The following is a 114,271-nucleotide window of genomic DNA, read 5'->3' on the forward strand; positions in this document are numbered from 1 at the left end:
GATAATTTGATCCCGACCGCGACCTAAGAATCTCATCCAGATTGTCGCAAGCGTCTCATCCTGATTGTCGCGCTATACCCAGGCGATCTTCCACGCCTTCATCGTCTCCCTGTTACCCGCCCAACACGTATAAACAATATCCCCGTTATGGCGATTTGATTTTACCTCACGTAGTGGTTTCCCATCGGGTCGGCGGACCGGCATATATTTGGGACCAAACCCTTCTTCGGTCAGCGGCCTCAATGCGGTCATCAGGTGAATATGTGGATTGCCGCCCTTGTCGTGATAGACCCAGTCAGCGATCATACCCTTCGAAGTCAGATTGCCCCGGACGAACTCCTGAACCAAACCGATATTCTCCGCCCGTGTCAGTTCCTCCGGCAGAGCAATAATCAACTCACGGGCAAGTTGTGCATCCACCCGCGTCTCAAATGCATCGACAGCATTCCACAGCACCTCACTTGCTTCAGCGACAGTCTTGCCTTCGATTGCCGACCTCAGCCACGCTGGAATATCTTCCGGCAACGCCAGTTCTTCATGGACCAAATCATCGTCGCCGCCGCGATAGTTAAACAAGGTTCCGGTCTGTTCGTCTCTCATCCGGGTGCGATGACGATAAGAGGCAGCAGAGATGATGTTGCGCCCCGCTCCCCTGCTGATCATCTGCGCTCGCACGAACATGATTGCCACAATATTCTCCTGACCATCTGACAACGCCAGCGAGTGCCCCCAGACAACCGCCCGTCGAAGGTCTCATAAGAGAAACGTCACCCAACGTTGACCGTTAAATTGATTAAACTATAAATATTTTATATAGTCAAATTTGAGTTGAGGTAGCTTTCTGCGGAAAAAAAAAATCCTCAGTACCTGACGAAAATGCATGAACTTAAAAATCAGCCAAATACGCAAACATGGAGATATTCATACAGTTAAGCTCAGCCATAGAGTTTCTCTATGTATGAACAGGTAGGTAGAGATCTCATCTCGCAGATCTAATCGTGCGGAATCCAGATAAGCGGCTTCAAGTGAAGGCAAACATATCCCTGTTCAATACCGCTCGCGGAAAACTCAATTTCGAATAGCAATTGTGGCTCGCCCCCAGCCATCGACCGTTAATCAAAAGTTTCTTCAAGCTGATAAAACTGGCGAGACCACAGGCAACATCGACGAGCATTAATGCTTGCGCGACAGCGGCAAAACGATGTTAGAAGCACTGGATTAACGGTACGAGAAAATTAGTCTTGTTCCTTTGCCTTGACAAAACCTGTAACCTTCAGCCAAATTTGAACAAATAGTGAACATGAAGGGTAAATGCAATGCGTATCACAGGAAAGCTCGACTATCTGGAAATGCCCGCGGCAAACGGATCGCTTGATGCGACGAAGAGTTTCTATGCACGAGCCTTTGGCTGGTCTTTCACTGATTATGGCCCGACTTATTCAGCCTTTTCGGAAGGACTGGACGGCGGTTTTGACGCCGATGGACAAGCGACAGCAAAGCCTCTGCCCGTGCTCTATGCGGCCCGGCTGGAAGATGCTCTGGAAGCCGTTACCGATGCGGGCGGCACTATCGTAAAGCCCATATTCTCTTTCCCCGGCGGGCGGCGTTTTCATTTCACCGATCCGGCCGGAAATGAACTGGCTGTCTGGAGCGACCGGTAATTCCGTTTGCGGCGGCAGTATATCGAGCGTCAGTGAATATGCTCGACGGAAGCGCGATCTACCGTTTCCATCTGCAAGGTGGTGTGGTGGAGATCAAACTTTTCCTGCAATACCTGCTCAACCGCGCGACGCACGATCTCGCTGTCTGCCCCATTGGCCAGCACGATATGCGCAGTCAGGGATTTCTGGTTCTTGGTCAGCGACCAGACGTGCAGGTCGTGGAGTGTCGCCACACCGGGCACAGCCAGAACGGCCTTCTGCAGATCATCGAGGTCAAGTCCAGCGGGAACGCCTTCCAGCAGAATATTGATGCATTCCTTGAGCAGAACCCATGTGCGCGGAAAGACCATGAAGCCGATACCGATGGCGATTAGTGAATCCACCCACTCCCATCCGGTCAGATAAATGATCACAGCGCCGACAATCACGCCGACAGAACCCAGCATATCCGCCCAGACTTCAAGATAAGCGCCCTTGACGTTCAAGCTTTCGTCCTTGTGCCCCATCAAGACCCGCATGGATATCAGATTGACGATCAGGCCAAGCACTGCAACGACCATCATGCCGACGGACTGCACATCGGCAGGACGCGAAACACGTTCATAGGCTTCATAAAGGATATAGAAAGCTACACCCAGCAACAGAAGCGCATTGACTGTCGCCGCGAGAATTTCAAAGCGGGCATAACCGTAGGTGCGAAGAATATCGGCTGGCCGTCGACCCAAATAGATGGCGATCAGGGCAAGGAGGAGCGCAAAACTATCCGTTGCCATGTGCATGGCATCGGATAAAAGCGCGAGACTGCCGGTGACGAAACTGCCGACGATCTCGGCAACCATGAAAAGGCTGGTCAGCGCAAAGGCGACCCATAATCTTGGAAGTGGCGTGTCGCTGACGTCTACGTGATCGTGATCGCCGCTCATGCCGTCCTCCGTTCAGATTATGTTTTAGAGCATTTCCTGTTTCTCATGAACCATTGGGAAAGCTCTATCTTTTTGTTTTTACGCATGTCTTTAATCCGAAATCGGTTCCCATTTTTAGGAGACATGCTCTAGCTTGCTTCGCGCAACTGTTCCGCAGTCTGCAAGTCCACGGAAACGAGCTGACTCACGCCCTGCTCGCCCATCGTCACACCGAAGAGACGGTTCATGCGAGCCATGGTAATCGGGTTATGCGTGATCACCACGAAGCGCGTTTCGGTCGAAGCCGCCATTTCATCCATCAGATTGCAATAGCGCTCGACATTATGGTCATCGAGCGGTGCATCCACTTCGTCGAGCACACAGATTGGTGCCGGATTGGTGAGAAACACTGCAAAAATGAGCGCCATAGCTGTCAGTGCCTGCTCACCGCCGGAAAGCAGCGTCATGGTCTGCGGCTTCTTACCGGGCGGACGGGCGAGAATTTCCAGACCAGCTTCCAGTGGATCATCGCTTTCGATCAGCTGCAATTCAGCCGTTCCGCCGCCAAAGAGATGCGTGAACAGACGCTGGAACTGCACATTCACCACGTCGAATGCAGCCAGCAGGCGCTCGCGTCCCTCGCGGTTGAGGCTCTGGATTGCCTGGCGCAGCTTCTTGATTGCCTCAATCACATCTTCACGCTCGGATACAATAGTATCGAGACGTCCTGACAGTTCTTCCTGTTCCTCATCGGCGCGCAAATTGACAGCACCGAGCCGCTCGCGCTCAATCTTCAACCGCTCCAGCTGGCGTTCCAGCTGATCGGGATCAGGCAAAGCTTCGTCCGGCCTTAAACCTGTCTGGCGAATAGCCTCATGCGGTGGGCAGTTCAAAGCTTCGGCAATACGGGCTTCGGCATCTTTGCGCCGCTCTTCTGCCGCCGCGAGACGTTCTTCGGCACGCGCCCTCTGTTCGCGGCTTGCCGCCAATTGCTGGATGGCAAGAGTTGCCATCTTGTCGAGTTCCGCTTGCGCGGCCTCGGCCTCAGCCAGAACATCGCCAGCCTGTTTTCGAAGGGTATCCGCCTGCGAAAGTTCGTTCAAAAGCGCCCGGCGGCGGTTCTCGATCTCGTCGGGCGCTTCCGCAAGAGCCTCGGCCTCATCTGCCGTTTCCGCACGACGATCATTCAGCGCAGCAATATGACGGTCAGCATTTTCAGCGCGGGATTTCCAGTTACGGCGTTCCAGCGCAATCATTTCCAGTCGCCGTTTGCGGGCGTCGGCTTCGCGCCGCAGCCCCTCATAGGCGGCGCGCGCTTCTGCCAGAGCCGTGCGATCCGACATGACTTCGCTGCTTAATGTGGCAAGGCGTTCGCCAATCGCATCTATATCCGGCATTTCGCCGAGCCGGTCTTCAGCTTCCGCGACCCGGATCTGCGCTTCTTCGAGGTTTTCTTCCAGATGCGCCTTGCTGTCTTCAAGACCCGCACGGCGTGTAGCCAACTGACCTGCTGCACGCTCGGCAGCCGCCAGGGCCTCACGGGCTTCATCAAGCTTGCGCTGGTTTGCACGCCATTGATCGCGCGCAACGCGCTCCTGCTCTACAGCCTCGCGGACGCCTGTCTCGGTGTGTTGCACATTCTGCTCGGCCTGCTCGACACGCTTGCGCGCGGCAATCGCTTCCTGTTCGAGCTCCGCCAGCCGGTTTTTCTGTGCCAGTCGCTGGGCTGCCGGGGTCGGCGCATCGGCGCTTGCCGTATAGCCATCCCAGCGCCAGAGCGCACCGGCCTGGCTCACCAGCCGCTGACCGGGCCGCAACATGGCCTGCAAGCGCTTGCCTTCGCTCTCCGAAACAACGCCAACCTGTGCCAGTCTCCGGCGCAATTGCCGCGGCCCTTCCACCAGCCGATCCAATGGCGTCACGCCTTCCGGCAAAGCGGGATCGGAACTGGCAGCAGGATTGTAAGCCCAGTAGACCGGCGCGTATTCATCGCTGGCCGCATCGAGATCTTCACCGAGTGCCGCACCGAGTGCTACTTCATAGCCCTTCTCGACACGCAACTCTTCAACCACCGGTGGGAATTGCCCCGTTTCACCAGCATTCAAAATACGGGCCAGCGTTTGCGCTTCCGTTTCGATGCGATTCAGTTCGGTACGCGCCTCGCTCAAAGGTTGGCGGCTGGCGGCTTCGGCTTCGCGCGCGCTTGCAACGAGCTCTTCCGCGCTTGCGACCATTTCCTCGGCCGAAGCCAGTGCGTCCGCACAGCGATCGACTACGATGCGCTTTTCCGCCGGATCGAACAATCCGCCGATCTGCTCCGCGACAGCAGCGATGTCGCGCGTTATCGTTTCCATCTGGGCAGAAAGCCGGTCACGACGGTCACGTGTTTCCTTCAGTGCCCGTTCAATCTGCACACGCTCTGCGGCGGCTTCAGCACGCTCAGCCGTCACACGGGACAATGCGTTTTCGCTATCCTGCAAGCGAATTTCCGCTTCCTCAAACAGCGCGTGCAGTTCCTGATCACGCTCGCCGGATTCTTCGGCAGAAGCGATCAACTCCTGCTCCTCGTCGTCGAGCCGCGCCAGAATGTCAGCATTCTCGCGCATCATTTCTTCTTCGCGCGCAATGTCGGCAGAAAACTGCTCAAGACGCTTTATCAGCTCTGCCCGGCGGGCACGAAGACGTTCGCCTTCCTCATCAAGCTGGGTTCTCGCAATGGAAAGACGCTGCAATGCGGCGGCGGCTTTCGCTTCGGCCTCGCGCAGTTCGGGTAGTTTGTGCGCGCCGACCGCCTGTGCCTTTGCCGCGTTCATCTGCGCTTGCGCCATGTCACCGACAGCTGAGGTTGCCTGCGCCAAGGCGCTTTGCGCTTCGCCTTCCTGTACCTTCGCCTGTGACCAGCGCAAATGCAGAAGTGCAGCTTCTGCCCGGCGAATATCTGCAGAAAGTGCCTTGAAGCGGTTCGCCTGCCGCGCCTGACGTTTCAGACTTTCGATCTGGCTTCCTAACTCGCCAACCACATCGTCGAGACGCTCAAGATTGGTTTCGGCAGCGCGAAGGCGCAACTCGGCCTCATGGCGGCGGGTGTGCAGGCCGGAAATACCAGCCGCTTCTTCCAGGAGCGCGCGACGTGCTTGCGGCTTTGCCTGAATAAGCTCACCAATACGCCCCTGCCCGACCATCGACGGTGAACGTGCGCCGGTGGACTGGTCCGCAAAGAGAAGCTGCACGTCCTTGGCGCGCGCTTCCTTGCCATTGATGCGATAGACCGATCCTGACTCCCGTTCGATGCGGCGAGAGACCTGCAATTCGTCTGCATCATTATAAGCGGCAGGCGCTGTGCGATCGGAATTATCGAGAAAAAGCGTGACTTCGGCAGTATTGCGCGCGGGCCGCGTGGCCGAGCCTGAAAAGATCACATCGTCCATGCCGGAGGCTCGCATGTTCTTGTATGAGTTTTCACCCATCACCCAGCGCAGCGCTTCAACCAGATTGGACTTGCCGCAGCCATTCGGGCCGACTACGCCAGTCAGTCCGCCTTCGATGACGAACTCCATGGGCTCGACGAAGGATTTGAAACCGACAAGGCGCAGCTTGGAGAAGCGCATCAGAATGCCCCTCCCATTGTGACTTCAGAAACATAAAAAGCGGGCGCAGAGGAGCGCCCGCTTATCGATCTGAAAAACGGATTAGAGAAGCTTGTCGATGATTGCCGACATTTCGTCAACCGAAAGCGCTCCAGCGTATTTTTGTCCGTTAATGAAGAAAGTCGGCGTTGCACTCACACCGAAATCCTTCGATCCACGCTCCATCGTTGCTCTCACATCATCGAGAACTTGCTGGTTCGTCAAGCAAGCTTTGAAGGACTCCTGTGTAAAACCGGCAAGTTTTGCAATTTGCAGGAGAGCTGCTTCACCATCTTCAGCGGTCGCCCACTGCTGCTGCTGCTTGAAGAAAACGTCGACCATAGGGAAGTAACGGTCTTCCGGGGCGCAGCGCGCGAGCATGAAAGCGGCGGTCGCGCGCGGATCGAACGGGAACTCACGGAAGATGAGCCGTGCTTTGCCCGTATCGATATATTTTTCCTTGATTTTAGGGAATGTATTGATCGTGAAATCTGCGCAATGCGGGCAGGTCAGCGATGCATATTCAACGATGGTGACCGGTGCATCAGCCTTGCCGTAGACCATGTCCTTCAGCTTGCCGGGTTCGGCAATCTTGGCCGCATCGACAGTGCCTTCAGGATCGCGCTGCTGCGCATTCGCGCCACCGGCAAAAGCCAGCCCGGCAGCGGCCGCTCCAGCAAGAGAAATAACGTGTCTGCGATTAAACGCTGCAGGCATCCGAATCATCCAGTCCTGTTTCAATAGTTGACTTCGACATACAATCTAAAGCGGCAGGCCGCACTTCGCTAGACCCACAGCGTTCACATGAAAGTCAGCACCTTGGATTATTTGTCTTCAAATTTGCGACAATAAACCAAGATGCCAAACACAAACTGCTGAAAGCTTGCATCAAATTTATGGCAGCGAGCCAAATTCAACTATCCTTGTCTTTTCGACCAGCCGTCCGCTTCTCTGCGAGAATGTTCTTGCCAAGGCGCGCAAGAGCTGCACGAAGCGCATCGTCTTCGATACCGTCCGTAGCCTTTTCGATGCGACGCTCTTCGGCAGGCCCAAGCGGTGCCAGCCGCTTTATGCGGCGCTTGGCCGGGATGATCGGCGGCTTCTGCTCGATGCGAATGCGCCCAACTGCGGAGAAGCCGAGAAAGCCATTGATGCGGCTGATGATCTCGCCTGTTTCATGCTGAACCTGCAGGGCTGCGAACCCTTCGCAGGCTATAATCAGCGTTGCAGGTGAAAACGGATCATCCTCGCGCAGACGACGCGGCCAGATAATGCGCAAAGGGCGGGAGGTCGCGCCGATGGCGGGACCGACAATATCTTCCCATGACTGAAGCAAGGCGAGATTGATGCCGGCACGCTTTTGCAGCATCGGATCCACCAGACCCGAAGCCATATCTGCCAGCGACCTGAAGCCGCGCCTGGATGTCGGTTCGCTCATCGCGCTCCATTATAGCCGCGAAACCATTCCACGAACAAAGGAATACCCTGATCGAGCGTGGTTTTCGGGCTAAAGCCAAGGTCTCGTGCAGCAAGAGTGATGTCGGCATAGGTGCGGGGCACATCAGCAGCTGGCATGGGTTCCAGCTTGCGAATTGCCTCCCTGCCAGTCGCTTTTTCGATAGCTGCGATAAAGTCGTTGAGCATGACCGGCCGATTGTTACCGAGATTGTAGACCGGTGCTGTATCCTCAGGTTCGTCGAGAATACGTCTTACCGCCCCAACCACTCCGCTGACTATGTCCTCCACAAAGGTGAAGTCCCGCTGCATCTCGCCATTATTGAATACGCGGATCGGCTCCCCCTTAAGGATCGCGGATGTGAACAGCCAAGGCGCCATGTCAGGCCGCCCATAGGGACCGTAGACCGTAAAGAAACGCAAACCGGTGGAGTAGAGTTTGTGCACGTGACGGTATGAGTAGGCCAGTAATTCGCCGGAGCGCTTTGTTGCCGCATAGATGGAGACCGGGTGATCGACGGGATCGCTTTCCGAGAAAGGCACCTTTTCGTTCGCGCCATAGACCGACGATGAGCTCGCGTAGACGACCGGCGGACGTTTCTCCATTCTCAACGCGGTTTCGAAAACGGTTATCTGTCCCTGCACATTGGCAGAAATATAGGCCGCTGGGTTCTCTATTGAATATCGCACACCTGCCTGTGCTGCGAGGTGCACAATGACATCCGCATCTCGATCAGAGCCGATTGCCGTGTTGAACGCTTCTGCATCGGAGATATCCGCCTTCGCAAACCGGAAGCCGTCACACATGTGAAGCTTGGAAAGACGGGTTTCTTTCAATGCGACCGGATAGTAGTCGTTCACATTGTCGATGCCGATCACCTGCCAGCCTTCATCCAACAGACGCTGTGCCGTATGAAACCCGATAAATCCGGCTGCACCCGTTACAATCGCTTTCATGCCGGTGATTTCTTTCCGAAAATATACGAGGTGAGTCCTGTGCGCCTTGCCGCCATGACCCGCCGAGATGCAGCAGCGTTCAACGCTGCGAGGAAGAACATGGTCGAGGATATGGTGACCTCGTGCAAAAGCGGATTGTGCAACATGCCGTAGCTGCCACACACCACCGCGAAGTAGAGCAAGGCTCGCCGCATCGCCCAGCTATCGGCAGTCCGCCACAAATAAACAAAGATCGAGATAAAAGCTCCAGCCATGAAGATGAGACCGACAATGCCATCGTTCAGCAATTCATCAAGGACCGTATTGTGGACATGGCGGAAACCGTCCAGCATCACAGCCTTGTCTCCGGCCTCTGCCCGCACATAGTCCATTTTCGAATAGGAACCGACGCCTGTAAACGGGTGCGCCACGATAACGCGGGACGCGCTTTTCCACATTACCTCGCGGATATCAGCAGAAACCTTGTCCTCCCAATTGGAACTGTTGCCGGTGTCGTAATATTCAACCATTCCGGAAAACCGTTTGGAAATTATATCGCCGACGGGACCGACAACGACAAGAGCCGCGATTGCAGCAAACAGTACAGCGTAAGCCGCTCCCTGTTGCCTGATGCTGAACCGCCTCAGGAAAATAAGGATTTCTACGGCTGCAAATATCGGCAACACAACGATGACTGCTCGTGTTTCAGAGGTCAAAACTGCGGTGAACCCAAGAACCAGCCAATGTGGACCGTTCGGCAAGTAGCGCGGAGCCTTGCGCAACGGAATTGCAGCAGAGATAGCCGCTACTCCGGCAACGAATGCAAAGACTGCTTGATTACCGCCTATGCCAATGCGCCCGCCATTGGTCACGGAAAGATAGACTGCGATAATGACGGCAAGCAGCGTTCCTACACGCGCGCCAAGGACATAGGCCCGCAGAGGATCGCGGACAAGCACCATCCCCGAACCCGCAAAAGCGAAAATGGTGATGAGCAGGGTGTAACCAATCTGCCGGTTATCCTGAAAAGGTTCGCCCCGTAACAGGATCAGACCTAACGACCAGACGGCATAGAGGATTATGAAGAGATAGAATTTTTTGGCGAACATGCGCGTCGTCGCGTGGCGTCCGCAGGCAAGATAAATACCAATGCATGAAAAGATAAAAAGTATCAGCGGTCCAAGCCCGATCCGAATGGGCATGGCTGCTGACGCGGCTCCAATGACCCAAGAGTCCACTCGGCGACGCAGCAGAAAAGATTTTTTAAAGTAACTCAACCCTAACCCTCTCTTAAGCTCTTCTTATGAAGAGCGTAGGCGATTCGTCTGGCATAGTCAGTCACTCGAAACAAAAGGGTGCTTATCCTTTTGTATGCCGGTAGTCGCTTCTTGGCGTAGGTAGCGCGCCCCTGAGCAATCGTAGAAATCGCGATATCGGAAAACTCGACGACCGGCTTGTCGGTCGTAAAAATTTGATACGCGCCAGCCCACCCTCTTTCCAATGCGACATCATAAGGCAGCCGCATGGGACGGAGTGCCTTTAGCATTTTCGACGCACCTTCACGGGTTACGACATATGCCGCTGAACTACCCAGCGGACCATGCAGGCAGCGACCTATGGAGAACTGATCGTCAACTCTTTGAAAGGATCGAAACGCAGCTACTCTGTGATTAACAAGCTTCATCGCATCCCAACCCGTCACCTTCGTCAAATGCGTCAGGAACGGTTGAAATGCAGAGGTAAAAACGACGTCGTCTTCCACGATAACAGCGAACGGTTCTGGCGCGATGGCTATGGTTTCCAATGCCCCTATATGGCTGAAATAGCAGCCGATTTCCGCAGGCAACGCCACTTTACCATGCCAACGGCGGAATCCTGCATCATCAAAATCCGTCAGTTCTTCCGGAGACAACAGCTTGCCCTCGACGGCTTCCACGCGCCGGAGTTCGATCGAAAGCGCATCCGCATTGGATTTCAACCTGTCCCAGCGATCCCGTGACCGCGCAAGATTGATGACATAGACAGGTACAGAATGGTCCACTTATTCTCTTTCCAATGGGGCACATCAGGAGACTCATGCGAGACTTTTATGCGCTAAGCCCCAATATGCACAGCATTGTTTCTATCAATTGTAAAAATAAGGCATTAATCAGAATGCAGCCCAATTGTGACCCGATGCCCTTCCCATGTTGAATTCCACCACATCCACTCGAAGCACAAAGCTCCTGCGCTGGTATGACCGACACCATCGCGTTTTGCCGTGGCGTGTAGGTCCTGCCGAACAGGCATCCGGCGCAAAACCTGATCCCTATCGGGTCTGGCTCTCCGAAATCATGCTTCAGCAGACAACAGTGGAGACGGTCAAGTCCTACTTCATGAAGTTCGTTGAACGCTGGCCTTCCGTTCAGGCCATCGCACAGGCAAGCGAAGACGATATTCTGCGGGCATGGGCCGGGCTCGGTTATTATTCGCGTGCGCGCAATCTGAAGAAATGTGCTGACGCCGTAGCCTCGCAGCATAACGGCAGATTTCCAGACAACGCCATTGCATTGAAGGATCTGCCCGGCATCGGGGATTACACTTCCGCCGCGATTGCAGCAATTGCCTTTGGCGAAGCGGTTGCCGTCGTCGACGGCAATGTGGAGCGCGTCATTTCACGACTTTACACAATCGACACGCCCCTGCCCGCAGCGAAAACGGAAATCCGCGCACTCATGGGGCAGTTGACCCCAATCGACAGGCCGGGAGATTTCGCTCAGGCTATGATGGATCTGGGTGCAACCATTTGCACGCCGCGACGCCCAGCCTGTGCGATCTGCCCCCTCAGTGATGACTGCATGGCTCTCAAATCTCGAGATCCGGAGGAGTTTCCGGTTAAAGCTCCTAAAGCGGAAAAACCCGTTCGCACCGGCGCGGCATTCGTCGCCATTGCCCGGGATCGTTCAATCCTCCTGCGCAAGCGAAAAGGGGAAGGCTTGCTTGCCGGGATGACCGAGGTTCCGGGCAGTCACTGGACCGCGCGTATAGACGGAGATGCAACAATCGACGCAGCACCGTTCCCGGCACAATGGATCTCTTCCGGTTCAATCAAGCATGTTTTTACGCATTTCGAGCTGCGATTGGCGGTCTATCGCTCCGAGAATGTCAGCAAGGCATTGTCCAACGAGGGATGGTGGTCCCGACCAGACGAGCTTTCGGATGAGGCACTGCCAACCGTCATGAAAAAGGCGATCACCGCCGCCATACCAGAAGCTTTCAAACGAGGGAGGAGAAACCATTGAGCAGTCCCGTCAAGCACGTCGTCTTCGATATCGGCAAGGTTCTGATCCACTATGATCCTGAACTTGCCTATCTGGATGTCATTCCCGATGCTTCGGAACGGCGTTGGTTTCTGGAAAACATCTGCACCAGCGCATGGAATATCGAGCAGGATCGCGGCAGAACCTGGCAGGAAGCGGAAGCGCTTCTGATTGATATACATCCGGAGAAAAGCGATCATATCCGAGCGTTCCGGCAAAACTGGAACCGCATGGTGCCACATGCTTATGAGGACAGTGTCAAGATTTTGCGCAGCCTGATTGACCATGGCAACGATGTTACCATGCTGACGAATTTTGCTTCAGACACTTTCCGCGAAGCACAAACACGCTTTCCATTTCTGACCGAAAGCCGAGGTGTCACCGTATCGGGTGACGTCCGCATGCTGAAGCCTGACCGGGAAATTTACGACCACCACGTTGCATCCTTCGACCTCGATCCTGCGGCAACGCTTTTCATCGATGACACGATGCACAATGTGGATGGCGCCAGACAGGCCGGATGGCAGGCCGTGCATTTTACGGATACGGACAAGCTGAGCGCCGATTTGAAAGCTTTGGGCCTCACTTTCTAAATCTTAAATAGCGAAGGCGCCCGAAGCCGATGCTTCGAGCGCCTCACTATCAGACTATGCTGGAGGCCGTCCGATAACTTGTCGTTTGCGCATCTTATCCGAAAACCGCTTCGCAATTTTCGGGATGCGCCCTAAGCGCCTGCGACTGCCATCTGGTCACGAATGACCTTGCGCAAGGCATCAATTGGCTTCAACGCGCCGTTTTCCTCGTAGTGCCAGAAAGTCCATCCATTGCAGGCATCAAAGCCCTGAACCTTTGCACCGATACGATGGATCGAACCCGCTTCACCGTTGGCAGCCAGCGTACCATCGGCGCGAACAATGGCAGCAAAACGGCGACGTTCATCACAAAGCACCGTGCCGGGGCGAAGGAGGCCCGCTTCGAGAACGCTGGTGAATGCCACACGCGGTTCGGCCCGTTTGCCAGTCATCACCGTCAGTTCGGCCTTGCCTAGCGGCTCGACAGCATCAATGCGCGCTGTTGCAGCGTCGATATAGCTCTGCTCGCGTTCGATACCGACGAAATGACGTCCGAGGCGCTTGGCAACCGCACCCGTCGTACCGGAACCGAAGAACGGGTCGAGAATGACGTCGCCCGGCTTGCTGGAGGCCATCATGATGCGGGCAAGCAATGCTTCCGGCTTCTGGGTTGGATGAACCTTGTCGCCATTTTCGTCTTTCAGGCGTTCGGAACCGGTGCAGATCGGGAAGAGCCAGTCCGAGCGCATCTGTACGTCGTCATTGGCGGCCTTCATCGCTTCATAATTGAAGGTGTAGCCTTTGCCTTTCTGATCACGCGAGGCCCAAATCAGCGTTTCATGGGCGTTCTGGAAGCGACGACCACGAAAATTTGGCATCGGGTTCGTCTTGCGCCAGATGACATCGTTCAAAAGCCAGAAGCCGAGATCCTGCAGTTGCGAACCGACCCGGAAGATGTTGTGGTAGGAGCCGATGACCCAGATGGTGCCATTCGGCTTCAGGACACGACGGCAGGCCATAAGCCATGCACGGGTGAAGGCATCATAGGCCTGAAAGCTTTCGAACTGATCCCAGTGATCATCAACTGCGCTGACCATCGACTGGTCGGGACGATGCAAATCGCCGCCCAGCTGGAGGTTATAGGGAGGATCGGCAAAAATGACGTCCACGGAATGATCCGGCAGGCGTTCCAGAGCCGCTACGCAATCACCTTTGATGATGGAGTCAAGCCACGCGGTACGCGGAGCCTCGATGGGCAACTCATGTGCAAGACGTACAAGAGACATGGGATACTCGATTACCTGTGGACGCAAAAAACTTGTCCTTATGGTTACCGGGTAGGGTAAATATGCAGTTAACGCCAAGTGATTGAAATCGTAAATCTTTTCTTAATCGAGGTGGAAAGTCCGCAGTTCCGGGCTTTTCAAGGTTAATTGACGTTCGACATTTTGCCGCCTGTCATCTTAACGCCGTGATCGCTATGCAATTGTAACTTTAACCTCTGGCCCTTGATAAGGCTTGGTTATTCCTTTTTGCCTATAATCGGCAGTCAACTTCTGATTTTGCGTGGCGGGCATGCGGGCCGCCCGCGTGCCCGGTGTATTTTATGATGAATATCGCTGAACTGCGACATAACCGGTATTTGCGGGTTCTATTTGTACCCTTTCGCATGCGTGCACTGGTTCGCGGCAGCGAAATAGGTCTCGTTATCGCCGGTACCATCATCGGCATCATTTCAGGGCTGATGGTTGCCGCTATTGGCAGTATTTCCCAATGGATGCATCAGGCAATCTTCGCGCTTGAACCCGGCGAGAAACTGAGCTCGGCGGCATCACTGCAACCCAGCGCTTATATTGCTCCCCTTGCCGGTGGCATCTTGATGGGGATCGTGATCTGGATTCTCGCGCGCTGGCGCAAGCGTCCGATCGTGGATCCTATCGAGGCGAATGCACTCCATGGCGGCCGTCTCTCGCTGACGGACAGCTTTATCCTCGTCGGACAGAACCTGATTTCCAACGGCTTCGGTGCTTCTGTCGGCCTCGAAGCCGCATATACGCAGCTTGCGAGCGGTTTTGCATCCCGTATCGGCCGGGCGCTCAAACTTCGTCGCGCAGATTTGCGAACACTGGTTGGTTGCGGCGCTGCGGCTGCCATTGCAAGCGCCTTCAACGCCCCCCTGACTGGTGCATTCTATGCATTCGAACTCATCATCGGCGTCTATTCGATTGCCACGCTGGCGCCCGTCGTCGTGGCAGCCATAGTTGGTGCACTGGTGACGCAGGCAATCGGTGGGGCGCCGTTCATCATCGATATCGGTCAGATAAACGACATCACGCCGCGCGACTATGTGCCAGCACTCGTTCTGGGTTTCTTTTCGGCAGGTATTGCAATTCTCATCATGCGTGGAGTCACTTTTGTTGAAACGACCGCCCGACGCAGCATAGTGCCCAATGTTTTGGCGCCAGCAATCGGTGGCGCCGTTGTCGGTATGATCGCGTTCTTTTCTCCGCAGGTTCTGGCATCGGGCCACGGAGCGTTACACCTCGATCTGAATGCAAACATTACAATACCGGCATTGTTGCTGCTGATCTTCACCAAGTCTCTCGCTTCCGCTGTCTCCATCGGTGCGGGCTTTCGTGGGGGCTTGTTCTTCGCATCGCTGTTTCTGGGTGCCCTGACGGGCAAGCTGTTTGCAGCCGTGGCCGGAGCCGTTCTACCTGCCGGTCTGGCACTTGCACCTGAAGTATATGCAGTTATCGGCATGAGCTCACTTGCCGTCGCAGTCGTTGGCGGTCCGATGACCATGACCTTCCTTGCATTGGAACTTACCGGCGATTTTCCAATCGCCATGCTAGTCCTCGGAGCTGTCGTCTCGTCCTCACTGATGGTGCGGAAGACCTTCGGTTACTCCTTCGCAACATGGCGCTTCCATCTACGTGGCGAGGCCATCCGGTCCGCCCACGATATCGGCTGGATACGCAATCTAACCGTAAACCGGATGATGCGTCACGACGTGCGGACCGTCCTGATAGATACCGACATCGAAACATTCCGGCATGATTTCCCGCTTGGATCGACCCAGCGCGTGATCGCGGTCGATGATGAAGGACGCTATGTCGGCATGATCCCTGTTCCGGAAGTCTATTCCGACAGTTTCGACACATCCGACGGAGAGCACAATATCCGCGAGCTTCTCAAATATCAGGACGAGTTTCTATTGCCCCAGATGAATGCCAAGGAAGCCGTCGCGCGTTTTGACCGGGCAGAAAGCGAAGCGCTGGCCGTGGTAAACAATGCGCAGGAGCGCAAGGTACTTGGCCTTCTGAGTGAAGCACACACGCTACGTCGCTACAGCGAAGAACTCGACCGGCGGCGGCGCGAAGTTTCCGGGGAGGTCTGAATTCGCACCAACCCCGATTTGACGGCTTCGCCATAAAGGTGTAGCTCAATCGCGGTGTTTCCGGCTGCTGCCGGTGCCCACTCCTCCCAATAAAAAGGCTATGATCATGGCGGCACCGTCCCTCATCATTTTCGATTGCGATGGCGTTTTGGTGGATTCCGAAATCATCGCGGCAGAAGTCGAATCCGCCCTCCTCACCGAAGCCGGTTATCAGATCGCGGCTGATGAAATGGCCGAGCGTTTTGCCGGTCTGACGTGGCAGGATATTCTTCTGACGGTAGAGCGCGAAGCCGGAATTCCGCTTTCAGCATCACTTCTCGACAAATCCGAAAAAATTCTGGACGAGAAGCTTGAGAACGAAGTTCAGGCGGTTGAGGATATCGTGGATGTGGTCTCGGCGCTGAAACTGCCGAAGTGCATCTGCTCCAATTCGACCAGCCATCGGTTGGAAAGCATGCTGAAACGTGTCGGCCTTTACGAACTGTTTGCGCCGAACATCTTTTCGGCCAAGGAAGTCGGCACCAAAAAGACCAAACCTGCGCCGGACGTGTTCCTTTATGCGGCCGAGCAATTCGGAGTCGATCCGAAAGATGTAATCGTGATTGAAGATTCCGCGCATGGCATTCAGGGTGCTCGCGCTGCTGGCATGCGTGTGATCGGCTTTACGGGTGGTGCTCACACCTATCCGGGGCATGCCGACAAGCTGACCGATGCCGGTGCGGAAACCGTCATCCATCGCCACAAGGACCTGCCGAGCGTTATCGAGGCCCTGTCCGTCTGGACCGATGCCTGAGTGAATTGATCCGACGCCTGGCTATTGTCAGGCGGCGGATTGCTTGTTGCGCCCCTTGGGCGGGGCATTGAGAATTGCCAGAAGCTCTTCGGCTTCACTCTCCGAGAGGCCGATCAGCATACGGGTTCCCATGATGACGGGTTCGCCAGTGGACGTATCGAAGATCGCCCAGGTGTCCGTCGGTTCGAGAATGCGTTCATATTTCTGTTTCATGAGAACACACTAGCGTAAATCTGTTGCCATTCATTTCACGCAGGCAGTCGCATTTAATTCGAATTTTATCGATCTGCATTTTTCTACAGACCATTTCATTCAAACAGATCTCGATACAGCTTTCCTACGCTTTTGCCTGGCTTTGGGCGAACCGGTGGTTACCAGCGTCACGGCGTCATCGGCACGCATAGGTTTGCCATAAAACCAGCCTTGCGCAGTCATCGGCGTTTTCATCTTGCGGAAATAATCAGCCTGGGCTTCTGTCTCGACCCCTTCAATGACAAGGTCAAGATTATGCTGCCGCGCCATCGATATGATCTGCGGAACGATAGACACCGTCTGACTATCAGTACAGACGGTGCGCGTGAATGCCTTGTCAATTTTGATCGCATCAATCTGTAACTCGCCAAGATAGGCAAGGCTTGAATAACCCGTTCCGAAATCGTCGATATAGACCCTGTGGCCCTGTTCACGAAGCCGTCTGATTCCTTCCGACGCTTTCGAGAAATCCACCGCTGTACGTTCTGTAAGCTCAAGACCGATCTGGCTGGGATCGATACCTGCATCGCGCAGTTTCGGCTGGATACTGTTCTGGAAGAACGACGCCTGGACGTCACTCGCAGTAATATTGATATTGATCTGAATGTTCCGGTTGCGACGGAGCAAATCCCCCATCTCCTCGATAACACGTTCGACGACATAGGCTGTTACCCGGCCGGCCATGCCTCTCTCTTCTGCTTCCGCGATAAATACGTCAGGCGGAATCAGACCACCGGTTTGCAGCTGCCAACGCACCAAGGCCTCAAAGCCTGTCACTTTAGCATCTGCCACATTGACCACCGGCTGGTAGACCATCTCAAGCTGCTGGGCATTCAGCGCTTTGTTGAGCATGGAAGCCAGAGGACGCTCGCGATTACGATAAGCAAACCAGCTCAAGCCAAGAGAAGCACTGATAATCAGACCAAAACTGATTGCTATGAAGGATTTCCATCGGGCTGACGCACTGGAATTGTCCAGCCGCACTTCGAGAGCAATGCAGATGCCGGTGTTGTCATCGCAACGATATTCCGTGATGATTTTTCTCAAAACATCGTATTTTCGCCCGAGGTCAGTGAAATTCGGGGCTGGCAGATTGCCTGAGGGATAGCCGTAAAGGCGTGCGAAATGTTTCAGATCCGCGTCGCGCATATAAACAGCGAAGCCGTATTGCGGCGTGTGGAGTAGATCGAATGCAACAGAACTTAATACAACATTGGCCCCGCCATTACCGATCACCGAACCAAGGCTGCCCGGTGTAATCAGAGATCTCTCGCCATAAACATAGGTGCCATCGCTCAAATGAATGTCGGCAGGCGATCGGCTTGGCTGCTCTGGAATATCGCTAAGAAGCGTCGAACAGATCAGGCGATCTCCACGGAACCTGCCAATATCTTTGATATGATATCCCGAAAAAACCAGCTTGCGCAGATAGGTCATTTCTTCCGCGGAGCACATTTTATAGGGGGAACGATTGGCTGCGTCGATTGTTTCGTGGGCCGAAATGGCCAGACGATTAGCATGAGCAACCAACGCGGCCATGTAAATATTCATGTGCCGCTCTTCATCGACTATTCGAAATCTGTTACCTACCCACTGCCCGAAAGCTGCACCTAGAAACAGCATAAAAAGCAAAATAAGCGGAACAGGCTGTAGAAGTTTACTGTGATCAAATCGCATATGATCCGTGCCCCTAAAATATATCACAGTATGCCCGGGTATTAACGTCTCCAGCTATCGCTGCCGCCTAATGATGCCACTAAAAACCCGACATTAAAAATCATAACACGGAACAGATCGATTGCATGATTACCATTCAAACTGTCATTAATGCAGGATTAAAATAAGAGAACTCAGCAGACCCATCGACAGTTCACCCAAAAATAAAATATCAATAATTAATGCGCGGGATAAAATCTCCGCGCATTACTCAAAAGAATTATACTGTCAGTAAATACCTATCGGAAATTCCTTACTTGGTATTGTACGGACCTTCGTCAAAACCAACAAAAATCTGGATATTGTTTTTGTCCGCCGTCGGCACGGTGATTGCCTTGTCATTGAAGACAAACTGCGTTGCGGTATCTCCATTGGCTATCGTAACCGCCTGCTTGTGCAGCTTGGAATAGATGACTTGATCGCCCTGGCGGACGGCAACACGGATTGGCATAGTGATGGTGCCGCTCTTGTATTTTGGTCCGGGTACGACCTTACCGGCAGCAGCGACATCAATCGTCATGGTCCCTGCGCCATGTTGGCAGGCGCGGGTCGTATCGGTCAGGGCGGCTTGATAGATCACACGTGCGGGATCCTTGTCACCGCCCTTCTCATATGTATTGAAGAAGGCCGTGCCGTCACGCAGCGAAACCGAAGGACAGAAGGCGCGCAACTCGGATTCCTTGATGCGCTGGTCGCCAGTGGCGGCGGGAGTGGTCAAGGAAGAACCTGGACCTCCGTCGGCGGCCTTATCAGTGCCACTGGTTGTGCAGCCTGCAAGGGCTGCGAGCAAAACCGTTGCAAAGACTGGAAACAACGATGAACGATTCTGTGGTGCTGTTTGCATAAACCCGGCTTCCCTGCACTGTTCGACCTGTCTTTTACATCACGCATGTGTGTAGCGCGATGACGTTTTCCCGTTTTTTGCTCCAGAGAGCAACCCCCATCCGCGTCAACATGCTTTAAAACCTTGCGGCTTTTTTAGGGACGCTCTATTGCATTACCCGGCTCAAAACCGCTCCGATCCGAAATGAAGGCCCAAGAAATGAAATTTGTAAGCACGCGTGGGGAAGCGCCGGTCCTGGGGTTCAGCGATGCATTGCTCGCCGGTCTAGCCCGGGATGGCGGTCTCTATCTGCCACAGGATTATCCTCAGTTTTCACCAGAACAGATCCGCGACCTGCGCGGAAAATCCTATGTGGATATCGCGCTGGCAGTGCTCACTCCATTTGTCGATGGCGAAATTCCGCATTCGGATTTCCGCCGTATGGTGCATGAAGCTTACGGTACTTTCCGTCACGATGCGGTCTGCCCGCTGGTTCAAACCGGCGCTAATGAATTCGTGCTTGAACTTTTCCACGGCCCGACGCTTGCCTTCAAGGACGTCGCCATGCAGCTTCTCGCTCGCATGATAGACTATGTGCTGGCACAACGTGGCGAACGTGCAACTATCGTCGGCGCCACATCGGGCGACACGGGTGGTGCAGCCATTGAAGCCTTCGGCGGTCGCGACAATACCGACATCTTTATCCTGTTCCCGAACGGTCGCGTATCGCCGGTGCAGCAGCGTCAGATGACATCGTCCGGCTTCTCCAACGTTCATGCCCTTTCCATCGAAGGCAATTTCGACGACTGCCAGAACCTTGTGAAAGGCATGTTCAACGACCTACAGTTTCGCGATGCGCTGTCGCTTTCGGGTGTAAACTCGATCAACTGGGCGCGCATCATGCCGCAGGTCGTCTATTACTTTACGGCGGCGCTGAGCCTCGGCGCGCCGGATCGCGCTGTATCTTTCACCGTACCAACGGGCAATTTCGGCGATATTTTCGCGGGCTACGTCGCCAAGCGCATGGGTCTCCCCATCGACCAGCTGATTATCGCCACCAACGATAACGACATTCTCTCACGCACGCTGGAAACCGGCGCGTATGAAATGCGCGGCGTTGCACAGACGACATCGCCTTCGATGGACATCCAGATTTCCTCGAACTTCGAGCGTCTCCTGTTCGAAGCACATGGACGCGATGCAGCAGCACTGCGCGGCCTGATGGACAGCCTGAAACAGTCGGGCGGCTTCTCGATCTCCGAAAAGCCGCTCTCGGCGATCCGCAGCGAATTTTCTGCGGGCCGCTCGACCGTCGATGAGACCGCGGAAACGATCAAATCCGTGCTTGAGGCGGACGGCTATCTGCTTGATCCGCATTCGGCAATTGGCCTGAAGGTCGCTCGCGAAAATGTGTCCAATGCAGCGCCGATGGTTGTCCTAGCAACCGCTCATCCGGCCAAATTCCCTGATGCTGTAAAGGCTGCAAGCGGTGTCGAACCGCAGCTTCCGGCATGGCTTTCGGACTTGATGGAACGAAAAGAAAGCTTCACAGTTCTTCACAACGACCTGAAAATCGTGGAAGAATACGTTCGCCGCCATTCGAGAGCTTAAAAATACCGGCTCCGAGACGAGAACCAGAGCGGGAATGCAGGGAGCAGTTTGCTTATGGGTGTTGAAGTAACGCGTCTTTCCAATGGATTGACGATAGCCACCGATACGATGTCCCACGTGGAAAGCGTGGCGCTTGGAATTTGGGTCAAGGCCGGTGCGCGAAACGAAGCTGCCGACAGGCATGGCATTGCTCATCTTCTTGAGCATATGGCATTCAAGGGAACTGAAAACCGTACTGCCTGGCAAATAGCATCGGATATCGAAAATGTCGGCGGCGAAATCAATGCGGCCACCAGCGTCGAGACCACGTCCTATTATGCGCGCGTTCTACGCAATGACGTGCCGTTGGCCATCGATATCCTCTCCGATATCCTGACCGCCTCCAAATTCGACGAAGCTGAACTGGAGCGCGAAAAGCAGGTCATCATGCAGGAAATCGGCGCGGCACACGACACGCCCGACGATATTGTTTTCGACCGTTTCACCGAAACAGCTTACCGCCATCAGCCGATCGGGCGCGCCATTCTCGGCGAACCTGAGACGGTGATGTCTTTCACCTCCGCCGATCTGCGCCAATATATGGACGAGCAATACAGCGCCGACCGCATGGTCGTGACGGCTGCAGGCGGCGTCGATCACGACGCCTTCGTGAAGGAAGTCGAAAAACGCCTCGGAGGCTTCCGCGCCCACAATACAGCCCCCACGCTCGACCTTGCTCACTATGTCGGTGGCGATTTTCGAGAAAATCGCGAACTCATGGATGCGCAAGTTCTGATCGGCTTCGAAGGACGCGCTTATCACGTACGTGATTTCTACGCCTCGCAGCTTCTCTCCATGGTCCTTGGCGGCGGCATGTCCTCACGCCTCTTTCAGGAAGTACGCGAAAAGCGCGGCCTCTGCTATTCGGTCTATGCCTTCCATTGGGGCTTCTCGGATACCGGCTTGTTCGGCATCCACGCTGCAACGGGTCGCGACGAACTGGTCGAACTCGTACCCGTTCTGATCGATGAACTGCACAAGGCAGCCGACTCCATCAGTCTGGAAGAAGTGGACCGGGCACGCGCGCAGTATCGTGCAAGCCTTCTTATGTCGCAGGAGAGCGCCGCAAGCCGCGCGGGACAGGTTGCGCGCCAGTTCCTGCTCTATGGGCGTCCTGTCGAGAATAGCGAGCTGATGGACCGTCTTTCGCTCATTACGCCTGAACGGTTGACGGATCTGGCCGGACGACTGTTCCTTGACAGCAAGCCCACCATCGCCGGTGTCGGCCCGATTGGACGACTGATGAGCTTCGACGGGCTGTCGGATGCTCTTTCCACCAGCGCACATGCGAGAAAGATCGCTGTTTAAGGGAATATGTAATTAGGGGAATAGGGGAGTATGTGACGTTGAACATTTTGTCTTTGCTACTCCCTTCTCCCTCCACTCCCTTTCTCCCCTGAATGTCATGATCGGCCTGCCTTTCCGTAGAAGCAATCCGACCGTCCTGCGTGGGCAGCGCATCTATCTGCGCGAGCCGATGATGAGTGATTTTGCGAGCTGGGCCAGCTTGCGGGAACAGAGCCGCGCGTTTCTGGCACCATGGGAGCCGACATGGCCCGCTGACGACCTTACCAAAAGCGCCTTCCGCCATCGGATGCGGCGTTTTCAAGATGAAATATCGGCTGGAACCGGCTACCCGTTTTTTGTGTTCCGCAACAGTGACAACAAACTTGTCGGCGGCATTACTCTCGGGAATATCCGGCGTGGTGTCGGCCAGAATGGCATGATCGGCTACTGGAGCGGCGAGCCTTACGCTGGCAAGGGCTATATGACCGAAGCCCTATCGCTGGTTATCCCCTTCGCATTCGATCAACTCCGGTTGCACCGGATTGAAGCAGCCTGTATCCCTCATAATGAGCGTTCGATACGGCTTCTCGAAAAAGCCGGATTTGAGAGAGAAGGACTGCTGCGTTCCTATCTCAAGATAAACGGCTTCTGGCAGGACCACCTGCTTTTCGCCCTTATAGAAAGCGACAAACGTATGACGGATAACCGCATGATCAATGGCAAGGTTGGACGCTCGTGACGGGTTTTGCGGATAAGTGGTTTGTTGCTGGTGTGCGATTTCTCGCGCTCATGGTTTTTCTGACCGTTTCGGTCGTCCAGGCATCGGCCATTGAACCGATCAAGATTTCCAAGGAAGATACTGCCCTCGACCTGTCTCGCGCTGTCGAACTTCTGCGCAACAAGGGCGAAAGCGTGCAGGTATCGACCGCACCGGGTCCTGACGGCATTGTCCGCCGCATCGAAGTGCAGGCCGATCAGAACAGTAAGGCATCCGGCGACTGGGCCGCTTTCTCGATTGCAAATCCCACCGACGAGCAGATCGACCGCCTGATTGTGGCTCCGCATTTCCGTCTTGTCGGCTCCGGCGTCATTTGGCCCGATCTTGGCTCCCCGCGTATTGCATCGATCACACCAAGCGAGGGCTTTGCCCTCGACCGCCAGCCAAGCGCCGATGCAGACGTTTTCCGCATTACGCTCAATCCGGGCAGCGTTGTCACCTTCGTGGCCGAACTGTCTTCGCACAACTTGCCCCAGCTCTATCTCTGGGAGCCGGAAGCCTACAAGGACGCGGTTAACTCCTACACGCTTTATCGCGGTATTCTGCTTGGCATTTCCGGACTGCTGGCGCTGTTTCTGACCATCCTTTTCGTCGTCAAGGGCACTTCGCTGTTCCCTGCAACCGCCGCACTTGCGTGGGCGGTTCTGGCCTATATCTGCGTCGATTTCGGCTTCTGGAACAAGTTGATGGAGATAACGCCGGGCAATGAGCAAATCTGGCGCGCGGGCACCGAAGTGGCACTTGCCGCCTCACTTGTGATTTTCCTGTTCACCTATCTCAATCTCAACCGCTGGCACGATCATTTCAGCTACGGCGCGGTAACATGGGTTCTGGGTCTGCTGGCACTTGCAGGGGTTGCCGTCTTCGATCCGCCCGTGGCTTCCGGTATTGCGCGTATTTCGCTGGCACTTACCGTTGTGTCCGGTGTCGCTATTATCGGCTATCTGGCGGTCAAAGGGTATGATCGCGCCGTCATGTTGATACCAGCCTGGCTTCTTACCCTCATATGGCTTTTGGGTGCCTGGATGACGGTTTCGGGCAGGCTCGATAATGATATCGTGCAACCTGCCCTTGGCGGTGGTCTTGTCCTCATCGTTCTTCTGATCGGCTTTACCGTCATGCAGCACGCCTTCGCTGGCGGGGCGCTGCAACAGGGCCTTCTGTCCGACATGGAGCGACAGGCTCTCGCCGTCATCGGTGCGGGGGATATCGTATGGGATTGGGACGTACCGCGCGACCGCGTGGTGACCACGCCCGACATAGCCAATTATCTTGGCAATACGGCCAACAGCCTGCAAGGTCCGGTGCGCAACTGGCTTCCCGCCATGCACGCCGACGACCGCGACCGCTTCCGCTCGACGCTTGATGCCATTTTGGAAAACCGGCGTGGACGTATCGGTCAGATTTTCCGGCTCCGTGCCAATGATGGCCACTATCACTGGTATGCGCTTCGTGCACGCCCCGTCATTGGTTCAGATGGCGAAGTGGTGCGTTGTGTCGGCACGCTGGTCAATGTAACGGAACAGAAAAAGGCCGAAGAACGCCTGTTGCACGATGCGGTGCACGACAATCTGACCGGGCTTCCAAACCGCGAACTGTTCCTCGATCGTCTCAGCAATGTCATGAACATGGCGCGTGGTGAAAGCAATCTGCATCCAACGGTATTCATCATCGACATAGACCGCTTCAAGCAGGTCAACGACAGCCTTGGTATGTCAGCGGGCGATACGATCCTCCTGACGATTTCGCGCCGTCTGGCGCGCCTCATGAAGCCGCAGGATACACTCTCGCGCCTGTCTTCCGACCAGTTCGGCCTGCTGCTCGCCTCTGAAAGCGATCCGGGGCGCATCGCCTCCTTTGCCGAGGCTCTGCGTCAAGCCGTTCGTGCACCGATTGCCTATGCAAAGCGCGAAATTGTTCTGACAGCGTCCGTCGGCCTGATTACCTGGACGAAGACAGCAACAACCGCCGAAGACTTCGTGAAAGACGCCGAACTTGCCATGTATCAGGCGAAGCGCTTCAGCGGTGACCGCATCGAGCCATTCCGTCCAGCCTTCAGGGCCATCGGCAGCGACAAACTCCAGCTTGAATCCGATCTGCGACGCGCGCTGGAACGCGACGAGATCAGCCTCGTCTATCAGCCCATCGTCAAGCTCGACGAGGGCACGATTGCCGGTTTCGAAGCGCTCATGCGCTGGGAGCACCCACGGCGCGGCGCCATTTCGCCCTCGGAATTCATTCCGATTGCCGAGAATTCCGGCCTTATCATCCAGCTTGGCCTGTTTGCGATGCAACGGGCTGCAGAAGATCTGTTCGCATGGCAGGAACAATTCCCGAAGCTCGAACTTTTCGTTTCGGTCAATCTGTCATCCACACAACTCATCCGTCAGGACCTCATCAACGATGTCCGCTCGGTGCTTTCGCGCATTCATCTCAATCCGGGCAGCCTCAAGCTTGAACTGACTGAATCCGTCCTCATGGAGAACCCGGAGCAATCCACACACGTGCTCGCACGGCTTAAAACGATGGGTATTGGCTTATCGCTTGACGATTTCGGAACCGGATATTCTTCACTGGCTTATCTCACGCGCTTCCCGTTCGACATCATCAAGATCGACCGATCCTTCGTGAAGGGCGACCAGCCGCAGAAAGCCACCCTGCTGCGTTCAATTGTGAGCATGGCGCATGATCTTGGTCTTGCTGTCGTGACCGAAGGTGTGGAGAGCGAAAGCGATGCGCTTCAGCTTCGTCAGATGGGTTGCGAATATGTGCAGAGCTTCATGTTCGGCCAGCCGACGAGCCGCGACGAAGCAACCCGCATGATCCGTGAACAGCTCGACGCTGCGGCGGCCTGATTTGGGCAGTAGGAAAATATGGTCGTTTCGGCCGTACGCAATTCAAACATATTGCCTTACTGCCCTATTGCCTTAATCCTGCTCTCAAGCATGCCCTGCATCGGAAACAAGCCGGGACATATCGATGCCCATATGGAGCATCAGGCGCGAATATTTGCCCTCGATGTCGCTGTCGAACAGCATGTCGAGCGGCGCGTCGCAGGTTAGCCAGCCATTCTCGGCAAGTTCCACCTCGATCTGGCCCGGCGCCCAGCCGGAATAGCCTAGCGCCATCAGCGCGCGTGACGGCCCCCTGCCCCCGTAAATGGCGCGCAGAATATCGACCGTTGCTGTGAGGCAGACTTCCTCCGAAACCGGCATGGTGGAATCAACCATGTAATCATCGGAATGCAACACGAAGCCGCGCGTGCGGTCCACAGGCCCGCCATTGCGTACCATCATATGCTGCGCGCGATCCGGCAGAATAATCAGCTCATCCTCATCGATGACCCCGATCTGACGTAAGAGGTCTGGAAATTCGACCGGCTGAAGCTGATTGATGATGAAGCCCATCGCGCCTTCATCGGAATGCGCACAAATATAGACCACCGACCGGGCAAAACGCTCGTCGCTCATTCCGGGCATGGCAAGCAGGAACTGCCCGTTCAGAAAACCCTGCTCCTTGTTTGGCGCCTTGAGAATGGTCATGAATATGAAGGTAGCAAGACTACGCAAAATAACAATGGTCATTTATTTCCCGCCTCGGATTCGACGTGAAAACTCGTTCGGATAACCAACTAGGCTTCCTCAGCACAAGCAACCGATGGACGTCGCAGCTCGACATTATTGGACTTGAAGCGACCATCTTTTCATTCCATCTTTTGCCCATGAACATCCGAACTCTTGCACTCGCACCGTTTCTGTTGGCCTCGCTGGTACTTCCGGCATTGGCCTCGACCTCTGACTGGACCGAGACGCCCGGTGGGCGTGTTCGCGTCATCATTGAAGACAACAGCCCGAACAACGCGACCAGCAACGAACGGCGCGGTGCCTTGCAAGTTGAGTTGCAGCCAGGCTGGAAAACCTATTGGCGTAATCCCGGCGATGCAGGAGTTCCGCCGCAGATCAACATCGAAGGTGAGGCGAAAGCACAGATCGATTTTCCTGCACCTGTCCGGTTTGGCGGAGAAGATGAAGGCGGGATTGGATATAAACAGCCCGTTTCACTGCCGATAGTCTTTCACCTCACAGCCGCCGACACGCGGCTGAAAGGCCATGTTTTCCTTGGTGTCTGTGAAAAAATATGCATTCCGGTGCAGGCTACGTTCGAATTCCCACTCAATGAAGATGGACAACAGGATTCGCCACAAGCGATAGCGGCCCGCACGATCATTGAGACTGCGTTCGACCGGCTACCGACGGCGGCAACCTCAACGTTCGGCATAAGCGATGTGAAGCGGGAAGGAGACCAAGCCGTCTTCGATCTTGCTGTTCCCGACCCCGCCGCCCCTGTGGAGCTGTTTGTCGCCAGCGACAAGATCAGGATTTCCGATGCCGTCGCAATTGAAAGTAGTCAGCCCGGCCACCGTTTCACTGCAAAGGTGCACGGGGAGGCAGATAATGCCGTCGTTGACTATACCATCGTGCAGAACGGGAAAGCCGTCTCCGGTCAGGTGACGCTGGATTAGTTTTTCCTGCTTCTATACTTGTTTTAAAATTGTCCAGCGACCTGTTATCGGTTTAACTGTGCCGCCCGCGCTTCGCGGTGCGATTAGAGTTTGACAGTAGGCAGCGGAGCAGACGGCCCCCTGCCCCGAGGAGAAATTAGATGACGATCAAAGTTGGCGACAAGTTGCCTGCAGCGACTTTCAAGGTGAAGACCGCAGACGGCGTCAAGGAAATGACGACCGACGAAGTCTTCAAGGGCAAGAAAGTCGTTCTCTTTGCCGTTCCAGGCGCCTTTACGCCGACCTGCAGCCTCAATCACCTGCCGGGCTATCTCGATAATCGCGACGCGATCCTTGCCAAGGGTGTCGACCAGATCGCGGTTGTTGCGGTGAACGATGCTTTTGTCATGGGCGCTTGGGCACAGAGCACGGGCGGCGAAGGCAAGATCCTCTATCTGGCCGATGGTTCGGCAGTGTTCACAAAAGCGGCAGGCCTTGAGCTCGACGCAACGGCTGGCGGCCTTGGCATTCGTTCTAAGCGTTATTCGGCAATCGTGGAAGACGGTGTGGTCACAACGCTCAACATCGAAGAGCAGGCCGGACAGGCGGTTACATCGGCTGCGTCGGGCATTCTCGAACAGCTTTGATCTAGAGCATTTCCAACGATTTCATTAGAGCGCGTTTCGATCTGACTGGATCAGATCGGCGCTCTAACAAAAAAGGGCGGCAATGCCGCCCTTTTTCATACAAATTTATTGCACTTTCAGTGACTTACGCCCACCATACTTGAATGGCTCCATGCCCTCCCGGGCAAGTTCGTCGGCGCGTTCATTTTCCGGATGTCCGGCATGACCCTTGACCCAATGCCAGTTGACCTTGTGCGGCTTGCGCGCTTCATCAAGCGCCTGCCAAAGCTCAGCATTCTTGACCGGCTTTTTGGCTGCAGTCTTCCAGCCATTGCGTTTCCAGCCTTCGATCCAACCGGAAATGCCGTCACGCACATAGACCGAGTCCGTATAAAGATCGACTTCGCACGGTTCTTTGAGTGCCGAAAGCGCCGAAATAGCCGCCATCAACTCCATGCGGTTGTTAGTCGTGTCGGCTTCACCGCCCTTCAGTTCCTTGACATTATCATTCCAGCGCAGGATCGCGCCCCAGCCGCCGGGGCCGGGATTGCCCGAGCAGGCACCGTCCGTATAAGCCTCAATCCGCTTCACGCAGCTGCTCCCTGCTGCTCAAGACCATATTCGGCAGCAGTTTCGATCTGGCGATGGAAGCGGATCTTGCGCACATACTCCATTGGGTCTTTCTTGACCACGAAACTGCCTTCGGGAACATTCAGCCAGTCATAAAGCCGGGTGAGCATGAAGCGGATGGCGGCCCCACGCGCCAGAACCGGCAGTGCATCGGCTTCCGCCGCAGAGAGCGGACGAACCGAAGTATAGCCGCGCAGCAGTGCTGCACCTTTGGTGCGATTGTAGGAGAAGTCTTTCTCAAAGCACCATGCGTTCAGGCAGACGGCAACGTCGTAGGCCAGAGTGTCCGTGCAAGCGAAATAGAAATCGATGAAGCCCGAAAGCCTGTCACCAAGGAAGAAGACATTATCCGGAAAAAGATCAGCATGGATCACGCCCTGCGGCAGGTCGGCAGGCCAGTTCTTTTCCAGAAAAGCAAGATCAGCTTCCGCCTCGCGGACGAGGCCCGGTTCCACCGTATCCGCGCGCTCACGCGACAGGTTCCACAACGGGCGCCAGTCGGCAAGCGTCAGGCCATTGCGGCGGCGCAGCGAAAAATCAGCTCCTGCCAGATGCATATGTGCCAGCCCTTCGCCGACCGCTTCGCAATGCTCCACCGTCGGGCGGCGCATCCACATGCCTTCAAGAAAAGTGACGATTGCAGCAGGCCGTCCGGCAAGCTCGCCAATTGTCGTGCCATCACGGCGAACCACAGGCTGCGGGCATTCCAGCCCACGGCTAGCCAGATGCTGCATCAGGCCGAGAAAGAACGGCAGGTCTTCGCGATTGGTGCGCTTTTCGTAAAGCGTCAGGATAAACGAACCAGAGGTCGTATGCAGAAGATAGTTGGAGTTCTCCACTCCCTCCGCGATACCTTTGTAAGATGTCAGTGTTCCGATATCGTACTGCTGCAGGAAAGCGCCAAGTTCGATTTCATTGATATCCGTATAGACGGCCATGCCGCTTATTTCCCTTGTATGATCTTGGGCATCAATTTCGGAATACCGACCACCCGGTGTTCCCCGTTGACGAATGCCATATCCTGCACCGTCAGTTCCACATCGCGAATCTCGCGATTCACAAGGAAATTCTCGGTTTCGACCGTAGTTTCGGCCAGTTCAATCTTGACGTTGAAGCGTGCTTTGAAGGCATCGATGATTTCATCGACGATGATTTCAGGCGCGGAAGCACCTGCCGATAACCCCACAACCGATATATCACCGATGCGGTCCCACTCGATATCAGCCGCGCGTTGAACCAGCATCGACATCCGTGCGCCCGCCTTCTCCGCTACTTCAACCAGTCGCTTGGAGTTGGAGGAGTTGGGCGCACCGACGATCAGAAAAAGATCGCATCCGGGAGCGGCGGAACGCACTGCATCCTGCCGGTTGGTCGTGGCATAGCAGATCGATTCCGCAGCAGGCGCGGAAAGGTTTGGAAAGCGTGCTTCTAATTCTTCGATAATGCCGGCTGTGTCGTCCACCGAAAGCGTCGTCTGCGTCACGAAGCCGAGATTGTTCTCATCATCGAAATGGCAGCTGCGCGCATCCTCAACCGTTTCGATCAGTGTCACCGCACCGTCCGGCAATTGCCCCATCGTGCCAATCACTTCCGGATGACCGGAATGGCCTATCAGAATGACATGGCGACCGAGGCGCTGATGACGCATGGCCTGCTTATGAACCTTGGAAACCAGCGGACAGGTTGCATCGAGATAGAACAGGTTCTTGGCTTCCGCATCGGCAGGCACCGATTTCGGCACACCGTGGGCGGAGAATACTACCGGCTGATCGCGGTGCTCCGCGGGTATTTCGTGCAGTTCCTCGACAAAGATCGCGCCACGCGACTGCAGACCCTCAACTACATATCGGTTGTGCACGATCTCATGACGAACATAAACCGGCGCGCCATATTTCTTCAGCGCCAGCACAACAATCTGGATCGCCCGGTCCACTCCGGCACAAAAGCCGCGCGGCCCGCAAAGACGAATTTCCAGTGATGGTCGCTGATCGGTCATGAAGCGTGCTCGCAAGGTTCGGCGTGGCTTGAAACTTTAAGCGCGTAACGCGTTTAAGTTTTTGTTTCACACATGTCTTTGTCCCCAAAACTGGTGCGCTCTTTTGGGAAACATGCACTCGTCTGGGAGTTGGGCTGCAACGAGGCCGTTGTCAACCCCTCACCGCTCTTCGTCTTTATCTTCGCTGTCTCGGACGGAAAACCGGTCTCCACTTTTCCTAAGACAGCGATAGCGCCACAACCACGTCCCGACAACCCCTATCAGGGCCAGAGCGAGGCCGTACCATGTCATTGCATACTGCAAATGGTTGTTGGGAAAATCGATAATCGTCACGCCACCGATAGGCAGACCACCTGGATTAGATTTGTTATCTGCATCGACGAAGAACGGCACGACCTCATCCAGATTTGGCAGATCGGCGCTTTCGGCCATCGCCGTCCAGTCTTTCCAGTAGAAAATATTCTTGGCGATATCGTTGTCTGGAAGGAAAAACCCGGGCTTTGCCGACAAGGGGTCGCGTGCCAGACCGGTCACACTCACCGGGCCATCAACCTGTCCTTCAACACGTGTTGAAGGATCTTTTTTTTCGTAGGGAACGAAGCCGCGATTAACCAGCACGAAACGCCCATCTTCAAGCATCAATGGCGTATAGACATTATATCCGGCGGCTCCTTCATAGGTGGCCAGAAAATGCCGCTCTCCCTGATGCATGAAAGTGCCCGTGACCGTCACCGGGCGATATTCGACCGATCCCTCCTGCTTGTAGATTTTTTCCATTTCGGAAAGCGGCAAAGGCGCTTCATGAACGCGCTGTTCGGTCGATGCGATCAGCGCTTCCTTCCATTGCAGGCGTTCCACCTGCCAGGTGCCAAGCGCCAGCAAAATGACGAGCGCTATGGCGGATGCGATCACCACACCCCACGGAAAACGATGCGACTGCTGTGCTGTCGTCATTTACTGTCATCCTGTCGGCTGTCTATCCGCCCCGGCGCTGCCTTGTTGCGATATTGCATATTGATAAGGATGCCTTTGGCCCATCGCATGGCGACGAGGCTGAGGATAATGGCGAGCGGCACCCATAGGATGAAATGTACCCAGAGCGGCGGCCCCACGTTCACTTCCATCCAGAGCGCTAGACCAACGACGATGAAGCCGATAATCAAAATGACAAACGCCGCCGGACCATCGCCGGAATCAGCAAACGCGTAATCCAGTCCGCAAGCCGAGCAGCGTGGAGCGACTTTCAGGAAGCCGTCGAACAGCTTCCCCTCGCCGCAACGCGGGCAGTGTCCGGCAATGCCACTTTTTATGGGATCGACCGGCGGATAAATGTTCTGATCCGGCATTACGCTTCCCTTCTCAATATCTTTTCACAAACAAAAGGCGGCCATGTTGCCAGGGCCGCCTCGGAATTTTTAACCGCTAATGATCAGCCGGCGTGCATCGGCGCGCCCCATCCACCCCATACATAGATGGCGAAGAAAAGGAACAGCCAGACCACGTCAACGAAGTGCCAATACCAGGCAGCGGCTTCGAAACCGAAATGCTGCTTTGGCGTGAAATCACCGCCGATTGCGCGGAAGAGGCAGACCAGAAGGAAGATCGTGCCGACGATAACGTGGAAACCGTGGAAACCGGTCGCCATGAAGAAAGTCGCGCCGTAGATCGAATCCTTGAACGCAAACGGTGCGTGGATGTATTCGTATGCTTGCACAAAGGAGAACAGAACACCCAGCGCCACGGTGATTGCGAGACCAGTGATCATGCCCTTGCGGTCATTGTGCAGCAGCGCATGGTGCGCCCAGGTCAGCGTCGTGCCCGACAGAAGCAGGATCACGGTGTTGTAGAGCGGCAGGTGCAGCGGATCGAGAACCTCAATGCCCTTCGGAGGCCAGACGCCGCCTGTGAACGTGGCGCGCGCTACCTGATGCACTTCATTCGGGAAGAGGCTTGCATCGAAGAACGCCCAGAACCACGCCACGAAGAACATAACTTCCGAGGCGATGAACATGATCATGCCGTAGCGCAGATGCAGCGACACGACGCGGGTATGGTGGCCCTCATGCCCTTCCTTGATCGTATCAGCCCACCAGCCATACATGCAGTAAAGCACGATCGCGAGGCCGATGAAGAATATCCACGGCGTCACAATGTTGAGGCCGAAGAACGGCAGCTCACCGGCATTGATGTAACGCATCCAGGCAATACCGCCGACGGCAAGCACGAATGCACCCACCGAGCTCAGGAACGGCCAAGGACTGGGCGCGATAATATGATAGTCGTGATTTTTCTGATGAACGTCGGCCATGTCTCTCCCCGTAAATCCCCTTAGGGGCTCCTCTCTCGTACCTTCCTGCTTAACCCCCTAACGCGGTGCCAAGCAAGTCTGTCTGTAACAAGCGGTATTTCTTATCAGAATAAAACCGCTTCATTGTTTTGTCTTTGCGGCATTATGCGCCGCTAGAACATTTCGTGATTCCCGGGATCATTGGAAATGCTCAATCTTCTTGTTTTATGCGCATTATCCTACGCAAAGCCGCTTCGCACTTTTGCTGGAAATGCTCGATCTTTTGTTTTTACGCATGTCTCCTGAAACCGGTTCCCACTTTTGGGAGACATGCGCTAGGCATCAGCTTCCGTTGGTTGGCGTCTCGGCCTTGGCATTTGCGACCGGCTTCGGCTTTTCAATCGGAAAGAATGTATAGGACAGTGTGATCGTCTTGACGTCTTTCAGATCGGGATCGTTGACGATCTCCGGATCAACAAAGAACACCACCGGCATTTCCATGTCTTCGCCCGGCTGCAGGGTCGTATCCGTAAAACAGAAGCATTCAACCTTGTTGAAGTAAGCTCCTGCCCGACCTGGCGCGACGTTGAAGCTTGCGCGACCATAGGTCGGCTGATCGAACAGGTTACGCGCTTCATACTTGATCATCGTCGTTTCGCCGATGCGAACCGTGACCTCGCGCTGTACGGGCTTGAAATCCCATGCCAGCCCATTGGCCGTATTCGCGTCGAAACGCACCTTGATCGTCTTGTCGAGGATAGTATCCGAATATTGCTCCACCCGCTGCGTCGTGCCGCCATAGCCCGTCACCTGACAGAAAATACGGTAGAGCGGAACGGAAGCGTAGGCTGCACCGATCATGCAGACAAAGAAAGACAGGCACGCAAAAGCAATCGTCGCATTGGAGCGCTGTTGCTTCTTCAGCTTTTGATCCTTTTCCTGCTGATCCGCCATTTTCTCCTCCCAGATTAAGTTTAAAGCGTATCGCGTATTATCTACTTCATACGACAAGCTTTAAACCGTTGTATGTATGCAGTCTTTATCCCAAGATCGGCTCCCGTGTTTGGGAGACAAGCTAGATCGGCCGCACCAAAACATTCACACCCAGTTTCGCAATTGTGCCGATGTAAACAAGCAGCACGAACAGCGCCAGAGCGATTGCCAATCCCCAAGAGCGATTGCGCTGGGCTCGCTTCTGCTGTTCCGTCGGAACAATCAGCTCCAGCTCGTTGTCCGTCGGCTTCTGTACGGTTTTATCCATTAGAACCCTCCAAAGGCGACCAACGCCTTCATTACCAGTGCCTCGACAAGCAGCACCGCAAACAATCCCGACAGGTATAGCAGCGAGAAGCGGAACAACTTGCGGGCGGCGGCCAGCATTTCAGGCTGTGAACCGGCAACCCACATGCGCCATGCATAGTAAACGAAGGCCAGTCCAAGCAGCGTGGAAATAGCGCCATAGACCGGACCCGCAAAGCCTAGCACCCACGGCAGAACGCCAACTGGCGCCATGATGATCGAGTAGAAGAGTGCCTGACGCCGGGTCGAAAGCTCGCCCTTGACGTTCGGCATCATCGGAATACGCGCCGCTTCATAATCATTGGCTGAAAAGAGCGACAACGCCCAGAAATGCGGAGGAGTCCACAGGAAGATAATCATGAACAGAACGACACTGTCCCAGGTGATTTCGCCTGTCGCAGCCGCCCAGCCAATCATCGGAGGGAATGCGCCCGCCGCACCGCCGATGACGATGTTCTGTGGCGTCGAGCGCTTCAGCCACATCGTATAAACGACGGCATAGAAGAAAATCGTAAAGGCAAGCAGTGCGGCCGACAGCCAATTGACCATCAGGCCAAGCGTGACGACTGAAAAGGCTGAAAGCGTCAGGCCGAAGGCCAGAACCTGATTGGGCGCAATGATGCCAGCTGGAATAGGCCGGTTGCGCGTGCGCTTCATCACTGCATCAATATCAGCATCATACCACATGTTCAGCGCACCAGACGCGCCAGCGCCGACCGCTACGCACAAGATGCTGATGGCAGCGAGCACAGGATTCATATGTCCCGGTGCGACCACGAGACCGACCAGCCCGGTGAAGACCACAAGGGACATCACCCGGGGCTTCAAAAGAACAAGGTAATCCCGCGCAGTCGCTTCGGAGAGAGCGAGCGCGTCGTCGGTACCTGCGTTTTTTTCCACCAGAGACATTTTGACTTTAAAAACCTCAAATTCACCGGTCCGAACACCGCGCCCCTACAGCACGGATCGGCACAATCACAACAATGTCCTCCCGGAAACCTTTCTGTTCCCGCCGGAAATGCCGTGCTTGATGGCCGACTTTTTCGTCTACCGGCGACGGGCGGAACAGAATGCCGCCCGCCCATAGCACATTTTGTAAAGAAGGGCGAAGTCTTTTCCGGACTCCGCCCATCGCACGATTACTTGATGCGCGGCAGCTGTTCCCACTGGTGGAACGGCGGTGGCGACGAGAGCTGCCATTCCAGCGTGGTTGCGCCTTCACCCCATGGGTTTGCACCGGCTTCACGCTTCTTCGCAAATGCCTCGAAGACATTGTAGAGGAAGATCAGGACTGCGAAGCCCGAAATATAGGAGCCGTAGGACGACACCATGTTCCAGCCTGCATAGGCATCCGGATAGTCGATGTAACGGCGCGGCATGCCAGCAAGACCGAGGAAGTGCTGCGGGAAGAAGACCAGGTTCACGCCAACGAAGGTGACCCAGAAATGCAGCTTGGCCGTAAACTCATTGTACATGTAGCCGCTCATCTTCGGGAACCAGTAGTACCAGCCCGCGAAGATCGCAAACACCGCACCCAGCGACAGAACGTAGTGGAAGTGCGCCACAACGTAGTAGGTGTCGTGCAGTGCGCGGTCGAGACCGGCATTGGCGAGCTGAACGCCCGTCACACCACCTACCGTGAACAGGAAGATAAAGCCGATTGCCCACAGCATCGGTGCGCGGAACGTGATCGAACCGCCCCACATCGTCGCGATCCACGAGAAGATCTTGATACCCGTCGGAACAGCGATGACCATCGTGGCGAACACGAAGTAACGCTGCGTGTCGAGTGACAGGCCAACCGTATACATGTGGTGAGCCCAGACGACGAAGCCCACGACACCGATTGCCACCATGGCGTAAGCCATGCCGAGGTAACCGAAGATCGGCTTGCGCGAGAAGGTCGACACGATGTGGCTGACAATGCCGAAGCCCGGCAGGATCAGAATGTACACTTCCGGATGCCCGAAGAACCAGAACAGATGCTGGTAAAGGATCGGATCACCACCACCGTCCGGCGTGAAGAAGGTCGTTCCGAAATTGCGATCGGTCAGCAGCATGGTGATGCCGCCTGCCAGAACCGGCAGCGAAAGCAGCAGCAGGAATGCCGTCACCAGAACAGCCCAGGCGAAGAGCGGCATCTTGTGCAGCGTCATGCCCGGAGCGCGCATATTCAGGATCGTGGTGATGAAATTGATCGCGCCGAGAATCGACGAAGCACCGGAAATGTGCAGCGCCAGAATGGCGAAATCGATTGCCGGACCAGGCTGGCCGGTCGTCGATAGCGGCGGATACAGTGTCCAGCCGCCACCAGGGCCCCAACCACCGGGTGCCGAAGGCATGAACAGCGAAATCATCAGCAGCAACAGCGCAGGCGGCAGAAGCCAGAACGAGATGTTGTTCATGCGCGGGAAAGCCATGTCCGGCGCGCCGATCATCAGCGGCACCATCCAGTTGGCAAAACCACCGATCAGCGCGGGCATGACCATGAAGAAGATCATGACCAGAGCATGCGCGGAGGTGAACACATTGAACATCTGCTTGCCGGCATCAAGCGCGGCATCGCCCTCAACACCGTAAACCATGGACGCCAAGCCATGGAAAATCTGGATGCCCGGTTCCTGGAGTTCGGCGCGCATCGCGATTGACAGGGCGCCGCCGATAATACCGGCGATGATTGCAAAAATCAGGTACAGGGTACCGATGTCTTTATGATTGGTCGAGTATACCCAACGAACCCAGCCGTGCGGCTTGTGGTCGTCGTGAGCACCATGCTCGTGAGCTGCTGTGCCAGCCATGGAATTCGCTCCCGTTTTTCAACAGTCTTGGCGTTCGGGATCAGAGACCCGCCGCAGCCACTTTATCGTTTGCGCCACCTTCAACAGCGGCCTGAAGCGCCTTGTTCGCGCCGTTCAAATCCGATCCCGCAGCGGCGATCCAGGTCTGATACTGCTCTTTCGAGACAACGCGCACGGCGATCGGCATGAAGCCATGATCCTTGCCGCAAAGCTCAGAGCACTGACCGTAGTAGAGGCCTTCCTTGTCTGCTTTGAACCAGGCTTCGTTGATACGACCCGGAACAGCGTCCATCTTCACGCCGAAAGCCGGAATGGTCCACGAATGAATCACATCGGCAGCAGTGACGAGAAGGCGAACCGTTTCGCCGACCGGAACCACGACTTCATTGTCGACGGCCAGAAGACGCGGATAACGCGCGCGATCTTCCTTGCCGGCAGCGGCGCGATCGCCATCCTTCAGAAGAAGGGCATCAAAGCTGACCGGATTATCGACCTGATATTCGTAACCCCAATACCACTGATAACCCGTTGCCTTGACCGTCAGCGTCGGATCTTCCGGCGAATACTGCGCCGTCAGAAGCTGGAAAGACGGAACCGCCAAAAACAGAAGAATGATCACAGGCCCGATGGTCCAGACCACTTCAATAGCGGTATTGTGACTGGTTTTGGACGGCTCCGGATTCGCGCTCGCACGAAAGCGAAACACCACCCAAAGCAACAAAAACAGAACCAGCAAGGTAATTGGAATGATGAACCAGAGCGTATAGCGCTCAAACCAATGAATCTGTTCGGCAATTCCAGTCGCTGCGTCCTGAAATCTCCATTCCCAGGGACGGGGCTGGTCCGCAAAAGCGGCACCAGTCGTCCACAGCACTGCAAGAGCGCCGCCGAAGGCGCCCTTCGTTGTGGCAACAATCTTATCCACCAGAACTCTCTCCCTTTTCGCCCTTTCGAGCTGGACGCCGGACGCTAAAGACGGCCGCATCCCCCGTCGGCGTTCAAACCACACCTTAGCGCACACCGCAAGGAAGGCGAATATGTTCCTGTGCGGCATTTTTGCGCGCAGTCCATGTGGGAAAGAGCCGATGTCCGAGTTTAATCAATGCGCCGGAGCTGCTCGTTTTCACCGTGAAAACTTGGGAAAACCGTACGAAACCCATAATGAAGCCATGATTTGACAAGACGTTTCCTTTAACGTGCCGCGTGACAATCGACGCAACAGACGGTATCACCGTTGCTATGATGGCCAGGACTGATAATCGCCAATCACGGCGCTTTTCATGGCCAATGCAGCGCGTTAACGTCCCGGTGATTCGATCTGGAGATTTCATGACTTTTCGCATGCTTGCCCGCCGCACGATCAGCCAGCGCCTCGCAACACTTGCAACAGGCGTCAGCTTGGCGCTTGCCGTTGCAGCGCTTCCTTCGGTTGCTCAGGAAACACCGGCGCAGTTACAAACCCCACAAGAGGCCCCCGCTGCCCAGTCGCAGGCGGCTCCGAGCAGCCCGCAGCAGAGCGGCAAGCTCAAGTCGCAGCATGGCGCATGGTCCGTTCTGTGTGATACGCCCGCGGGCGCCAAGACTGAGCAATGCGCGCTGATCCAGAATGTGGTCGCCGCAAAGCGCCCCGAACTGGGGCTTTCGGTCGTCGTTCTCAAGACCGCAGACAACAAGGCGCGCATTCTTCGTGTTCTGGCGCCACTAGGCGTTCTGTTGCCCAACGGTCTCGGCCTCAATGTCGACGGCAAGGATATCGGTCGCGCCTATTTCGTCCGCTGCTTCGAAGACGGCTGCTACGCCGAAGTGATCCTTGAGGATGAACTTCTCAAGACATTGCGTTCCGGTAAGGCTGCGACCTTCATCGTCTTCCAGACGCCGGAAGAAGGCGTGGGCATTCCTGTCGATCTCAAGGGGTTCGGTGAAGGCTTCGACGCTTTGCCTTGATAACAACTGAGATGACCGGTTGTTCTCAACCGATTTAAGGCTTACATCCTGCAGCAAACACATGCTGCAGGATTTATTTTATGAAAAGCCTGATCGACAGTTTCGACGCCAGCCGCGACGATATCGAGCGTCTTGTCGCCCAAAGCCTGAAGGGCAGCGACGACGGAGAGCTCTTCGTGGAATATCGCGAGGCGGAGGCGCTTGTTTTCGACAATGGTCGTCTCAAGACCGGCTCCTTCAATCAGGATCAGGGATTCGGCCTGCGCTCGGTCGCAGGCGAAGCCATCGGCTATGCCCATGCGGGCGATCTTTCGCTTGCCGCCTTGAAGCGCGCTTCCGATGCGGTTTCTGCAACCCTTAAGGGCTATGGCGGAAGCTATTCGGCGGCACCTGCCGGCACGAACCGTCACCTTTACCCGGATGAAAACCCCATCGGTTCGCCGACATTCGATTCCAAGGTGCAGCTTTTGCAGCAAATAGACGCCTATCTGCGTGCCAAGGACCCGAAAGTACGTCAGGTTTCCGTTTCGCTCGCAGGCTCGTGGCAGCAGGTCGAAATTCTGCGCGCCGACGGTCATTTCGTACGCGATATACGGCCTATGGTGCGCCTGAGCGTTGCGGTAGTTGCAGGCGATGGCGACCGTCAGGAATCAGGTTCGCATACGGTTGGCGGACGCAAGGGGTTTGGCGAGTTCATCACCACTGAAAGCTGGCAGCATGCCGCCGATGAAGCATTGCGGCAGGCACTCGTCAATCTGGAAGCTATCCCCGCCCCGGCAGGCACATTCGACATCGTTCTTGCCAATGGTTGGCCAGGCGTCATGCTGCATGAAGCCGTCGGGCACGGGTTGGAAGGTGACTTCAATCGAAAGAAGACCTCTGCCTTTGCCGGTCTGCTTGGACAGCAGGTTGCCTCCAAGGGTGTCACGGTCGTCGATGACGGCACGATTGCCGAGCGCCGGGGTTCGCTGACCATCGATGACGAAGGCACCCCGACCAATCGCACCGTGCTGATCGAAGACGGTAAACTCGTCAATTATATGCAGGATCGCCAGAACGCCCGCCTGATGGGCATGGAAGCTACCGGCAATGGACGCCGCGAATCCTATGCTCACGCACCTATGCCGCGCATGACGAACACCTACATGCTTTCCGGCGACAAGACGCCGGAAGAGATCATCGCCTCCATGAAAAAGGGCATCTATGCCGTTTCCTTTGGCGGTGGTCAGGTCGATATCACCTCCGGCAAGTTCGTATTCGGCTGTACGGAAGCCTACATGATCGAGGACGGCAAGGTCGGCGCGCCGATCAAGGGAGCGATGCTGATTGGCAATGGTCCGGATGCGATGCAGCGGATTTCGATGATCGGCAACGATATGAAGCTTGATACGGGTAGCGGCAATTGCGGCAAGGGTGGTCAGTGGGTACCTGTCGGCGTCGGCCAGCCGCATCTGCGCATGGATCAGGTAACGGTGGGAGGCACGGCTGTATAATAGCCCTGCCGTCTTCCGCGCTTTCGCTCAGATGCCTGCTTTTTGTGTCATCTAACTTGCAGATATCACCGGTAAAGTGCAGGCTGTCAGGGTAACAGCCTGCATAGCGATATTCGATGTCAGGCCGATCTGGAGAGAGGAATGCCTGAATCGCCTTACGACTGGACGGGCAAGCGAACGGAAAAACGTGACCGGCAAAAGCGTATGCTGGTCGTGACAGCCATCACGATGGGCACACTCATTCTTGTCCTCGGCATGGTGGACGGCCTGCTGATCCTGCTGGACTGATATGCTGCCGATTTACGAAATCGATTGTGCCGGGATAGAAAACCCTGACGATCTTTGGCGGCGGTATCTTTCCGCTGTTCCAGCCCAAGACCCGGAATCATTCGGTTACACACTCGACTCATTCTGGGACGCTGTGCAATGGCAAGGTCCAGGCTGGCCCGGTGAATGCGAACTCGTTTTCAGGAACTCCGAAGCTCTGGGCAAATTGAAAACACGCGGCGGCAAGCCGTTTCTCGAAGCGTTCAAGCGCCTCGTGAGCGAAACAGATCGGATAGTCGTCAGATTCGCGTAAAAACCGGGTCTCGATTTATATGCCCGGATTTTCTTCCAGCAAACCGGTCACGAAATCGAACAGACCCGGGCGGCGGTCACGACGAAGACGTTCAGCTTCAATGATCGACTTGATGGCCGCAAAGGAGCGATCAAGATCTTCATTGATGACAATATAATCGTACTTCACCCATTTCTGGATTTCAAAACGCGCATTCTGCAAACGGGTCTCGATGACATCCGCCGTATCTTCCGCGCGACGGTTCAGGCGCTGCTGCAATTCGCGCATGGTGGGCGGAAGAATAAAGATCGACACCACATCGGCTGGCATCTTTGCTTGCAACTGGTCTGCACCCTGCCAGTCAATGTCAAACAGCATATCCTGACCGTCGGCCAGCGCGATCTCAGCCGTTTCGCGCAGCGTGCCATAGAAATTGCCATGGACCTCGGCCCATTCAATCAGCTCATCATTGTCACGAAGGCGTTCAAACTCGCGGATCGTCTTGAAATGGTAGTGAACCCCTTCGATCTCGCTCGGGCGGCGCTGGCGCGTCGTCACGCTGATCGACAGCGAGAGGTTCATCTTCTTGTCTTCCAGCAACAACCGGGCAATGGTGGACTTACCGGCTCCGGATGGCGACGAGATCACCACCATCAAGCCTCTACGTGCGACGCCATTTTCAACCGAAGAGATGGCCATGATACCTGTTACTCCAGATTTTGTACTTGTTCGCGAAACTGGTCCACGACTGCCTTCAGTTCCAGACCGATGGCTGTGATCGACGCTGCATTCGATTTGGAACACAGTGTATTAGCTTCACGATTAAATTCCTGTGAAAGAAAATCGAGCTTGCGCCCGACGGGGCCACCATCCGCCAGAAGCTTGCGGGCAGATGCCACATGGGTCTCCAACCGGTCAAGCTCTTCCTGAATATCGGCCTTGGTCGCCAGAAACGCCGCTTCCTGATAGAGCCGCGTCTCATCAAGCTCGCGTGCGGAATCCATCAGCAGCGCCACCTGTCCAGCGAGACGGGCCTTGATCGCGTCTGTGCTCCGCGACGGGTCGCAGCGGGCATTCACGGTCAGGCGCTCGATACTATCGACATGCGCGGACAGAATAGTGAAAAGAGCCTTGCCCTCCTGCTTGCGGGCATCGGCGATTGCGTTCAGCGTTTCCTCAAAACCTGAGACGACAGCGGCTTCCAGTCCGCCGCGCTCGTCTTCGTCATCAGCCATCTGTGCCTGATCGATGATACCGCGCAACGAAAGAATGCCGTCTACGCTGGCGGGGGCCAGTCCGTGCGTTGCCTGCAAATCCGCACCGAGTTTCAGGATCTCGGCGAGCATGGCCTGATTGATACTGAAACCGGCCTGTGCCTCGCTGCGTTCCACGCTGAGGCTTGCCTGAAAATTGCCACGCGAAAAATGACGCGCCAGCATGGAGCGTACAGGATGTTCGGCGGCTTCAAGGCCTTGCGGCAAACGCAGCCGAAGGTCGAGCCCCTTACCATTGACGGAACGCACTTCCCAGACGATGCGCGCTTCTCCGCCTTCCATGGCATGTTGCACGGCATGGCGTGCAAAACCGGTCATGCTTTGGAGCGCCATGCGTTCCATCCCCCTCAACTCACGCCCGCGACAGTGCGGACTTACTCTAAAAACCAATCCGAAGCCGGTGGCGAACACCGGCTTCGGTTACACATTCTCAAACCCACCAAAGCCGTAGCGAAAAGCTACTGCCCCGCGCTTTGGTTTGTATTGCTGCCGCTATTGTTCTGTTGCTCGATATTCTTTTGCTGTTCCACGGAGCGCCATTTACGGACGTTGGCGTTGTGTTCCTGCAGCGTCTTCGAGAACACATGGCCACCCGTGCCATCGGCAACGAAATAGAGGTCTTCCGTATCCAGCGGATTAGCGACAGCTTCCAGCGCAGCCTTGCCCGGATTGGCAATCGGCGTCGGCGGAAGACCGTTGATCACATAGGTATTGTAAGGTGTCGGCTTTTCGATGTCCGACTTGAAGATCGGCCGATCAGAAGGTTTGCCAGCTCCGCCGAACAGGCCATAAATAATGGTCGGATCGGACTGGATGCGCATGCCCTTCTTCAAGCGATTGACGAAGACCGACGCCACATGCGGGCGTTCCGACGCGATACCGGTTTCCTTTTCAACGATGGAAGCCAGCGTCACAAATTCGTTCTTGTCCTTGATCGGCAGGTCGGAACCACGCTTTGCCCAGGCGTCGTCCACGAGCTTCTTCTGGGAGGCGACCATACGATCGATGATTTCCGAACGCGTCGTGCCACGCGTGAAATTCAGCGTATCGGTGAAGAGCGAACCTTCCGGCGGCATGTCCTTCGGCATGTCACCAACCAGTGTCGGATCAGCCGAGATACGATCGAAAATCTGCTTGACCGTCAGACCTTCCGGAATGGTCAGCGGATACATGATGGATTTGCCGCTGATGAGGATATTCATCACATCGCGCATCGAAGCGCCCGCCGGAATGGCGTATTCGCCCGCCTTCAGATCATTTTCATGACCGAGCGTCCGCATCCCATAGCGGAAAATACGCGCGTCACTGACGATTTCACGATTTTCCAGGCTGTTAGAAACTTCGGCGATACCAGCGCCGCGCTTGACGAGAAACGTCGTTTCGGCAGTAAGCGGACCTTGTCCGTCAAACTGCATCTTGCCGAAATAGAACAAGGCCGACGCGCCGAGCAGAACAAGCACGACCAGCGACAGCATGAAATTCATGAAAACTACGATCTGGCTGCGGGCATGGCGCGAACGCTTGCGCGGCGGCGGCGTTCCCGGCTCGGGACGCAGAGCTTCAGACGCGGATTTCGGCACGAACGGCTTTGAAGTCGCGTTCGTTTCCTGCGTCACGCCCTTGGGCAGTTCGTCTGCAGGGGGTGTTCCGGATGGCGCCTCTGAATTCACTCAATCACCTCGGTCCAGAGTATTTCGTTAGTTTGAACCAAACCACGAGAAAGGCTCTGTCTATCTATTTTTGCGAACCTCCCGACACATTGTGCCGAATGCCCGCCCAGAACGGCTTTTTGCACTTATTTCGTCAGAATGGGATAACACTCTTCGGAGTCGTGACCACACTAACCGCAGTTCGCGATTTTAAACATCGCATCCGGTTTTATTTTGGCAAAAACGCGGAGAAATCCCCGCGTTTTTTTAAAGTCGATATTCTATTTTCAGAGAAACCGATCACGAGTATCGGCGCAGGACCAGCGAAGCGTTGGTTCCGCCAAATCCGAAGGAGTTCGAAAGAGCCACATCGATCTTGCGTTCACGCGCCTTGTGCGGAACCAGATCGATCTTCGTCGAGACAGCCGGATTATCGAGATTGAGCGTAGCCGGCGCGATATTATCGCGGATGGCAAGCGTCGAGAAAATCGCTTCGGCTGCACCGGCAGCACCAAGCAGATGGCCGATAGCCGATTTGGTCGAGGACATCGAAATCTTCGACGCAGCATCGCCAACCACGCGCTCTACAGCGCCGAGTTCGATGGTGTCAGCCATGGTCGACGTGCCATGGGCGTTGATGTAGTCAATCTGGTCCGGCGTGATTTCAGCGCGCTTCAGGGCAGCGACCATGCAACGCTCGGCACCCTCGCCGCTCTCGGTCGGAGCAGTGATGTGGTAAGCATCGCCCGAAAGACCGTAGCCGATAACTTCCGCATAGATTTTCGCGCCACGCGCCAGTGCGTGTTCCAGCTCTTCGAGAACCACAACGCCCGCACCTTCGCCCATCACGAAACCGTCACGGTCTTCGTCATAAGGACGGGAAGCTGCGGTCGGATCGTCGTTACGCTTGGTGGACAGCGCCTTGCAAGCGGCAAAGCCTGCCAGCGAAATGCGACTAACCGGCGATTCCGTTCCACCAGCAACCATGACGTCCGCATCGCCGAAAGCGATCAGACGGGCTGCGTCGCCGATAGCATGTGTGCCGGTTGCACAAGCCGTTACAACCGAATGGTTTGGGCCGCGCAGCCCGTGCTTGATCGAAACATGGCCGGAAGCCAGATTGATCAGGCGGCCAGGAATAAAGAACGGAGAAATGCGGCGCGGGCCTTTGTCGCGCAGCGTGTAGCCGGCCTCGACAATACCTTCGATACCGCCGATGCCGGAACCGATGAGAACACCAGTACGGACCTGATCCTCGTCGCTTTCAGGATGCCAGTCGGCATCGTCCAGCGCCTGATCGGCAGCGCCGACAGCATAAACGATGAAAGGATCAACCTTACGCTGTTCCTTGGGCTCCATATGGAGGTCGGCGTTGAAGGTGCCATTGGTGCCATCGCCAACCGGAATGCGGCAGGCTATCTGGCAGGCCAGATCGTCAACTTCAAATTCCGTGATGCGGCGAGCACCGCTTTCACCGGCAATAAGACGCTTCCAGGTCTCTTCGACACCGCTGGCAAGCGGCGACACCAGACCAAGACCGGTGATGACGACACGCCTCATATCCACCCCTTAAAACTTTGTTATGTCACGAACACCGCCCCGCAGGCTTTAACCGGCAGAACATATGTCCGGGCCTGACTGGAAGGGATGGTGCTCCAATTGTTGAAACCGGAGCCTGCCATGTCGAACACGATCTTCGATCATTGTTCCGGCAGTTTCACAAACAGGCCGCTGAACAGCCCTTGTGCATATTCGTTCTGATCGTGACCACGAAAGAAACGACCAAAAACAAGCAGGGCCGGGATTCGTGAGAACCCCAGCCCGATGCCCAAGTTCAGATTAGGCGGCAGCCTTGTCGATGAACTTCACAGCGTCGCCGACCGTAAGGATCGTTTCGGCGGCGTCGTCAGGAATTTCAACGCCGAATTCTTCTTCGAAAGCCATGACCAGCTCGACCGTGTCGAGGCTGTCTGCGCCGAGGTCATCGATGAAGCTTGCGCCTTCCGTGACCTTGTCGGCATCTACGCCCAGATGTTCAACAACGATTTTCTTGACGCGCTCTGCGGTATCGCTCATGTCGGAACCTCGACCTGTGTGTTTGTTGCTCTGCCTTGGTTAGCGGCATGCAGGATTGTAATCAAGTTATAAGATGTCTGCCAAGTTTCGAGCGAAGCCGCCCGGACAGTCATCCTGTGGATATTCCTTTCGGAACAGGATCGCGGCACTTCTACTCAGAATGCCGCAATTCTCGATGGGCGCATTACCATGCTTCTTGAGCAAGGCAAAGCGCCTTTTCCTTCTTCAGCCCCCGTATTAAGGCATTTTATACCATAATAGGGAGAAGAAGGAGGGTTAGATCATGGCCATGCCGCCATTGATGTGCAGGGTCTGGCCCGTCACATAGGCAGCCTGGTCGCTTGCCAGATAGACAACTGCCGCTGCAATATCACCACCAACGCCCATGCGCTTCATGGGGATATTGCTCATGATCGCTTCCTTCTGCTTTTCGTTCAGCTTATCGGTCATGGCCGATTCGATGAAGCCCGGAGCGATGCAGTTAACCGTTACATTGCGGCTGGCGATTTCCTGCGCCAGCGACTTGGAGAAGCCAATGAGGCCTGCCTTCGACGCGCAATAGTTTGCCTGACCCGGATTGCCGGTCACGCCAACAATCGACGTGATGTTAATGATACGACCATTGCGGCGGCGCATCATCGGATGGGTCAGCTCACGCGTCAGATTGAATACCGACGTCAGGTTGACGTTGAGAACCGCATCCCAGTCTTCGTCGCTCATGCGCACAAATAGGCCGTCGCGGGTAATGCCGGCATTGTTGACGAGAATGTCGACGCCGCCCATTTCCTCTTCCGCCTTCTGGCCGAGAGCCTTGACGGCTTCACGGTCAGAAAGATTGGCCGGAAAGATGAAGGTGCGGTCACCAAGTTCAGCGGCAAGCTCTTTCAGCTTTTCTTCGCGTGTGCCGTGCAGGCCGACGATTGCGCCCTGCGCATGAAGAGCGCGGGCAATCGCTTCGCCAAGACCACCGGTTGCGCCGGTTACCAGAGCCTTGCGGCCAGTCAGATCAAACATGCGAAATCCCTTTTAGCTTCTCAATTTCCATCGCATGATCTTATCCGAAAAGTCTGCAACTTTTCGGGATCAAGCGCCGAGAACAGCAAGCGCTGCTTCGATTTCTTCAGCCGAACCAACGGCGGCGCCAGTCACATCCTTCGAGATGCGGCGCGCCAGACCAGTCAGAACCTTGCCTGAACCTACTTCATAAAGCGTGGTGACGCCATTGGCCGCAAACCATTCGACCGTTTCGCGCCAGCGCACCTGACCTGTAACCTGCTCAACCAGCAGATCGGCAATCTCGTTGGCGTCGTTAACCGGCGCTGCGCGCACATTGGCGATGAGCGGCACGATCGGATTGTGCTTTTCAACCGAAGCAAGCGCTTCACGCATTGCGTCAGCAGCGGGGCTCATCAAAGTTGAATGGAAGGGAGCGGATACGGGCAGCATGATGGCCCGCTTGGCGCCCTTTTCGGATGCAAGCTTTGCAGCCAGCTCGACCGCAGCCTTGGAACCGGAAATAACGAGCTGCCCACCACCATTATCATTGGCGATCTGGACCGAGCCGGATGCCTTGGCTTCAGCGCAAACAGCTTCTACGTCGCCATGCTCCAGGCCGATGATCGCGGCCATCGCGCCTTCGCCAACGGGAACAGCCTTCTGCATCGCATTGCCGCGAATGCGCAGGAGGCGCGCCGTATCGGCAAGCGAGAATGTTCCGGCTGCGCAAAGTGCTGAATATTCACCAAGCGAATGTCCGGCAACGTAGGAAACCTTGTTTTTCAACGAAAAGCCGCGCGCTTCCATGACGCGCAGCACGGCCATTGAAACAGCCATCAGCGCAGGCTGGGCATTGGCGGTCAGCGTCAGGACATCTTCCGGCCCTTCGAACATGGTAGCGGAAAGCTTTTCGCCCAGTGCCGCGTCCACTTCATCGAAAACGGCGCGCGCTTCAGCGAACTGTTCGGCCAGAGCCTTGCCCATACCCACAGCCTGACTGCCTTGTCCGGGGAAAGTAAATGCTACCGCCATTGATGCCTCGTTCTGGTTTTGAGCATATGATAATGTCGAAACCGATATCCGTTTCGCCGACATGCCCTGCAATTAAATGCACAATTTGGCCGGATGTGCCTCAGTGAGGGCAACAAAGTCAAGTATCTCCCGGCTTTTGTGCGGTTTGCGCCTTGCAAAGCCGGGGAAAAACACGTAATAGCCGCCCGTTCATTGCTCGGCACCAGCTGGGGGCTGAACGGAGGGCCGGTTGTTTGTGCAGTCAAATTCACGAACATCCGTAGAAGTCTCAAGCGCTTCTGCCTCCCGTGTCTCCGCTCTCGATCGTCTCAGTGAGCGTCCTTTCTTCACCGGATTTCCGGCAAAAGAGAAGTCGCAGAGGCTTAGCCGTTGGTGTCGGCATGTTGTAACAGAAGAAAGGCAAAGCCAATGGCTCTTTATGAACATGTGCTTCTTGCCCGCCAGGACATTTCCCAGCAGCAGGTCGACGCTCTCGTCGAACAGTACAAGGGTGTCCTCGAAGCTAATGGCGGCAAGTTCGGTAAGGTCGAAAGCTGGGGCCTGCGTCCCCTCACCTACCGTATCAAGAAGAATCGCAAGGCGTATTACACACTCGTAAACATTGACGCTCCGGCCGCAGCCGTCGCCGAAATGGAACGCCAGATGCGCATCAACGAAGACGTTCTTCGTTTCCTCACCGTTCGCGTTGAAGAACACGAAGAAGGCCAGTCGGCCATGCTCACCCGCCGCGACGACCGTCGCGAACGCGATGGTGATGATCGTCCTCGCCGTCGCGAAGGCGGTTTCGACCGTGGTGATCGCGGTGACCGTGGCGATCGCGGCCCACGTCGCCCACGCGACAACGAAGCTGGTGAAGGAGCATAATCATGGTTGATATCAATCAGATCCCGACCCGTCGTCCTTTCCATCGCCGTCGCAAGACGTGCCCGTTCTCCGGCGCAAACGCACCGAAGATCGACTACAAGGACGTCAAGCTTCTGCAGCGTTACATTTCCGAACGCGGCAAGATCGTTCCGTCCCGTATTACGGCTGTCAGCCAGAAGAAGCAGCGTGAACTCGCCAAGGCGATCAAGCGCGCTCGTTTCCTCGGCCTTCTGCCTTACGTTGTGAAGTAAGAACGAGATTCTGGGAGGCGTTCTCGCAGAGATTGCCTCCCAACCCCTTCCTTCATTGCGATGGGCGCAATGAAGCGTAATAAAAACCCAAGTTGGGGCAACGGCCTCTAACTGCACGAACCGGCAAGACCGGAGCAGGACAGCGAAACTGATGAAATTCAATGGAACCATTATCGGTATCGGCATATTGGCGGGGCTTGCCTCGGCCTTGATGTCGTCCGGCGTCATCGCCCAGGGTGGTGCGATGGCTGCTATGGCCATGGTTCTCTACTTCCTGACACCACTTCCCATCTTCGTTGTTGCCCTTGGCTGGGGTTCGAGCGCCGGTATCGTTGCCGCCGCCACAGCTACGGTTGCCGTCGGCGTTGTCGCCGTCCCGCTTGCAGCACTTCTGATGGCATTGACCAGCTTCATTCCCGCAGCAACCGGCGCCTATCTGTCCGGCCTCGCGCGGCCAGCCGAAGAACTCGGCGGACCGCAGGATGTTCTGGTCTGGTATCCGCTTTCAGACATTGTGTTCCGGCTTGCCATGATGGTGGCGCTCAGCTTCATCGTCATCGGTGCGATCCTGGGCTTTGGCCCGGACATGGCGCGCGAACTCGCAAATACGCTTATCGACCGGGTTGCCGAAGCCGATCCGCAGTTCACGGCCAGCGATGACATTCGCAGCAATGTAACGTCGCTTCTGATGGTCGCCTTGCCTGCAATCCAGCCGGCAACCTGCCTCGCGATTCTCGTTGGCAATCTTTATCTGGCACAGCGCCTGATCTCCATGTCGGGTCGCCTGCGCCGTCCGCGTGATGACTGGCCCGCAACACTGCGTATGCCGCGCCCGGCCTTGCTCGTCTTCGCGGTCGCTCTTGCGGTTGCATTTGTTCCCGGCGGCGCCGGATTGATCGCAACCGTCGTTGCAGGCGCGCTTAGCGCTGGTTTCATGATGTCAGGTCTTGCCATTATGCATTTCCGCACACGCGGCAAGGTGTGGCGCCCGGTAGCGCTGTGGCTCGCTTACTTTGCGATCATACTCTTCGCATTCCTGCTTTTCATCTTCATGGTTCTCGGACTTTTCGACACTTCGCGCGGCGCGCCGGTCTCGAAAATGCCGGGCGCTGACAGTCAGTAACCGAATCAGAAACTCGAAAGGAAACTCCAATGGAAGTCATTCTTCTGGAACGCATTGGCCGCCTCGGCCAGATGGGCGAAACCGTCAAGGTCAAGGACGGCTATGCTCGTAACTTCCTGCTCCCGCAGGGCAAGGCTCTTCGTGCCAACGAAGCCAACAAGAAGAAGTTCGAAGGCCAGCGCGCTCAGCTCGAAGCCCAGAACTTGGAGCGCAAGAACGAAGCTCAGGCCGTCGCTGAAAAGCTCAATGGCGAAAGCTTCATCGTTGTACGTTCGGCTGGTGAAACCGGCCAGCTCTACGGCTCCGTTTCGACCCGTGACATCGCCGACATCATCTCAGCCAATGGCTTCACCCTGCACCGCAACCAGGTTGAACTGAACCATCCGATCAAGGCGATCGGCCTGCACGAAGTCTCGATTTCGCTGCATCCGGAAGTTCAGGTTCAGGTTACGGTCAACATCGCACGTTCGACCGAAGAAGCCGAACGTCAGGCAAAGGGTGAAGACCTGACCTCGATCGAAGCCATCTACGGCATCGAAGAGCAGCCTCTGTCGGAAGAAGTTTTCGACGAAGAGGACGAAGCTGAAGATCAGGCTTAATTTAGCCACCTATTATCTATGGGAATGCAAAGCCAGACAGTCCGCATTCCCATCGTGGTAAACTTTATATGATCGTGCCCGGCGGCCTCCGCCGGGCATTTTCTCTTTTCAGATCGGCAAAACTCCTTATTCTACATATTAGTATTGGATTGGAGAGGTGCTGACGGAAACGTCCGCGTTGCTTGGGCATTACTCCCGAGGCCGATTGACCGAGGGGATATTGCCTGAAAATCTGATGACAGAGTGGCTCTGATACTTATGCACCGCCGCCTGCCATGCAAACGCATGGACGTAAGCCTGCTTCGATCCCCAAGAGGAGATGGGGCCGATGTATGGAATTATGCGTACTGTTCTTTCGCATATGATTAAAACCGGCGACCTGACGGTCACCGATTCTAGTGGTGCGCTTACCCGGTACGGCGACAGGACTGGCGAACCAGTTCATATACACTTCAAGACGAAGCACGCCGAGCGGGCCGTAGCCCTCGACCCGGAGTTGAAACTCGCCGAGTGTTTCATGGATGGCGAGATCGATTTTTTGAAGGGCGGCATCTACACGCTCCTTCAGGTGGTATTCGAGAATACCGGGCCGACTGCGGCGACCGAACCGTGGATGAAAGCTCTGGCGAAGCTGCGCATTTTTTTCCGTCGCTTCCAGCAGATGAACACGATTTCGCGGTCTTCAAACAATATCAAAAGTCATTATGACCTTTCCGGTGAGCTCTACGATCTGTTTCTCGATCCCGACAAGCAATATTCCTGCGCCTATTTCGATCCGCCAAACGCTACACTCGCCGAGGCGCAGCTTGCCAAAAAGCGCCATATCGCGGCAAAATTGCTGGTGAAGGAAGGCGACAAGGTGCTCGATATCGGCTGCGGCTGGGGTGGTATGGGGCTCTATCTGGCTCGTTATCTCAAGGCCAATGTCACCGGCGTAACCTTATCCGAAGAGCAGCATGCCATTGCCAATCAGCGAGCGCAGGATGAAGGACTGGCTGACCGTGCGAAGTTCGAATTGAGCGACTATCGCAACATCGACGACAAGTTTGACCGGCTGGTATCGGTTGGTATGTTCGAGCATGTTGGTGTCGGGCATTTCGCCGAGTATTTCCAGCACGTCGCTCGCCTGATGAAACAGGATGGCGTTTTCCTTCTGCATGCCATCGGACGCGCCGATGGACCGGGAGCGACCAATCCGTTCATCCGCAAGTACATCTTTCCGGGCGGGTATATTCCGGCACTTTCTGAGGTTCTGCCGCATATCGAAAAGGCCGGGCTCTATGTCACCGACGTAGAAATCCTGCGGCTTCATTATGCGGAAACGCTCAAGGCTTGGCGGGAAGCGTTCATGGCCAATCGTGACAAGGCCAAGGCGCTTTATGACGAGCGTTTCTGCCGCATGTGGGAGTTTTATCTGGCTGCGTCTGAAAGCGCTTTCCGCTGGCAGAACATGATGGTGTTCCACATTCAGATCGCCCACAAACAGGAATCCGTTCCGCTAACCCGCAACTATATTGAGGCCGAGGAAAAGCGTCTCAAGCGCCTCGACAGCGCGCCCAAAGGCGCCAACAGCGAGGGGCGGGCCGTCAAGAAAAGCATGAACGCCTGAGGTGAAGCCGATCTGCTATAAATAAGGCGGGCCGTTCCGTTGGAGCAGCCCGCTTTCTCTGATCTTATTCCGGCTTTGGCACGCCTGCTTCCCATTTGTCCCAGTGGGTGACGATGTCGCTCACGACCGGAGCGCCGACGAGGTAGATGTTTTCGACCGTTTCCGCAAACCCCCCTGCCGTTTCGCCCGGCGCTGGATCCAGATGCTGCAGCGTGGTTTCTTTCGGATTTCCCTGATCGAAGTTTACCGAACCACGCAGGCTGAGGATGCGGTCTGTACCGTGCTGCCGCTTGATAACGAGCGCAAGCGCTGCGGCTTCCATCTCGGTGGCGAGATAGTCGTCGGCACCATAGAGCTTGGCTATATACTGAGCCTCTTTCGACAATCCGGGACCATGGAAAAATGTATCTCCGGTCATATGCGTGCCCGTCTTCAATGCCGGTTTCGCCTGCGCAGCCTTGTCGGGATAACGCATGCGATACGCCTGGGCCTCCGGCGAATCGCGAAGCTCCGCATTGGAGCCCAAACGCATTGCCGCTGCGACCAAATCAGGATCAAGCTTGAAAACACGATACTCTTCATATCCCTTTCGTGGGATGAATACCGGTTCGCCCGGCTTGCCTTCTTCCGGTGCCCAGCGATGGCCCAAATCGTAATCGACGAGCCACGTCGCCCAGCTGACATCACCTATCGTTCCGCGTGAAGGTGGTGTGCCGGCCACACCGGACAGGATGTAATAAGTTTTAGAGAAGTCGAAGGCTGGGTCGAGCATGATTGCCTGCATGCTGGCCGAGGAGTTCACCTTACCCATGCCGAGAACTGAGCCGCATACACCGTCAACGTTGCAATAAACGGGTTTCAGCGCCCCTTTGACTTCGATGGGCTTCGCATCCTTCCAGTAATGCTCGTACCACCGTTGAAACTCACCGGCCCGGTCGCCACTGTTCTGACCGATCTCGAACATGGCGGCGATAAACACTTTGACCTTGATCGGTTCCGAGGCTGCCGACGAAGCCGTTGATGAAAAAAAGAGAGCCAATGCTGTCAGAAGCCAGGCTGCAATGGTGCGGTGTCGCATGAATATTCCTCGTGAATGTAAGGCGGGCTTTGCTTTGAATGCCCGCACAGATCAGGGAGCTTTGGGGTGGGAGAAGATTAATATCGCCGATTGCTCCCCGCAATCTCCGTCAATAGGAAGTGCATAAAGGCAACGCCTGAACTGTGGATCAGTGTGAATCATGGTATAGGTTTTCTCTTCCATCAGGAATCATCCGAAGCTGCGTTGCGTTTGGCATCGCTTGATGGCTAGCTGGGTGCATCAGGGACAGGATTTAGAATCATGGCGGAAGCGGCGGTACGCAAACTCGACGATGCGCGGGATCAGAAAGACGCGCTCTATCGGGAAGCACCCCATAATATTGAAGCGGAACAGGCGCTGCTGGGCGCGATCCTGATCAATAACGATGCCTTTTACCGGGTATCGGACTTCCTCAAGCCAACCCATTTTTTCGAACCCTTGCACCGCCGCATCTATGAAATCACGACCGATCTCATTCGCGTCGGCAAGATGGCCAATCCCGTAACGATGAAGACCTTCCTGCCTACCGAAGGCAAGGTGGGTGATCTCACGATCTTCCAATATGTGACTCGCCTCGCAACCGAAGCCGTCACCATTATCAATGCCGAAGATTACGGCCGCGCGATTTACGATTTGGCGACGCGTCGCGCGCTGATTGGCATTGGCGAGGACATGGTGAACGTTGCCTATGATGCGCCTGTCGACATGGCACCGCAGGAGCAGATTGAAGACGCCGAACGCCGCTTGTTCGAGCTTGCCGAAACAGGGCGTTATGATGGCGGTTTCCTGCCCTTCAAGGATGCAGTGACCACAGCAGTTGACATGGCCAACGCCGCCTTTATGCGTGATGGCCATCTTTCGGGTGTTTCCACCGGCATCCATACGCTCGATGGCAAGATGGGCGGTCTACAGCCTTCCGACTTGATCATCCTTGCAGGCCGTCCGGGTATGGGCAAGACCTCGCTTGCCACCAACATCGCATTCAACATCGCCAACGCCTACGAAGGCGAACAGCAGGCCGATGGTAGCGTAAAAGCCATAAATGGCGGCGTCGTCGGCTTCTTCTCGCTCGAAATGTCGGCGGAACAGCTTGCAACCCGTATCATTTCCGAGCAGACGGAAGTCTCCTCTTCAAAAATCCGTCGTGGTGACATCACCGAAACCGATTTCGAGAAGCTTGTTGCATGCTCACAGGTGATGCAGAAAATCCCGCTCTATATCGACCAGACGGGCGGTATCTCCATTGCGCAGCTTGCAGCGCGAGCACGCCGCCTGAAGCGCCAGCGTGGCCTCGACGTTCTGGTGATCGACTACGTGCAGTTGATGACCGGCTCGTCGAAGGCCTCAGCGCAGAACCGCGTGCAGGAAATCACCGAAATCACTACCGGCCTTAAGGCGCTCGGCAAGGAACTCAATGTTCCGATCATTGCGCTTTCACAGCTCTCCCGTCAGGTGGAGAGCCGCGACGACAAGCGCCCGCAACTCTCCGACCTTCGTGAATCGGGCTCCATCGAGCAGGACGCCGACGTGGTGCTTTTCGTGTTTCGCGAGGAATATTACGTCAAGAACCTCGAACCGCGTGACGAATTCGACCCGAAATATGAAGAATGGAAGCAGCACTTTGAAAAAGTGCGCGGCACAGCTGACGTCATCATCGCCAAGCAGCGTCACGGACCGACCGGCACCGTCAAGCTCGCCTTCCAGTCTGAGTTTACGCGATTTGCAGATCTGGCCGAGGGTTCCTATCTGCCGGATCAGTATGAATAGTAAGATCACGATCAAGATGGAGCGCGTCTGATGGCCAAAGCGCGCGTTCAATTCATCTGCCAGAATTGCGGCGCGGTTCATTCGCGCTGGGCGGGCAAGTGCGATTCCTGCGGTGAGTGGAACACGCTTGTCGAGGAAGGCACCAATAGCGGCATTGGGTCTGGTCCCGGCGCCATGTTGTCCAAGCGCAAAGGTCGCGCCGTCGCCCTTACCTCCCTGTCTGGCGACATTGAAGATGCGCCACGCATCATTTCCGGTATCAGCGAGCTTGACCGGGTTACCGGCGGCGGTTTCGTGCGCGGTTCAGCCCTTCTGATCGGTGGCGATCCCGGGATCGGCAAATCCACGCTGTTGACGCAGGCTGCAGCCGCCCTTTCCAATCGTGGCCATCGCATTGTTTATGTTTCGGGCGAAGAAGCCGTCGCGCAGATACGTCTGCGTGCGCAGCGTCTCGGTGTGGCATCGTCAGCGGTGGAACTAGCTGCCGAAACCAACGTCGAAGACATCATCGCTACTATTTCTGATACCAAGCGACCCGATCTCGTCATCATCGATTCGATCCAGACGCTCTGGACCGATATGGCTGATTCTGCTCCCGGTACGGTCACGCAGGTGCGTTCGTCGGCACAAGCCATGATCCGCTATGCCAAGCAGACTGGTTCAGCAGTCGTGTTGGTGGGACATGTTACCAAAGACGGCCAGATTGCAGGCCCTCGCGTGGTCGAACATATGGTCGATGGCGTCCTCTATTTCGAAGGTGAAGGCGGACATCACTATCGCATCCTGCGCACGGTGAAGAACCGTTTCGGCCCCACCGACGAGATCGGTGTATTCGAGATGTCCGATGGTGGGCTGCGTGAGGTTTCCAACCCGTCCGAGCTTTTCCTCGGAGAGCGTAACGCCAAGGCTCCAGGTGCGGCAGTCTTTGCCGGCATGGAAGGCACGCGCCCGGTGTTGGTGGAGATACAGGCGCTTGTCGCCCCTTCCTCGCTCGGCACCCCGCGTCGTGCGGTCGTCGGCTGGGACGGCGGACGACTTGCCATGATCCTCGCCGTGCTCGAATCGCATTGCGGCGTTCGTTTCGGCCAGCATGATGTCTACCTGAATGTCGCGGGCGGTTATCGTATCAGCGAGCCTGCCGCCGATATAGCTGTGGCTGCTGCACTAGTTTCATCCATGGCCGGTATTGCCCTTCCGCCAGATTGTGTTTATTTCGGCGAAATCAGCCTTTCCGGTGCTGTTCGCGCGGTAACGCATGCAGTACAGAGGCTCAAGGAAGCCGAGAAACTTGGTTTTCGGCAGGCAGAAGTGCCCGGCGGCAGTGGCGAACTTTGGAAAGATCGCAACTTCCGGCTTATGGAAACTTCGGCTCTGCCCGACCTTGTTGCGCGCATCGCGGCTTCAGGCTCCGGAAAGAAGCAATAAATCTGGAGTTTTATGACTGGAAGAATCTGTCAACCTTCCGGTGATAAGCTCCAGCATCTTTGACTGCCCTGCGTATTAAAGTGATTGCGCACAATAACTGAGGACAGGCAGAATGCCGATAACCATGCTTGATGGAATTCTACTCGGGATAACGCTGGTTTCAGCCGTTTTGGCGATGGTGCGCGGTTTTTCCCGCGAGGTGCTGTCGCTGGTATCGTGGGCGGCTGCGGCCGCTGCGGCCTACCTTTTCTACCAGCCGGTTCTGCCTTTCGTGCAGCCCTATATCAACAACGAAACCATAGCGAAGATTGCCGCCGCTGGCGCCGTCTTCCTCGTCGTTCTGATCATCGTTTCGCTGATCACCATGAAGATCGCCGATTTCATCATCGACAGCCGTATCGGCGCGCTTGACCGCACGCTCGGCTTCCTGTTCGGCGGCGTGCGCGGTGTGCTTCTCGTTGTCGTTGCCATGCTGTTCTTCAACTGGCTCATCCCAACGAACCAGCCAGCCTGGGTGACAAACGCGAAATCGAAGCCAATGCTCGATTCGTTCGGCCAGCAGCTGATCGACCTTCTGCCGGCTAATCCCGACCAAATGATCGACAAGTTCAAGCCACAGCAAAATGCTCCGGCCTCTGGCGAGCAAGAAGAAGCGCCTGTTCCGGACGATACGCCTGCACAGCAATAAGCTGTTCCAAGATATCGAGAAGCCGTCGGCACTGCTGGCGGCTTTTTCAATTCTGGATGCAAAAGCCGACAGATGTGAAATAGCCAAAATGACGCGTACACATTGTCATTTCGGTTCCGCGAACATATTTCAGGCGGTAATTTGCGAGATTATTCTTGGACATCGTGCGATACTAATGTTCATGAGACTATATCGACGCAGCGGTGAACTCTTCGCTTTTAACAAAAAGCCATCTTGTGATAGAGAGGCGCTTTAGTTGCCTCTGCAATCGAAAGGCCTTGCGGCAATGACCAGCCATTCTTCTGAAAATGCCTCCTTTATGCTGGACGAAGACACCCTGCATGAAGAGTGCGGCGTATTTGGCATACTTGGCCATGAAGACGCAGCCGCGCTGACCGCATTGGGCCTGCATGCCCTCCAGCATCGTGGGCAGGAAGCCGCCGGTATCGTTTCTTATCACAATCGCCGTTTTCATTCCGAACGCCATATGGGTCTCGTCGGCGATCATTTCACCGATGCAGCAACGCTGAACCGCCTACCCGGTGACCGCGCCATCGGCCATGTGCGTTACTCCACCACCGGCGAGACGATCCTGCGCAACGTGCAGCCATTGTTCGCGGAACTGGAAGTCGGCGGCATTGCCATTGCCCATAACGGCAACTTCACCAACGGCATTACGCTGCGCAAGCAGCTGATTGCTTCCGGCGCGATCTTTCAGGCAACTTCCGATACGGAAGTCGTGCTGCATATGATTGCCCGTTCGCGCCATTCATCTTCTTCCGACCGTTTCGTCGATGCGATCCGGCAGGTCGAAGGCGGCTATGCCATGCTGGCGCTGACCCGAACCAAACTGATCGCGGCGCGTGACCCTATCGGCATCCGCCCGCTCGTCATGGGCGAGCTCGACGGCAAGCCAATCTTCTGCTCGGAGACCTGTGCCCTCGACATTATCGGTGCGAAATATGTTCGCGACGTCGAAAATGGCGAAGTGGTCATCTGCGAGATTCAGAAGGACGGCTCCATCACCATCGAATCCATCAAGGCTGAAAATCCGCAGCCCGAACGGCTCTGCCTGTTCGAATATGTCTATTTCGCCCGTCCCGACTCCGTCGTCGGCGGTCGCAGCGTCTATGTCGCGCGCAAGAATATGGGCATGGAGCTTGCCAAGGAAGCCGGCATCGAAGCGGATGTTGTCGTGCCGGTGCCTGACGGCGGCACACCTGCCGCACTCGGCTTCGCGCAGGCAAGCGGCATTCCGTTCGAATATGGCATCATCCGCAACCATTATGTGGGCCGTACCTTCATCGAACCGACGCAGCAAATTCGCGCGCTTGGCGTCAAGCTGAAGCATTCCGCCAATCGCGCCATGATCGAAGGCAAGCGGGTCGTGCTGGTGGATGATTCCATCGTACGGGGCACCACGTCCGTTAAGATCGTCCAGATGATCCGCGACGCGGGCGCAAAGGAAGTGCATATCCGGGTGGCAAGTCCAATGATCTACCACCCGGATTTCTATGGTATCGACACCCCCCATGCCGATAAGCTGCTGGCCAACCAGCACAAAGACCTGGAATCCATGTGTCGCTACATCGGCGCGGATTCCCTGGCGTTCCTTTCCATCGACGGGCTTTACAAGGCTGTTGGTGGGAAGCCGCGTGATCCGAAGGCGCCAGCTTTCACCGATCACTACTTCACGGGCGAATATCCGACCCGCCTTCTCGATCAGGAAGTAGAGAGCAACGTGCATACGCTGTCGCTGCTCGCAAGCAACGGCTGATCGCCCAATTCTTCACGCAGGCGGCCCAAAAGGCCGCCTGTTTCATGTTCTTGCATCATATGGGGACTAGATGAGCATCGACCTTACGGGCCGCATCGCACTGGTAACAGGCGCATCGCGCGGTATTGGCTACTTTCTTTCGCTTGAACTGGCAAAACGCGGCGCGCATGTGATTGCGGTTGCCCGCACCGTCGGCGGACTTGAAGAATTGGACGACGATATCCGCAAACTGGGAGGCAATGCGACGCTAGTGCCTCTCGATATCACCGACATGGAAGCGATCGATCGTCTCGGCGGCTCCATTCATGAGCGCTGGGGCAAGCTCGATATCATGGTTGCGAATGCGGGTGTCCTTGGCACGATTTCACCGATTGGCCATGTCGAGGCCAAGACGTTCGAGAAGCTCATGAACGTCAATGTTACTAGCGTCTGGCGCCTCATTCGGTCCACTGATCCGCTGCTGCGCGCTTCCGACGCGGGACGTGCCATTCTGCTTTCCTCAGGCGTGGCGCATACCTGCCGCGCTTTTTGGGGTCCCTATGCTGCCTCGAAAGCTGCTGTCGAAGTCATGGCACGCAGCTGGGCTGAAGAAACGAAGCAGATGAAGCTCAAGATCAACTCTGTCAATCCGGGCGCCACCCGCACCGCCATGCGCGCGCAGGCCATGCCGGGCGAAGATCCTGAAACGCTGCCAACACCGCAGTCAGTCGCTGAAAAGATCGTCAAGCTCGCCGATCCGAACCTTGAAGTTAGCGGCAAGCTTTTCGACGTGCGTCAGGAACGCTTCCTCGACTATCATCTGCCGAGCTGATTTCGGTCCTCCGGCCTTGCCTATATGCAAGGCCGGTTCGATGTATTTACTTATTAAGTTTTCCCGCCTGGCCATCTGTTGGCTCTTTTTTCAGCGGGCATTTCTCCCCCTCTCAGACCCCTTTGTCACGTGCTGCCAAATTTGGCGCGCGTTCCCTTTGCTATTGGAGGACTTATGACCAAAGATCACCAGCGTTTCATTATCATCAGCGGCGGACCCGGATCAGGCAAAAGCACACTGATCGATGCACTCGAGAGGCAGGGCTTTTCCCGCACCGTGGAAGCCGGACGCGCCATTATTCAAGATCAGGTCGCTATCGGCGGCAAGGCCCTGCCCTGGAGTGATCGCGCGATTTTTGCAGAGCTAATGCTTTCATGGGAAATGCGCTCGCACACGATGGCGAAACAACAACGCGGGACGGTCTTCTTCGACCGCGGCGTGCCCGATGTAATCGGCTATCTGATGCTGTGCAACCTGCCCGTTCCCCAACACATGGAAAAGGCCGCACGGCAATTTCCATACTACAGAACAGTTTTCCTGGCTCCGCCTTGGAGAGAAATCTTCGGTCAGGATGCTGAGCGAAAGCAAGATTTCGAGGAAGCCGCACGCACTTTCGACGCGATGGATAAAACCTACAGACGGCTTGGATATGAAATCGCACTCCTGCCGAAATCATCGGTCGAGGAGCGCGTCAGTTTCATCAAGCAGACATTGCCGTCAGTTTTCCTCTGACGGCCTATCTTCTTCAGTGACGGCCTCTTCCTCGGCCTTTCGATCAGCAGCTTCGCGCTTGTTCCAGGCAGCCAGGCTGAACGGAAGAAATGCGAGATAGGCAAGCGCCGTGAGGCTTAAAGTCTGCCAGGTGAAGCTCATCAGGAAGGCGACGTAAACCACCACGAACAGGATGAGCGGCATGACGATATCGCGCCGGACGAGGCTTCCGGCGGACTTGCCATTATAGACTGGCAGACGACTTACCAACAGGAACGCGATTGCCACGGTATAGATCGCCACGCCAAAAGCGAGCCCCCGCGTTGGCGTCAAACCCAGAAAGCCAAGATAGACCGGCAACAGAACGAGCATGGCACCGGCCGGTGCGGGCACGCCAATGAAATAGTTACTTTGCCATGCCGGACGGTTCGGGTCTTCGAGCATGACATTGAAACGCGCAAGCCGCAGGCAGCAGGCAATGGCATAAAGAAGTGCTGCGATCCAGCCGAACGAGCGCGCCTGATCGAGCATGAAGGCGTAAAGCACCAAGGCGGGCGCTACACCGAAATTGACGATATCGGCTAGCGAATCCATCTGGGCGCCGAACTTGGACGATCCCTTCATCATGCGGGCTACGCGCCCATCAATGCCATCCAGAAAGGCAGCCACGAGCACCATCACGACGGCAAGCTCGAAGCGGTTCTCGAAAGCTAGACGGATACCAGTCAGACCGGCACAGATGGCCAGAACCGTTATGACGTTGGGAACGACAATACGCAGCGGTATCTGCGACAGCTTTGGGCCGCGCGATAAATCCACGCGGCCATTGGGCTCAAAAGGCGGAAAAGGCGTCTCCATCGGCTCAGCCGATCCGCACCACAGGTTCGCCGCGCATGCTGCCGTAATCGGCCAGCACGGTTTCACCGGCGACTGCCGTCTGGCCAACTGCAACACGAATGGTCGCATCAGCCGGAAGATAAACATCGACGCGCGATCCGAAACGGATCAGGCCGAACCGTTCGCCCACGGACAAATCATCATCCTCGTTCGACCAGCAAACGATGCGCCGCGCGACCAGACCGGCAATCTGGACAACACCGATCTTGCCATGCGGGCTTTCGATAAGGACGCTGTTGCGTTCATTTTCCGTGCTCGCCTTGTCCAGTTCCGCGTTGAGGAACTTGCCCGGACGATGCACGACCTTGTCGATCTTGCCACGCACCGGAGACCGGTTGATGTGAACCGAGAACACATTCATGAAAACCGACACGCGCATGCGTGGTTCAGCGCCAAGATCCAGCTCGGCAGGTGGCACAGCCGGTCCGACGAAGGAGACCTTGCCGTCAGCGGGGCTGATGACCAGATCGTCGTCCATCGGCGTCACGCGCTCCGGGTCACGATAGAAGTAGATGCACCAGACGGTCAGCACCATGCCGATCCAGAACAACGGGTCCCAAAGCCAGCCCAGAATTAGCGAAACCACGAAAAAGCCCGCGATAAACGGATAGCCTTCCCGATGGATCGGCACGAAAGTATTGCGGATGGTGTCAGTAAGGCTCATCGCTCTTCCTTTGAGTTTGGCCGTTATTTACCTCATCCTGTTCAGAATCGAAATCCATTTCGCAAATTATTCACGGCTGTTAGGGCACGTGATCGCGCCCTAATATAACTAGCTGCCGATAAACTGCCTATTCCGCCGCCGGAACACCACGTGTGACGATACCCAATTCGTCACTTTCGCGAACCTGACGCAGACGCTCTTCCGCCTCATCCGCCTCGCGCTGACGAGCCCACATGGACGCGTAAAGCCCCTTATGCTTGAGAAGCATGCGGTGAGTGCCGCGCTCGGCAATCAGACCGTCCTTCAGAACGATGATCTCATCCGCACTGATGACGGTCGACAGACGGTGCGCGATGACTAGCGTGGTACGCCCACGGCTAACGATGTCAAGTGCAGACTGGATTTCCTGCTCGGTCGCGGTATCGAGCGCGGAGGTCGCCTCATCGAGTATCAGGATTGGAGGCGCTTTCAGGATCGTGCGCGCAATGGCTACACGCTGTTTCTCACCGCCCGAAAGCTTGAGGCCGCGTTCGCCAACCATGGCCTGATAGCCTTCCGGCAGATGCTTGATGAAGCCGGAAATCTGCGCGAGCTCAGCCGCCTTTTCCACTTCTTCGGTCGTGGCATCAGGACGGCCATAACGAATGTTGTAAGCGATGGTATCGTTGAACAGAACCGTGTCCTGCGGCACCATGCCGATGACCTTGCGCAGGCTTTCCTGCGTGACGTCGCGGACGTCATGCCCGTCGATGGAAACCGATCCCGACTGGACATCATAGAAGCGGAACAGCAATCGCGAAATCGTGGATTTACCCGCACCTGACGGTCCGACTATCGCCACCGTCTTTCCTGCCGGAACTTCAAAACTGATGCCCTTGAGGATCGGGCGGTTCGCATCATAGGCAAAATGCACATCATCGAAACGGATTGCGCCGTGATCGATTTTCAATGCTGGTGCATTGGGCTTGTCGACGACTTCCTGCTTCACATCGAGAAGATCGAACATCTGCTCGATGTCGGTCAAACCCTGACGGATTTCGCGATAGATGAAACCGATGAAATTGAGCGGGATGGATAGCTGCATCAGCATGGCATTAATGAAAACGAAATCGCCGATGGATTGCGTTCCGGCCCGGACTTCCAACGCCGACATGACCATGACCACCGCCATGCCGACACCAAAGATAACGGCCTGACCGAAGTTCAGCCAGCCAAGCGACGTCCAGGTCTGGGTTGCAGCCTTTTCATAGCGAGCCATCGAAGCATCGAAGCGCTTTGCTTCCATGTTCTCGTTGCCGAAATATTTGACCGTTTCGAAGTTGAGCAGCGAGTCGATTGCCTTGGTATTGGCATCCGTATCGGAGTCGTTCATTTCGCGGCGAATATTGATGCGCCAGTCGCTCGCCTTGATCGTAAACCAGGTATAGAGCCAGACCGTCGCCGCGACCACAAGCAGATAGGAAATGCCGTAAGCGAAAGCGAAAATCACCGCTGTCAGCGCAAACTCAAGAATGGTGGGCAGGGTGTTGAGGATCGTGAAACGAACAATCGTTTCGATGCCCTTGGTGCCGCGCTCAATGACCCGCGAAAGCCCGCCCGTGCGTCGTTCAAGATGGAACCTGAGCGATAGCTGGTGCATGTGCACGAAGGTTCGGTAGGCCAGCTGGCGCACCGCATATTGCCCGACGCTTGCAAACAATGCATCGCGAAGCTGGTTGAGGCCAGCCTGTACGATCTTGGCGCCGTTATAAGCCAGCACAAGCATCACTGCGCCGACCAGAAACAGCGGGATATAATCCGGCGGGTTCAATTGACCAGTCAAGGCATTCGTCACCCATTTGAAGAAATAGGGCACGAGGATGAGCACGATCTTGGAAATCACCAGGTAGAACGTGGCCCAGACGACTCGCATACGCAGATCGGGCCTGTCGGACGGCCACATATAGGGCCAGAGATTTCGCAGTGTCTTGAACGTTTCGCCAGAGTCGGCGGAAACCGTTTTGGGGGAACTCATGGTGCGTTCTTTCAAGTCGGTGGGCTCAAGCGATTTCGTACGAGATGAAACTCCGTTATCGCTCTATCTCTTTGTTTTCACGCATGTCTTTATCCCGAAACCCGTTCACACTTTCGGGAGACATGCTCTAGCCGCAGCATCTGCTCTTGAAGGAAGCAAAATGCGTGCGGACAGCGTTTAGTTGCCGCCAGTTGACGCTGTAACGCGAGGACTGGCGCTCCGGCCGATAGTCGATAAGACCAGCCTGCACGAGGACCTTGAGGTGTTGGGAAACCGTTGATTGTGCAAGGTCGAGCTTGCCGACAATATCCTTGCAGCAGCAGGCGTCCTCCATCATCAACTGGCGAATAATGCGAATGCGGACAGGATGGCCCAGCGCGGCGCAAATGCGCGCTGCCGCTTCATCATCAATGCCGAGCTGCGCCAGATCGGCGACAGTTTCGGTCGAGCTTTTGTCCAGAACCATCTTCATCGTATATCGACGATATACGATTATGCTCTGAAGTTCAAGATTTGGAGACGTTCATTCCAGAAAAGACAGCCAAAACGGAAACACACTATCGTGACAGGCGCTTATTGCCGAAGCGCACCTCCCTGCGTTAGGAGCCGCGCATCAGTTCCATGAACTCTCCGTCAGTTAGCTCTATCTTCCAACTGGCGTTTGGCCTCGCCATCGCCCAAGGGTTCCTTCGGCATGTTGAATACCTGACCCGGCCAGATGAGATCTGGGTTGCGGATTTGGTCGCGGTTGGCGAGATAGATCGTCGTATATCGCGTACCCTTGCCATAGGCGCGCTTGGAAATCGTCCAGAGATTATCCCCACGCCGAATGATGACGGAGCCATCGACTTTCTGCAGTGGAGTTGCCGACGAAGCAGCCTTATCACCGATCGCTTCCGATGCAGCCGCCGTCTGACCGTCCGTGTCGGAAGCAACAGCCGAGATATTCTCACCAGCTTCGCGACGGAACGGGACGCGGGCTGTGGCCAGAACCTGATTGGCATTGTCGAGCAGGTCAGCGCGAACGATGTAATCACCAACGCTGAGCGGTTGTTTGCTCTGCACGAGGAAACGGCCATCAGGCGAAATGAGGCTTGCGCCAAGCAATGTATCATTGGCGTGGACGATCACGCGATTGCCGCCTTTGGCTTTACCCGCCACGAAAACAGCCTGACCTTCAATCTCCACAGCCTCAATTGCAATCGGCAAATCCTGTGCAGGTTTGGCTTCCGGCTTGTCGGCCTTAGTCGCAGCTGCAGGGTTAGCTCCCGCATCGTCCTGTGGCTTCTCTGCCGTTTCAGGCTTGGTAATCAGGCGGCTCGCCTGCCCCGGCTCCTCAACCAGCGCCAGCACCTGCCCCGACTTGGTTTCAGGCACCGACACGATGGCGGTCTGGGCGGAAGTGGCAACATTGTTGTCAGCACCAGTTGAACGCAAGACCAGCTGATGATCACCTGCCTTCAAAGGATTATCCAGAACAATGGCAAAATCCCCATTGGCTCCGGCCTTGGCTTTGCCCACAACGGTGGCACCTGCGACAACCTCGACATCAGCGCTGGGAAGGGACTTGCCTGCGATCACGACCGAACCGTCAGGCTCGACACGAAGGAGATCGAAAACCGGCGTTTTGCTGGCCTGCTCTGCGGGAGCGGCATCAGCCTGCTTGGCTGGCTCTTCTGATTGCACGCCTTGCGGCTTCGCATCATTTGCCGCAGCATCGCCCGCAGGCTTGGCAGCGTCTGGCGTCTTCATCTCGGATGGTGTTGCTTCTGGCTGCGCTGGCGCATTGCTCGAAGCTGGTGCAGTGGCATTAGGTTGCGGGGCTTCAACGCGAGATCGTGTTGCATTCCAATAGAGACCGAGCCCGGCGACGATTGCGACGAGCCCGATACCGAGCAATCCTAAACTGTTCTTTTGCATTTCGTTTCGAAATCCACGCCAGAGACTATAATAGCGGGTTTATAGCTTTTGGCTTCCCCCTACAAGGAATCTGCACCGAAACAGCAAAAGGTACGAGGCTTTTTATTAGCTAGGTTACTGTTCTACACAGTTTGTCGGCTTTGATTGGTCCGGATCGTCCATAAGGTTATAGAGATCGGCCGTTTCGCCCTTGGTCCACCAGATATAGACGCCACCGGCATATTTGGCTCCAGACCCTGAAATGACGTTGGAAGCGACAATAGTCTCGTCTTCAAGCTCCAGTTCAGCAAGCGAAATATCACCAGCATTGTAGTAGGTTACCGAGACATTCTTCTCGCCACATTTATACAGAACGGAGTTGGTCGTTACTTCGGTATCGTCCGGCAGTTTGATGTTGATCTCGCCAGCCGATGCGGATGATGCGGCAAAGGTGAGCCCGAGAAACACAACCCAGTTCTTCATATCCAATCCACTTCTCAATCTGGAGTACATACGGATTGAGATATAACAATCACTGTGAATGTCCACCCGGAACCTGACGTAAACGTCTCACTGACGGCAATCTTCACTGCAAAATGAAATCGCAGACGCTTGACGCTGAAAGGTCAAAAGCGCACAAGAAAATCATGTCTGAGATTCGATCCATCTGTGTTTATTGCGGCTCGTCTACGGGCCTAAATCCCATCTATCGCGAAGCGGGCGTCACACTCGGCCGGTCCATCGCCGAACACGGTCTGCGCCTTGTTTATGGCGGTGGCACGCGCGGCATCATGGGCGCGGTTGCGCAAGGCGTGATGGAGGCCGGCGGCGAAGTCACCGGCATCATTCCGACCTTCCTGCTCGACAAGGAAGCGAGCCTTGAAAAGGCCGAACAGCTCACCGAACTTATCGTCGTGGGTGACATGCATGAGCGCAAACACCTCATGTTCCAGAAGTCGGATGCGTTCGTCACCCTTCCCGGTGGCATCGGCACGGTTGAGGAAATCGTGGAAATGATGACCTGGGCGCAGCTCGGCAAGCATCGCAAGCCGATGGTGTTCGCTAACATCAACAACTTCTGGCAGCCTATGCTTTCGCTTCTTGAGCACATGACGACCGAAGGCTTCCTGCACACCGCACATCAGGTGAATCCGTTGGTCATCGACAAGGCGGAGGACATCGTTCCCGCCATTATCGCTGCCAACGGCAAGGCGCATGAAGGCGACCAGAAGATCATCGAAAAGATGTGATTGCGGCTTTCGCCCAAAACACAAAACCGAGTAACAAGGGCGGAGTGATCCGCCCTTAATTTTATCCGGGAGGGGTTGATGAAGACGATCGGGCTTATAGGCGGGATGAGCTGGGAAAGCTCGCAGGAATATTATCGCATCATCAATCAGGAAATCCGCACACGGCTCGGCGGCACGCACTCCGCCAAGAGCCTGATGTGGTCGATGGATTTTGGTGAAATCGAGCAGCTTCAGCATCAAGGCAAATGGGACGAGCTGACCAGGCTCATGATCGAGGCCGCGCAGAACCTTGAAAAGGGCGGCGCGGATTTCATCCTGATCTGCACAAACACCATGCATAAAATGGCTGCTGACGTCGAAAACGCCACATCGATCCCGCTTGCGCATATTGCTGACCCGACAGCGGAGAAGATCAAGGCTGCAGGCTTGTCAAAAGTTGGGTTACTTGGCACCGCCTTCACGATGGAGCAGGAATTCTACAAAGGCCGCCTCGCGGCCAAACATGGGCTTGAGGTTCTGACGCCCGACGATGCCGACCGCAAAACCGTTCATGACATCATCTATCACGAGCTGGTTGTCGGCGAAGTACGCGATGCGTCACGCGAAAAATACCGTGCTGTCATCAGTCGGCTGGTTGAGCGCGGGGCCGAAGCCATCATTCTCGGCTGCACCGAAATCATGCTGCTCATCGGCCAGCAGGATAGCCCCGTGCCAGTATTCGATACGACGCGCCTACATGCCGAAGCGGCGGTGGATTGGGCGTTGATTTAAACGCTCACTTCTTCACCAGCGTCGCCACAGCTTCAACATGTGGCGACCAGAGGAACTGGTCAATCGGCGTGACACGCGTGACGCGATAGCCGCCCTTCGTCAGAATGGCGAGGTCGCGGGCGAGCGTCACCGGATTGCACGAAACCGCGACAACCTTCTCCACCTTGGACTTCGCCAGTTCAAGCGCCTGTTCTTCCGCACCTGCTCGCGGCGGATCGAAAACCACGGCGTTGTAAGGCAGCAATTCCTTCGGCATCAGCGGACGGCGGAACAGGTCGCGACGTTCGACTGAAACGGGCTTCAATCCCTGCACATGGCGCACGCCACGGTCGAGAGCCGCAAGGGCCAGCGCGTCGTTTTCAACGGCATGAACTGCACTCTTTTCAGCAATACGCAATGCAAATGTGCCGACACCGCAGAACAGGTCCGCCACACGCTTGGCCTTACCGACATGGTCCAGAACAAGCTGCACCATCGCCTCTTCAGCATCGGCTGTTGCCTGCAAGAAACAGCCGGGCGGAACAGGAACCGGCACCTTGCCGAAATGGATGAGCGGCTTCTTCGGCTCGACAATGATCTCGCCTTCATGCGAAAGGCGCGCAAAGCCCTTTTTCATGACAAGCGCAGTTAGCGCGCGCCGTTGCTCATCGCTCAGCTTGCCGCAACCGCTTGCCGCAAGATCGAGGCCGGATTCCGTCTGCGTCGCTGCCAGCTTGAACGGTTTGGAGCCAGGTGCAATCAAGGCCCCGACTTCACGCAGGTCGTCAAGCCGCGCAATGATTTCCGGCACCGTGACCGCACATTCGACGATATCGATGATTTCATGGCTGAGGTGACGGTTGAAGCCGAGTAACACGCCCTTCTCCGTCTTTCGCGCCGCAAAAACAGCGCGGCGGCGCGTGCGCGGCTGGCAAGCCACCAGAGGCGCAACCTCCGTGTCGATCCCCCTGCCCTTCAGCGAGGAGACAACCAGTTCTCGCTTCCACAGGCGATAGGGTTCATCCTGCCAATGCTGCAGTGCGCAGCCACCGCAATCCTCGAAATGCTGGCAGGCAGGCGCCTGCCGCTCGGGCGATGTTTCGAGAAGCGCCATAACCGTTGCGCGGTTTTTGTCGCGCGCAACATTGGCCACTTCGCCCGGCAGTGTGAAGGGCACATAAATCTGGCCATCAGGAAGGTTGGCGACGCCATCGCCGCCCGCACCAATCGAGCGGATTGTTATTTGCCCCATTGCCTGCGTTGTCATAGGTCCTTCTTTCCTGCCAGGAGATATTCACGATTGCCATCGCCGCCTTCGATTGGCGACGGGCAGAGGCCGAGCGCGCGCCAGCCGGGCAGCGTCTCAAGCCATGATTTCAGTTCTTCTGCTATGCGTTCGCCATCTTTCGGATCGCGCAAAATGCCGCCCTTGCCGATAGCCTCGCGGCCCGCTTCAAATTGCGGCTTTACGAGAAGCGCGCAGATAGCACCTTTTTGCACAAAGGCCAATGCCGGAGGCAAGGCAAGTTTCAGCGAAATAAAACTCACGTCCGAAACCACGCAATCGATTTCGCGTCCATCGAGATGGGAAAGTTCCAGAGCACGAGCGTTGAGCCCTTCCTTGTTGGTGACGCGAGGATCGGCGCGCAAGCTTTCGTGCAACTGGTCGTGGCCGACATCGATGGCAAGAACATGGCTTGCGCCGCGCTTCAGCAAAACTTGCGTGAAACCGCCTGTCGATGCGCCTATGTCGAGCGCGGTGCGCCCCTTCACATCAAGCTCGAAATGGTCAAGCGCCGCGATAAGCTTCAAGGCAGCGCGAGAAACATAAGCACTCGCCGGATCATCCACGGCGATCTTTGCAGTGCGCAAAACCGTCTGGCCCGGCTTGGTGACGGGCTTGCCGTCCACCTTGACCGTGCCGCGCTGGATTGCATCACGCGCCCGCGAACGCGTCGCAAACAGTCTAAGCTCCACCAGCAACTGATCGAGCCGCAGGTTCTTGTCGCTCGTTTCTCCGCTCATCAGTCAGGCGCTAAACGGCGCTGCAACCGCCTCGCGGCCAAGAGCTGCAAACACCGCATGCACGATGCCTGCCCGGTCAAGACCGGCCTCCGCATACATGGCATCCGGCTTGCCGTGGTCCTGATAAGTATCCGGCAAGGTCAAAGCCCGCACCTTGAGGCCACGATCCAGAAGGCCGTCAGTCGCAAGGAATTGCAGCACGTGGGAAGCAAAGCCACCGACAGCACCCTCTTCCACCATAACCAGCACTTCATGTTCGCGTGCCAGACGACGGATCAGATCGTGGTCGAGTGGCTTGGCAAAGCGTGCATCGGCAACCGTGGTGGAAAGACCGGCGGCCCCCAGCTCATCGGCGGCGGCAAGACATTCCTGCAAGCGCGTTCCGAAGGATAGCAGAGCAACCTTCGTGCCTTCGCGCACGATACGTCCCTTGCCGATTTCGAGCAGTTGTCCACGCTCTGGCAGGTCAACACCGACACCATCACCACGCGGATACCGGAAAGAGATCGGGCCTTCATCATATTCGGCAGCCGTGCACACCATATGGCGCAGTTCGGCTTCATCCGATGCAGCCATCACTACAAAACCGGGAAGAGCTGCGAGAAAGCCCGTGTCGAAGGAGCCTGCATGGGTCGGGCCATCGGCACCAACCAGTCCGGCGCGATCAATGGGGAAGCGCACCGGCAGATTCTGGATCGACACGTCATGCACGACCTGGTCGTAACCACGCTGCAGGAAGGTGGAATAGATCGCGCAGAAGGGCTTATAGCCCTCGCTAGCCAAACCGGCGGCGAAGGTTACCGCATGTTGCTCGGCAATACCGACATCGAATGTGCGCTGCGGAAACACTTCGCCAAAAAGATCAAGCCCGGTGCCCGATGGCATGGCGGCGGTGATCGCCACTATTCTGTCGTCGTGACGGGCTTCCTCGATCAGGCTCGTGCCGAAAATCTTGGTGTAGCTCGGTGCATTTGCAGGCGGCTTCGACTGCTTGCCGGTGATGACGTCGAACTTATTGACACCGTGATATTTGTCGGCGGCAGCTTCTGCGGGCGCATAACCCTTGCCCTTCTGCGTCACCACATGAATGAGCACCGGGCCTTCCTGCGTATCGCGTACGTTTTTCAGGATCGGCAGCAGATGATCCAGATTATGGCCATCGATAGGACCGACATAGTAGAAGCCCAGCTCCTCGAACAGGGTACCGCCAGTGAAGAAGGCACGCGCATATTCTTCCGATTTGCGAGCCTTGTCCTGCAAAAACTTCGGCAGTTTCTTGGCGACCTGCTTGGCGGCCTCGCGAACGCTGCGATAGGTCTTGCCGGAGACAAGACGCGCCAGATAGGCGCTCATCGCACCGGTCGGCGGCGCAATCGACATATCATTATCGTTGAGGATGACAATGAGGCGCGCGTCGAGCGCACCAGCATTGTTCATCGCCTCATAGGCCATGCCTGCCGACATGGAGCCATCGCCAATGACGGCAATAACATTGCGCTTTTCGCCCGAAAGATCGGATGCGACCGCCATGCCGAGGCCAGCGGAAATCGATGTCGATGAATGTGCAGCACCGAAAGGATCATATTCACTTTCAGTACGCTTGGTGAAACCCGAAAGGCCGCCGGTCTGGCGCAACGTGCGGATACGGTCGCGGCGCCCGGTCAAAATCTTGTGCGGATAAGCCTGATGACCAACGTCCCAGATGATACGGTCGTGCGGCGTGTCGAAGACATGGTGCAATGCCACTGTCAGCTCCACCACTCCCAGTCCCGCTCCCAGATGCCCGCCGGTGGTTGAAACCGCGTCGATCAGCTCTGCACGCAATTCCTGCGCGAGCTGCGGCAGATCAGATTCCGGCAATGCGCGCAGGGCTTCCGGGATCGGTGCCTTGTCAAGCAATGGGGTCGTGGGTCGGGACATTAAAACAACCTGTTTCTGGTTCGGTTTTGTTGTCGGTATAGTAGCAACGCGACAGGATCAAGCAGGGCGGGACATCGTGTCCTACAGCGGGAGGCAATCCACATTATTCAGGCAGAGGTATGAAATCCTTCTCGTCACCGGGCACGATGTCGAAACGCCCGCTGCGCCATTCTTCCTTGGCCTGCTCTATCCTCTCTCGCGATGAGGATACGAAGTTCCACCATACATAGCGCTTCGAGCCGAGAGTTGCACCGCCAAAAAGCATAATATGAGCACCTTCCGGCCCGGCCTGCACGACAATATCGTCGCCAGGGCGGAATGCCAGCAAGCGGTCCGGTGGGAAGACCTCACCGCCAATGCCGACATTGCCCTGCAGCGTATAGATGGCGCGTTCTTCGGCCACGGGCGGGATCGGAAAGCGCCCGTTCGGTTCTATACGAATATCCGCATAAAGCGTATCGGCGTGCTGGATCACCGGAGACTCCAGCCCCAGCATGGAGCCCATGATCAGCCGACCAGAGAAATCGCGATCCTCCATCACCGGCAGTTCTGGCGCATTAGTGTGAAAGAATTCCGGGCTGATTTCTTCCAGCGCATCGGGCAGCGCGAGCCAGGTCTGAATGCCGGAAATGGACAGTGGCCCGTTGCGCTCCTCTTCTGGCGATCGTTCGGAATGCACGATGCCACGACCGGCGGTCATGAGGTTCACGTCACCGGGACGAATAACCATTTCGGTGCCGAGACTGTCTCTGTGGCGGATATGTCCGTCAAACAGATAGGTCACGGTCGAAAGTCCGATATGCGGGTGCGGGCGCACATCCAGCGCATCACCATCCCTCAGAACGGCGGGTCCCATGCGATCAAAGAAAATGAACGGCCCGACCAGACGGCGGCGCACGGTCGGCAAGGCTCGCCGCACTTCCAGTCCACCGATGTCGCTTGTGCGTGGAATGACCAGCGTTTCAATGCTGTCTACCGACGTCTTGTCGCTAAGAACCGGATCAGGACACGGAAAGAAACTCATGCAACGCAACTCCAGCTATTGCTCTACAACGCATATATAAGCGGCGCCGTCATTTTATCGAATGTAGCCCCAAAACAAAACCGCACCGACAAGCGGTGCGGTTCGATCAGGATGCAAATTCTGTCAGCGTCCCTGCAACAGCTTGGAAAGCGAGCTGGCGTCAGGTACCTGTCCGTTGGTCGTCAGCTTGTCCACCAATCCCGGCAGAACCTGCGACAGCTGATCCAGAAGTTCCTGCTGGTCGATACCGGCGTGCTGAGCAATTTCGCTCAGTGTTTTCTGGCCGATTGCGTCGCCAAGCTGGCCCGGCTCGATTGAATGATTGGTTCCCTGGCCGACCCAGGAATCCACCTTTTCACCGAGGCCAGCCTGTTTCAACTGATCAAGGAGGCCGCCAAGACCGCCGCCCAGTGAACCCGGAGCCGAGGGAGCTGCTGAGGCATTTCCGGCAGCCGCACCGCCAAGCAGGCCGCCAAGCCCGCCAAGGATACCGCCGAGCAGGCCGCCGCCCGCTTGCGACTGATCCGGTACTGGTATGGGCTGCGCCTGAGTGGCCTCCGTCTCTTCGCTATTACCCTTCAGCATCTTGCCGATCAGCAGGGCGCCGAGCGCGATCAGAACCGGTTTCGCAAGGCTTCCGCCGGGAATGGGCGAATTGCCTGAGTTGTCGTCATAACTTCCCATCACACGATACTCCCTGTTATCCGATGCCAACTGTGCATTCGGTAAGTTAAAGTTAAATGGGTTTCCCGATTTGACAAGCATTATACCTTGCAAATTTTATAGCAGTGTGAAAATTTCCTAAGTGCGTGATGCAAAAGTGTATTTACGCATCGGGAGATATTAGATGTCTGTTATAAGCTGGATAATACTAGGCTTGATTGCCGGCTTCATCGGCAGCAAGATCGTTAATAAAAGTGGCCAGGGCCTGTTCCTGGATATTGCTCTCGGCATTGTCGGCGCCATTGTCGGCGGTGTGATCTCGTCTCAGCTTTTTGGACGTGGCGTCACTGGCGCATTCGATCCGATCAGCCTTGTTATCGCGATCATCGGCTCAATAATCGTGTTGTGGGTATACCACGCAATTACCGGCAAGCGTTCCATCGGCTGATGTGATAGTTACAGATTTCAGGCTCCGGCTCGTCCGGAGCCTTTTTAGTTCTGTCGGCCGAAAGACCTGCCAATCCATGAGCTTTCTGGAACCATATATTGCAGCCTATGGCGCGCTCGCGCTTTTCGTAATCGTATATTTTGAATCTTTCGGCGCACCCTTGCCCGGTGAAAGCGCCCTTATAGCAAGCTCGCTGCTTGCCTTGCATGGAACGCTCAATATCGAAGCCGTACTGATTGCCGTATTCATCGGCGCCGTACTTGGCGATTGCACCGGATACCTGATCGGTCGTTTCGGTGGCCGCCGCCTGATCCTGCGATACGGGCACCTCGTCAAGCTGACGCCTGAACGGCTGGAACAGTTCGAGAAACTTTTCGACAGCAAGGGAATTTACGTGGTCGCGACGGCTCGTTTCGTCGTGCTCCTGCGACAGCTCAACGGCATCGTTGCGGGTTCGATGAAAATGAACCCGCTGCATTTTCTGGCGGCCAATATCGTCGGAGCTGCAGGATGGACACTGGTCTGGGGCCTAGGTCCCTACATGCTGAGCGGGATTCTCGCGCCTTATGTCACCCAGCTCAAAACGCTGTTCTGAGCAGAATTATTGGACCAGTTTATTCCGGATCGAGCGGTTCGGTTCCGACCGGCTGGCCGTCGCGGCCAATGCGAATCTTCTCCACCTTGTCCTCGGCAGACTTCAGAAGCGTATCGCAATGCTTTTTCAGAGCCTCGCCACGCTCATAGATGCGAATGGACTCTTCCAGCGGCACGTCGCCCCGCTCCAGATCGTCGACGATCTTCTCAAGCTGCTTCAACGCATCCTCGAAGCTCATTACTGCAATGTCGGCGTTGGACGGTTCGGTTACCATGATTCATCCTTTCAACAGCCGCGTAATATGCGTAGACGCGGACTGCGACAAGCCCTCTAGATCATATCCACCTTCAAGCACACTTACTAGCCGGTGATCGCAGAACCTTTCTGCCCGCTCCATGAGTTTGCCCGTCGCCCAGTCAAAATCCGCTTCGTCAAGATTAAGCTCGGCCAGCGGATCGCGAAAATGAGCATCGAAGCCCGCCGAAATAAGGATCAAATCTGGCCGGAAATTGTCCAAAGCGGGCAATACACGACTATTAAATGCCTCGCGGAATTCGCGGCTTCCCGTATCGGGGGAAAGTGGTGCATTGAAGATGTTGCCGACGCCGGTTTCGTCCTTCGACCCCGTTCCGGGATACAAGGGAAACTGATGCGTCGAACAGAACAGGACGCTTGGATCGTCCTTGAAAATATCCTGCGTTCCGTTGCCGTGATGGACATCCCAATCGACGATAGCGACACGTTCCGCGCCGTGACGCTGCTGTGCATGACGGGCGGCAATCGCAATATTGTTGAAAAGGCAAAAGCCCATCGCAGTGGAACGCTCGGCATGATGTCCCGGCGGGCGGGCTGCAACGAACACGTTGTTTGCAGCACCGGAAAAGACATCATCGACCGCCGCTGTCGCCGCACCAATCGCCGTCAGCGCTGCATCCAGACTTTTCGGGCTGACATAGGTGTCGCCGTCAAGCTTCACCACGGGCGCTGGCGCTGCCTCGTCCGAAGCAGGCTCCGGTATTCCGGCGCGTATGGCTTCCAGATGCTTTTCCGGATGGGCAAGCAACACTGACGCCTCGTCGCCGCGCGGCGCTTCCACCCGGTCGAGCCGATAGAAATCCGGCCCCTCCAATTCGCTCATCAAGGCCCGGATACGATCCGGGCGCTCGGGATGGCCGGGCGGGGTCAGATGTTCGAGATAGATCGGATGCCAGTAAAGCCGTGTCGTCATCGATTCACTATAGCATCTCACCGGCACATGGCCATGACGGCCATGCGCCAGCTTTGTCTGAAGGAGACTAGATGATTTCCGTACGGGCGATGTGGATGCCGAAACCTTCAAGGCCAACATAGTGACGCTCACGCGATGCCAAAAGCACAATCGACGTGATTCCGAGATCCTTCAATATCTGCGCACCAAGGCCGATCTGACGCCATTCCTCCTCGCGGGCAACCGCTTCGGCATGGCTTTCATGCTCGCTCTGGATCGCGTCACGGGCGCGGGTGTCGTGGTGATCGGAACGCACGCCAACAGAACCTTCGCGCAGATAGACCAGTACGCCGCGACCTTCCTTGCCCATCTTTTCCATGATGGCATCGAGATTGCTGCCGCCTTTGCCAAAAACATCGTTCAGCACATCTTCGCGATGCAGGCGGACCGGCACTTCCTCGCCGTCACGAATATCGCCGAACACGACGGCTACGTGCTGCATGGGTTCCCATGGCAGTTCGTAGGTGTAGGCATGGGCCGCACCTGCACAGGTCTTGACCGGTGCATCACCAACGCGCTTGACCAGCGTTTCCTTGCGCTGGCGATAGGCGATGAGGTCGGCGACCGTAACCCGATGCAGCGTGTGCTTTTCAGCAAAGGCCTTCACGTCCGGACCACGCATGACGGAACCGTCATCGTTGACCAGTTCGCAGATAACGCCGATGGGCGGCAGGTTTGCGAGCTTGCAGAGGTCGACAGCGGCTTCCGTATGGCCGGAGCGCATCAAGACGCCGCCTTCGCGGGCAACCAGCGGGAAAATATGTCCGGGACGCACAAAATCCGAAGCACCGGCATTCGGGTTCGCCAGATTGCGCACGGTCAGCGTGCGGTCTTCTGCCGAAATGCCGGTCGTCGTGCCATGGCGGTAATCGACCGTCACAGTGAACGCTGTTGTGTGAGCGGATTCGTTTTCGGCAACCATCGGCGCGAGGTTGAGACGCTTGGCTTCGTCGCGAGTCATCGGCGTACAGACGATGCCGGACGTATGGCGGACGATGAAGGCCATCTTTTCCGGCGTGCAATGCACGGCGGCAACAATCAGGTCGCCTTCGTTCTCGCGCCCGTCATCATCCATGACCACAACGATTTCGCCGCGTTCGAAAGCGCGAAGCGCATCCACGACCTGTTTCTGGTTATAGCTCATTTCGACCTCTATGTGTCAGGCAACCAACGGGCCCTATCGTCGGTCAGATATGGCCAGTATGGCCGAATTCAATCAGATGCGGCCAGTCTGGCCCCAAATTGTTTAGACGCGGCCAGTCTGGCCGCGGTGACGCAGATAATGATCTGCAATCGCACAGGCCACCATCGCCTCGCCGATCGGTACGGCACGAATACCCACACACGGATCGTGACGACCCTTGGTCTTCACATCCACTTCCTTGCCGTCCTTGTCGATGGAGCGGCGCGGGGTCAGGATCGACGAGGTCGGCTTGACGGCGAAACGCGCCACAACCGGCGCACCAGTCGCAATGCCACCGAGAATCCCGCCAGCATGATTGGACAGGAACAGCGGCTTGCCGTCATTGCCCATGCGCATTTCGTCGGCGTTCTCTTCGCCGGTAAGACGGGCAGCCTCGAAACCGTTGCCGATTTCCACACCCTTGACCGCATTGATCGACATCAGCAGGCTGGCAATATCCTGATCGAGCTTGCCGTAGATCGGCGCCCCGATACCAGCAGGCACACCTTCAGCGATAATCTCGATGACTGCGCCGACCGACGATCCGCTCTTGCGAATGCCATCAAGATAGTCTGCGAACAACTCGACCGAACCGGCATCCGGCGAGAAGAAAGGGTTGTTGTCCACTTCCGACCAGTTCCAGCGACGGCGGTCGATACCGTGCACGCCCATGGCCACCAGCGCGCCCTTGACCTCAAGCCCCGGCACGACCTTGCGCGCTATGGCGCCTGCTGCCACACGAGCTGCCGTTTCGCGCGCCGACGAACGTCCGCCGCCGCGATAGTCGCGAATGCCGTATTTGACGTCATAGGTATAATCGGCATGACCGGGACGATACTGACGGGCAATCTCGCCATAATCCTTCGAGCGCTGATCGGTGTTCTCGATCATCATCGAGATCGGTGTGCCAGTCGTCGTCATGGTCACGCCGTCGTCGCCCAGAAGAACACCGGAAAGCACGCGAACCTGATCCGGTTCGCGGCGCTGCGTCGTATATTTGGACTGGCCGGGCTTGCGCTTGTCGAGATAGGCCTGAATTTCGGCTTCCGTGAACGTAATGCCGGGCGGGCAGCCGTCAACAACGCAACCGAGCGCCAGACCGTGGCTTTCGCCCCAGGTGGTTACGCGGAACAGATGACCGAAACTATTGTGAGACATGCGCGACGCCTGAATAAATTGTCCTTGTCCGGAGCGGGTCAAGGAGAGAGCAGCTACTTTACGGCCCGGTTTTATTGAGCTTTTTGACGCCGGTCAAATCAAGCTCCTTGAGGACGTAAAATTTCCTTCTGAAGTTCGATATCCGGCATTTTTTTTGACACATTCCGCACGCTACACTGTGAGATATCCGGCGCAACGCGCTGAAAATCGCAATCACGACAATCGTGTCGAATCGGTCAGGCGACAACCCAACCCGAGGCACAACCAAAGGAACGGAAAGTCATGCATTATCTGGTCGGATTAATTCTCATCGTGGCGTCGCTTTTCTCGACGGTAGCGATGGCAGACGATGCCGAAGGCAAGATCACCGGTATCAACAAGGACAGCGAAACCATAACACTCGATGACGGCCAGACATACAAGCTGCCCGGTGAGTTCGATTACAGCGCGATCAACAAGGGCATGAAGGTCCTTATCATTTATGACATGGTCGACAGCACGCGCTTCATCACCGACATTCAGGAAGCGCCGTAAGCACGCCCCCAGAAAGAGAATGAGCGGCTCATAAGCCGCTCTTTTCATGTGGGCTGAAACCAGCCACTTCTGACAACACGCGCCCAATCGGCGCGACCGTTGTTCTCCGCCATCCGGACCATCCGCGCCGTATCGTAGGGAATATTGCGCAGGGTTATCTGCCAGCCAGACCCGGTCTGTTCGATGACAGCGTAGGATGCATTGGGATTGCCGGTCTGGACGACGTGCGGAACCGGATGATCGTCGTCGTAACCGGGGCAACCCACGCTTCCCGGATTGACCAGCATTCGCCCATCTCCCAGGCGAACGATCCTCGGCGTGTGCGTATGCCCGCAAAAGATCAGCGATGCAGCTATATCTTCAGCTTCGGCCTCGATCTCATCTCGGGTTCGCAGAACGACTTCGCCGTTCGCGGTCACTTTCTCCATCCAGTAGGTGGTATCGCTTGACGGTGTCCCGTGGCAGATGAATATCCGTCCATCGACCAGAGACTGCGATGCGGGCATTGCAAGCAGCCATTCGATGTGTCGGTCATCAAGCTGCTCGCGCGCGACCCGATCCGACGGCCCCATATCTGCGAGCGGCTTTTCGACAAGCCAGCGATCATGATTGCCACGAATGCAGATCATTTCTCGCGCCATCAGCATATCTGCTGTCTCACGCGCGGCCAAAGGACCACTTAGATGATCGCCGAGATTGATAATCGTCTGGATTTGCAAAGCATCGATATCGGCCAGCACTGCAGCCAAGGCGTCACTGTTACCGTGAATATCCGATATGACCGCGAAACGTTCGAAAGGCATAAAACGCCTCCACCGCTGGCAAAATTATGTTTACGGTCACTATAGACTGATTTGCGGGATCAAACCCACTCCAGCTTGCCGTTTGCAAACTTCAGAATCTTGTCCTGCGGGATGGAGAGATTGGCAGCGGCGTGGCCGTCCATGTCCCCGTAGAGGTAAAACAGCGTGCGGATGCAGCCACCATGCGTCACGCAGATAGTCGGCCATTCCACGGCTTCCACCCAGCGCCCGATGCGGCGCGACAGGCCCATGTAGCTCTCGGCGGTTGTGCCCGGCGGCACGAAATTCCACTTGTCGCGGGCGCGCGCTTCCAGAAGGTCTTCACGCTCCCTGGCAATGTCTTCCATCATGAAGCCCTGCCAGTCGCCGAAATTGACTTCCATCAGTTGTGGATCGGTGCGGTATTCATACGGATCAAGACCCATGCGCAAACGGATACGTTCCATCGTCTCGCGCGTGCGTCGCAGCGGGCTTGCAACGAAGTCGAAGCCTGCACCCTCGCCAATCAGCGATTTCAGCATATCGCCGTTGCGGTCGGCCTGGCTGCGCCCATTATCGTTGATATCGATATCAAGCTGCCCCTGAATACGCTGCGAAACATTCCAGTCTGTCTCGCCGTGACGCGAAAAGTAGATGATCTCCCGAGCCACAGCCCTACCCCTATCTGCCGCCAATGAATAATCTGGATAACTTCCCCGCAGCGGGAAAGACAAAGAAAAATCCCGAAAAGCCGGTCAGCCTTTCGGGATTTTGTATTCGCTGCTTCAGTCTTTCACGACCGAAATATCCGGAGCGTCAACCGCTTTCATGCCGATGACATGATAGCCGCTATCCGCGTGGTGAACTTCGCCAGTCACCGAACGGGACAGGTCGGAAAGGAAATAGAGGCCGACATCGCCCACTTCCTCGATGGTGACGGTACGGCGCAGCGGCGCATTGTATTCGTTCCACTTGAGGATATAGCGGAAGTCACCGATGCCCGAAGCGGCAAGCGTCTTGATCGGGCCAGCCGAGATTGCATTGACGCGGATGTTCTGGGGGCCGAGATCGACGGCCAGATACTTCACGCTTGCTTCGAGAGCAGCCTTGGCAACACCCATGACGTTATAGTTCGGCATGACCTTTTCGGCGCCGTAATAGGTCAGCGTCAGGATAGATCCGCCGTCCGCCATCAGCTTTTCCGCGCGACGCGAAATAGCCGTCAGCGAATAGACCGAGATCAGCATCGTGTTGGTGAAGTTGGCTTCCGACGTATCGACATAACGACCCGTCAGCTCATCCTTGTCGGAAAAGCCGATGGCATGCACCACGAAATCGAGCTTGCCCCACTTCTTTTCAAGCGTCTCGAAAACAGCATCCATGCTGGCAGCATCAGCCACATCGCAATGTCCTGCCACGAATGCGCCGAGCTCTTCAGCCAGCGGTTCGACACGCTTCTTCAATGCATCGCCCTGATAGGTGAATGCGAGCTCTGCGCCTGCATCACGAGCGGCCTTGGCAATACCCCATGCGATGGAGCGGTTGTTGGCGACGCCCAGAATCAATCCACGCTTGCCCTGCAACAAACCTGACTGTGCGGTCATTAGGGGTCCTCATTGAAAACAATTAACTTGTTGCCCTATCGCACAGGCTCGGCTCTCCTTCAAGCAATTGCAGTGAAAAAGCCGGGCATTGTCACTTTACTGCCGCAAAGAGACAACACCCGGCTTTAAACGATTGAAGTCGAGTTTTGGTTAAGCCTGTGCGGCGATTGAGCATTTTCAGGGCGTGATGCGTTAGCGTCTCAGCGCCCTGGTATCAGGCGACTCTGCGCTTTTGCAGGAATTCTTCCAGTTCCTTGTCGCCGCCTTCCGGCAGCATGATCCGCACATGAACGTAGAGATCGCCGCGCCCATCAGCTTTCAACGGGAGGCCTTTTTCTTTCAGGCGCAGCACGCGATCGGAACTCGACCAGGCCGGAATTTTGACTGCGATACGCCCATCCAGCGTTTCGACTTCCTGCTTGCCGCCCAGAACCGCATCGGCAAGCTCGACCGGCAGATCTACATGGACATCACGTCCTTCGAGGCGAAACCGCGGATGTGCCTTGAAGTGTATCGTGACCAGCGCATCGCCTGCCGTTCCGCCCATCAACGGCTCGCCCTGCCCTTTCAGGCGAATGGTCTGACCGTCTTCAACGAATCTCGGCAACTTGATCTTCAGGTGCTTGCCATTCGGGAAGATCGCCTCGACCTTCTCCGCACCGGCCGCCTGCTCCAGCGTAATATTAATAGACGCGGAAAGGTCAGCTCCCTTGGCCGGGCCGCGCTGACGCGCACCACCACCAGCACGGGCGCCTCCACCGAAAGCGCCGCCGAAAAGGTCGTTCAGAATATCATCCGCGCCGCCGAAACCGCCGCCTTGCTGAAAGCCGCCGGGACCAGAACGGAATTCAAAGTGACTGTTGCCGTCGCCACCTTGCCGGAAACCGGCAAACGGGTCGCCATGAGCGCCGCCGAAGCCCTGTCCGCCGGTGAAACCCTGAAAGGCAGGCTTGCCTTCGGCATCGATCTCGCCCCGGTCAAACTGACCACGCTTGTCCTTGTCGCCCACAATTTCATAGGCCTGGTTCAGTTCTGCAAAGCGCTCCTGCGCTTTCGGATCATCCTTGTTCTGATCCGGATGGTGCTTTTTGGCCAGTTTGCGAAAAGCCGATTTTATTTCCTCGGGCTTCGCCGTTTTGGCGACGCCCAGCACGCTATAGGGATCGCGCATATAGTTCCTCTTTCAGGAAAATAACTATGAGATGAGTAAGACTCGTTGCCCATAATATGCGCATATGGCCGGAAAAGTTCCAGTCAGGCCGGGCTTTTCTTTTCAAATGGGCGCGAACGAAGTCACCGTCCATTGACCACCACGCTGCATGCAGGTTTCGCCGCGATAGATGGAAACACCGTCAAAAGCTTCACGCGAGGTTTCGAATTCGCGGCAAAGCTGGCTGTTCTTGCTGTTCTCGGCAATGGTAGTGATCGTGCCCTGGCTGCCCGTATCGGGATTGGCCCACGGTACGGGCTTCTTGCCCCATTCCGTGAAATTGAGCGCTGAAACAACGTTCCTGATCGCGGATTGGTCGGAAAGCTTGCCAGTATCAGTCTCAACCGGCTGCGGCTGTTTCACCGATCCGGTGATCGTGGAAGAATCGGGAACGGCCTTTTCAATGCTCACGCCACCCATGGCGCAACCGGCAAGCGAGAGGATGCATATGCCAATCACGGCCTTGCGCAGCGCATTTGCGCGGCAGCTCAGGCTCCAGAGATTGTCCTTGTGGCGAAGCGTCTCGACAGCCAACGCTATTCCCTTATTTTTACACGCTAAAGATGCAGGGATTATGAGTGAACTTGAGTTAACAAGCAGTGTGCCGGAAAGGTAAACAAATCGGAATCAGAGCACAACGCCCAACTCCGCACTTTATTCAGCCATCAAACGATGTGCCCGGTTTTCTGCATCCGGTTCGAGAAAGACCAATCAACCGGCAGCTCGTTGCCAGTCCGAAAATGAAGAGTGCGGCGCGTTCACCGTCGCCGTGCGTGTTGCGTAGCCGTTCCGGCCAGCCTGCTTTACCTTGTAAAGCGCGAGATCGGCCCGGGCAAAAACGTCAAGGTCACTCGTTTCGTTGTCGCGTTCCTCACTGGCAATGCCGATACTGACAGTCATGGCGAGTTTCTGTCCATTGAAGGCAAGCGGGGCATCGTTGATCGCCCTGACGATGTCGCGTGCGATTTCCGTCGCTTCCTGCTCGTCCATCTTTGTCAGCAGAATGGAAAACTCATCACCGCCGAGACGTGCCAGCACACCGCGCCGATTAAGGACGTCGACCGCCACATCGGCAAAATGCACGAGCGCCTGATCGCCCAGCGCATGACCATAGGTGTCGTTCCATTGTTTGAAATTATCGATGTCGATCAGCATGACGCTATAGGCTGTACCGTCCTCGCTGAACGCCAACTCCGCCCTTGCGAGTCTTTTCATGAAATGACGGCGGTTCGGAAGCCCGGTCAGCTCGTCCGTTTCTGCTACCTTGGCCATATCGCCATGCAAGCGGTTCATCGCCATGACGATAAAGCCGAAATTCCAGATCATGCCACTATAGATCACACAGACAAGCGCATAGCTTTCGATGGTAAAATAGAGCGACTGATCGAACTCACCCACCCATGCGGCGATGTTCAGCGAGGTCTCAATGGCGTGCCCAATGATACCGAGCAAAAAGGCCATGATCGCAATCTGACCGCCGAGACCAATGCCCTTCTGCCGGGCCAGATAGAAAACCGTCATCCCCATGGGCACTGACTGTCCCACGGCATAAGCAATGTTGCGCCCCTGCCAGCTCGAATGAAATGCCGCCATGAAGGCGAAACTTGCGAGCGATATTCCCATCGCCAGCCGCCAGCCGCCTTTGTGGCCATAGAAATAACGCGCACCAACCCAGGCAAGGCAGAAACCGTAAATGATGATGGTATTACCGGTGACCGCAGGCCAGAACGCGCCCTCATTACCCTGCAGCGAAAGCACGAAGCCTCCGACCAACAGAAGCGTCGTCGAAAGAAGCCAGATTCTGGCAGGCCGGAATTTGCGATAAGAGAAGGCGATAGCGGTCCAGATGATGCAGACCGTCAGCGAATTTAAGAGAATTACAATATAAAGCGTCAAAAAATCGAGTTTTGGCATAGCCCCACCTTGACCGGCGCCCTACAAGAAGTTGCCCGCTAAGTAAAGCCATGTCGAACCCTGCGACGACACATCCCGGCAAGACCATGGACAAAATGCCGGTTATGGAAGAAGCTCCCTCCTGACCCGCCCCATTGGGGTTTCTTGGCGGGGATTCCCTTGCAGGATGATCCGCAAATTCCGACAGGCTTTTGAAATATCCAAAATGACAAACGCAAGCGACGACTTCACCGAATCCTCCCAGCCGTTCAAACTTTTTGCAGACTGGCTGACCGACGCCAAAGCGAGCGAACCGAACGATCCCAATGCGGTCGCGCTGGCAACAGTCGATCCCGACGGCCTACCCAATGTGCGCATGGTGCTGTTGAAGGATTTCGACGAACAGGGGTTCGTCTTCTACACCAATTATGAAAGCACCAAGGGCAAGGAAATCCTGTCAGCGGAAAAGGCTGCGATGTGCTTCCATTGGAAGACGCTGCGCCGTCAGGTGCGCGTGCGCGGCGCGGTGGAGAAAGTCAGCGATGCCGAGGCCGATGCCTATTACGCTTCACGCCCGCGCGGCAGCCGCATCGGCGCCTGGGCATCCAAGCAGTCACGCCCGCTGGAAAGCCGTTTCGCGCTGGAAAAGGCCGTTGCGGAATATACCGCAAAATATGCCATCGGCGACATTCCACGCCCGTCCTACTGGTCGGGTTTCCGTATTCGTCCGGTCTCGATTGAATTCTGGCATGACAGGGCCTTCCGCCTGCATGACCGCGTTCTGTTCACACGCCCCGCACCTGAGGGCGACTGGAACAAGGAACGGCTTTATCCATGATCCCATAATAAGAAGGCCACCGGACACGGTGGCCTTCTTATTTATACCAGCGGCTTGACCGCCACCCAGAGACTTCCGAGAACGAGCCCGAGGAAAATCAGCCAGCCAACAATATTGTTGGATTTGAACAGTTTCAGGCACTGGTCGGGATTGTCGATATCGAGCACGATGATCTGGCGATAGAGATGCACGCCTGCTGCGAGCAATCCGGCCAGTGCTGGCATCGGCACCTGCGCCACGGCGAAAGCCGCCGCGAAGAAACCAATAGCGCCGCCATAAAGGATCATCAGCGCCGTCTTGGTGTGCTTGCCGAACAGGCGCGCCGTGGAGCGCACGCCCACCAGCGCATCGTCTTCCTTATCCTGATGCGCATAGATCGTGTCATAGCCGATCGTCCACAGGATCGCGCCGATATAGAGAAGCACCGGCGCAAGGCTGAGCGAACCTTCCACCGCAGCCCAACCCATGAGTGCGCCCCATGAGAAAGCAAGACCAAGCACGAATTGCGGCCAGTTGGTAATGCGCTTCATGAAAGGATAAGCGGCGACGATCAGAAGCGAGAAAATGCCCAGTCCAATCGTAAACCAGTTGAACTGCAGCACCACCACAAGACCAACCAGCGCCTGCAGAACCAGAAAAATCTTGGCCTGACCACGTGTCACCTGCCCCGACGGCAGTGGCCTTGAACGCGTGCGATCCACCTTGTCGTCAATATCCTGATCGACAAGATCGTTATAGGTGCAGCCGGAGCCACGCATGGCAATGGCGCCGATCAGGAACAGAACGAGATGCCAGATCGAAGGCATGACGGCCCAGGCGCCATCGCCCGGCTTGGCGCCCGCACCTGCCACCAACGCTGCCGACCACCAGCATGGCCAGAGCAGGAGCTGCCATCCGATGGGACGATCCCAGCGGGCGAGCTGCGCATAGGGCCAGAGCCAGTGCGGCAGCAGCTTATAGACCCAATGGCCCGATGGAGCATCCTTTACACGCCCTTGCGCATTGCGTGACTGAATCGATCCGTGTAGTTCGGGCTGTGACATGGCGAAATCCTTGATATATGCAGCCATCACTATAACCCCGACGAAGACGGAGCAAGCAATGAGAGTTCTTTTAATCGGTTCTGGCGGTCGTGAACATGCTCTGGCCTGGAAACTGTCCGCTTCTCCGTCACTGACAAAGCTCTATTGCGCTCCCGGCAATCCGGGCATTGCGACGGTCGCGGAACTCGTCGACATCGGTGTCGATGACCATCAGGCTCTGATTGCCTTCGCCAAGGACAAGAAGATCGATCTCGTGGTGGTCGGGCCTGAAGCGCCACTGGTGGCTGGCCTTTCCGATGAAATGCGTGCCGAGGGTATCCGTGTGTTCGGCCCCTCCAAGGCTGCGGCACAGCTTGAAGGGTCGAAGGGTTTCACCAAGGATCTCTGCGCGCGCTTCGATATTCCGACAGGCGCTTATGGCCGCTTCAACAATGCGCCCAAGGCCAAGGCCTATATCCGCCAGCAGGGTGCGCCCATCGTCGTCAAGGCCGACGGGCTTGCAGCAGGCAAGGGCGTGATCGTTGCGATGACGCTCGATGAAGCGCTCGACGCCGTGGATGCCTGTTTCGAAGGTGCATTCGGTTCCGCCGGTGCCGAGGTGGTGGTTGAGGAATTTCTGGACGGCGAAGAAGCAAGCTTCTTCTGCATATGCGATGGCAAGACCGCCTTGCCGCTCGGCTCGGCGCAAGATCACAAGCGTGTCGGCGACGGCGACACCGGCCCGAATACAGGCGGCATGGGTGCCTATGCTCCGGCTCCGGTCATGACGCCGGAAATCGTCGAGCGCACGATGCGCGAACTGATCGAACCGACGATGCGTGGAATGAAAGAAATCGGCGCGCCTTTCTCCGGCATCCTGTTCCTCGGCCTGATGATCGGCAAGGACGGCCCCAAGCTCATCGAATACAACACCCGTTTTGGTGACCCGGAATGCCAGGTGCTTATGATGCGCCTCAACAGCGACCTGCTCGCGCTTATCAATGCCGCCGTGGACGGCAAGCTGGATCAGGTCTCTCTCGACTGGAAAGACCAGCCTGCGCTGACGGTGGTGATGGCTGCGGAAGGCTATCCGTCCAATGTGAAGAAGGGCAGCGTCGTCCGCGATCTCGACAAGCTCGAAGGCATTGATGGCGTCAAACTCTTCCACGCGGGAACGGCGGAGAAGGACGGCAGCATCGTTGCCAGCGGAGGCCGCGTGCTCAACATCACTGCCATTGCCGACACGGTCGCCGAAGCACAGGCGCGCGCCTATGAAGCCGTAAAGCTCATCGACTGGCCGGAAGGCTTCTATCGCTCCGATATCGGCTGGCGCGCTGTCGAGCGGGAAACCCAAGCCGACAAGAAATAGCCTCGACAGCATTATCTGTAACCGCCGAGTTTCGGCCTCACAGGCGGACAATGCCTAGTGGATTGCATTTGACGTTTGATACCCGTCCGATATTAATCCCGTTTCAAACGTCAAATTCGAAAAATCCACGAGATTGTTCACCTCCGTACAAATGGCTGTGAAGCCGCAGCACAATATTGACGTTTACGTAATAAGCCGATAGCTCTTGTATTGAACAGCCAAAATGGCTCCTGCCGGATTGCATGAAGCACCGGCGCAGGGCGGGCTTCCGAGGAGAAGTCCGCGAAACATACTCGGAGGAAAGATGTATCGCGCGCCGGTTTCTGAAATTTCTCATACGCTGATGAAGGTTGCAGGGCTGGAGAAAGCCCTCGACGACAACCGCTTCCCCGAATTCTCCGCCGATCTTGCCGCTGCCATTCTGGAAGAAGCCGGCAAGTTTGCCTCAGAGCGCGTCGAGCCGCTGCGCATCACCGGCGACAAGCATGGCGCGACCGTCAAGGACGGCGTTGTCACCACCGCGCCGGGCTGGAAAGAGCTATATCGCGACTGGATCGAAGGCGGCTGGAACTCGCTGACCGGCACGCCGGAATATGGCGGTCAGGGCCTGCCCACGATGATGTCGGTGGCAGTGAGCGAAATGTGGAACTCCGGGACGCTTGCCTTCGCCATCGCGCCGACACTGACCATGGGCGCAGTCGAAGCGGTCGAAAAGCACGCCTCCAAGGAGTTGAAGGACATCTATCTCGAAAAGCTCATCAGCGGCGAGTGGATGGGCACGATGAATCTGACTGAACCGCACGCCGGTTCCGATCTTGGTGTACTGCGTACCCGTGCGGAACGTGCCGGTGACGGCAGCTACCGCATCTTCGGCCAGAAGATTTTCATCACCTATGGCGAGCATGACCTGACCGACAATATCGTGCATCTGGTGCTGGCGCGCCTGCCCGATGCCCCGGCCGGGACGAAGGGCATTTCGCTTTTCCTCGTACCCAAATTCCTCGTCAACGATGATGGCTCGCTTGGCCGCAGGAACGATCTGTTCTGCTCCGGCCTTGAGCACAAGATGGGCATCCATGCCTCGCCAACCTGCACCATGATCTATGGTGATGGTTTCGTGAAGGGTGAAGAACAGGGCGCGGTTGGCTACCTGATCGGCGAGGAAAATCGTGGGCTGGCCTGCATGTTCACCATGATGAACAATGCGCGTCTTCTGGTCGGCATTCAGGGTGTCGGCGTTGCCGAGGCCGCTTATCAACAGGCCCTTGCCTATGCCAAGGAGCGCAAGCAGGGCCGCGCCATCGGTGCTGATCCTAAGCAAGGCATGAGCCCGATTATCGAGCATCCCGATGTACAGCGCATGTTGCTGACCATGAAGGCGCTAACGCAGGTTGCCCGTTCGATAACCTATTCCTGCGCACATGCCATCGACATGAGCCATGCAACGGAGGGCGCAGACCAGCAGTTCTGGTCGGATCGCGCCGGTCTGCTGACGCCGCTCGCCAAGAGCTTTGCGACCGATGCAGGCGTGGATGTTGCTTCGCTGGGCATCCAGATTCACGGCGGCATGGGCTTCATCGAAGAGACAGGTGCTGCGCAATTGCTGCGTGATGCCCGGATTACCCCGATCTACGAAGGCACCAACGGCATTCAGGCCATCGACCTCGTGGCGCGCAAGCTGCCGCTTGGGCATGGCGAGCATATCAAGGGCTTCCTTGCAGAATTGCAGGACGACGCCGACAAGGCCGCCGCATCCAATCGTCCGGAACTCGGCGAAACCGGCGCTCGCCTTTCCAAGGCCATCAATGAGGCCCGCGAAGCCACGGACTGGCTGCAAAAGGCAGTTGCCGAAGGGCAGCTTGAGGCAGCACTTGCCGGAGCCACGCCTTATCAGCGGCTTTTGTCGCTCGTTTCCGGCGGCGCCTATCTCGCGCGTGCGGCGCTCGCGGATGACGATAGCGGCCGCGCAGTGCTGAGCCGCTTCTTTGCGGAAAATATGCTTGCCGAAGTATCGTCCCTGAAAGACACCGTCATCACCGGCGCTGCCAGCCTAGCCGCCGCCAAATCCGCGCTGGAGGCATAGGCATGAGCGAACACATCCTGATTGAGCGCAAAGGCGCGATCCAGATCATCCGTCTTAACCGGGCCGACAAGAAAAACGCCATTACCCGCGCCATGTATGCCACCATGGCAAAGGCGCTCAAGGACGGCGATGCCGATGACGCGGTGCGTGTGCATGTGTTTCTCGGGGTTCCAGGTGCATTCTCATCCGGCAACGACATGCAGGATTTCATGGTGGCTGCGATGGGCGGCGATCTCGGCAACGACATTCTGGATTTTCTGGGTGCTCTTTCCAGCGCAAAAAAGCCGATCATTTCCGGTGTCGATGGCCTTGCCATCGGCATCGGCACGACCATCCACCTGCATTGCGACCTGACATTTGCAACGTCGCGCGCCTTGTTCCGCACACCTTTCGTCGATCTCGGCCTTGTGCCGGAAGCAGCTTCCAGCCTGCTGGCACCACCGCTGATGGGACATCAAAAGGCATTTGCCCTGCTGGCGCTCGGTCATGGATTTACCGCGGAAGCCGCGCAGGAAGCCGGTATCGTCTATCAGATCGTTGCCGAAGATGCGCTGGAAACGGAAGTGATGAAGGCCGCAGAAGAAATCGCTGCCAAGCCTCCGCAGGCCATGCAGATCGCCCGTGCGCTGATGCGCATGCCAGCTGAAAAAGTTTCCGAACGCATTGCGCGTGAGGCCAAACATTTTGCTGAACGGCTTACCTCAGATGAAGCCCGCGAGGCCGTCATGGCCTTTCTCAGCCGAAAAAAATAAACCCGAACGTTGTGAACGTTCGGGGGCTTTTTGGAGGTCAGCCAAGATTTTTTGAAGGGGTCGCCTTATCTCAGGCGACCCTTTACCCTTTCTAGAGCGCATCTCGTCCGAAAACCGTTTCACACTTTTCGGGATGCGCTCCAATTCAATTTCGAGCAATGATTTCCTTGCCGGAGATCACCAGACGGACGCCAAGCGTACCTGTCTTGCGGCGAGCAAGAAAACGCGGACGGCGACGGCGCGGCTCCTGTCCCTGACGGCGAGCCTGCGGCTGGCTGGTGCGGACCGCACCGGTGCTTTCGTAAAGCGGGCGGGCAACGCCGTCCTCCTCGACCAGCATCATCGGCAGATTGAAGCTTGCCGCCCAGGCGCGCCAGTCGGCGGCAACGTCAGTCAGATCATGTGCGACAAGCAAGGGAACGGAGAGCTGCGGGTCTTCATGCATCAGCTCCAGCGTCACCGTGATTTCGCCGAACTCGTCTTCCACCGCACGGGCGGCAACGCCGACAAATGCGTTGGCCGGGAGAGCGATCGACATCGGCAGACCGCTTGAAGGCAGAACCTGCCGGATCACTGCGCCGCGCTCGTTGATGGTGAAGGTAACGTCGCTGCTCCCGTCATGGGTCGCATAGCTCACAACCTGCGGAAAGTGAAACGGATCAAGCCGCAATTCCCGTCCTGCCCAGTCGGGCTTCAGTCCCTTGCTCATCATTTTCGACGCCTCTGTCTCTCTGCTTTTTATTTTTGAGAGCCGGTTATTCCGACTTCCCTTTGTCGAGCTTTTTGCTCTTCGTTGAGATGGAGAATAGGCGCGGTTTATTACCGACGGGCTTAATGAGTTAAGTTAACTTTTTCCTGCCTTTTCCTTTGGTTAGCAGATTGCAACCAGGTGTAAGAATTCGGAAATTCTTCTGAAGAAGTGTTTACTAAAACAAACGGGCGGTTAATACCGCCCGTCTTACTTCCTGGAATTGTACTATTTTTACAGAACCTTGCCGGGGTTCATGATGCTCGCCGGATCGAAAGCCGACTTGATGCGGCGCATCAGGTCAAGCGCGACATCCTGCTTGAAGAAAGCCAGTTCTTCGCGCTTGAGCTGACCAATGCCGTGTTCTGCCGAAATCGAACCCGTATAGCTCGCGACGATCGTGTGGATACGGTGGTTCAGCTCGTGCCATCGCGCAAGAAAGGCTTCCTTGTCAGCGCCTACCGGCTGCGAAACGTTGTAATGCAGGTTACCGTCGCCGATATGGCCGAAGCAAACGATGCGCGCACCGGGAATCATTTCCAGCGTCGCGGCATTGGCTTCGTGGATGAAGGCGGGGATGGATGCGACCGGCACCGATATATCGTGCTTGATCGAGCCACCTTCCGGCTTCTGCGCCCAGGACATTTCCTCGCGCATTTTCCAGAAGGACTGCGCCTGCGCCACGCTTTCGCCGATGGCCGCATCCTGAATAATATCGCTCTCGAAGGCTTCGGTCAGGATCGTTTCCAGCGTCGTGCGCGCATCTTCTTCTGAGCGAGTAGAAGAAATATCGATCAGCACATACCAGTCATGCGGGCTTTCGAGCGGATCGCGCACGCCATCGACATGGCGCACCGTAAATTCCACGCCCACGCGCGGCATCAATTCGAAGCCGGTCAGCGACGGGCCTGCATGTTCCGTTGCAAGCTGGAACAGGCGCAGCACGTCTTCCGGATTGCGCAGTCCTGCATAAGCCACGCCCTTGCCCTTCGGCTGCGGGAAGATTTTCAGCACCGCAGCCGTGATGACACCAAGCGTGCCTTCCGAACCGATGAAAAGGTCTTTCAGGTCGTAACCGGTATTGTCCTTCTTTACATAGCGAAGATCGTTGAGAATCTCGCCGGTCGGCAGCACAACCTCAAGGCCGAGGCAAAGCTCGCGCATGTTGCCATAGGCAAGCACTGCCGTGCCGCCAGCGTTGGAACCAAGATTGCCACCGATCTGGCATGAACCTTCGGCACCCAGCGACAGCGGAAACAGGCGACCGGCTTTTTCAGCAGCTTCCTGAAGGTTCTTCAGGATGACACCGGCTTCAAGCGTTACCAGATTGCCGACCGTATCGAGGTTACGGATACGGTTCATACGACCGAGCGACAGAATGATGGCTGCGCCGCTTTCATCGGGCTGCTGGCCGCCAACGAGGCCCGTATTGCCACCCTGCGGCACCACCGGTGTTTTCGTCTCGCTGGCAAGCTTCATGATAGCCGCGACTTCTTCCGTCGACCCCGGACGAAGGACGAGAGGTGTGCGACCGTGATAGAGATCGCGTTGCTCGACGAGATAAGCGGCGAGATCTTCCGGCGCGGTGAGCGCATTCTTTTCGCCCACGATGGCGGAGAAACGTTCGATCAGAGCGGTATCCAGCATAGTCTGTCTCTTACATAGGAGGATGTTAACGCGGGGCCGCCGCGCGTTTCAAACGGTCGTTGATGGCCTCGCCGAGACCTTCAAAGGGGATAGGCTCTACGGCAATGGTGGTGGCACCTGTCGCATCCAGCCTGCGCATGAAATCGAACAGATTGGCCGCTGCTTCGCGCAAATTGCCATCAGCGCTCAAGTTCATGATCGCCTTTGCTGTATCGGCCCCGGCCACGCGCTGCGGGCCAAAGGCAAGCAGGGCTTCGCCCGGCTGCACCGAGCCGACACCAAGCCGCATCGCAGCATCAGGCGCATAATGCGAGGCCATCATGCCCGGTGCCTGAATTGCCGATGTTTGGTCGGCGCGCACGAGCTTCTCACCAATCACGGCTTCGATTTCTTCCGCAGCTAGTCCGCCCGGCCGGAGCAGATGCACTTTATTGCCGTCTACCTTGACGATGGTGGATTCAACCCCAACGCCGCAGGGACCGGCATCGAGGATCAGATCAAGCTTGTTGCCGAGGTCGTCGGCAACGGCACGAGCGCTTGTCGGGCTGATGCGGCCTGACGTGTTGGCGCTTGGCGCTGCAACCGGACTATCAAGCTCCTCGATGATATCGCGCACACGGCCAAGCGGCATGCGGATGGCAAGGGTCGAAAGCCCGGCGGTTACAAGCGGATGGATCGGGCGATCCGTATCCTGCCTGTCCTTCAGCGGCAGCACGATGGTCAGCGGGCCGGGCCAGAACATCTCGGCAAGCTTGCGCGAAAGAGCGTCGAAAGTGACATAGCGCTGGGCCATCGCAATACCGCTCACATGCGCGATCAGCGGATTGAACTGAGGCCGCCCCTTGGCCGCGAAAATACCCGCCACACCCTCGCCGTTCGCAGCGTCGGCGGCAAGGCCATAAACGGTTTCGGTCGGAATGGCGACGAGACCGCCGCGCCGCAGCACTTCCACCGCGCGCTGGACTGCCTCATCATCGAATTTGGCTACATCGGACACTGGTTTTCCGCCTCTCGAGCGTCCCAAGTTGGAGCGCATCCCGAAAAGTGTGAAACGGTTTTCGGATAAGATGCGCGTCAAAACAGACAGTTAGAGCGCCGATCTGACTCTATCAGATCGAAATGCGCTCTAAGCCCGTTCTGCCTACACAAGCACAGGCTCCTGTGCAAGTGATGTACAAGCGATGTACAAGCAAGCTCGGACTCTATCCGGGCACAATCACGGGAAGACGATCATGATTGCGCATGAAAAATTGCGTTTTGTTAGGTTTTTCAGGGTATGATGATATTATTCATGCGTGAGGTGAATAATGTTATCGCGATTTATCGCTATTTCGCTGACGGCCATCGGACTGCCCGCGATTGCTTCCGCAAACGGAGGTGAGCGCGCGGCATTGACCTATCAGGTCGGCTCCATCGATTATATCGGCTATGACAAGATCGGTGCCAACGGCCTGCCGGTTTGCGGCACCTGTGCGCAAAAGCAGGCAGCCGAACTGGACGCACAGAAGGAAATCGAGGCCCGCCGCAAGCGCGCCCGTGCCTATATGGCGCGCATGCAGGGCCAGCCCGTCCCGGACGACCTGCTTGAGCCGACAGCCACGCCGGCAGAAGATTTTGACCCGACCAAACCTGTGCGGGTCGTCGGCGATCCCTGGGCCGGGGCATCCGACGAAATCGATCTCAGTTCGCTCGAACTCAGACCCAGCCTGAAATAAAAATGGCGCCCGAAGGCGCCATATTTTTGTGGTTCGGCCAATGATCAGCCCGCGATTTTCGAGAAATCCGCCACCTTGCCGGTAGCTGCACGAATCTGGTCGAGCAAGGCCAGACGATTGGCGCGGACATTCTCGTCCTCGTCGTTCACCAGCACCTTTTCGAAGAACGTATCGACCGGACCACGCAGCTTGGCGAGCGCCAGCATCGCACCGTTGAAATCTTCACGGGCAATGGCAGCCTCGGCATCTTGCGAAGCCAGAGTGACGGCTTCGAACAGCGCCTTTTCTTCCGCTTCGTGGAGAAGAGACGCGCTTACGCTGTCTGCAACCTTCGTACCCTTCTTCTCTTCGGCAGCGAGAATGTTGGCGGCGCGCTTGGTGCCAGCCAGAAGGTTCTTGCCGTCTTCTTCGTTGATGAAGACGATCAGCGCTTCCAGTCGACGCGCGACCAGCAGCAGATTGTCGGCTTCCGGCGACAACACGGCATCAATGGCGTCGTAGCGTGCACCTTCTTCTTTCAGATGCACCTTGAAACGGTCATGGAGGAAGGATAAGAGATCAGCCAGCACCGGCTCGGACGATGCTTCCGCCTCGGCGCGAACCTGCTTTTCATAGCTGGCCAATGCGTTGTCAACGTCCTGTTCGCCGTCGATATCACCGGAGTTTTCCCCAGCAAGCTTGGTTTCAAACTCGCGCAACTTGCGCTGGACCTGACCTTCTTTCAGCGCGGCAAAGGCCGAGCGGAAGAGCGGCAGCAGCGGGAACTTCCATTCCTGCGACAGCAGGAGACGGATCACACCCAATGCCGCACGACGCAGAGCAAACGGGTCCTTCGAGCCGGTCGGCTTTTCATCGATCGCCCAGAATCCGACCAACGTGTCGAGCTTGTCGGCAAGCGCGACGGCAACCGAAACCGGGTTCTTCGGCACAACATCGGACGGGCCTTGCGGCTTGTAGTGTTCTTCAATCGCAGCAGCGACGGCTTCATCTTCGCCCTGAAGCAACGCATATTTGCGACCCATTGCGCCCTGAAGTTCAGGGAATTCGCCGACAACTTCCGTGGTGAGGTCAGCCTTTGCCAGAACTGCCGCGCGCGCAGCAAGCTTCGGATCGGCACCCACCAGCGGCGCAATCTGCGCAGCCAGTTCGCGAATGCGTTCAACGCGTGCGCCTTGCGTGCCAAGCTTGGCATGGAAGGTCACATTCAATGCATCCAGACGCGCCATGCGCTGATCGAGTGGCTTCTTCAGATCAAGACCGAACTTTTCCGCCGAAGCGACGAGCTTGTCGAGGTCGGGCAGATCATGCTGATCGGTGTGCCAGAAATAGAGTGCATCCGACAGGCGTGCGCGCACGACCTTGCCGTTACCGTAAGCGATTTCCGCGCCGCCGTCCCGGGCTGCGATGTTCGACACCAGAATAAACCGGTTGGAAAGCGCTTCGGCTTCGCCCTGCTTGCGGGTGACAAAGCACTTCTGATTGGCGCGGATGGTGAGGCGAATGACTTCCGGCGGGATGGCCAGAAACTCTTCCTCGAATTCGCCCATCAGCACGACCGGCCATTCGACCAGACCGGACACTTCTTCCAGAAGCCCATCGTCTTCGACCAGCTCAAGACCGGAAGCGAAGGCGAGATTATGCGCGTCCTGCGAAATGATTTCCTTGCGGCGCTCGGCGTCGAGAACCACGAAAGCCTTTTCAAGCTTTTCGACATAATCCTCGAAGCGACGTACCTTGATTGCCTGACCGTCGCTCAGGAAACGATGGCCATAGGTGACATTGCCGGACTTGATGCCATCGACATCGAAATCGATAACCACGGTTTCCTCGGTTTCAGGACCGAAGGTACAGAGGATCGATTGAAGCGGGCGCACCCAACGAAGCGAACCCGGCTTGGCCGAAGCCGCACCCCAGCGCATGGATTTCGGCCATGGGAAATTGCGGATCGTCTGCGGCACCAGTTCGGCGACGATTTCTTCGGCTGCGCGGCCCGGTTTCGTCAGATGGGCGACATAGAAATCGCCCTTCTTCGGATCGGAATGCACATGAGCCTGCGCCACATCCGTCAGACCGGCCTTGCGCAGAAAACCTTGAATGGCCTGTTCCGGTGCTGTAACCGACGGACCTTTGATGTCTTCGTGCACGTCCTTGGAACGCACGGTGAGGCCGCGAATATCGAGCGTCAGACGACGTGGCGTCCAATAAGGGGTCGCAGCTTCATAGGTAAGACCGGCTTCCACCAGACCATCGGTAATCATCTTCTTCAGATCACCAGCAGCCTTGCGCTGCATGCGGGCGGGGATTTCTTCGGAAAAGAGTTCGAGCAACAAATCAGGCATGTTCTTTACTCGCCCTCACGCTTGAAATTGAAACCACCGGCATCCGTCAAAAGGAATGCCTCGCCGCACTGACGCGCAAGATTGCGCACACGCAGAATATAGCTCTGACGCTCGGTAACCGAGATCACGCCGCGCGCATCCATCAGATTGAACACGTGGGATGCCTTGATGCACTGGTCATAGGCCGGGAAAACGCTCTTATGCATTTGATGATTGGCGTTCGGACCAGGCGCACCAGCCTTCAGAATAGCCTCGCACTCGCGCTCGGCATCGATGAAATGCTGATGCAAAGCCTCGGTATTGGCCATTTCAAAGTTGTAGCGGGAATACTCCTGCTCAGCCTGCAGGAACACCTCGCCATAGGTGACCTTTTCATCGCCTTCGAGACCGTTGAAGTTGAGGTCGTAAACATTGTCCACACCCTGCACATACATGGCGAGGCGTTCGAGACCATAGGTCAGTTCACCGGAAACCGGCGAGCATTCGATGCCGCAGACCTGCTGGAAATAGGTGAACTGCGACACTTCCATGCCGTCGCACCAGCATTCCCAGCCGAGACCCCATGCGCCGAGCGTCGGGCTTTCCCAGTCATCTTCCACGAAGCGCACGTCATGCAGCGTCGGATCGAGACCGATGGCGCGCAGCGAACCGAGATAGAGATCCTGAAGGTTCGGCGGCGATGGCTTGATGATCACCTGATACTGGTAATAGTGCTGGAGACGGTTCGGGTTTTCACCGTAACGGCCATCCTTCGGACGACGCGATGGCTGCACATAGGCAGCCTTCCACGGCTTCGGCCCCAGCGAGCGCAGCGTCGTTGCCGGGTGGAACGTACCCGCACCCACTTCCATGTCATAGGGCTGCAAGATAGCGCAACCGTGCTCCGCCCAATAGTTATGGAGCGTCAGGATCAGACCCTGAAAGGAACGGGTGGGATGCATATGTGCTGGCAACGTACTGGACACGGGGTCGGGCCTTGTAATTGAAATGATGGCCCGGTCTAATTTGTCAGCACGGCAGGGTCAAGCACAGGCTGCCAGTTTCGGTGTCACACCATCTTGAAACCGGCAGCCTGAAGCTCTTAGTCAGTTGCCGGTTTTTCTGGAGCCTTGTCGGACGGTGCGGCAGGCGCAGGCGATTGCGCAGGAACTTCCGGCTTCTGCTCGACAGGCTTTTTCTCGTCGGGCTTTGCAGCATCGGCAGAAGATTGCCCCGGAATATCCGGCAAACCCTTCTTCAGCTTCGCCTCGATCTTCACCAGATCTTCCGGCTCGGGCTTGCCTGCAATGGCATGGTTCCACTGGAATGTCGCTTCCAGAAGACGCCCGACACGCCAGTAGGCATCGCCCATATGATCGTTGATCGTCGGGTCTTCCGGACGAAGCTTGACCGCCTTTTCCAGTTCGACCACCGCCTCGTCATACCGGCCCAGCATGTAATAAGCCCAGCCCAGCGAGTCGACGATATAACCGTCCTGCGGACGCAGCTCGACCGCCTTCTTGATCATGCCCAGCGCTTCATCGAGATTTTCACCCCGGTCGACCCAGGAATAACCAAGATAGTTCAGCACCTGTGGCTGGTCGGGATAAAGCTCCAGCGCCTTGCGGAAATTGGGCTCCGCCTTGTCCCATTGCTTCAGGCGTTCATAGGCGATGCCGCGCTGATAGAAGACCGGCCAGTCCTTGCGTTCCGGCGTCTTGATCTGTTCCACCGCAGCATCATAAATCTTCGCCGCATCGGCGAAATTCTTGTCCTGTGCATAGACACCACCTAGCGCCAGATAAGTGCGCATATCGGTCTTGTCACGGTCGAGCAGAACTCTCAGCTGCTTGACAGCGTCGGCAGACTGGTCGTTTTCCGCCAGATTGAGTGCGCGCTGCATTTCTGCATCACGGCGATAAGGCGACTTCTCCGGCACGCGACCATAGTAGTCGATGGCCTTTTCCGGCTGGCGCAACTTGGCGGAAATATCGCCCAGCTGATAAAGCGTTGCGTCATTGTCCGGACGCAGCGGCAACGACATCTGCAGATAAAGCTTTGCAAAGGCTTCCGCGCCGCTGCGGTTGATCGCAGTGCCAAGCGTATAGAGCGCTTCGGCAGTCCCTTCCTGAGCGGTTTTGATCAGGCGGCCATATTTCTCGCCAGCCTCGATCTTTTCACGCATTTCGGTGATCGTCATGCGACCGTTCAAAAGCTCGGCTGCATCATTCAACGTTTTGATGGCACCTTCCTTGTCACCCTGACGAAGCTTGAAGGAGGCATAGGCCATCACGATGCGTTCATACGTGTCGGGGGCAGCGCTCCCACCGGGCCGGTCGTCGATGGCCTGCTGGTAGAAATCACGCGCTTCCTGCTTCTGGCCGGCGAGATCGGCTATCAGTGCGGAATTATAGGTGCGGAACAGACCATACCATTCCGGTCCCTGCATTTTCTGGATATCGGCGAGCGCCTGTTTGGGGTTGCCCTGCCCGACCTTCACCCACGCGCTCATGAAGCCTGTCGCAAGGCGATCCATATCGGATTGCAGCGACAGCATCAGAAGCGGCCCGACCTTGCGATATTGCTTGCGGTCAATGGCGTCGATGGCCAGCGCCACGCGCGAAAAACGCTCGATGTCCGGGACGTTCTTCAGTTCTTCCGCCAGAGGCAGCGCATCCTTGAAACGGCCCTCCGTCAGCAAAACCAGCAGCAGATCCTGCTTGATCTGCGCATTGCCCGGATCGAAGGCCATAGCCTGACGATAAAAATCGACGGCAGTAGCGAGATTATTGTCGGATTCGGCGGTGCGTCCGGCAAGATAGGCCCCGGCAAACGAACCCGCGCGGACAGGAGGCGGTGCAGGATCATTTGTCGCCTTGGCCAAAGCACCGCTTGTCGGGATCGCGATTCCCGCCAGAAGCGAGAGCAGCAAACCATAAAGCGGGCGGTATTTCGATCCTTGCCGCATAAAGCCCTATCCTCTTCTCAAATCCCTGTGACAGATACCGGCAAGCAAACCCTCAAGTGGCTCAAAAGCCGGGGCGCGCTGTCTCTTTGCCGGAAAAGGCACCCCAAGCATGGCCTTTTTGGGATGGCGGGGCAAGAAAAGCATCCGTGATGGGACGCTTTTCCTGAGTATTCTTCACCCGCAAGAAATGCTGGCGGGAGCTTGCAGCTGTTGCCGGTCAGTTCACGCGGCTGATGCAGAAATCAATGACTTCGATCAGCGCGTCCTTTTGAGGCGTCGCTTTCAGAGGTGCCAGAGCATCGCGGGCAATTTCGCCGAAATGCCGCGCGCGCTGAACCGTGTCGGCAATCGCGCCGTGCTTCGTCATCAGGCCGATGGCCTTTTCAAGCGAGGCGTCATCGCTCGCACCGTCTTCGATTGCCTGTTTCCAGAAAGCGCGCTCATCGTCGGTGCCGCGGCGATAGCTCAGAATCACCGGGAGCGTGATCTTGCCTTCGCGGAAATCGTCACCGGTATTCTTGCCGAGATCGGCTGCCGAGCCGCCATAATCGAGCGCGTCATCGACCAGCTGGAAGGCAAGACCGAGATTGAGGCCATAATCGCGCAGCGCCGCACGATCCGAACGCTGTGCGCCGGCGATGATCGGGCCGACTTCACCGGCAGCCGAGAACAGCGCCGCAGTCTTGGCCTTGATGACCGCCAGATATTCGTCTTCGGTGGTTTCCATGTTCTTGGCAGCAGCAAGCTGCATTACTTCGCCTTCGGCGATCACCGAAGCCGAGGTCGCCAGAACGTCGAGCGCGTCGAGCGAACCGACATCAACCATCATCTTGAAGGCCTGCCCCAGAAGGAAATCGCCGACGAGAACGCTGGCCTGGTTGCCCCAGATCATGCGCGCCGTGCTTTTGCCGCGCCGCAGATCGCTTTCATCAACCACATCGTCGTGCAGAAGCGTTGCAGTGTGCATGAATTCCACAGCAGTCGCGAGACGCACATGACCGTCGCCTTCGTAGCCGAACATGCGAGCTGCCGCGAGCGTCATCATGGGACGCAGGCGCTTGCCGCCAGAGGAAATCAGATGATTGGCGACTTCCGGTATCATTTCAACATCGGACCCGGCCCGGGAAAGGATCATCTCGTTCACCCGCGCCATATCGGCCTTTGTCAGATCGACAAGCGGTTGAACCGATCCTTCCTGTTTCTTTTTACCGTCCAGATTCAGAACCACACCCAATGCCATTTCTCCTAGCTGCCCGGTCACATTATTGAAACGGACCGGATTGCTCAAGACGCAACTGCCCCCAAAGCGCCCTCAAAGCGATACTATTCCAACGCCTGTTCACCATTGAAGGAAGCTGTTGTCAATGCGGTGCATTCGCTACAAACTGTTCAAATGATCGAACTTATCCGTACGAATGATTCCGTTCTGCTGTCCTTTGCCGAGGCCTTGATGAAAGAGGCCGGGATCGCCTATTTCATTGCCGACACGAATATGAGCATCATCGAAGGCTCTTTGGGCGTATTGCCGCGCCGCCTTCTGGTCAGCGAAGAGCAGCTTGAAGAAGCAAGGCAGATTCTGATCGATGCCGAGATTGAACACGAACTGCGCGATCGATGACTTCGGAAGCAAGTTTTGAAACTGAAGATGAGGCTGGAGAAACGCTCGATGTGTTTCATCGTGGGGCGTTTCACCTCATCCAGCCCGCATTGAAAGGCCATCGTTCCGGTGTGGATGCGATGATTCTGGCAAGCTCCGTTCCAAACGGCTTTGCCGGGCGCGTTGCCGATCTTGGCAGCGGTGCGGGCGCGGCAGGGCTTGCTGTTGCGTCGCGCTGCCCTGACGCCAATATCACCCTCGTCGAACGTTCCGCTTTCATGGCGGGCTTTGCCCGCAGAAGTGTTGCACATCCGCTGAACGCCGCTCTGGCAGGCCGTATCAGTGTGATCGAAGCCGACGTCGGCCTGAGAGGCAAGGCGCGCATCGCCGCAGGACTTGTCGACAACAGTTTCAACTTCGTCATCATGAATCCGCCCTTCAACGAAGCGCACGATCGCAGCACACCCGATCCGCTGAAGGCGGAAGCGCATGTCATGCCCGAAGGCATGTTCGAGCAATGGGTGCGCACTGCGGCAGCCATTGTGAAGCCCGGTGGAGGCATTGCCATTATTGCCCGACCCGGTTCGATTTCTTCCATCCTCGAAGCACTGTCGGGACGATTTGGCGGGCTGAGAATCATTCCCGTTCAGCCCCGCCCCGAAGCGGCGGCGATCCGTATTGTCGTGACAGGCACACGCGGGAGCCGCGCCGGTCTTTCGCTGATGCCGGCGCTTATTCTCCACGGCAGCGACGGCCACGGCTTCACCCCACGCGCCAACGGCATCAACAATGGGCTCGACGCTCTGATCTAGAAACGCGGCTGTGCCAGCACGACCAGATTGCGGTCCGGGTCGTGCAATCTCAGAATCGTCGTATAGTCAGCTATCTCGACATTTCCGGGGCGAATCCCATCGAATGAAAGACGCGCATGTTCGGCTCGTACATCGCGGACGATGAGTGTCAGTGTGCCGTGCCCTGCTTCCGCCGGGTTCTGGTAAAGCTGGAAGCCCGCACTCAACCCGTGATGCCATTCAGCCAGTCCCTGCATCGGTCGCGCATCGGGATTGCGATCGAAGATCGTGGCAAACCATTCCGTGCTGCGTTCGAGGTCGGAGCAATTGAGCTGGGCGAAAATAGCAGTGAGCACCATCGTGGTGTCCTCCCGGATCGGATAACACGGTAGCATTCCGGAAGTTCCGATGGTCCAGACCTGCCGATTTCGGTCCGAGCGGGTGATTTTGGTTGAAACCCTATATTCGAGCCAATATTCCTAAAACCGCAATTTTCGTTCTGCGGCTCCCCGCCGCCCTTTTCCGAAAAAGCGCAAACAGCAAAACGACAAGAACAGGCAACGGGAACCAATGAACCATAGCCCAAATCAAAGCCGCCCCGTATCCATCATGCGGCGCTTTCTGGATAGCGAATCTGCAGGGGGTGTAAGCCTCATGGTGGCGGCAGCGCTTGCGCTGATCGTGGCGAATTCTCCGTTCTCGCAGGCCTATTTCGATATACTGCACACTCATATCGGTCCGCTGAGTCTGACGGACTGGATCAACGATGCCTTGATGGCGGTGTTCTTCCTGCTTGTGGGGCTGGAGATCAAACGCGAATTTCTCGACGGTCAACTGGCAAGCTGGCCAAACCGAATGCTGCCCGGTATCGCCGCTGCGGGCGGCGTCATCCTGCCAGCCATCATCTTCACCGCGTTGAACTGGCACGACCCTGCCAAGGTACGCGGCTGGGCTGTGCCATCTGCCACCGACATCGCCTTCGCGCTCGGCGTTCTGTCGCTTCTGGGTTCACGGGTTCCTTCCAGCCTCAAGGTGTTTCTGGCGACACTTGCTATCCTGGACGATCTCGCAGCCGTCGTCATCATCGCCATTTTCTATACGGCTGAAATCTCCATGCCATATCTTGGCGGAGCTTTCGCCGCCGCTATCGTTCTGTTCGTCATGAACCGGATGGGCGTGATGAAGCTCCTGCCCTACCTGATCGGCGGAGCAGCGCTCTGGTTCTTCGTGTTGAATTCCGGTGTTCATGCAACGGTTGCAGGCGTGGTGACAGCACTTATGATTCCGCTGAAGGCCGCGCCCGGCAGGCCTGACGACATGACCTCGCCGCTGCATGTGCTGGAACACGCGCTGGCCAAGCCTGTTGCCTTCATCATCGTGCCGATTTTCGGCTTCGCCAATGCGGGCATATCGTTTGCCGGTCTCGATGCCTCGGTGATGCGGGATACACTCACGCTTGGCATTATGCTTGGCCTCTTCATCGGCAAACAGCTCGGCGTTTTCGGAGCCGCCTGGCTTGCGATCAAGACAGGCCTCGCACAAAAGCCGCTCGGGGCCACGTGGATCCAGCTTTACGGCGTGGCGGTCCTGTGCGGGATCGGCTTTACAATGAGCATCTTCATCGGCCTCCTCTCCTTCCCGTCCGATCTCATGCAGGCGGAAACGAAGATCGGAGTTCTGGCCGGTTCGGGCCTGTCGGCCATTTGCGGCTATATCCTGCTGCGGCTGGTCACAAAGCCGAAAAACACCTGACAGAAACGACATCACCGCCCGGAAAACAAAATTTCCGGGCGGTTTTCTTTGTGTTTCCCAAATGGCTTCCTACATTCCGGCTGAGAGCCTGAATGATTTCAGTTAGCAGGAGTTTGCCTTGCCCGGTTTATTGACGCGCCTTGTTCCACGCCGCTTCCGCCCGGTTTCCATCGAGATACCTGTCGTGCGGCTGCATGGTGCCATCATGTCCGGTGGATCTGCATTCCGTCCGATGCTTTCACTGGCGTCGACCGCAGCAGTCCTTGAAAAGGCGTTCACCGACAAGGAGACGCCCGCCGTCGCCATTTCGCTCAACTCGCCCGGCGGATCACCGGTTCAGTCCCGACTGATCTACCGGCGTATCCGCGACCTTGCCGCCGAACACCAGAAGAAGGTTTTTATCTTCGTCGAAGATGTTGCCGCCTCGGGTGGCTACATGATCGCGCTGGCTGGTGACGAAATCATCGCCGATCCGTCATCCATCGTGGGTTCTATCGGCGTGGTGTCGGCCTCGTTCGGCTTCCCCGAACTTCTGAAAAAGATCGGTGTGGAGCGCCGCGTCTATACGGCAGGCTCCAACAAGGTGACGCTCGACCCGTTCCAGCCGGAGAAGAAGGCCGACATCGAGCGGCTGAAATCACTGCAGCTCGAAATCCACGAGACCTTCATCGACATGGTGAAGGAACGGCGCGGTACGAAACTTGCAGAAGACAAGGACCTGTTTACCGGGCTGTTCTGGACCGGCATCAAGGGGCACGAGCTTGGCCTGATTGACGGGCTTGGCGATATGCGCAGCTTCCTGCGCAAAACCTACGGCGACAAGGTTAAGCTCAAGCTCGTGGAACAGAAACGCGGCCTTCTGGGGCGCAAGATGCCCGGCATTGATATGGCACTCGGTAATCTTGAACCGGCTTCCATTGCCGCGCATCTCGGCGACGGGCTGCTTTCAGTAGCCGAAGAAAAGGCACTTTGGGGCCGTTATGGCCTGTAAAAACAAAGCGAAGTCGAAAATCAGCGTCGATTTTCGAACCAAAGCTTTGAATTCCCTCGTTTCACCATGATATGGTGTCAGAAAGCGGGGTGGGCCGCTTCCCGCCCCTTCATGAACATTCGGCATTTCGGCGTTGCGATCCGGCGATCCGAAATGCGACCCTTAAGGACTTGAGGCCATGCCCCAGCTCATCTTTCTGCTGCTGATCATCGCCGCCGCCTGGTACGGCTATCGCTCGTTCAAGCGTGAAGCCTCGCGCGTGTCCCAGCGTGTGCGTCAGGCAGAAAAGGAAGCGCAGAACCGGGCTCAAGGCACGTTGGTGCAGGACCCTAAAACCGGCGAATATTACGTCAAGAAGGACTGACCTGTCTTGTAAGAGAGGTTGCCAACGAAGTGGTGCGGTTGCTCGCCGCAGCCGGATGCCATGTTTTCTCAAGAGCGGTTCCAATTTTAACAATGTCGTCGGAGCCGCTCCAACTATTTGTTTCATAGCATTTGCCTCACGCAAAACCGTTTCACACTTTTGCTGGAAATGCGCTATTCCCGGTCCGTAGCCAGAAATGACCCTTTCTCCGACAACCAAAACGCCCGCGAATGCCGGGGCCGCACATGCGGTGACGCGTCTGGCACCGGCCAAGATCAATCTCGCACTGCATGTTACAGGGCGTCGTGACGATGGCTATCATCTGCTCGATATGCTGGTGGTCTTTGCGCGCTATGGCGACATCATCCGCATCGAGCACGCCGAAGAGGATAGCTTCACGGTCAGCGGCCCTTTCGCAAAAGGCATACCGCTCGATGGTGGCAATCTGGTTCTCAAGGCACGCGAGGCCTTGCGTGATCATACGCAAAGGGCATTGCCGCCCGTCGCCGTTCATTTGGAAAAGAACCTTCCGATTGCGTCGGGTATAGGCGGCGGATCGAGCGATGCCGCAGCAACGCTGCTCGCGCTCGATGAATTGTGGGGGCTCGATCTCGGTTTAGAGCAACTCGCCGCGATGGGGCTTACCCTTGGCGCCGATCTGCCCATGTGCCTGCATGGCGCATCCAAGGGCACACCGCTTGCCGCGCGCGGCATCGGTGAAGACCTGAGCCCGGTTGTCGGATTTCCAGCCCTGCCGATGCTCCTCGTCAATGATGGAACCGCTGTTGCAACGCCGGATGTCTTTCGCGCACTCGACAAACGCGACCATCCAGCGCTGAACCTTGGCTCCCATGCAGATATCGCCCCCCTTTGCGCCTATCTGCAGACAACCCGCAACGATCTTCTGCCTCCGGCCCTAAAACTTGCTCCCCAGATCGGTGACAAACTTGACCTGCTTCGCGCAAGCGGATCGCTTTACGCACAGATGTCAGGCTCAGGTGCAACCTGTTATGCGATCTACGAAGATATGGCCGCCACAGAGCAGGCAGCAGCACTTCTCTTGGCCGAACAACCCGACTGGTTCGTCGTCGCGACCCAAACGGCTCCCTCCCAAAAGTAGTTTCTGAACGGCCTCCCAACCAAAAGTCTGAAAAATCGCCTTATTGTTCACTCTCATTGGACAATATATTGGGACAGACTGTTCGCTCTTTTTGAACAAAACGCCTTCTACAACAGTTTCGTGAATACTGATATATAATATAACTTATTGATTATATTTAGTTATTTCTCATAAATTATCTATATTCCATAAAATTGGCTGCACGAATGTGTGATTAAGAGAACATTTTCGTGACTGGAACTTTTACCCACTGTCACCCATTTCAGCTGCATCGGAACGACGAACAAAACGCCGCTCCACTTTCCAAGGAGATAGGAAAATGAAAAAGATTGTTCTTGCTGCCGCTGCCCTCGCTCTTAGCGCCGGAGCTGCCTTTGCTGAAAACCCACGCGTTGGCGAACCTGCCGATCTTTATGCAAACGACCGCACCCCGGTTGCTTCCCAGAAGGTCGACTACACCGCTCCCGCTTCGATCAGCCAGTCCTCATTCCAGGACGGTTCGGCTCATCGCTTCGGTGACGCATCGCCTTCGAGCTACCAGAACTAAGTTTTCCGAAAACTTAGGCGCAGGACGTCGTCAAAAGCCTCCCAGCGGATGACGCCCCGATGAATTCCCAAGCTGGATATTCCTCCCAATCATTCAGCTTCCCCAGTTATCTCCCCGATGGATGGCATAGTGCCACCCGGGAGCCCCGGAAAGGCTTCTATGCCATCCGAAGGGGCGATTTTAAGGATTACGAAGATGAAAAAGTTTGCTCTTGCTGCTGTTGCCGTTGCCCTTAGCGCCGGTGCTGCTTTCGCTGAAAACCCGCATGTCGGCGAACCTGCCGATCTCTATGCAAACGACCGTACGCCGGTTGCAACGCAGAGCCAGAAGCTCGACTACACGGCTCCTGCTTCGATCAAGGCTCCGGTCTATCAGGACGGTTCGGCTCATCGCTTTGGCGATGCTTCGCCTTCCTCTTACCAGAACTAATCCGGCCAGAACTAATCCGGTCAGCATGTCTGACGAAAAGGGCGAAGCTTCCAGCTTCGCCTTTTTGTTTTGTTCAGTCTTCGTCGGGCGGCAGAATGGGGTGTTTGAGACGGACCGGCCGCAAGTGCTGTGGAAGCAGATCAAACGCCACGCCGTCGAGCAACAGCGGCTTCAAAAGATCCAACCGAACCAGAAGCCCGGCATCGAGCGTCGCCTTGTGGCCGAAGATTTTACGGACCGTGCCGAAGCCGCTATCTTCCGGCAGTGAAAAGCGCGCAGTACCCCCATCATTATCCATGTGGCGGCGGAGGACTTCCTCCCATCCTTCCTGCGGAATAGCGCCCGGTTTCAGCAACAGTACCCACGGCGTGCGGATTTCTGCGAGCGCCGCCTCAATATCCATTTCGGCATAAAAGCTACAGCCGGCACCGAGCGCGACGAGAGCGGTTTCGTCCGATGACCCCCGGTCGACGACCGTAACACGGCGCAGCAACCCCTCCACAACAGCCGGCACCAAAGCCGAAAGCGTGTGGGCCAGTGCTCTTTCTGAATTCAGGGTTTCGATGACCACGGACAACATGCGCGTTTCATATATCAAGAACGCGTGAACGGAAAGCTGCTGCACATATGTTCTTGCTTTGTTCTAAATCTTGCGATAGGAATAGATTCATCAGAACAGAATCGCATGGCAACACGGCACGCGCAACAGAACAGTTTTCAGCCCTGAAGGGGGCTCCTGTTCCCCGGTTTGCTTTCGCCGTGGCTGCACAACGCCAGATGTTTCCATTCAGGGAGACGAAAATGGAAGTGATCCAGCAGGCAGATATCATCAAGCAGGCCGACATGGCTGCCTTCGGTAGTGGACGCGCGGATCACGCCAATGCGATGATCGGTGAGGCAGGCCTGCGCATCGATCATGCTCGCAGGCGCGGACGCGGCGCGGGCATCAACCCGACCGGACGCTTCGAGCCGACGACGCGGCATGATTTCGATGACGGCTGGACCACGCTTGAGGAACTGCCGCCGTTCAAGACCGACGTGCAGATCGAAAAGCCGCGCACGATCATCACCCGCAATGATTCACCCGACATCAATTTCGACCGCTCGATCAATCCCTATCGCGGTTGCGAGCACGGTTGCATCTATTGCTTTGCCCGTCCGACCCATAGTTACATGGGGCTTTCTGCCGGTCTCGATTTCGAATCCCGCCTGTTCGCGAAGCCGGATGCAGCGCGCCTTCTGGAGCGCGAGCTCGCCAAGCCCAATTATCAGCCGAGGACCATCGCCATCGGCACCAATACAGATCCCTATCAGCCGGTCGAGAAGAAATGGCGCATCATGCGCGAAATTCTCGAAGTGCTGGAGGCTGCCAATCATCCGGTAGGCATCGTGACGAAATCCGCCCTGGTGGTGCGTGACGTCGATATTCTAAGCCGCATGGCCGAGAAAGGGCTGGCCAAGGTCGCCTTGTCAGTCACGACGCTCGATGCTCATCTATCTCGCACGATGGAGCCGCGCGCCTCGACGCCGACACTGCGGCTTCAGGCCATCCGTAAGCTGGCCGATGCGGGTATTCCAGCGTCCGTCATGATGGGGCCGGTCATTCCGGGTATCAACGATCACGAGATTGAGCGCATTCTGGATGCAGCCTATGCGCAGGGCGCGCGCGAGGCGGGTTATGTTCTGCTGCGCCTGCCGCTCGAAGTAGCCCCATTGTTCAAGGACTGGCTGCTGCGCAATTACCCGGATCGCTATCGTCATGTCATGTCGCTGGTGCGCTCCATGCGCGACGGCAAGGATTACGATGCCGAATGGGGCAAGCGCATGCGCGGCACAGGTCCCTATGCATGGCAGATCGGACGCCGTTTCGAGATCACAGCACGCAAGCTCGGTTTCAATGCGCGTCGCCTTCAGTTGCGCACCGATCTGTTCGAACCGGTCGAAAAGGGAGGCAAACAGCTTTCACTGTTTTAGGCGAGGCACACAAAGGGGCTCCAAAAGGCGAACTTCACCTTGGGCTGGTGCCGCTTTTCAAACTGCATATCCTATCAGTCGTCAGTTCAATTCCCGTCTGATTTCTTTTCGGACGGAGGGGCTACCTGCTTTCACGCCACCATCCTCGAGCAGGGCCCTTGCGGAGAATCGGAAGCAATGCGAGCATCGCCGCCAAATGAAACGCTCGGCTTCTGATTCTCCGCTTCTCTTTGATATCCCACTCGCGCCTGACTTTTCTGAAGAGAAAAGATTGCTTGCGCGCGGACTGAAACACATCGTCGGCATAGATGAAGCAGGACGTGGACCTTTGGCCGGTCCTGTCGTGGCTGCTGCCGTGGTGCTCGATATCGACAACCTTCCAAACGGTCTGGACGATTCCAAGCGTCTCACGGCTGTAAAGCGTGAAGCGCTCTACGAAACCATTCTGGAAAAAGCCATCACCGTTTCGGTGGCAAGCCTCAGCGCGCGCAGCATCGATGCAAGCGATATCAGGAAAGCCGCGCTTGAAGCCATGCGTCGCGCTTCTGTCTGCCTGACCTTGCAGCCATGCCATGCGCTGATTGACGGACGTGATGTTCCGCCCGGACTTCGCTGCCCCGGATCAGCTCTGGTCAAAGGCGATCAGCGTTCCGTCTCCATCGCCGCGGCCTCCATCGTCGCCAAGGTAACGCGCGACCGTATGATGATGCGTGCCGGAGCGGCGCATCCACCTTACGGACTGGAAATCCATGCCGGCTACGCGACCGTGAAACATCGCGCCGCCATAGAAACGGCTGGTCCCGTTCCCGGCATCCACCGCTATACTTTCGCGCCCATCAAAGGCCGCTACAGCGTTTAAACAGTTGCAAGCTTGGCCGCGAAGCCGAAAAGCAGCGCTGCAAAGCCCCAGCGCTGTACCGACTGTATGGCAGGATAACGTTTGAACAGGCTTCCAAGCGACGAACCTGTGAAGGCGTAGATTGTGTCGAACGACAATCCCACGATCGTCATCACGGTCCCCAGCAACGCGAACTGGAGCGTAATGCTGCCATTTTCGGGATGAATGAACTGCGGCAGAAGGACCGAACAGAAAAGCAACGCTTTCGGGTTGAGCAGATTGGTGAGGAGACCCTTGCGAGCCGAAGCCAGATAGGACCGGCGTTCGCGCACGCCGCCAGCTGCATCCACTGTCGGCAAGGGGTGGCGCAGAATGCCGATGGCAATCCAGACCAGATAGCAGGCACCGATGATCCGAACGAACTGAAACGCGACAGGAAAAGCATGAAGAAGTGCAGCCAGACCAAGTGCGGCAAGGGCGACGTGACAAGCGCGCGCGATTGCAAGCCCTGCTGCCGCTGCAAGCGCATGTGTCCTGCCCTGTGCTGCACCAGTCTGGAGGAGCAGAAGCATATCCGGTCCAGGAATAAGAAATGCAGCAGCCAGTGCGCCTGCATATAACCACATCTCGCTCATCGATATCGTCCACCAGAGCATTTCCAGCAAAAGCGCGAAGCAGTTTTGCGTAGGCTAATGCGAAAAAAGAGAGTGCCAGCCGGTCCGCTATGCGAAGCAGCTGCATGGTCGAAACTATGCGGAGATAGATGCGCATGCCCTTGCGATTTGTGGCGCAATGTTACGGATTTGTGGTACATTCTGCCAACATAACAACTATGATTGTCGGATTATGCCAACACTGAAACTGGACGCTATCGACCGCAAAATACTGACCGCACTCCAGGACGATGCGCGGCTCTCCAATGTGCAATTGGCGGAGAAAATTGGTCTGTCGCCCTCTCCGTGCCTGCGGCGCGTCAAGATGCTCGAAAAGGCAGGCGTCATTCAAGGCTATCATGCAGCGCTGGATCGAAACGCGGTCGGTCTTGGGCTGACTGTTTTCGTGGGCATCCGGGTGGAGCGCCATCACGAGGAAACCGCGACGGCGTTTCGCACCTCCGTGCAGAATCTGCCGGAGGTCTTTTCATGCCATCTCGTATCGGGAGAATCCGACTTTCTGCTGCAGGTGGTGGTGCCTGATCTCGCAGCCTATGAGCGCTTTCTAACCGGCACGCTGCTGCGGCTTCCCGGCGTGATCGACATTCGGAGCAACTTCGCCATCCAGACGGTCAAGTCACAGGGAGAGCTGCCGCTCGCCCATCTCACAGGCCGCAAGGATTGACCTCGCGTTACACCATCGAAGGACAATCATGCCGGATATTGTCAATGCAGTTCTCGTCGGCTCTCAGGGCGTTCTTCTGGGCCGTCGCAGTCCGGATCGCCGCGCCTATCCAAACCGTTGGAGCTTTCCGGGCGGTCATGTTGAAGCAGGAGAGAGTTTTGAACGCGCACTCCAACGGGAAATCCAAGAGGAGCTCGGACTAACGCTTCACTCGTTTTCGTTCCTCACCACTATAGAGATCGCAAGTCCGGCAGCGTCATTCCACCTCTTTACCGTCACCGCCTGGGGCGGCCGCCCTGCCATTCGCGACCAGGAACATACGGAACTGCGGTGGTTCATGCCAGAGGAAGCCTGCGCACTGGATGACCTTGCTTTGGAGGAATATCGACCGTTGTTTCACAAATTGGGTGGCATGGCAGCCAGCCGCTGATCGGACTGTATCGAAATCGATTTCTCAACCCGGAAAACAAAAACGCCGCCCTTTCGAGGCGGCGTTTTCTAGAAAGCTGTATAAGCCGGGATTAGTTCAGGTTCGACTTGACCTGCGACAGAGCATCCTTGAACAGGTTGCCTGCGACCTTCGTGTCGACCTTGTCGGCAACGATCTTGCCAGCTGCAGCAACTGCCAGATCGACCGCCGAAGCGCGAACTGCGTTGATAGCATCGACTTCAGCCGTTGCGATCTTCTGCTCGGCAAGCTTGTTGCGGCGTGCAACATATTCTTCCGTCGCGCGCTTGGCGTCTTCGAGAAGTGCCTTGGCTTCACGCTCGGCGGAAGCAACGATGTCGCCCGCTTCCTTTTCGGCTTCCTTGCGCTTGCGATGATATTCGGCCAGCAGCTGCTGGGCCTCTTCACGAAGCGTGCGGGCTTCTTCCAGTTCGTTCTTGATGCGGTCAGCGCGCTCATCGAGCGAACGACCGACCATACCCGGAACCTTCAGGTAAGCCAGGATTGCCAGAAAGATAATGAGGCCAATCAGTGCCCAAAATGTAGCGTCCATTGTCCTCTCCTCAGGCGTTCGAAGCCTTGACGGCTGCTGTTACCGAAGCTTTGTCGGCCTTGGTGCCCAGAAGCTGTTCGACGATCTCTGCCGTGGTTTCCTCGGCAATGTTGCCGACGTCGTTCATGGCCTTGGCCTTGATCGCGGCGATACGTTCTTCAGCTTCCTTGAGCTTGCCTTCAAGTGCTGCTTCGGCCGTAGCGCGTTCTGCGTCGGCTTCGCCCTTGCCCTTTTCACGAGCAGCTTCGGCGATCGAAGCAGCCTTGGTGCGGGCCTGGGTCAGTTCCTGCTCGTAAGCAGCAATAGCATTGTCGGCATCCTGCTTGAGGCGGGCTGCCTGCTCGAGATCCTGAGCGATACGGTCGCGACGGGTTTCGATCACACCGCCGATGCGCGGCAGAACCACGCGCGACATGAACAGATAGAAAAGCCCGAAGGTGATCGCGAGCCAAAGGATCTGCGATGCGTAATGGGTGGAATCAAACGGCGGGAATACGCCGCTGCCGTGTCCGGCATCGTTGGCGACCCCGGTTTCGGTGTGCACAGCATCGGCTGCGCCGTGCTCGCCAGCAGCAGGTGCCGGTTGCGATTCGGTGGCGGTTTGGGCAAACGCCGTGGACACGAACATCCAGATTTCCCCTTTAATCCAGCACGATCTGATCCAGATGGAGAGGGATCGTGCCTTACTCAGACGTCATATGCAAAGGCCAGCCGCGCTGCATTTCAAGATACAGATCGCGGCCAGCCAGTTCCTTGCAACCGTTGATTAGACGGCGAAGAGGAGCAGAAGCGCGATGAGCAGCGAGAAGATGCCCAGAGCTTCCGTAACGGCGAAACCGAACACCAGACGGCCGAACTGGCTGTCAGCAGCGGACGGGTTGCGCAGAGCGCCGGAGAGGTATTGGCCAAAGATATTGCCGAGGCCGAGAGCCGTACCGGCCATACCGAAACAGGCGAGACCGGCGCCGATGTACTTTGCTGCTTCCGCTTCCATGTTAAGCTCCTTCTGGATTGAATATAAGCGCGGATTTCAGTTCTGGCGGTCGCCCGCCGGCTTGAACTCAGTGTCCCGGATGTACTGCGTCGTTGATGTACATGCAGGTGAGAACGGTAAACACGTAGGCCTGCAGGAAGGCTACGAGGAATTCGAGTGCGGTGATCGCCACCGTCATGATCAGCGGCAGGACAGCGCCGCCGATGCCAATGGGCCCAAGTGCGGCCAACGAGACGACGAAGCCCGCAAAAACCTTGAGCGTGATATGGCCAGCAAGCATGT

The 114,271-nt window shown here is 56.5% G+C and carries 114 protein-coding genes and 1 pseudogene (1 of these 115 cut by a window edge); 47 read left to right on the top strand and 68 right to left on the bottom strand.

What is annotated here, in order from left to right:
* Positions 1–78: 78 nt before the first annotated feature.
* A pseudogene (locus FG152_RS07665) lies at positions 79–690 on the bottom strand (MobA/MobL family protein); the annotation flags it as partial.
* 626 nt (positions 691–1,316) lie between these two features.
* Between FG152_RS07665 and FG152_RS07670 the strand changes: the two are divergent.
* A complete protein-coding gene (locus FG152_RS07670) occupies positions 1,317–1,661 on the top strand; it encodes a VOC family protein (protein WP_010658430.1) in 345 nt (114 codons plus the stop codon).
* A gap of 29 nt (positions 1,662–1,690) precedes the next feature.
* On the opposite strand, the gene FG152_RS07675 is transcribed toward FG152_RS07670, so the two are convergent.
* From FG152_RS07675 to FG152_RS07705, 7 genes are all read right to left on the bottom strand, one after another.
* Positions 1,691–2,584 carry a cation diffusion facilitator family transporter gene (locus FG152_RS07675; RefSeq protein WP_498985742.1) on the bottom strand — a complete coding sequence of 298 codons (894 nt, stop codon included), beginning with the start codon at positions 2,582–2,584 and terminating at the stop codon, positions 1,691–1,693.
* Between the two features lie 128 nt (positions 2,585–2,712).
* Positions 2,713–6,171, bottom strand: coding sequence for a chromosome segregation protein SMC (gene smc / locus FG152_RS07680; protein ID WP_498985744.1), 3,459 nt, complete (start codon positions 6,169–6,171; stop codon positions 2,713–2,715).
* An 81-nt stretch (positions 6,172–6,252) separates the two neighbouring features.
* Positions 6,253–6,906: a DsbA family protein gene (locus FG152_RS07685; protein ID WP_010658427.1), complete on the bottom strand. Its 654-nt coding sequence runs from the start codon at positions 6,904–6,906 to the stop codon at positions 6,253–6,255.
* Between the two features lie 196 nt (positions 6,907–7,102).
* A complete protein-coding gene (locus FG152_RS07690) occupies positions 7,103–7,627 on the bottom strand; it encodes a DUF721 domain-containing protein (protein ID WP_454622699.1) in 525 nt (174 codons plus the stop codon).
* Positions 7,624–8,601, bottom strand: coding sequence for an SDR family NAD(P)-dependent oxidoreductase (locus FG152_RS07695; RefSeq protein WP_105528889.1), 978 nt, complete (start codon positions 8,599–8,601; stop codon positions 7,624–7,626). Before FG152_RS07695 ends, FG152_RS07690 begins: the two co-directional genes overlap by 4 nt.
* Entirely contained in the window at positions 8,598–9,689 is a 1,092-nt protein-coding gene (locus FG152_RS07700) for an O-antigen ligase family protein (RefSeq protein WP_454623521.1), read from the bottom strand. Before FG152_RS07700 ends, FG152_RS07695 begins: the two co-directional genes overlap by 4 nt.
* Before the next feature lie 170 nt (positions 9,690–9,859).
* Positions 9,860–10,621, bottom strand: a complete 762-nt coding sequence (locus FG152_RS07705) for a glycosyltransferase family 25 protein (protein WP_213506755.1) — start codon at positions 10,619–10,621, stop codon at positions 9,860–9,862.
* Between the two features lie 145 nt (positions 10,622–10,766).
* Between FG152_RS07705 and mutY the strand changes: the two genes are divergently transcribed.
* Positions 10,767–11,861: an A/G-specific adenine glycosylase gene (gene mutY / locus FG152_RS07710; protein WP_498985751.1), complete on the top strand. Its 1,095-nt coding sequence runs from the start codon at positions 10,767–10,769 to the stop codon at positions 11,859–11,861.
* Positions 11,858–12,472, top strand: a complete 615-nt coding sequence (locus FG152_RS07715; RefSeq protein ID WP_213506759.1) for an HAD family hydrolase — start codon at positions 11,858–11,860, stop codon at positions 12,470–12,472. The genes mutY and FG152_RS07715 overlap by 4 nt, the downstream gene beginning before the upstream one ends.
* Positions 12,473–12,603: 131 nt before the next feature.
* Here FG152_RS07715 and FG152_RS07720 read toward each other — a convergent pair whose 3' ends face one another.
* Positions 12,604–13,737, bottom strand: a complete 1,134-nt coding sequence (locus FG152_RS07720) for a site-specific DNA-methyltransferase (protein WP_012090866.1) — start codon at positions 13,735–13,737, stop codon at positions 12,604–12,606.
* A gap of 323 nt (positions 13,738–14,060) precedes the next feature.
* Here FG152_RS07720 and FG152_RS07725 point away from each other — a divergent pair, with 323 nt between their 5' ends.
* Together FG152_RS07725 and FG152_RS07730 are read left to right on the top strand one after the other, a co-directional pair.
* Positions 14,061–15,851: a chloride channel protein gene (locus FG152_RS07725; RefSeq protein WP_454502880.1), complete on the top strand. Its 1,791-nt coding sequence runs from the start codon at positions 14,061–14,063 to the stop codon at positions 15,849–15,851.
* Between the two features lie 106 nt (positions 15,852–15,957).
* Complete coding sequence (locus FG152_RS07730) at positions 15,958–16,644, top strand: HAD family hydrolase (protein WP_375850763.1); 687 nt, start codon at positions 15,958–15,960, stop codon at positions 16,642–16,644.
* Between the two features lie 27 nt (positions 16,645–16,671).
* Here the strand turns inward: FG152_RS07730 and FG152_RS07735 are convergent, their stop codons facing one another.
* The 3 genes from FG152_RS07735 to FG152_RS07745 form a co-directional block, all read right to left on the bottom strand.
* Complete coding sequence (locus tag FG152_RS07735; RefSeq protein ID WP_012090863.1) at positions 16,672–16,857, bottom strand: hypothetical protein; 186 nt, start codon at positions 16,855–16,857, stop codon at positions 16,672–16,674.
* Positions 16,858–16,956: 99 nt separating this feature from the next.
* The gene (locus tag FG152_RS07740; RefSeq protein ID WP_029375907.1) at positions 16,957–18,573 is read right to left on the bottom strand and encodes an EAL domain-containing protein; all 1,617 of its coding nucleotides are present in this window, start codon (positions 18,571–18,573) and stop codon (positions 16,957–16,959) included.
* Positions 18,574–18,865: 292 nt separating this feature from the next.
* Positions 18,866–19,456, bottom strand: a complete 591-nt coding sequence (locus tag FG152_RS07745; RefSeq protein ID WP_010658415.1) for a hypothetical protein — start codon at positions 19,454–19,456, stop codon at positions 18,866–18,868.
* Positions 19,457–19,654: 198 nt separating this feature from the next.
* Here FG152_RS07745 and thrC point away from each other — a divergent pair, with 198 nt between their 5' ends.
* The 4 genes from thrC (at position 19,655) to pdeA (ending at position 26,005) form a co-directional block, all read left to right on the top strand.
* A complete protein-coding gene (gene thrC, locus FG152_RS07750) occupies positions 19,655–21,046 on the top strand; it encodes a threonine synthase (protein WP_010658414.1) in 1,392 nt (463 codons plus the stop codon).
* A gap of 54 nt (positions 21,047–21,100) precedes the next feature.
* On the top strand, positions 21,101–22,393 hold the full coding sequence (locus FG152_RS07755; RefSeq protein ID WP_010658413.1) for a M16 family metallopeptidase: 1,293 nt from the start codon (positions 21,101–21,103) through the stop codon (positions 22,391–22,393).
* A gap of 97 nt (positions 22,394–22,490) precedes the next feature.
* A complete protein-coding gene (locus FG152_RS07760) occupies positions 22,491–23,111 on the top strand; it encodes a GNAT family N-acetyltransferase (protein ID WP_010658412.1) in 621 nt (206 codons plus the stop codon).
* A 50-nt stretch (positions 23,112–23,161) separates the two neighbouring features.
* Positions 23,162–26,005, top strand: a complete 2,844-nt coding sequence (pdeA, locus tag FG152_RS07765) for a phosphodiesterase PdeA (RefSeq protein ID WP_043062695.1) — start codon at positions 23,162–23,164, stop codon at positions 26,003–26,005.
* Positions 26,006–26,089: 84 nt separating this feature from the next.
* On the opposite strand, the gene FG152_RS07770 is transcribed toward pdeA, so the two are convergent.
* Positions 26,090–26,692, bottom strand: coding sequence for a YqgE/AlgH family protein (locus FG152_RS07770; RefSeq protein WP_029925498.1), 603 nt, complete (start codon positions 26,690–26,692; stop codon positions 26,090–26,092).
* A gap of 179 nt (positions 26,693–26,871) precedes the next feature.
* On the opposite strand from FG152_RS07770, the gene FG152_RS07775 reads away from it, so the two are divergent.
* The gene (locus tag FG152_RS07775) at positions 26,872–27,672 is read left to right on the top strand and encodes a protein-disulfide reductase DsbD domain-containing protein (RefSeq protein WP_036581273.1); all 801 of its coding nucleotides are present in this window, start codon (positions 26,872–26,874) and stop codon (positions 27,670–27,672) included.
* A gap of 140 nt (positions 27,673–27,812) precedes the next feature.
* Positions 27,813–28,298, top strand: a complete 486-nt coding sequence (locus tag FG152_RS07780; RefSeq protein ID WP_010658408.1) for a peroxiredoxin — start codon at positions 27,813–27,815, stop codon at positions 28,296–28,298.
* A 105-nt stretch (positions 28,299–28,403) separates the two neighbouring features.
* Here the strand turns inward: FG152_RS07780 and rnhA are convergent, their stop codons facing one another.
* The 11 genes from rnhA to coxB all read right to left on the bottom strand — a co-directional run bounded on the left by rnhA (position 28,404) and on the right by coxB (position 38,212).
* A complete protein-coding gene (gene rnhA / locus FG152_RS07785; RefSeq protein WP_012090854.1) occupies positions 28,404–28,868 on the bottom strand; it encodes a ribonuclease HI in 465 nt (154 codons plus the stop codon).
* The gene (locus FG152_RS07790; RefSeq protein ID WP_040129764.1) at positions 28,865–29,845 is read right to left on the bottom strand and encodes a homoserine kinase; all 981 of its coding nucleotides are present in this window, start codon (positions 29,843–29,845) and stop codon (positions 28,865–28,867) included. Before FG152_RS07790 ends, rnhA begins: the two co-directional genes overlap by 4 nt.
* 5 nt (positions 29,846–29,850) lie before the next feature.
* Positions 29,851–30,903 carry a 4-hydroxy-3-methylbut-2-enyl diphosphate reductase gene (gene ispH / locus FG152_RS07795; protein ID WP_105528884.1) on the bottom strand — a complete coding sequence of 351 codons (1,053 nt, stop codon included), beginning with the start codon at positions 30,901–30,903 and terminating at the stop codon, positions 29,851–29,853.
* Positions 30,904–31,062: 159 nt separating this feature from the next.
* Positions 31,063–31,857 (bottom strand): SURF1 family protein, encoded by a 795-nt coding sequence (locus tag FG152_RS07800; protein ID WP_105528883.1) that lies wholly within the window; start codon positions 31,855–31,857, stop codon positions 31,063–31,065.
* Positions 31,854–32,249, bottom strand: coding sequence for a DUF983 domain-containing protein (locus FG152_RS07805; RefSeq protein ID WP_010658403.1), 396 nt, complete (start codon positions 32,247–32,249; stop codon positions 31,854–31,856). Before FG152_RS07805 ends, FG152_RS07800 begins: the two co-directional genes overlap by 4 nt.
* Positions 32,250–32,332: 83 nt before the next feature.
* Positions 32,333–33,211, bottom strand: coding sequence for a cytochrome c oxidase subunit 3 (locus FG152_RS07810; protein WP_012090850.1), 879 nt, complete (start codon positions 33,209–33,211; stop codon positions 32,333–32,335).
* Between the two features lie 321 nt (positions 33,212–33,532).
* Complete coding sequence (locus FG152_RS07815) at positions 33,533–34,144, bottom strand: cytochrome c oxidase assembly protein (RefSeq protein ID WP_036585944.1); 612 nt, start codon at positions 34,142–34,144, stop codon at positions 33,533–33,535.
* 121 nt (positions 34,145–34,265) lie between these two features.
* Positions 34,266–34,451: a cytochrome c oxidase system small membrane protein gene (locus FG152_RS07820; protein WP_010658400.1), complete on the bottom strand. Its 186-nt coding sequence runs from the start codon at positions 34,449–34,451 to the stop codon at positions 34,266–34,268.
* Positions 34,451–35,398, bottom strand: a complete 948-nt coding sequence (locus tag FG152_RS07825) for a heme o synthase (RefSeq protein ID WP_043062666.1) — start codon at positions 35,396–35,398, stop codon at positions 34,451–34,453. Before FG152_RS07825 ends, FG152_RS07820 begins: the two co-directional genes overlap by 1 nt.
* 230 nt (positions 35,399–35,628) lie before the next feature.
* A complete protein-coding gene (gene ctaD / locus FG152_RS07830) occupies positions 35,629–37,287 on the bottom strand; it encodes a cytochrome c oxidase subunit I (protein WP_010658398.1) in 1,659 nt (552 codons plus the stop codon).
* Positions 37,288–37,327: 40 nt separating this feature from the next.
* A complete protein-coding gene (coxB, locus tag FG152_RS07835; RefSeq protein ID WP_010658397.1) occupies positions 37,328–38,212 on the bottom strand; it encodes a cytochrome c oxidase subunit II in 885 nt (294 codons plus the stop codon).
* A gap of 404 nt (positions 38,213–38,616) precedes the next feature.
* On the opposite strand from coxB, the gene FG152_RS07840 reads away from it, so the two are divergent.
* The 3 genes from FG152_RS07840 (at position 38,617) to FG152_RS07850 (ending at position 41,012) form a co-directional block, all read left to right on the top strand.
* Positions 38,617–39,231: an invasion associated locus B family protein gene (locus tag FG152_RS07840; RefSeq protein ID WP_010658396.1), complete on the top strand. Its 615-nt coding sequence runs from the start codon at positions 38,617–38,619 to the stop codon at positions 39,229–39,231.
* 80 nt (positions 39,232–39,311) lie between these two features.
* Positions 39,312–40,724, top strand: a complete 1,413-nt coding sequence (gene tldD / locus FG152_RS07845; protein WP_010658395.1) for a metalloprotease TldD — start codon at positions 39,312–39,314, stop codon at positions 40,722–40,724.
* A gap of 141 nt (positions 40,725–40,865) precedes the next feature.
* Complete coding sequence (locus tag FG152_RS07850) at positions 40,866–41,012, top strand: hypothetical protein (protein WP_192799029.1); 147 nt, start codon at positions 40,866–40,868, stop codon at positions 41,010–41,012.
* Positions 41,013–41,319: 307 nt separating this feature from the next.
* Here FG152_RS07850 and gmk read toward each other — a convergent pair whose 3' ends face one another.
* From gmk to fabD, 7 genes are all read right to left on the bottom strand, one after another.
* Positions 41,320–41,982 carry a guanylate kinase gene (gmk, locus tag FG152_RS07855; RefSeq protein ID WP_010658393.1) on the bottom strand — a complete coding sequence of 221 codons (663 nt, stop codon included), beginning with the start codon at positions 41,980–41,982 and terminating at the stop codon, positions 41,320–41,322.
* Positions 41,983–41,990: 8 nt separating this feature from the next.
* Entirely contained in the window at positions 41,991–42,890 is a 900-nt protein-coding gene (locus FG152_RS07860) for a YicC/YloC family endoribonuclease (protein ID WP_498985773.1), read from the bottom strand.
* A gap of 125 nt (positions 42,891–43,015) precedes the next feature.
* Complete coding sequence (gene mltG / locus FG152_RS07865) at positions 43,016–44,227, bottom strand: endolytic transglycosylase MltG (RefSeq protein ID WP_105528877.1); 1,212 nt, start codon at positions 44,225–44,227, stop codon at positions 43,016–43,018.
* 279 nt (positions 44,228–44,506) lie between these two features.
* On the bottom strand, positions 44,507–45,766 hold the full coding sequence (gene fabF, locus FG152_RS07870) for a beta-ketoacyl-ACP synthase II (protein ID WP_010658390.1): 1,260 nt from the start codon (positions 45,764–45,766) through the stop codon (positions 44,507–44,509).
* 279 nt (positions 45,767–46,045) lie between these two features.
* Positions 46,046–46,282 (bottom strand): acyl carrier protein, encoded by a 237-nt coding sequence (locus FG152_RS07875; RefSeq protein ID WP_040129773.1) that lies wholly within the window; start codon positions 46,280–46,282, stop codon positions 46,046–46,048.
* A 276-nt stretch (positions 46,283–46,558) separates the two neighbouring features.
* On the bottom strand, positions 46,559–47,296 hold the full coding sequence (gene fabG / locus FG152_RS07880; protein ID WP_264812598.1) for a 3-oxoacyl-[acyl-carrier-protein] reductase: 738 nt from the start codon (positions 47,294–47,296) through the stop codon (positions 46,559–46,561).
* A gap of 69 nt (positions 47,297–47,365) precedes the next feature.
* Positions 47,366–48,310, bottom strand: coding sequence for an ACP S-malonyltransferase (fabD, locus tag FG152_RS07885; RefSeq protein ID WP_498985778.1), 945 nt, complete (start codon positions 48,308–48,310; stop codon positions 47,366–47,368).
* 408 nt (positions 48,311–48,718) lie between these two features.
* Between fabD and rpsF the strand changes: the two genes are divergently transcribed.
* The 5 genes from rpsF to FG152_RS07910 all read left to right on the top strand — a co-directional run bounded on the left by rpsF (position 48,719) and on the right by FG152_RS07910 (position 52,756).
* The gene (gene rpsF, locus FG152_RS07890; RefSeq protein WP_105528874.1) at positions 48,719–49,174 is read left to right on the top strand and encodes a 30S ribosomal protein S6; all 456 of its coding nucleotides are present in this window, start codon (positions 48,719–48,721) and stop codon (positions 49,172–49,174) included.
* 2 nt (positions 49,175–49,176) lie between these two features.
* Positions 49,177–49,425, top strand: coding sequence for a 30S ribosomal protein S18 (rpsR, locus tag FG152_RS07895; RefSeq protein WP_002963610.1), 249 nt, complete (start codon positions 49,177–49,179; stop codon positions 49,423–49,425).
* Positions 49,426–49,576: 151 nt separating this feature from the next.
* Positions 49,577–50,548, top strand: a complete 972-nt coding sequence (locus tag FG152_RS07900) for a DUF2232 domain-containing protein (RefSeq protein ID WP_012090837.1) — start codon at positions 49,577–49,579, stop codon at positions 50,546–50,548.
* A 29-nt stretch (positions 50,549–50,577) separates the two neighbouring features.
* Entirely contained in the window at positions 50,578–51,147 is a 570-nt protein-coding gene (gene rplI / locus FG152_RS07905) for a 50S ribosomal protein L9 (protein ID WP_012090836.1), read from the top strand.
* A 328-nt stretch (positions 51,148–51,475) separates the two neighbouring features.
* Positions 51,476–52,756, top strand: a complete 1,281-nt coding sequence (locus FG152_RS07910; RefSeq protein WP_010658384.1) for a cyclopropane fatty acid synthase — start codon at positions 51,476–51,478, stop codon at positions 52,754–52,756.
* A gap of 64 nt (positions 52,757–52,820) precedes the next feature.
* On the opposite strand, the gene FG152_RS07915 is transcribed toward FG152_RS07910, so the two are convergent.
* Positions 52,821–53,834, bottom strand: a complete 1,014-nt coding sequence (locus FG152_RS07915; protein ID WP_264812591.1) for a purine-nucleoside phosphorylase — start codon at positions 53,832–53,834, stop codon at positions 52,821–52,823.
* Between the two features lie 261 nt (positions 53,835–54,095).
* Here FG152_RS07915 and FG152_RS07920 point away from each other — a divergent pair, with 261 nt between their 5' ends.
* The 6 genes from FG152_RS07920 (at position 54,096) to FG152_RS07945 (ending at position 61,034) form a co-directional block, all read left to right on the top strand.
* Positions 54,096–55,601 (top strand): replicative DNA helicase, encoded by a 1,506-nt coding sequence (locus tag FG152_RS07920; RefSeq protein ID WP_094514861.1) that lies wholly within the window; start codon positions 54,096–54,098, stop codon positions 55,599–55,601.
* Positions 55,602–55,631: 30 nt separating this feature from the next.
* The gene (gene radA / locus FG152_RS07925; protein ID WP_012090832.1) at positions 55,632–57,026 is read left to right on the top strand and encodes a DNA repair protein RadA; all 1,395 of its coding nucleotides are present in this window, start codon (positions 55,632–55,634) and stop codon (positions 57,024–57,026) included.
* Positions 57,027–57,138: 112 nt separating this feature from the next.
* Complete coding sequence (locus FG152_RS07930; RefSeq protein WP_454622693.1) at positions 57,139–57,714, top strand: CvpA family protein; 576 nt, start codon at positions 57,139–57,141, stop codon at positions 57,712–57,714.
* 286 nt (positions 57,715–58,000) lie between these two features.
* Complete coding sequence (gene purF, locus FG152_RS07935; RefSeq protein ID WP_029375904.1) at positions 58,001–59,491, top strand: amidophosphoribosyltransferase; 1,491 nt, start codon at positions 58,001–58,003, stop codon at positions 59,489–59,491.
* A 70-nt stretch (positions 59,492–59,561) separates the two neighbouring features.
* Entirely contained in the window at positions 59,562–60,302 is a 741-nt protein-coding gene (locus FG152_RS07940; protein ID WP_010658378.1) for an SDR family NAD(P)-dependent oxidoreductase, read from the top strand.
* Between the two features lie 174 nt (positions 60,303–60,476).
* Positions 60,477–61,034, top strand: a complete 558-nt coding sequence (locus FG152_RS07945) for an AAA family ATPase (RefSeq protein WP_010658377.1) — start codon at positions 60,477–60,479, stop codon at positions 61,032–61,034.
* Here FG152_RS07945 and pssA read toward each other — a convergent pair.
* The 6 genes from pssA to FG152_RS07975 form a co-directional block, all read right to left on the bottom strand.
* Positions 61,020–61,871: a CDP-diacylglycerol--serine O-phosphatidyltransferase gene (gene pssA / locus FG152_RS07950; protein ID WP_010658376.1), complete on the bottom strand. Its 852-nt coding sequence runs from the start codon at positions 61,869–61,871 to the stop codon at positions 61,020–61,022. The two genes, FG152_RS07945 and pssA, sit on opposite strands and share 15 nt — an antisense overlap.
* 4 nt (positions 61,872–61,875) lie before the next feature.
* On the bottom strand, positions 61,876–62,574 hold the full coding sequence (locus tag FG152_RS07955; RefSeq protein ID WP_105528868.1) for a phosphatidylserine decarboxylase: 699 nt from the start codon (positions 62,572–62,574) through the stop codon (positions 61,876–61,878).
* 127 nt (positions 62,575–62,701) lie between these two features.
* Entirely contained in the window at positions 62,702–64,588 is a 1,887-nt protein-coding gene (locus FG152_RS07960) for an ABCB family ABC transporter ATP-binding protein/permease (protein WP_010658374.1), read from the bottom strand.
* 127 nt (positions 64,589–64,715) lie between these two features.
* Entirely contained in the window at positions 64,716–65,060 is a 345-nt protein-coding gene (locus FG152_RS07965) for an ArsR/SmtB family transcription factor (RefSeq protein WP_264812586.1), read from the bottom strand.
* Positions 65,061–65,221: 161 nt separating this feature from the next.
* Positions 65,222–66,508: an Ig-like domain-containing protein gene (locus FG152_RS07970; RefSeq protein WP_264812585.1), complete on the bottom strand. Its 1,287-nt coding sequence runs from the start codon at positions 66,506–66,508 to the stop codon at positions 65,222–65,224.
* A gap of 114 nt (positions 66,509–66,622) precedes the next feature.
* Positions 66,623–66,970, bottom strand: coding sequence for an MliC family protein (locus tag FG152_RS07975; RefSeq protein WP_029925558.1), 348 nt, complete (start codon positions 66,968–66,970; stop codon positions 66,623–66,625).
* Positions 66,971–67,134: 164 nt separating this feature from the next.
* On the opposite strand from FG152_RS07975, the gene FG152_RS07980 reads away from it, so the two are divergent.
* Complete coding sequence (locus FG152_RS07980; protein ID WP_498985799.1) at positions 67,135–67,737, top strand: LOG family protein; 603 nt, start codon at positions 67,135–67,137, stop codon at positions 67,735–67,737.
* A gap of 78 nt (positions 67,738–67,815) precedes the next feature.
* Positions 67,816–68,508: an aspartate/glutamate racemase family protein gene (locus FG152_RS07985; protein ID WP_264812584.1), complete on the top strand. Its 693-nt coding sequence runs from the start codon at positions 67,816–67,818 to the stop codon at positions 68,506–68,508.
* A gap of 4 nt (positions 68,509–68,512) precedes the next feature.
* On the opposite strand, the gene FG152_RS07990 is transcribed toward FG152_RS07985, so the two are convergent.
* From FG152_RS07990 to FG152_RS08010, 5 genes are all read right to left on the bottom strand, one after another.
* Entirely contained in the window at positions 68,513–69,754 is a 1,242-nt protein-coding gene (locus FG152_RS07990) for a class I SAM-dependent RNA methyltransferase (protein WP_264812583.1), read from the bottom strand.
* The gene (locus tag FG152_RS07995) at positions 69,751–70,512 is read right to left on the bottom strand and encodes a TlyA family RNA methyltransferase (protein WP_498985803.1); all 762 of its coding nucleotides are present in this window, start codon (positions 70,510–70,512) and stop codon (positions 69,751–69,753) included. Before FG152_RS07995 ends, FG152_RS07990 begins: the two co-directional genes overlap by 4 nt.
* A 3-nt stretch (positions 70,513–70,515) precedes the next feature.
* The gene (gene dxs, locus FG152_RS08000) at positions 70,516–72,432 is read right to left on the bottom strand and encodes a 1-deoxy-D-xylulose-5-phosphate synthase (protein ID WP_454502868.1); all 1,917 of its coding nucleotides are present in this window, start codon (positions 72,430–72,432) and stop codon (positions 70,516–70,518) included.
* A gap of 103 nt (positions 72,433–72,535) precedes the next feature.
* Entirely contained in the window at positions 72,536–73,456 is a 921-nt protein-coding gene (locus FG152_RS08005) for a pirin family protein (RefSeq protein ID WP_454502867.1), read from the bottom strand.
* 123 nt (positions 73,457–73,579) lie between these two features.
* The gene (locus FG152_RS08010; RefSeq protein WP_029925573.1) at positions 73,580–74,140 is read right to left on the bottom strand and encodes a YidB family protein; all 561 of its coding nucleotides are present in this window, start codon (positions 74,138–74,140) and stop codon (positions 73,580–73,582) included.
* Positions 74,141–74,303: 163 nt separating this feature from the next.
* On the opposite strand from FG152_RS08010, the gene FG152_RS08015 reads away from it, so the two are divergent.
* Together FG152_RS08015 and FG152_RS08020 are read left to right on the top strand one after the other, a co-directional pair.
* Entirely contained in the window at positions 74,304–74,567 is a 264-nt protein-coding gene (locus FG152_RS08015; RefSeq protein ID WP_006466196.1) for a GlsB/YeaQ/YmgE family stress response membrane protein, read from the top strand.
* Positions 74,568–74,643: 76 nt separating this feature from the next.
* Positions 74,644–75,162 (top strand): DedA family protein, encoded by a 519-nt coding sequence (locus FG152_RS08020; protein WP_010658363.1) that lies wholly within the window; start codon positions 74,644–74,646, stop codon positions 75,160–75,162.
* A 19-nt stretch (positions 75,163–75,181) separates the two neighbouring features.
* Here the strand turns inward: FG152_RS08020 and FG152_RS08025 are convergent, their stop codons facing one another.
* From FG152_RS08025 to aroC, 4 genes are all read right to left on the bottom strand, one after another.
* Entirely contained in the window at positions 75,182–75,436 is a 255-nt protein-coding gene (locus FG152_RS08025; protein ID WP_002963588.1) for an exodeoxyribonuclease VII small subunit, read from the bottom strand.
* Positions 75,437–75,439: 3 nt separating this feature from the next.
* Positions 75,440–76,390, bottom strand: coding sequence for a histone deacetylase family protein (locus tag FG152_RS08030; RefSeq protein ID WP_036585965.1), 951 nt, complete (start codon positions 76,388–76,390; stop codon positions 75,440–75,442).
* 67 nt (positions 76,391–76,457) lie between these two features.
* Complete coding sequence (ribB, locus tag FG152_RS08035; protein WP_012090813.1) at positions 76,458–77,573, bottom strand: 3,4-dihydroxy-2-butanone-4-phosphate synthase; 1,116 nt, start codon at positions 77,571–77,573, stop codon at positions 76,458–76,460.
* A gap of 102 nt (positions 77,574–77,675) precedes the next feature.
* Positions 77,676–78,770, bottom strand: a complete 1,095-nt coding sequence (gene aroC / locus FG152_RS08040; RefSeq protein WP_036581406.1) for a chorismate synthase — start codon at positions 78,768–78,770, stop codon at positions 77,676–77,678.
* Positions 78,771–79,052: 282 nt separating this feature from the next.
* Here aroC and FG152_RS08045 point away from each other — a divergent pair, with 282 nt between their 5' ends.
* A complete protein-coding gene (locus FG152_RS08045; RefSeq protein WP_010658359.1) occupies positions 79,053–79,304 on the top strand; it encodes a DUF1344 domain-containing protein in 252 nt (83 codons plus the stop codon).
* A 44-nt stretch (positions 79,305–79,348) separates the two neighbouring features.
* Here the strand turns inward: FG152_RS08045 and FG152_RS08050 are convergent, their stop codons facing one another.
* The 6 genes from FG152_RS08050 to FG152_RS08075 all read right to left on the bottom strand — a co-directional run bounded on the left by FG152_RS08050 (position 79,349) and on the right by FG152_RS08075 (position 84,814).
* Positions 79,349–80,107, bottom strand: a complete 759-nt coding sequence (locus FG152_RS08050; RefSeq protein WP_036581409.1) for a metallophosphoesterase family protein — start codon at positions 80,105–80,107, stop codon at positions 79,349–79,351.
* Between the two features lie 59 nt (positions 80,108–80,166).
* Positions 80,167–80,757 (bottom strand): histidine phosphatase family protein, encoded by a 591-nt coding sequence (locus FG152_RS08055; RefSeq protein WP_036581416.1) that lies wholly within the window; start codon positions 80,755–80,757, stop codon positions 80,167–80,169.
* Positions 80,758–80,871: 114 nt separating this feature from the next.
* Entirely contained in the window at positions 80,872–81,690 is an 819-nt protein-coding gene (gene fabI, locus FG152_RS08060; protein WP_010658356.1) for an enoyl-ACP reductase FabI, read from the bottom strand.
* 214 nt (positions 81,691–81,904) lie between these two features.
* Complete coding sequence (locus FG152_RS08065; protein ID WP_029925582.1) at positions 81,905–82,861, bottom strand: DnaJ C-terminal domain-containing protein; 957 nt, start codon at positions 82,859–82,861, stop codon at positions 81,905–81,907.
* A 102-nt stretch (positions 82,862–82,963) separates the two neighbouring features.
* Positions 82,964–83,392, bottom strand: coding sequence for an RT0821/Lpp0805 family surface protein (locus FG152_RS08070; RefSeq protein WP_498986243.1), 429 nt, complete (start codon positions 83,390–83,392; stop codon positions 82,964–82,966).
* 219 nt (positions 83,393–83,611) lie between these two features.
* Positions 83,612–84,814: a GGDEF domain-containing protein gene (locus FG152_RS08075; RefSeq protein ID WP_105528857.1), complete on the bottom strand. Its 1,203-nt coding sequence runs from the start codon at positions 84,812–84,814 to the stop codon at positions 83,612–83,614.
* A 205-nt stretch (positions 84,815–85,019) separates the two neighbouring features.
* Here FG152_RS08075 and pdxH point away from each other — a divergent pair, with 205 nt between their 5' ends.
* Complete coding sequence (gene pdxH, locus FG152_RS08080; protein WP_029375899.1) at positions 85,020–85,631, top strand: pyridoxamine 5'-phosphate oxidase; 612 nt, start codon at positions 85,020–85,022, stop codon at positions 85,629–85,631.
* 41 nt (positions 85,632–85,672) lie between these two features.
* Here pdxH and ubiA read toward each other — a convergent pair whose 3' ends face one another.
* Complete coding sequence (gene ubiA / locus FG152_RS08085) at positions 85,673–86,674, bottom strand: 4-hydroxybenzoate octaprenyltransferase (RefSeq protein ID WP_010658351.1); 1,002 nt, start codon at positions 86,672–86,674, stop codon at positions 85,673–85,675.
* A gap of 58 nt (positions 86,675–86,732) precedes the next feature.
* Here ubiA and purD point away from each other — a divergent pair, with 58 nt between their 5' ends.
* The 3 genes from purD to FG152_RS08100 all read left to right on the top strand — a co-directional run bounded on the left by purD (position 86,733) and on the right by FG152_RS08100 (position 90,857).
* The gene (gene purD / locus FG152_RS08090; protein ID WP_498985820.1) at positions 86,733–88,022 is read left to right on the top strand and encodes a phosphoribosylamine--glycine ligase; all 1,290 of its coding nucleotides are present in this window, start codon (positions 86,733–86,735) and stop codon (positions 88,020–88,022) included.
* Positions 88,023–88,326: 304 nt separating this feature from the next.
* On the top strand, positions 88,327–90,105 hold the full coding sequence (locus FG152_RS08095) for an acyl-CoA dehydrogenase family protein (protein WP_151576858.1): 1,779 nt from the start codon (positions 88,327–88,329) through the stop codon (positions 90,103–90,105).
* 2 nt (positions 90,106–90,107) lie between these two features.
* Complete coding sequence (locus FG152_RS08100) at positions 90,108–90,857, top strand: crotonase/enoyl-CoA hydratase family protein (protein WP_498985824.1); 750 nt, start codon at positions 90,108–90,110, stop codon at positions 90,855–90,857.
* A gap of 145 nt (positions 90,858–91,002) precedes the next feature.
* On the opposite strand, the gene FG152_RS08105 is transcribed toward FG152_RS08100, so the two are convergent.
* The 3 genes from FG152_RS08105 to FG152_RS08115 form a co-directional block, all read right to left on the bottom strand.
* A complete protein-coding gene (locus FG152_RS08105) occupies positions 91,003–91,569 on the bottom strand; it encodes a DUF6101 family protein (RefSeq protein ID WP_010658347.1) in 567 nt (188 codons plus the stop codon).
* A gap of 270 nt (positions 91,570–91,839) precedes the next feature.
* On the bottom strand, positions 91,840–93,252 hold the full coding sequence (locus FG152_RS08110; protein ID WP_498985828.1) for an FAD-binding oxidoreductase: 1,413 nt from the start codon (positions 93,250–93,252) through the stop codon (positions 91,840–91,842).
* A gap of 25 nt (positions 93,253–93,277) precedes the next feature.
* Positions 93,278–94,288 (bottom strand): L-threonylcarbamoyladenylate synthase, encoded by a 1,011-nt coding sequence (locus FG152_RS08115; protein WP_498986246.1) that lies wholly within the window; start codon positions 94,286–94,288, stop codon positions 93,278–93,280.
* Positions 94,289–94,559: 271 nt separating this feature from the next.
* Between FG152_RS08115 and FG152_RS08120 the strand changes: the two genes are divergently transcribed.
* Positions 94,560–94,967, top strand: a complete 408-nt coding sequence (locus FG152_RS08120; RefSeq protein WP_010658344.1) for a hypothetical protein — start codon at positions 94,560–94,562, stop codon at positions 94,965–94,967.
* A gap of 44 nt (positions 94,968–95,011) precedes the next feature.
* On the opposite strand, the gene glyS is transcribed toward FG152_RS08120, so the two are convergent.
* The 4 genes from glyS to FG152_RS08140 form a co-directional block, all read right to left on the bottom strand.
* Complete coding sequence (glyS, locus tag FG152_RS08125) at positions 95,012–97,306, bottom strand: glycine--tRNA ligase subunit beta (RefSeq protein ID WP_105528854.1); 2,295 nt, start codon at positions 97,304–97,306, stop codon at positions 95,012–95,014.
* Between the two features lie 5 nt (positions 97,307–97,311).
* Positions 97,312–98,247, bottom strand: a complete 936-nt coding sequence (locus tag FG152_RS08130) for a glycine--tRNA ligase subunit alpha (RefSeq protein WP_010658342.1) — start codon at positions 98,245–98,247, stop codon at positions 97,312–97,314.
* A 140-nt stretch (positions 98,248–98,387) separates the two neighbouring features.
* On the bottom strand, positions 98,388–100,253 hold the full coding sequence (locus FG152_RS08135) for a tetratricopeptide repeat protein (protein ID WP_105528853.1): 1,866 nt from the start codon (positions 100,251–100,253) through the stop codon (positions 98,388–98,390).
* Between the two features lie 217 nt (positions 100,254–100,470).
* Entirely contained in the window at positions 100,471–101,487 is a 1,017-nt protein-coding gene (locus FG152_RS08140; RefSeq protein WP_105529132.1) for a polyprenyl synthetase family protein, read from the bottom strand.
* A gap of 159 nt (positions 101,488–101,646) precedes the next feature.
* On the opposite strand from FG152_RS08140, the gene FG152_RS08145 reads away from it, so the two are divergent.
* Complete coding sequence (locus tag FG152_RS08145; protein ID WP_010658339.1) at positions 101,647–101,871, top strand: putative signal transducing protein; 225 nt, start codon at positions 101,647–101,649, stop codon at positions 101,869–101,871.
* Positions 101,868–102,662: a tRNA1(Val) (adenine(37)-N6)-methyltransferase gene (locus FG152_RS08150; protein ID WP_043062689.1), complete on the top strand. Its 795-nt coding sequence runs from the start codon at positions 101,868–101,870 to the stop codon at positions 102,660–102,662. Before FG152_RS08145 ends, FG152_RS08150 begins: the two co-directional genes overlap by 4 nt.
* Here FG152_RS08150 and FG152_RS08155 read toward each other — a convergent pair.
* Positions 102,659–103,000, bottom strand: a complete 342-nt coding sequence (locus FG152_RS08155) for a VOC family protein (protein WP_043062690.1) — start codon at positions 102,998–103,000, stop codon at positions 102,659–102,661. The genes FG152_RS08150 and FG152_RS08155 overlap by 4 nt on opposite strands.
* A gap of 211 nt (positions 103,001–103,211) precedes the next feature.
* Here FG152_RS08155 and nhaA point away from each other — a divergent pair, with 211 nt between their 5' ends.
* The 6 genes from nhaA to FG152_RS08185 all read left to right on the top strand — a co-directional run bounded on the left by nhaA (position 103,212) and on the right by FG152_RS08185 (position 107,844).
* Positions 103,212–104,393: a Na+/H+ antiporter NhaA gene (gene nhaA / locus FG152_RS08160; protein WP_036585967.1), complete on the top strand. Its 1,182-nt coding sequence runs from the start codon at positions 103,212–103,214 to the stop codon at positions 104,391–104,393.
* 118 nt (positions 104,394–104,511) lie between these two features.
* A complete protein-coding gene (locus tag FG152_RS08165; RefSeq protein ID WP_043062699.1) occupies positions 104,512–105,384 on the top strand; it encodes a S49 family peptidase in 873 nt (290 codons plus the stop codon).
* Between the two features lie 178 nt (positions 105,385–105,562).
* Entirely contained in the window at positions 105,563–105,748 is a 186-nt protein-coding gene (locus tag FG152_RS08170; protein ID WP_010658334.1) for a membrane protein, read from the top strand.
* Between the two features lie 196 nt (positions 105,749–105,944).
* Complete coding sequence (locus FG152_RS08175) at positions 105,945–106,868, top strand: 4-(cytidine 5'-diphospho)-2-C-methyl-D-erythritol kinase (RefSeq protein ID WP_498985837.1); 924 nt, start codon at positions 105,945–105,947, stop codon at positions 106,866–106,868.
* Between the two features lie 319 nt (positions 106,869–107,187).
* On the top strand, positions 107,188–107,415 hold the full coding sequence (locus FG152_RS08180; protein WP_012090790.1) for a hypothetical protein: 228 nt from the start codon (positions 107,188–107,190) through the stop codon (positions 107,413–107,415).
* A 195-nt stretch (positions 107,416–107,610) separates the two neighbouring features.
* Complete coding sequence (locus FG152_RS08185; protein WP_010658330.1) at positions 107,611–107,844, top strand: hypothetical protein; 234 nt, start codon at positions 107,611–107,613, stop codon at positions 107,842–107,844.
* 73 nt (positions 107,845–107,917) lie between these two features.
* Here the strand turns inward: FG152_RS08185 and FG152_RS08190 are convergent, their stop codons facing one another.
* Complete coding sequence (locus FG152_RS08190) at positions 107,918–108,424, bottom strand: glycosyltransferase family protein (protein ID WP_029925609.1); 507 nt, start codon at positions 108,422–108,424, stop codon at positions 107,918–107,920.
* 221 nt (positions 108,425–108,645) lie between these two features.
* Between FG152_RS08190 and FG152_RS08195 the strand changes: the two genes are divergently transcribed.
* A complete protein-coding gene (locus FG152_RS08195; protein WP_029925611.1) occupies positions 108,646–109,818 on the top strand; it encodes a PA0069 family radical SAM protein in 1,173 nt (390 codons plus the stop codon).
* A 196-nt stretch (positions 109,819–110,014) separates the two neighbouring features.
* A complete protein-coding gene (rnhB, locus tag FG152_RS08200) occupies positions 110,015–110,677 on the top strand; it encodes a ribonuclease HII (RefSeq protein ID WP_036595825.1) in 663 nt (220 codons plus the stop codon).
* On the opposite strand, the gene FG152_RS08205 is transcribed toward rnhB, so the two are convergent.
* On the bottom strand, positions 110,674–111,291 hold the full coding sequence (locus FG152_RS08205) for a LysE family translocator (RefSeq protein WP_029925616.1): 618 nt from the start codon (positions 111,289–111,291) through the stop codon (positions 110,674–110,676). The two genes, rnhB and FG152_RS08205, sit on opposite strands and share 4 nt — an antisense overlap.
* 211 nt (positions 111,292–111,502) lie before the next feature.
* Between FG152_RS08205 and FG152_RS08210 the strand changes: the two genes are divergently transcribed.
* Together FG152_RS08210 and FG152_RS08215 are read left to right on the top strand one after the other, a co-directional pair.
* The gene (locus FG152_RS08210; RefSeq protein ID WP_010658325.1) at positions 111,503–111,994 is read left to right on the top strand and encodes an Lrp/AsnC family transcriptional regulator; all 492 of its coding nucleotides are present in this window, start codon (positions 111,503–111,505) and stop codon (positions 111,992–111,994) included.
* A gap of 28 nt (positions 111,995–112,022) precedes the next feature.
* Complete coding sequence (locus FG152_RS08215; protein ID WP_043062694.1) at positions 112,023–112,424, top strand: NUDIX domain-containing protein; 402 nt, start codon at positions 112,023–112,025, stop codon at positions 112,422–112,424.
* A gap of 91 nt (positions 112,425–112,515) precedes the next feature.
* On the opposite strand, the gene FG152_RS08220 is transcribed toward FG152_RS08215, so the two are convergent.
* From FG152_RS08220 to FG152_RS08235, 4 genes are all read right to left on the bottom strand, one after another.
* Positions 112,516–112,995: a F0F1 ATP synthase subunit B gene (locus tag FG152_RS08220; protein ID WP_010658323.1), complete on the bottom strand. Its 480-nt coding sequence runs from the start codon at positions 112,993–112,995 to the stop codon at positions 112,516–112,518.
* Between the two features lie 10 nt (positions 112,996–113,005).
* Positions 113,006–113,623 carry a F0F1 ATP synthase subunit B gene (locus FG152_RS08225; protein ID WP_010658322.1) on the bottom strand — a complete coding sequence of 206 codons (618 nt, stop codon included), beginning with the start codon at positions 113,621–113,623 and terminating at the stop codon, positions 113,006–113,008.
* Positions 113,624–113,761: 138 nt separating this feature from the next.
* A complete protein-coding gene (locus tag FG152_RS08230; protein WP_002963544.1) occupies positions 113,762–113,989 on the bottom strand; it encodes a F0F1 ATP synthase subunit C in 228 nt (75 codons plus the stop codon).
* A gap of 67 nt (positions 113,990–114,056) precedes the next feature.
* A protein-coding gene (locus FG152_RS08235) for a F0F1 ATP synthase subunit A (RefSeq protein WP_010658321.1) crosses the window boundary here: on the bottom strand, positions 114,057–114,271 show its end. It continues 535 nt past the right edge of the window; the window shows 215 of its 750 coding nt (coding positions 536–750); the start codon falls outside the window, past its right edge — the gene reads right to left on this strand; its stop codon occupies positions 114,057–114,059.

The organism is Ochrobactrum sp. XJ1 (assembly GCF_024701725.1).
In the GTDB taxonomy this organism is placed as follows: Bacteria; Pseudomonadota; Alphaproteobacteria; order Rhizobiales; family Rhizobiaceae; genus Brucella; species Brucella anthropi.

Excerpts from the sequence above, each read along its gene's own strand:
- FG152_RS07825 (WP_043062666.1), bottom strand. The coding sequence starts at position 35,398 with ATGTCTCTGGTGGAAAAAAACGCAGGTACCGACGACGCGCTCGCTCTC.
- FG152_RS08170 (WP_010658334.1), top strand. The coding sequence starts at position 105,563 with ATGCCCCAGCTCATCTTTCTGCTGCTGATCATCGCCGCCGCCTGGTAC.
- FG152_RS08210 (WP_010658325.1), top strand. The coding sequence starts at position 111,503 with ATGCCAACACTGAAACTGGACGCTATCGACCGCAAAATACTGACCGCA.
- FG152_RS08205 (WP_029925616.1), bottom strand. The coding sequence starts at position 111,291 with ATGAGCGAGATGTGGTTATATGCAGGCGCACTGGCTGCTGCATTTCTT.
- tldD (WP_010658395.1), top strand. The coding sequence starts at position 39,312 with ATGAAAAGCCTGATCGACAGTTTCGACGCCAGCCGCGACGATATCGAG.
- pssA (WP_010658376.1), bottom strand. The coding sequence starts at position 61,871 with ATGGAGACGCCTTTTCCGCCTTTTGAGCCCAATGGCCGCGTGGATTTA.
- FG152_RS07875 (WP_040129773.1), bottom strand. The coding sequence starts at position 46,282 with ATGAGCGATACCGCAGAGCGCGTCAAGAAAATCGTTGTTGAACATCTG.
- purF (WP_029375904.1), top strand. The coding sequence starts at position 58,001 with ATGACCAGCCATTCTTCTGAAAATGCCTCCTTTATGCTGGACGAAGAC.
- FG152_RS08100 (WP_498985824.1), top strand. The coding sequence starts at position 90,108 with ATGAGCGAACACATCCTGATTGAGCGCAAAGGCGCGATCCAGATCATC.
- FG152_RS07780 (WP_010658408.1), top strand. The coding sequence starts at position 27,813 with ATGACGATCAAAGTTGGCGACAAGTTGCCTGCAGCGACTTTCAAGGTG.
- rplI (WP_012090836.1), top strand. The coding sequence starts at position 50,578 with ATGGAAGTCATTCTTCTGGAACGCATTGGCCGCCTCGGCCAGATGGGC.
- FG152_RS08175 (WP_498985837.1), top strand. The coding sequence starts at position 105,945 with ATGACCCTTTCTCCGACAACCAAAACGCCCGCGAATGCCGGGGCCGCA.
- FG152_RS07805 (WP_010658403.1), bottom strand. The coding sequence starts at position 32,249 with ATGCCGGATCAGAACATTTATCCGCCGGTCGATCCCATAAAAAGTGGC.
- FG152_RS07685 (WP_010658427.1), bottom strand. The coding sequence starts at position 6,906 with ATGCCTGCAGCGTTTAATCGCAGACACGTTATTTCTCTTGCTGGAGCG.
- FG152_RS08110 (WP_498985828.1), bottom strand. The coding sequence starts at position 93,252 with ATGCTGGATACCGCTCTGATCGAACGTTTCTCCGCCATCGTGGGCGAA.
- FG152_RS07820 (WP_010658400.1), bottom strand. The coding sequence starts at position 34,451 with ATGGATAAAACCGTACAGAAGCCGACGGACAACGAGCTGGAGCTGATT.
- FG152_RS08020 (WP_010658363.1), top strand. The coding sequence starts at position 74,644 with ATGAGCTTTCTGGAACCATATATTGCAGCCTATGGCGCGCTCGCGCTT.
- nhaA (WP_036585967.1), top strand. The coding sequence starts at position 103,212 with ATGAACCATAGCCCAAATCAAAGCCGCCCCGTATCCATCATGCGGCGC.
- mutY (WP_498985751.1), top strand. The coding sequence starts at position 10,767 with ATGTTGAATTCCACCACATCCACTCGAAGCACAAAGCTCCTGCGCTGG.
- ispH (WP_105528884.1), bottom strand. The coding sequence starts at position 30,903 with ATGACCGATCAGCGACCATCACTGGAAATTCGTCTTTGCGGGCCGCGC.
- FG152_RS08190 (WP_029925609.1), bottom strand. The coding sequence starts at position 108,424 with ATGTTGTCCGTGGTCATCGAAACCCTGAATTCAGAAAGAGCACTGGCC.
- FG152_RS08105 (WP_010658347.1), bottom strand. The coding sequence starts at position 91,569 with ATGATGAGCAAGGGACTGAAGCCCGACTGGGCAGGACGGGAATTGCGG.
- FG152_RS07690 (WP_454622699.1), bottom strand. The coding sequence starts at position 7,627 with ATGAGCGAACCGACATCCAGGCGCGGCTTCAGGTCGCTGGCAGATATG.
- FG152_RS08135 (WP_105528853.1), bottom strand. The coding sequence starts at position 100,253 with ATGCGGCAAGGATCGAAATACCGCCCGCTTTATGGTTTGCTGCTCTCG.
- radA (WP_012090832.1), top strand. The coding sequence starts at position 55,632 with ATGGCCAAAGCGCGCGTTCAATTCATCTGCCAGAATTGCGGCGCGGTT.
- FG152_RS07670 (WP_010658430.1), top strand. The coding sequence starts at position 1,317 with ATGCGTATCACAGGAAAGCTCGACTATCTGGAAATGCCCGCGGCAAAC.
- FG152_RS07920 (WP_094514861.1), top strand. The coding sequence starts at position 54,096 with ATGGCGGAAGCGGCGGTACGCAAACTCGACGATGCGCGGGATCAGAAA.
- FG152_RS07800 (WP_105528883.1), bottom strand. The coding sequence starts at position 31,857 with ATGACGACAGCACAGCAGTCGCATCGTTTTCCGTGGGGTGTGGTGATC.
- FG152_RS07695 (WP_105528889.1), bottom strand. The coding sequence starts at position 8,601 with ATGAAAGCGATTGTAACGGGTGCAGCCGGATTTATCGGGTTTCATACG.
- FG152_RS08115 (WP_498986246.1), bottom strand. The coding sequence starts at position 94,288 with ATGCGCTCCAACTTGGGACGCTCGAGAGGCGGAAAACCAGTGTCCGAT.
- rpsF (WP_105528874.1), top strand. The coding sequence starts at position 48,719 with ATGGCTCTTTATGAACATGTGCTTCTTGCCCGCCAGGACATTTCCCAG.
- fabF (WP_010658390.1), bottom strand. The coding sequence starts at position 45,766 with ATGAGGCGTGTCGTCATCACCGGTCTTGGTCTGGTGTCGCCGCTTGCC.
- FG152_RS08050 (WP_036581409.1), bottom strand. The coding sequence starts at position 80,107 with ATGCCTTTCGAACGTTTCGCGGTCATATCGGATATTCACGGTAACAGT.
- thrC (WP_010658414.1), top strand. The coding sequence starts at position 19,655 with ATGAAATTTGTAAGCACGCGTGGGGAAGCGCCGGTCCTGGGGTTCAGC.
- ribB (WP_012090813.1), bottom strand. The coding sequence starts at position 77,573 with ATGAGCTATAACCAGAAACAGGTCGTGGATGCGCTTCGCGCTTTCGAA.
- FG152_RS07955 (WP_105528868.1), bottom strand. The coding sequence starts at position 62,574 with ATGAGCCTTACTGACACCATCCGCAATACTTTCGTGCCGATCCATCGG.
- FG152_RS08225 (WP_010658322.1), bottom strand. The coding sequence starts at position 113,623 with ATGTTCGTGTCCACGGCGTTTGCCCAAACCGCCACCGAATCGCAACCG.
- FG152_RS07860 (WP_498985773.1), bottom strand. The coding sequence starts at position 42,890 with ATGGCGCTCCAAAGCATGACCGGTTTTGCACGCCATGCCGTGCAACAT.
- gmk (WP_010658393.1), bottom strand. The coding sequence starts at position 41,982 with ATGGCCATCTCTTCGGTTGAAAATGGCGTCGCACGTAGAGGCTTGATG.
- FG152_RS07760 (WP_010658412.1), top strand. The coding sequence starts at position 22,491 with ATGATCGGCCTGCCTTTCCGTAGAAGCAATCCGACCGTCCTGCGTGGG.
- FG152_RS07910 (WP_010658384.1), top strand. The coding sequence starts at position 51,476 with ATGTATGGAATTATGCGTACTGTTCTTTCGCATATGATTAAAACCGGC.
- FG152_RS07700 (WP_454623521.1), bottom strand. The coding sequence starts at position 9,689 with ATGTTCGCCAAAAAATTCTATCTCTTCATAATCCTCTATGCCGTCTGG.
- FG152_RS07900 (WP_012090837.1), top strand. The coding sequence starts at position 49,577 with ATGAAATTCAATGGAACCATTATCGGTATCGGCATATTGGCGGGGCTT.
- pdeA (WP_043062695.1), top strand. The coding sequence starts at position 23,162 with ATGGTTTTTCTGACCGTTTCGGTCGTCCAGGCATCGGCCATTGAACCG.
- FG152_RS08120 (WP_010658344.1), top strand. The coding sequence starts at position 94,560 with ATGTTATCGCGATTTATCGCTATTTCGCTGACGGCCATCGGACTGCCC.
- FG152_RS07980 (WP_498985799.1), top strand. The coding sequence starts at position 67,135 with ATGTCTGAGATTCGATCCATCTGTGTTTATTGCGGCTCGTCTACGGGC.
- FG152_RS08030 (WP_036585965.1), bottom strand. The coding sequence starts at position 76,390 with ATGACGACACGGCTTTACTGGCATCCGATCTATCTCGAACATCTGACC.
- pdxH (WP_029375899.1), top strand. The coding sequence starts at position 85,020 with ATGACAAACGCAAGCGACGACTTCACCGAATCCTCCCAGCCGTTCAAA.
- FG152_RS07970 (WP_264812585.1), bottom strand. The coding sequence starts at position 66,508 with ATGCAAAAGAACAGTTTAGGATTGCTCGGTATCGGGCTCGTCGCAATC.
- FG152_RS07675 (WP_498985742.1), bottom strand. The coding sequence starts at position 2,584 with ATGAGCGGCGATCACGATCACGTAGACGTCAGCGACACGCCACTTCCA.
- FG152_RS08195 (WP_029925611.1), top strand. The coding sequence starts at position 108,646 with ATGGAAGTGATCCAGCAGGCAGATATCATCAAGCAGGCCGACATGGCT.
- FG152_RS07990 (WP_264812583.1), bottom strand. The coding sequence starts at position 69,754 with ATGACAACGCAGGCAATGGGGCAAATAACAATCCGCTCGATTGGTGCG.
- rpsR (WP_002963610.1), top strand. The coding sequence starts at position 49,177 with ATGGTTGATATCAATCAGATCCCGACCCGTCGTCCTTTCCATCGCCGT.
- FG152_RS07790 (WP_040129764.1), bottom strand. The coding sequence starts at position 29,845 with ATGGCCGTCTATACGGATATCAATGAAATCGAACTTGGCGCTTTCCTG.
- FG152_RS07975 (WP_029925558.1), bottom strand. The coding sequence starts at position 66,970 with ATGAAGAACTGGGTTGTGTTTCTCGGGCTCACCTTTGCCGCATCATCC.
- FG152_RS08215 (WP_043062694.1), top strand. The coding sequence starts at position 112,023 with ATGCCGGATATTGTCAATGCAGTTCTCGTCGGCTCTCAGGGCGTTCTT.
- rnhB (WP_036595825.1), top strand. The coding sequence starts at position 110,015 with ATGAAACGCTCGGCTTCTGATTCTCCGCTTCTCTTTGATATCCCACTC.
- FG152_RS08075 (WP_105528857.1), bottom strand. The coding sequence starts at position 84,814 with ATGCCAAAACTCGATTTTTTGACGCTTTATATTGTAATTCTCTTAAAT.
- FG152_RS07985 (WP_264812584.1), top strand. The coding sequence starts at position 67,816 with ATGAAGACGATCGGGCTTATAGGCGGGATGAGCTGGGAAAGCTCGCAG.
- FG152_RS08045 (WP_010658359.1), top strand. The coding sequence starts at position 79,053 with ATGCATTATCTGGTCGGATTAATTCTCATCGTGGCGTCGCTTTTCTCG.
- FG152_RS08230 (WP_002963544.1), bottom strand. The coding sequence starts at position 113,989 with ATGGAAGCGGAAGCAGCAAAGTACATCGGCGCCGGTCTCGCCTGTTTC.
- FG152_RS07995 (WP_498985803.1), bottom strand. The coding sequence starts at position 70,512 with ATGAGCGGAGAAACGAGCGACAAGAACCTGCGGCTCGATCAGTTGCTG.
- FG152_RS07810 (WP_012090850.1), bottom strand. The coding sequence starts at position 33,211 with ATGGCCGACGTTCATCAGAAAAATCACGACTATCATATTATCGCGCCC.
- glyS (WP_105528854.1), bottom strand. The coding sequence starts at position 97,306 with ATGCCTGATTTGTTGCTCGAACTCTTTTCCGAAGAAATCCCCGCCCGC.
- FG152_RS08025 (WP_002963588.1), bottom strand. The coding sequence starts at position 75,436 with ATGGTAACCGAACCGTCCAACGCCGACATTGCAGTAATGAGCTTCGAG.
- FG152_RS07840 (WP_010658396.1), top strand. The coding sequence starts at position 38,617 with ATGACTTTTCGCATGCTTGCCCGCCGCACGATCAGCCAGCGCCTCGCA.
- FG152_RS08155 (WP_043062690.1), bottom strand. The coding sequence starts at position 103,000 with ATGGTGCTCACTGCTATTTTCGCCCAGCTCAATTGCTCCGACCTCGAA.
- ubiA (WP_010658351.1), bottom strand. The coding sequence starts at position 86,674 with ATGTCACAGCCCGAACTACACGGATCGATTCAGTCACGCAATGCGCAA.
- FG152_RS07745 (WP_010658415.1), bottom strand. The coding sequence starts at position 19,456 with ATGCAAACAGCACCACAGAATCGTTCATCGTTGTTTCCAGTCTTTGCA.
- FG152_RS07930 (WP_454622693.1), top strand. The coding sequence starts at position 57,139 with ATGCCGATAACCATGCTTGATGGAATTCTACTCGGGATAACGCTGGTT.
- FG152_RS08145 (WP_010658339.1), top strand. The coding sequence starts at position 101,647 with ATGATCGAACTTATCCGTACGAATGATTCCGTTCTGCTGTCCTTTGCC.
- FG152_RS07740 (WP_029375907.1), bottom strand. The coding sequence starts at position 18,573 with ATGCGATTTGATCACAGTAAACTTCTACAGCCTGTTCCGCTTATTTTG.
- dxs (WP_454502868.1), bottom strand. The coding sequence starts at position 72,432 with ATGTCCCGACCCACGACCCCATTGCTTGACAAGGCACCGATCCCGGAA.
- FG152_RS07945 (WP_010658377.1), top strand. The coding sequence starts at position 60,477 with ATGACCAAAGATCACCAGCGTTTCATTATCATCAGCGGCGGACCCGGA.
- FG152_RS07850 (WP_192799029.1), top strand. The coding sequence starts at position 40,866 with ATGCCTGAATCGCCTTACGACTGGACGGGCAAGCGAACGGAAAAACGT.
- FG152_RS07915 (WP_264812591.1), bottom strand. The coding sequence starts at position 53,834 with ATGCGACACCGCACCATTGCAGCCTGGCTTCTGACAGCATTGGCTCTC.
- purD (WP_498985820.1), top strand. The coding sequence starts at position 86,733 with ATGAGAGTTCTTTTAATCGGTTCTGGCGGTCGTGAACATGCTCTGGCC.
- FG152_RS08065 (WP_029925582.1), bottom strand. The coding sequence starts at position 82,861 with ATGCGCGATCCCTATAGCGTGCTGGGCGTCGCCAAAACGGCGAAGCCC.
- FG152_RS07775 (WP_036581273.1), top strand. The coding sequence starts at position 26,872 with ATGAACATCCGAACTCTTGCACTCGCACCGTTTCTGTTGGCCTCGCTG.
- aroC (WP_036581406.1), bottom strand. The coding sequence starts at position 78,770 with ATGTCTCACAATAGTTTCGGTCATCTGTTCCGCGTAACCACCTGGGGC.
- FG152_RS07730 (WP_375850763.1), top strand. The coding sequence starts at position 15,958 with ATGGCGGCACCGTCCCTCATCATTTTCGATTGCGATGGCGTTTTGGTG.
- fabG (WP_264812598.1), bottom strand. The coding sequence starts at position 47,296 with ATGTTTGATCTGACTGGCCGCAAGGCTCTGGTAACCGGCGCAACCGGT.
- FG152_RS08015 (WP_006466196.1), top strand. The coding sequence starts at position 74,304 with ATGTCTGTTATAAGCTGGATAATACTAGGCTTGATTGCCGGCTTCATC.
- FG152_RS08180 (WP_012090790.1), top strand. The coding sequence starts at position 107,188 with ATGAAAAAGATTGTTCTTGCTGCCGCTGCCCTCGCTCTTAGCGCCGGA.
- FG152_RS07755 (WP_010658413.1), top strand. The coding sequence starts at position 21,101 with ATGGGTGTTGAAGTAACGCGTCTTTCCAATGGATTGACGATAGCCACC.
- FG152_RS08150 (WP_043062689.1), top strand. The coding sequence starts at position 101,868 with ATGACTTCGGAAGCAAGTTTTGAAACTGAAGATGAGGCTGGAGAAACG.
- FG152_RS08005 (WP_454502867.1), bottom strand. The coding sequence starts at position 73,456 with ATGAGTTTCTTTCCGTGTCCTGATCCGGTTCTTAGCGACAAGACGTCG.
- FG152_RS08010 (WP_029925573.1), bottom strand. The coding sequence starts at position 74,140 with ATGGGAAGTTATGACGACAACTCAGGCAATTCGCCCATTCCCGGCGGA.
- FG152_RS07735 (WP_012090863.1), bottom strand. The coding sequence starts at position 16,857 with ATGAAACAGAAATATGAACGCATTCTCGAACCGACGGACACCTGGGCG.
- FG152_RS07725 (WP_454502880.1), top strand. The coding sequence starts at position 14,061 with ATGAATATCGCTGAACTGCGACATAACCGGTATTTGCGGGTTCTATTT.
- FG152_RS07815 (WP_036585944.1), bottom strand. The coding sequence starts at position 34,144 with ATGGCGGATCAGCAGGAAAAGGATCAAAAGCTGAAGAAGCAACAGCGC.
- FG152_RS07965 (WP_264812586.1), bottom strand. The coding sequence starts at position 65,060 with ATGAAGATGGTTCTGGACAAAAGCTCGACCGAAACTGTCGCCGATCTG.
- ctaD (WP_010658398.1), bottom strand. The coding sequence starts at position 37,287 with ATGGCTGGCACAGCAGCTCACGAGCATGGTGCTCACGACGACCACAAG.
- fabD (WP_498985778.1), bottom strand. The coding sequence starts at position 48,310 with ATGGCGGTAGCATTTACTTTCCCCGGACAAGGCAGTCAGGCTGTGGGT.
- FG152_RS07770 (WP_029925498.1), bottom strand. The coding sequence starts at position 26,692 with ATGACCATTCTCAAGGCGCCAAACAAGGAGCAGGGTTTTCTGAACGGG.
- FG152_RS08220 (WP_010658323.1), bottom strand. The coding sequence starts at position 112,995 with ATGGACGCTACATTTTGGGCACTGATTGGCCTCATTATCTTTCTGGCA.
- FG152_RS07720 (WP_012090866.1), bottom strand. The coding sequence starts at position 13,737 with ATGTCTCTTGTACGTCTTGCACATGAGTTGCCCATCGAGGCTCCGCGT.
- FG152_RS08130 (WP_010658342.1), bottom strand. The coding sequence starts at position 98,247 with ATGCATCCCACCCGTTCCTTTCAGGGTCTGATCCTGACGCTCCATAAC.
- FG152_RS08185 (WP_010658330.1), top strand. The coding sequence starts at position 107,611 with ATGAAAAAGTTTGCTCTTGCTGCTGTTGCCGTTGCCCTTAGCGCCGGT.
- FG152_RS08095 (WP_151576858.1), top strand. The coding sequence starts at position 88,327 with ATGTATCGCGCGCCGGTTTCTGAAATTTCTCATACGCTGATGAAGGTT.
- FG152_RS07940 (WP_010658378.1), top strand. The coding sequence starts at position 59,562 with ATGAGCATCGACCTTACGGGCCGCATCGCACTGGTAACAGGCGCATCG.
- FG152_RS07960 (WP_010658374.1), bottom strand. The coding sequence starts at position 64,588 with ATGAGTTCCCCCAAAACGGTTTCCGCCGACTCTGGCGAAACGTTCAAG.
- fabI (WP_010658356.1), bottom strand. The coding sequence starts at position 81,690 with ATGACCGCACAGTCAGGTTTGTTGCAGGGCAAGCGTGGATTGATTCTG.
- smc (WP_498985744.1), bottom strand. The coding sequence starts at position 6,171 with ATGCGCTTCTCCAAGCTGCGCCTTGTCGGTTTCAAATCCTTCGTCGAG.